97 protein-coding genes, 4 tRNA genes, 1 other RNA gene and 1 riboswitch (1 of these 103 only partly in view) are annotated in these 113,976 nt (G+C 67.9%); of the genes, 65 read left to right on the forward strand and 37 right to left on the reverse strand.

Features of this window, described 5'->3' with window-relative positions; genetic code table 11:
- The first annotated feature begins 174 nt into the window (after positions 1–174).
- The 3 genes from ABIB29_RS10330 (at position 175) to ABIB29_RS10340 (ending at position 3,566) form a co-directional block, all read left to right on the forward strand.
- Positions 175–262: transfer RNA gene (locus ABIB29_RS10330), tRNA-Ser, on the forward strand.
- Between the two features lie 148 nt (positions 263–410).
- Complete coding sequence (locus tag ABIB29_RS10335) at positions 411–2,066, forward strand: phytoene desaturase family protein (RefSeq protein WP_354172467.1); 1,656 nt, start codon at positions 411–413, stop codon at positions 2,064–2,066.
- Between the two features lie 24 nt (positions 2,067–2,090).
- A complete protein-coding gene (locus ABIB29_RS10340; RefSeq protein ID WP_354172469.1) occupies positions 2,091–3,566 on the forward strand; it encodes an MFS transporter in 1,476 nt (491 codons plus the stop codon).
- Here the strand turns inward: ABIB29_RS10340 and ABIB29_RS10345 are convergent.
- Positions 3,511–5,724 (reverse strand): RecQ family ATP-dependent DNA helicase, encoded by a 2,214-nt coding sequence (locus tag ABIB29_RS10345; protein ID WP_354172470.1) that lies wholly within the window; start codon positions 5,722–5,724, stop codon positions 3,511–3,513. The two genes, ABIB29_RS10340 and ABIB29_RS10345, sit on opposite strands and share 56 nt — an antisense overlap.
- Before the next feature lie 152 nt (positions 5,725–5,876).
- Here ABIB29_RS10345 and ABIB29_RS10350 point away from each other — a divergent pair, with 152 nt between their 5' ends.
- From ABIB29_RS10350 to ABIB29_RS10365, 4 genes are all read left to right on the forward strand, one after another.
- The gene (locus ABIB29_RS10350; protein WP_354172472.1) at positions 5,877–7,295 is read left to right on the forward strand and encodes a phosphomannomutase/phosphoglucomutase; all 1,419 of its coding nucleotides are present in this window, start codon (positions 5,877–5,879) and stop codon (positions 7,293–7,295) included.
- 43 nt (positions 7,296–7,338) lie between these two features.
- A complete protein-coding gene (locus ABIB29_RS10355) occupies positions 7,339–7,824 on the forward strand; it encodes a hypothetical protein (RefSeq protein WP_354172883.1) in 486 nt (161 codons plus the stop codon).
- A gap of 20 nt (positions 7,825–7,844) precedes the next feature.
- Positions 7,845–8,294 carry an RrF2 family transcriptional regulator gene (locus tag ABIB29_RS10360; RefSeq protein WP_354172474.1) on the forward strand — a complete coding sequence of 150 codons (450 nt, stop codon included), beginning with the start codon at positions 7,845–7,847 and terminating at the stop codon, positions 8,292–8,294.
- Positions 8,295–8,484: 190 nt separating this feature from the next.
- Positions 8,485–9,645 carry a globin domain-containing protein gene (locus ABIB29_RS10365; protein ID WP_354172475.1) on the forward strand — a complete coding sequence of 387 codons (1,161 nt, stop codon included), beginning with the start codon at positions 8,485–8,487 and terminating at the stop codon, positions 9,643–9,645.
- A gap of 295 nt (positions 9,646–9,940) precedes the next feature.
- Here ABIB29_RS10365 and ABIB29_RS10370 read toward each other — a convergent pair whose 3' ends face one another.
- Complete coding sequence (locus ABIB29_RS10370) at positions 9,941–11,773, reverse strand: phosphoenolpyruvate carboxykinase (GTP) (protein WP_354172477.1); 1,833 nt, start codon at positions 11,771–11,773, stop codon at positions 9,941–9,943.
- A 275-nt stretch (positions 11,774–12,048) separates the two neighbouring features.
- Between ABIB29_RS10370 and ABIB29_RS10375 the strand changes: the two genes are divergently transcribed.
- Positions 12,049–12,122: transfer RNA gene (locus ABIB29_RS10375), tRNA-Arg, on the forward strand.
- A gap of 125 nt (positions 12,123–12,247) precedes the next feature.
- Here ABIB29_RS10375 and ABIB29_RS10380 read toward each other — a convergent pair.
- Complete coding sequence (locus ABIB29_RS10380) at positions 12,248–12,979, reverse strand: FadR/GntR family transcriptional regulator (protein WP_502915595.1); 732 nt, start codon at positions 12,977–12,979, stop codon at positions 12,248–12,250.
- 183 nt (positions 12,980–13,162) lie between these two features.
- On the opposite strand from ABIB29_RS10380, the gene ABIB29_RS10385 reads away from it, so the two are divergent.
- The 4 genes from ABIB29_RS10385 (at position 13,163) to ABIB29_RS10400 (ending at position 18,259) form a co-directional block, all read left to right on the forward strand.
- On the forward strand, positions 13,163–14,620 hold the full coding sequence (locus ABIB29_RS10385; protein ID WP_354172481.1) for a dihydrolipoyl dehydrogenase family protein: 1,458 nt from the start codon (positions 13,163–13,165) through the stop codon (positions 14,618–14,620).
- A 182-nt stretch (positions 14,621–14,802) separates the two neighbouring features.
- Entirely contained in the window at positions 14,803–15,534 is a 732-nt protein-coding gene (locus tag ABIB29_RS10390; protein WP_354172483.1) for an ABC transporter ATP-binding protein, read from the forward strand.
- Positions 15,531–17,579: a YhgE/Pip family protein gene (locus tag ABIB29_RS10395; RefSeq protein WP_354172485.1), complete on the forward strand. Its 2,049-nt coding sequence runs from the start codon at positions 15,531–15,533 to the stop codon at positions 17,577–17,579. Before ABIB29_RS10390 ends, ABIB29_RS10395 begins: the two co-directional genes overlap by 4 nt.
- Positions 17,576–18,259, forward strand: a complete 684-nt coding sequence (locus tag ABIB29_RS10400) for a TetR/AcrR family transcriptional regulator (RefSeq protein ID WP_354172487.1) — start codon at positions 17,576–17,578, stop codon at positions 18,257–18,259. The genes ABIB29_RS10395 and ABIB29_RS10400 overlap by 4 nt, the downstream gene beginning before the upstream one ends.
- A 579-nt stretch (positions 18,260–18,838) precedes the next feature.
- Here ABIB29_RS10400 and ABIB29_RS10405 read toward each other — a convergent pair.
- The 5 genes from ABIB29_RS10405 to ABIB29_RS10425 all read right to left on the reverse strand — a co-directional run bounded on the left by ABIB29_RS10405 (position 18,839) and on the right by ABIB29_RS10425 (position 22,444).
- A complete protein-coding gene (locus ABIB29_RS10405; protein WP_354172489.1) occupies positions 18,839–19,885 on the reverse strand; it encodes an EamA family transporter in 1,047 nt (348 codons plus the stop codon).
- A gap of 79 nt (positions 19,886–19,964) precedes the next feature.
- On the reverse strand, positions 19,965–20,528 hold the full coding sequence (locus ABIB29_RS10410) for a hypothetical protein (RefSeq protein ID WP_354172491.1): 564 nt from the start codon (positions 20,526–20,528) through the stop codon (positions 19,965–19,967).
- 138 nt (positions 20,529–20,666) lie between these two features.
- A complete protein-coding gene (locus ABIB29_RS10415) occupies positions 20,667–21,194 on the reverse strand; it encodes a SixA phosphatase family protein (protein ID WP_354172493.1) in 528 nt (175 codons plus the stop codon).
- A 55-nt stretch (positions 21,195–21,249) separates the two neighbouring features.
- Positions 21,250–21,453: a dodecin family protein gene (locus tag ABIB29_RS10420; protein ID WP_307462216.1), complete on the reverse strand. Its 204-nt coding sequence runs from the start codon at positions 21,451–21,453 to the stop codon at positions 21,250–21,252.
- A 127-nt stretch (positions 21,454–21,580) separates the two neighbouring features.
- On the reverse strand, positions 21,581–22,444 hold the full coding sequence (locus ABIB29_RS10425; RefSeq protein WP_354172495.1) for a winged helix-turn-helix domain-containing protein: 864 nt from the start codon (positions 22,442–22,444) through the stop codon (positions 21,581–21,583).
- Between the two features lie 625 nt (positions 22,445–23,069).
- Between ABIB29_RS10425 and ABIB29_RS10430 the strand changes: the two genes are divergently transcribed.
- The 3 genes from ABIB29_RS10430 to ABIB29_RS10440 all read left to right on the forward strand — a co-directional run bounded on the left by ABIB29_RS10430 (position 23,070) and on the right by ABIB29_RS10440 (position 26,488).
- Positions 23,070–23,810, forward strand: coding sequence for a response regulator transcription factor (locus ABIB29_RS10430; RefSeq protein ID WP_354172497.1), 741 nt, complete (start codon positions 23,070–23,072; stop codon positions 23,808–23,810).
- Between the two features lie 3 nt (positions 23,811–23,813).
- Positions 23,814–25,406: a sensor histidine kinase gene (locus ABIB29_RS10435; protein ID WP_354172499.1), complete on the forward strand. Its 1,593-nt coding sequence runs from the start codon at positions 23,814–23,816 to the stop codon at positions 25,404–25,406.
- 152 nt (positions 25,407–25,558) lie between these two features.
- A riboswitch (cyclic di-AMP (ydaO/yuaA leader) is annotated at positions 25,559–25,716 on the forward strand.
- Between the two features lies 1 nt (position 25,717).
- Positions 25,718–26,488 (forward strand): aggregation-promoting factor C-terminal-like domain-containing protein, encoded by a 771-nt coding sequence (locus tag ABIB29_RS10440; protein WP_354172501.1) that lies wholly within the window; start codon positions 25,718–25,720, stop codon positions 26,486–26,488.
- Positions 26,489–26,523: 35 nt separating this feature from the next.
- On the opposite strand, the gene ABIB29_RS10445 is transcribed toward ABIB29_RS10440, so the two are convergent.
- The 3 genes from ABIB29_RS10445 to ABIB29_RS10455 all read right to left on the reverse strand — a co-directional run bounded on the left by ABIB29_RS10445 (position 26,524) and on the right by ABIB29_RS10455 (position 28,489).
- Positions 26,524–26,901, reverse strand: a complete 378-nt coding sequence (locus ABIB29_RS10445) for a VOC family protein (protein WP_354172503.1) — start codon at positions 26,899–26,901, stop codon at positions 26,524–26,526.
- Positions 26,902–26,998: 97 nt separating this feature from the next.
- Positions 26,999–27,634 carry a uracil phosphoribosyltransferase gene (gene upp / locus ABIB29_RS10450; RefSeq protein ID WP_354172505.1) on the reverse strand — a complete coding sequence of 212 codons (636 nt, stop codon included), beginning with the start codon at positions 27,632–27,634 and terminating at the stop codon, positions 26,999–27,001.
- Between the two features lie 12 nt (positions 27,635–27,646).
- The gene (locus ABIB29_RS10455; protein ID WP_354172507.1) at positions 27,647–28,489 is read right to left on the reverse strand and encodes a phosphatase PAP2 family protein; all 843 of its coding nucleotides are present in this window, start codon (positions 28,487–28,489) and stop codon (positions 27,647–27,649) included.
- A gap of 71 nt (positions 28,490–28,560) precedes the next feature.
- On the opposite strand from ABIB29_RS10455, the gene ABIB29_RS10460 reads away from it, so the two are divergent.
- On the forward strand, positions 28,561–29,064 hold the full coding sequence (locus tag ABIB29_RS10460) for a nucleoside deaminase (RefSeq protein WP_354172509.1): 504 nt from the start codon (positions 28,561–28,563) through the stop codon (positions 29,062–29,064).
- Positions 29,065–29,108: 44 nt separating this feature from the next.
- On the opposite strand, the gene ABIB29_RS10465 is transcribed toward ABIB29_RS10460, so the two are convergent.
- From ABIB29_RS10465 to ABIB29_RS10480, 4 genes are read right to left on the reverse strand one after another with little or no spacing between them, the layout of a single operon-like run.
- Positions 29,109–30,365 (reverse strand): DNA glycosylase AlkZ-like family protein, encoded by a 1,257-nt coding sequence (locus tag ABIB29_RS10465; protein WP_354172511.1) that lies wholly within the window; start codon positions 30,363–30,365, stop codon positions 29,109–29,111.
- Between the two features lie 4 nt (positions 30,366–30,369).
- Positions 30,370–31,686 carry a glycosyltransferase family 4 protein gene (locus ABIB29_RS10470; RefSeq protein WP_354172513.1) on the reverse strand — a complete coding sequence of 439 codons (1,317 nt, stop codon included), beginning with the start codon at positions 31,684–31,686 and terminating at the stop codon, positions 30,370–30,372.
- Positions 31,687–31,729: 43 nt separating this feature from the next.
- Positions 31,730–32,128, reverse strand: coding sequence for a 6-pyruvoyl trahydropterin synthase family protein (locus ABIB29_RS10475; RefSeq protein ID WP_354172515.1), 399 nt, complete (start codon positions 32,126–32,128; stop codon positions 31,730–31,732).
- Between the two features lie 4 nt (positions 32,129–32,132).
- On the reverse strand, positions 32,133–33,197 hold the full coding sequence (locus ABIB29_RS10480) for a dehydrogenase (RefSeq protein ID WP_354172517.1): 1,065 nt from the start codon (positions 33,195–33,197) through the stop codon (positions 32,133–32,135).
- Positions 33,198–33,343: 146 nt separating this feature from the next.
- Between ABIB29_RS10480 and ABIB29_RS10485 the strand changes: the two genes are divergently transcribed.
- A tRNA-Ser gene (locus tag ABIB29_RS10485) sits at positions 33,344–33,431 on the forward strand.
- A 196-nt stretch (positions 33,432–33,627) separates the two neighbouring features.
- Here ABIB29_RS10485 and ABIB29_RS10490 read toward each other — a convergent pair.
- Positions 33,628–33,891, reverse strand: a complete 264-nt coding sequence (locus ABIB29_RS10490) for a hypothetical protein (protein ID WP_354172519.1) — start codon at positions 33,889–33,891, stop codon at positions 33,628–33,630.
- Between the two features lie 637 nt (positions 33,892–34,528).
- Between ABIB29_RS10490 and ABIB29_RS10495 the strand changes: the two genes are divergently transcribed.
- A complete protein-coding gene (locus ABIB29_RS10495) occupies positions 34,529–34,687 on the forward strand; it encodes a hypothetical protein (RefSeq protein ID WP_354172521.1) in 159 nt (52 codons plus the stop codon).
- Positions 34,688–34,965: 278 nt separating this feature from the next.
- Here ABIB29_RS10495 and ABIB29_RS10500 read toward each other — a convergent pair whose 3' ends face one another.
- Positions 34,966–35,250 carry a hypothetical protein gene (locus ABIB29_RS10500; protein ID WP_354172523.1) on the reverse strand — a complete coding sequence of 95 codons (285 nt, stop codon included), beginning with the start codon at positions 35,248–35,250 and terminating at the stop codon, positions 34,966–34,968.
- Positions 35,251–35,701: 451 nt separating this feature from the next.
- Here ABIB29_RS10500 and ABIB29_RS10505 point away from each other — a divergent pair, with 451 nt between their 5' ends.
- Both ABIB29_RS10505 and ABIB29_RS10510 read left to right on the forward strand, forming a co-directional pair.
- Positions 35,702–36,064, forward strand: coding sequence for a hypothetical protein (locus ABIB29_RS10505; RefSeq protein WP_354172525.1), 363 nt, complete (start codon positions 35,702–35,704; stop codon positions 36,062–36,064).
- A 438-nt stretch (positions 36,065–36,502) separates the two neighbouring features.
- Positions 36,503–37,078, forward strand: coding sequence for an SDR family NAD(P)-dependent oxidoreductase (locus ABIB29_RS10510; RefSeq protein ID WP_354172885.1), 576 nt, complete (start codon positions 36,503–36,505; stop codon positions 37,076–37,078).
- An 873-nt stretch (positions 37,079–37,951) separates the two neighbouring features.
- Here ABIB29_RS10510 and ABIB29_RS10515 read toward each other — a convergent pair.
- The gene (locus tag ABIB29_RS10515; RefSeq protein WP_354172527.1) at positions 37,952–38,155 is read right to left on the reverse strand and encodes a hypothetical protein; all 204 of its coding nucleotides are present in this window, start codon (positions 38,153–38,155) and stop codon (positions 37,952–37,954) included.
- 116 nt (positions 38,156–38,271) lie between these two features.
- Here ABIB29_RS10515 and ABIB29_RS10520 point away from each other — a divergent pair, with 116 nt between their 5' ends.
- The 7 genes from ABIB29_RS10520 (at position 38,272) to ABIB29_RS10550 (ending at position 50,664) form a co-directional block, all read left to right on the forward strand.
- Positions 38,272–39,090: a pyruvate, water dikinase regulatory protein gene (locus tag ABIB29_RS10520; RefSeq protein WP_354172529.1), complete on the forward strand. Its 819-nt coding sequence runs from the start codon at positions 38,272–38,274 to the stop codon at positions 39,088–39,090.
- Positions 39,091–39,243: 153 nt separating this feature from the next.
- Positions 39,244–41,646 carry a phosphoenolpyruvate synthase gene (ppsA, locus tag ABIB29_RS10525; RefSeq protein ID WP_354172531.1) on the forward strand — a complete coding sequence of 801 codons (2,403 nt, stop codon included), beginning with the start codon at positions 39,244–39,246 and terminating at the stop codon, positions 41,644–41,646.
- A gap of 595 nt (positions 41,647–42,241) precedes the next feature.
- On the forward strand, positions 42,242–42,871 hold the full coding sequence (locus tag ABIB29_RS10530) for a hypothetical protein (protein ID WP_354172533.1): 630 nt from the start codon (positions 42,242–42,244) through the stop codon (positions 42,869–42,871).
- Positions 42,872–43,080: 209 nt separating this feature from the next.
- Complete coding sequence (locus tag ABIB29_RS10535) at positions 43,081–43,800, forward strand: YcnI family copper-binding membrane protein (protein WP_354172887.1); 720 nt, start codon at positions 43,081–43,083, stop codon at positions 43,798–43,800.
- Positions 43,801–43,901: 101 nt separating this feature from the next.
- Positions 43,902–44,540, forward strand: coding sequence for a DUF4232 domain-containing protein (locus ABIB29_RS10540; RefSeq protein WP_354172535.1), 639 nt, complete (start codon positions 43,902–43,904; stop codon positions 44,538–44,540).
- 135 nt (positions 44,541–44,675) lie between these two features.
- The gene (locus ABIB29_RS10545) at positions 44,676–49,808 is read left to right on the forward strand and encodes an Lhr family helicase (protein WP_354172537.1); all 5,133 of its coding nucleotides are present in this window, start codon (positions 44,676–44,678) and stop codon (positions 49,806–49,808) included.
- Complete coding sequence (locus ABIB29_RS10550) at positions 49,801–50,664, forward strand: DNA-formamidopyrimidine glycosylase family protein (protein ID WP_354172539.1); 864 nt, start codon at positions 49,801–49,803, stop codon at positions 50,662–50,664. The genes ABIB29_RS10545 and ABIB29_RS10550 overlap by 8 nt, the downstream gene beginning before the upstream one ends.
- 66 nt (positions 50,665–50,730) lie before the next feature.
- On the opposite strand, the gene yczE is transcribed toward ABIB29_RS10550, so the two are convergent.
- On the reverse strand, positions 50,731–51,366 hold the full coding sequence (gene yczE / locus ABIB29_RS10555; protein ID WP_354172540.1) for a membrane protein YczE: 636 nt from the start codon (positions 51,364–51,366) through the stop codon (positions 50,731–50,733).
- A gap of 61 nt (positions 51,367–51,427) precedes the next feature.
- On the opposite strand from yczE, the gene yczR reads away from it, so the two are divergent.
- From yczR to ABIB29_RS10570, 3 genes are all read left to right on the forward strand, one after another.
- Positions 51,428–52,942: a MocR-like transcription factor YczR gene (gene yczR / locus ABIB29_RS10560; RefSeq protein WP_354172542.1), complete on the forward strand. Its 1,515-nt coding sequence runs from the start codon at positions 51,428–51,430 to the stop codon at positions 52,940–52,942.
- A 150-nt stretch (positions 52,943–53,092) separates the two neighbouring features.
- Positions 53,093–54,070 carry an RluA family pseudouridine synthase gene (locus ABIB29_RS10565; RefSeq protein ID WP_354172889.1) on the forward strand — a complete coding sequence of 326 codons (978 nt, stop codon included), beginning with the start codon at positions 53,093–53,095 and terminating at the stop codon, positions 54,068–54,070.
- Positions 54,071–54,171: 101 nt separating this feature from the next.
- The gene (locus tag ABIB29_RS10570; RefSeq protein WP_354172544.1) at positions 54,172–54,798 is read left to right on the forward strand and encodes a DedA family protein; all 627 of its coding nucleotides are present in this window, start codon (positions 54,172–54,174) and stop codon (positions 54,796–54,798) included.
- A 14-nt stretch (positions 54,799–54,812) separates the two neighbouring features.
- On the opposite strand, the gene ABIB29_RS10575 is transcribed toward ABIB29_RS10570, so the two are convergent.
- The 3 genes from ABIB29_RS10575 to ABIB29_RS10585 form a co-directional block, all read right to left on the reverse strand.
- Entirely contained in the window at positions 54,813–55,118 is a 306-nt protein-coding gene (locus ABIB29_RS10575) for a hypothetical protein (protein ID WP_354172546.1), read from the reverse strand.
- 37 nt (positions 55,119–55,155) lie between these two features.
- Entirely contained in the window at positions 55,156–57,972 is a 2,817-nt protein-coding gene (gene ppc, locus ABIB29_RS10580) for a phosphoenolpyruvate carboxylase (protein WP_354172548.1), read from the reverse strand.
- A gap of 131 nt (positions 57,973–58,103) precedes the next feature.
- Entirely contained in the window at positions 58,104–58,784 is a 681-nt protein-coding gene (locus ABIB29_RS10585; protein WP_354172550.1) for an NADPH-dependent F420 reductase, read from the reverse strand.
- Positions 58,785–58,932: 148 nt separating this feature from the next.
- Between ABIB29_RS10585 and ABIB29_RS10590 the strand changes: the two genes are divergently transcribed.
- Both ABIB29_RS10590 and ABIB29_RS10595 read left to right on the forward strand, forming a co-directional pair.
- On the forward strand, positions 58,933–59,544 hold the full coding sequence (locus ABIB29_RS10590) for a TetR/AcrR family transcriptional regulator (protein ID WP_354172551.1): 612 nt from the start codon (positions 58,933–58,935) through the stop codon (positions 59,542–59,544).
- The gene (locus tag ABIB29_RS10595) at positions 59,541–60,398 is read left to right on the forward strand and encodes a DUF1684 domain-containing protein (protein ID WP_354172553.1); all 858 of its coding nucleotides are present in this window, start codon (positions 59,541–59,543) and stop codon (positions 60,396–60,398) included. The genes ABIB29_RS10590 and ABIB29_RS10595 overlap by 4 nt, the downstream gene beginning before the upstream one ends.
- A gap of 10 nt (positions 60,399–60,408) precedes the next feature.
- Here the strand turns inward: ABIB29_RS10595 and ABIB29_RS10600 are convergent, their stop codons facing one another.
- Together ABIB29_RS10600 and ABIB29_RS10605 are read right to left on the reverse strand one after the other, a co-directional pair.
- A complete protein-coding gene (locus tag ABIB29_RS10600; protein WP_354172555.1) occupies positions 60,409–61,635 on the reverse strand; it encodes an acyl-CoA dehydrogenase family protein in 1,227 nt (408 codons plus the stop codon).
- Positions 61,632–62,465: an SDR family NAD(P)-dependent oxidoreductase gene (locus ABIB29_RS10605; RefSeq protein WP_354172557.1), complete on the reverse strand. Its 834-nt coding sequence runs from the start codon at positions 62,463–62,465 to the stop codon at positions 61,632–61,634. Before ABIB29_RS10605 ends, ABIB29_RS10600 begins: the two co-directional genes overlap by 4 nt.
- Before the next feature lie 145 nt (positions 62,466–62,610).
- Here ABIB29_RS10605 and ABIB29_RS10610 point away from each other — a divergent pair, with 145 nt between their 5' ends.
- The 5 genes from ABIB29_RS10610 to ABIB29_RS10630 all read left to right on the forward strand — a co-directional run bounded on the left by ABIB29_RS10610 (position 62,611) and on the right by ABIB29_RS10630 (position 69,817).
- Positions 62,611–63,795 carry a glycoside hydrolase family 76 protein gene (locus ABIB29_RS10610; RefSeq protein ID WP_354172559.1) on the forward strand — a complete coding sequence of 395 codons (1,185 nt, stop codon included), beginning with the start codon at positions 62,611–62,613 and terminating at the stop codon, positions 63,793–63,795.
- A gap of 166 nt (positions 63,796–63,961) precedes the next feature.
- A complete protein-coding gene (locus tag ABIB29_RS10615) occupies positions 63,962–65,017 on the forward strand; it encodes an iron ABC transporter substrate-binding protein (protein WP_354172561.1) in 1,056 nt (351 codons plus the stop codon).
- Between the two features lie 4 nt (positions 65,018–65,021).
- Positions 65,022–66,614, forward strand: coding sequence for an ABC transporter permease (locus ABIB29_RS10620; RefSeq protein ID WP_354172563.1), 1,593 nt, complete (start codon positions 65,022–65,024; stop codon positions 66,612–66,614).
- The gene (locus ABIB29_RS10625; protein ID WP_354172564.1) at positions 66,611–67,786 is read left to right on the forward strand and encodes an ABC transporter ATP-binding protein; all 1,176 of its coding nucleotides are present in this window, start codon (positions 66,611–66,613) and stop codon (positions 67,784–67,786) included. The genes ABIB29_RS10620 and ABIB29_RS10625 overlap by 4 nt, the downstream gene beginning before the upstream one ends.
- Positions 67,787–67,900: 114 nt before the next feature.
- Entirely contained in the window at positions 67,901–69,817 is a 1,917-nt protein-coding gene (locus ABIB29_RS10630) for a glycogen debranching N-terminal domain-containing protein (RefSeq protein WP_354172566.1), read from the forward strand.
- A 16-nt stretch (positions 69,818–69,833) separates the two neighbouring features.
- Here ABIB29_RS10630 and ABIB29_RS10635 read toward each other — a convergent pair whose 3' ends face one another.
- On the reverse strand, positions 69,834–70,433 hold the full coding sequence (locus ABIB29_RS10635; RefSeq protein ID WP_354172568.1) for a YdeI/OmpD-associated family protein: 600 nt from the start codon (positions 70,431–70,433) through the stop codon (positions 69,834–69,836).
- A 92-nt stretch (positions 70,434–70,525) separates the two neighbouring features.
- Here ABIB29_RS10635 and ABIB29_RS10640 point away from each other — a divergent pair, with 92 nt between their 5' ends.
- From ABIB29_RS10640 to ABIB29_RS10665, 6 genes are all read left to right on the forward strand, one after another.
- A complete protein-coding gene (locus ABIB29_RS10640) occupies positions 70,526–71,290 on the forward strand; it encodes a VOC family protein (protein WP_354172570.1) in 765 nt (254 codons plus the stop codon).
- A gap of 43 nt (positions 71,291–71,333) precedes the next feature.
- On the forward strand, positions 71,334–71,873 hold the full coding sequence (locus ABIB29_RS10645; protein ID WP_354172572.1) for an NUDIX hydrolase family protein: 540 nt from the start codon (positions 71,334–71,336) through the stop codon (positions 71,871–71,873).
- An 82-nt stretch (positions 71,874–71,955) separates the two neighbouring features.
- The gene (locus ABIB29_RS10650) at positions 71,956–72,993 is read left to right on the forward strand and encodes a DUF6707 family protein (protein ID WP_354172574.1); all 1,038 of its coding nucleotides are present in this window, start codon (positions 71,956–71,958) and stop codon (positions 72,991–72,993) included.
- 48 nt (positions 72,994–73,041) lie between these two features.
- The gene (locus ABIB29_RS10655) at positions 73,042–73,767 is read left to right on the forward strand and encodes an SRPBCC family protein (RefSeq protein ID WP_354172576.1); all 726 of its coding nucleotides are present in this window, start codon (positions 73,042–73,044) and stop codon (positions 73,765–73,767) included.
- Positions 73,768–73,800: 33 nt separating this feature from the next.
- Complete coding sequence (gene tgt, locus ABIB29_RS10660) at positions 73,801–75,099, forward strand: tRNA guanosine(34) transglycosylase Tgt (protein ID WP_354172578.1); 1,299 nt, start codon at positions 73,801–73,803, stop codon at positions 75,097–75,099.
- A 319-nt stretch (positions 75,100–75,418) separates the two neighbouring features.
- Positions 75,419–76,360 carry a type IV toxin-antitoxin system AbiEi family antitoxin domain-containing protein gene (locus ABIB29_RS10665; RefSeq protein ID WP_354172580.1) on the forward strand — a complete coding sequence of 314 codons (942 nt, stop codon included), beginning with the start codon at positions 75,419–75,421 and terminating at the stop codon, positions 76,358–76,360.
- A 225-nt stretch (positions 76,361–76,585) separates the two neighbouring features.
- On the opposite strand, the gene ABIB29_RS10670 is transcribed toward ABIB29_RS10665, so the two are convergent.
- A complete protein-coding gene (locus ABIB29_RS10670) occupies positions 76,586–77,281 on the reverse strand; it encodes a queuosine precursor transporter (RefSeq protein ID WP_354172582.1) in 696 nt (231 codons plus the stop codon).
- A gap of 211 nt (positions 77,282–77,492) precedes the next feature.
- On the opposite strand from ABIB29_RS10670, the gene ABIB29_RS10675 reads away from it, so the two are divergent.
- On the forward strand, positions 77,493–78,341 hold the full coding sequence (locus ABIB29_RS10675; RefSeq protein WP_354172584.1) for a DUF8692 domain-containing protein: 849 nt from the start codon (positions 77,493–77,495) through the stop codon (positions 78,339–78,341).
- A gap of 93 nt (positions 78,342–78,434) precedes the next feature.
- Here the strand turns inward: ABIB29_RS10675 and ABIB29_RS10680 are convergent, their stop codons facing one another.
- Positions 78,435–79,847: an MFS transporter gene (locus ABIB29_RS10680; RefSeq protein WP_354172586.1), complete on the reverse strand. Its 1,413-nt coding sequence runs from the start codon at positions 79,845–79,847 to the stop codon at positions 78,435–78,437.
- A gap of 142 nt (positions 79,848–79,989) precedes the next feature.
- Here ABIB29_RS10680 and ABIB29_RS10685 point away from each other — a divergent pair, with 142 nt between their 5' ends.
- Positions 79,990–80,877, forward strand: a complete 888-nt coding sequence (locus ABIB29_RS10685) for a hydroxymethylpyrimidine/phosphomethylpyrimidine kinase (protein WP_354172588.1) — start codon at positions 79,990–79,992, stop codon at positions 80,875–80,877.
- Between the two features lie 216 nt (positions 80,878–81,093).
- On the opposite strand, the gene ABIB29_RS10690 is transcribed toward ABIB29_RS10685, so the two are convergent.
- The gene (locus tag ABIB29_RS10690; RefSeq protein ID WP_354172590.1) at positions 81,094–82,575 is read right to left on the reverse strand and encodes a helix-turn-helix domain-containing protein; all 1,482 of its coding nucleotides are present in this window, start codon (positions 82,573–82,575) and stop codon (positions 81,094–81,096) included.
- 169 nt (positions 82,576–82,744) lie between these two features.
- Here ABIB29_RS10690 and aceA point away from each other — a divergent pair, with 169 nt between their 5' ends.
- Both aceA and aceB read left to right on the forward strand, forming a co-directional pair.
- Positions 82,745–84,058, forward strand: coding sequence for an isocitrate lyase (aceA, locus tag ABIB29_RS10695; protein ID WP_354172592.1), 1,314 nt, complete (start codon positions 82,745–82,747; stop codon positions 84,056–84,058).
- 249 nt (positions 84,059–84,307) lie between these two features.
- Positions 84,308–85,972 (forward strand): malate synthase A, encoded by a 1,665-nt coding sequence (gene aceB / locus ABIB29_RS10700; protein WP_354172593.1) that lies wholly within the window; start codon positions 84,308–84,310, stop codon positions 85,970–85,972.
- A 238-nt stretch (positions 85,973–86,210) separates the two neighbouring features.
- On the opposite strand, the gene ABIB29_RS10705 is transcribed toward aceB, so the two are convergent.
- Both ABIB29_RS10705 and ABIB29_RS10710 read right to left on the reverse strand, forming a co-directional pair.
- Complete coding sequence (locus ABIB29_RS10705) at positions 86,211–87,404, reverse strand: MFS transporter (RefSeq protein ID WP_354172595.1); 1,194 nt, start codon at positions 87,402–87,404, stop codon at positions 86,211–86,213.
- 108 nt (positions 87,405–87,512) lie between these two features.
- Positions 87,513–88,724: an ROK family transcriptional regulator gene (locus tag ABIB29_RS10710; protein WP_354172597.1), complete on the reverse strand. Its 1,212-nt coding sequence runs from the start codon at positions 88,722–88,724 to the stop codon at positions 87,513–87,515.
- A gap of 178 nt (positions 88,725–88,902) precedes the next feature.
- On the opposite strand from ABIB29_RS10710, the gene ABIB29_RS10715 reads away from it, so the two are divergent.
- The 13 genes from ABIB29_RS10715 (at position 88,903) to ABIB29_RS10775 (ending at position 101,305) form a co-directional block, all read left to right on the forward strand.
- Complete coding sequence (locus ABIB29_RS10715) at positions 88,903–89,985, forward strand: Gfo/Idh/MocA family protein (RefSeq protein ID WP_354172891.1); 1,083 nt, start codon at positions 88,903–88,905, stop codon at positions 89,983–89,985.
- A complete protein-coding gene (locus tag ABIB29_RS10720) occupies positions 89,982–90,791 on the forward strand; it encodes a hypothetical protein (protein WP_354172599.1) in 810 nt (269 codons plus the stop codon). Before ABIB29_RS10715 ends, ABIB29_RS10720 begins: the two co-directional genes overlap by 4 nt.
- 94 nt (positions 90,792–90,885) lie before the next feature.
- Entirely contained in the window at positions 90,886–92,208 is a 1,323-nt protein-coding gene (locus tag ABIB29_RS10725) for an ABC transporter substrate-binding protein (RefSeq protein ID WP_354172601.1), read from the forward strand.
- Between the two features lie 12 nt (positions 92,209–92,220).
- Positions 92,221–93,180, forward strand: a complete 960-nt coding sequence (locus ABIB29_RS10730) for a carbohydrate ABC transporter permease (RefSeq protein ID WP_354172603.1) — start codon at positions 92,221–92,223, stop codon at positions 93,178–93,180.
- A complete protein-coding gene (locus tag ABIB29_RS10735) occupies positions 93,180–94,073 on the forward strand; it encodes a carbohydrate ABC transporter permease (protein ID WP_354172604.1) in 894 nt (297 codons plus the stop codon). Before ABIB29_RS10730 ends, ABIB29_RS10735 begins: the two co-directional genes overlap by 1 nt.
- Positions 94,074–94,119: 46 nt before the next feature.
- Positions 94,120–94,875 carry a sugar phosphate isomerase/epimerase family protein gene (locus ABIB29_RS10740; RefSeq protein WP_354172606.1) on the forward strand — a complete coding sequence of 252 codons (756 nt, stop codon included), beginning with the start codon at positions 94,120–94,122 and terminating at the stop codon, positions 94,873–94,875.
- On the forward strand, positions 94,872–95,987 hold the full coding sequence (locus ABIB29_RS10745) for a Gfo/Idh/MocA family protein (protein WP_354172608.1): 1,116 nt from the start codon (positions 94,872–94,874) through the stop codon (positions 95,985–95,987). Before ABIB29_RS10740 ends, ABIB29_RS10745 begins: the two co-directional genes overlap by 4 nt.
- A 10-nt stretch (positions 95,988–95,997) precedes the next feature.
- Positions 95,998–97,218 (forward strand): Gfo/Idh/MocA family protein, encoded by a 1,221-nt coding sequence (locus ABIB29_RS10750; RefSeq protein WP_502915591.1) that lies wholly within the window; start codon positions 95,998–96,000, stop codon positions 97,216–97,218.
- A 1-nt stretch (position 97,219) separates the two neighbouring features.
- Positions 97,220–98,215, forward strand: coding sequence for a sugar phosphate isomerase/epimerase family protein (locus tag ABIB29_RS10755; RefSeq protein WP_354172610.1), 996 nt, complete (start codon positions 97,220–97,222; stop codon positions 98,213–98,215).
- Positions 98,216–98,222: 7 nt separating this feature from the next.
- Complete coding sequence (locus tag ABIB29_RS10760; RefSeq protein WP_354172612.1) at positions 98,223–99,095, forward strand: TolB family protein; 873 nt, start codon at positions 98,223–98,225, stop codon at positions 99,093–99,095.
- A gap of 106 nt (positions 99,096–99,201) precedes the next feature.
- On the forward strand, positions 99,202–99,744 hold the full coding sequence (locus ABIB29_RS10765) for a GNAT family N-acetyltransferase (protein ID WP_354172614.1): 543 nt from the start codon (positions 99,202–99,204) through the stop codon (positions 99,742–99,744).
- Positions 99,745–99,799: 55 nt separating this feature from the next.
- Complete coding sequence (locus ABIB29_RS10770; protein ID WP_354172615.1) at positions 99,800–100,507, forward strand: DsbA family oxidoreductase; 708 nt, start codon at positions 99,800–99,802, stop codon at positions 100,505–100,507.
- Between the two features lie 159 nt (positions 100,508–100,666).
- Positions 100,667–101,305 carry a TetR/AcrR family transcriptional regulator gene (locus ABIB29_RS10775; protein WP_354172617.1) on the forward strand — a complete coding sequence of 213 codons (639 nt, stop codon included), beginning with the start codon at positions 100,667–100,669 and terminating at the stop codon, positions 101,303–101,305.
- A gap of 23 nt (positions 101,306–101,328) precedes the next feature.
- On the opposite strand, the gene ABIB29_RS10780 is transcribed toward ABIB29_RS10775, so the two are convergent.
- Together ABIB29_RS10780 and ABIB29_RS10785 are read right to left on the reverse strand one after the other, a co-directional pair.
- A complete protein-coding gene (locus ABIB29_RS10780; RefSeq protein ID WP_354172619.1) occupies positions 101,329–102,009 on the reverse strand; it encodes a LytR C-terminal domain-containing protein in 681 nt (226 codons plus the stop codon).
- Complete coding sequence (locus ABIB29_RS10785; protein WP_024367337.1) at positions 102,002–102,301, reverse strand: type II toxin-antitoxin system VapB family antitoxin; 300 nt, start codon at positions 102,299–102,301, stop codon at positions 102,002–102,004. The genes ABIB29_RS10780 and ABIB29_RS10785 overlap by 8 nt, the downstream gene beginning before the upstream one ends.
- 178 nt (positions 102,302–102,479) lie before the next feature.
- On the opposite strand from ABIB29_RS10785, the gene ABIB29_RS10790 reads away from it, so the two are divergent.
- Both ABIB29_RS10790 and ABIB29_RS10795 read left to right on the forward strand, forming a co-directional pair.
- Positions 102,480–103,394 (forward strand): Cof-type HAD-IIB family hydrolase, encoded by a 915-nt coding sequence (locus ABIB29_RS10790; protein ID WP_354172620.1) that lies wholly within the window; start codon positions 102,480–102,482, stop codon positions 103,392–103,394.
- 130 nt (positions 103,395–103,524) lie between these two features.
- On the forward strand, positions 103,525–105,159 hold the full coding sequence (locus tag ABIB29_RS10795) for a stealth family protein (protein WP_354172622.1): 1,635 nt from the start codon (positions 103,525–103,527) through the stop codon (positions 105,157–105,159).
- Positions 105,160–105,162: 3 nt separating this feature from the next.
- Here the strand turns inward: ABIB29_RS10795 and ABIB29_RS10800 are convergent, their stop codons facing one another.
- From ABIB29_RS10800 to ABIB29_RS10815, 4 genes are all read right to left on the reverse strand, one after another.
- Positions 105,163–106,104, reverse strand: coding sequence for a phosphodiesterase (locus ABIB29_RS10800; RefSeq protein WP_354172624.1), 942 nt, complete (start codon positions 106,102–106,104; stop codon positions 105,163–105,165).
- 205 nt (positions 106,105–106,309) lie between these two features.
- Positions 106,310–107,521, reverse strand: a complete 1,212-nt coding sequence (gene fdhA, locus ABIB29_RS10805) for a formaldehyde dehydrogenase, glutathione-independent (RefSeq protein ID WP_354172626.1) — start codon at positions 107,519–107,521, stop codon at positions 106,310–106,312.
- A gap of 224 nt (positions 107,522–107,745) precedes the next feature.
- Entirely contained in the window at positions 107,746–108,231 is a 486-nt protein-coding gene (locus ABIB29_RS10810; RefSeq protein ID WP_354172628.1) for a glutathione peroxidase, read from the reverse strand.
- 110 nt (positions 108,232–108,341) lie between these two features.
- Positions 108,342–109,730, reverse strand: coding sequence for a M23 family metallopeptidase (locus ABIB29_RS10815; protein ID WP_354172629.1), 1,389 nt, complete (start codon positions 109,728–109,730; stop codon positions 108,342–108,344).
- 296 nt (positions 109,731–110,026) lie between these two features.
- On the opposite strand from ABIB29_RS10815, the gene ABIB29_RS10820 reads away from it, so the two are divergent.
- Entirely contained in the window at positions 110,027–110,938 is a 912-nt protein-coding gene (locus ABIB29_RS10820) for an oxygenase MpaB family protein (protein ID WP_354172631.1), read from the forward strand.
- A gap of 298 nt (positions 110,939–111,236) precedes the next feature.
- On the opposite strand, the gene ABIB29_RS10825 is transcribed toward ABIB29_RS10820, so the two are convergent.
- Positions 111,237–111,321 (reverse strand) — tRNA-Ser (locus ABIB29_RS10825).
- A 340-nt stretch (positions 111,322–111,661) separates the two neighbouring features.
- Between ABIB29_RS10825 and ffs the strand changes: the two genes are divergently transcribed.
- Both ffs and ABIB29_RS10835 read left to right on the forward strand, forming a co-directional pair.
- An RNA gene (ffs, locus tag ABIB29_RS10830) (signal recognition particle sRNA small type) lies at positions 111,662–111,758 on the forward strand.
- 27 nt (positions 111,759–111,785) lie between these two features.
- On the forward strand, positions 111,786–113,976 hold the 5' portion of the coding sequence (locus ABIB29_RS10835; protein ID WP_354172632.1) for a DNA polymerase III subunit gamma and tau. Its footprint extends 950 nt past the window's final position; only the first 2,191 of its 3,141 coding nucleotides appear in the window; the start codon lies at positions 111,786–111,788; its stop codon lies off the right edge, out of view.

The raw sequence follows: 113,976 nt of genomic DNA on the forward strand, positions 1-113,976 counted from the left end.
GGGGGCCCGGGGGGGGCGGGCGCCCCGCCCCGGGGCCCCCCCCCGGCATCCCCCCGGGGGGGCCCTTGGGCCCCCACCCCGGGCCCGGGGTGGGCCCAAATGCCACCCCGCGTGGCTCGTTTTGCACTGCATGGCCCCTTCTGCGTATCCTTGGTTGGCTAGTTAATAGCAATTGGAGACGTGCCAGAGCGGCCGAATGGGCTTCACTGCTAATGAAGTGTGGGGCACAACTCCACCGGGGGTTCAAATCCCCCCGTCTCCGCGTTTGGCCCCGGTCCCTGGACCGGGGCCTTTTGCGTACCCGGGCTCCGTTCGGCGGGCCGGGCGGCAGCAGCGGGACAGGCGCCACAGTAGGTCCGGGTGCCGGACACCGGGCGCCGTGCCGGCGGCCCGAATGGCAGGATAAACCCATGTCGAGCAACGACGCGTTTGACGCGATCATCGTAGGCGGCGGCCACAACGGCCTGGCCGCGGCCGCATATCTGTCCAAAGCGGGCCGGAAGGTCCTGCTGCTGGAAAAGCTGGAGCACCCCGGCGGTGCCGCGGTGTCCGCCCAGGCGTTCGACGGCGTCGACGCGCGCCTCTCGCGGTACTCCTACCTCGTGAGCCTGCTCCCGCAGCAGGTCATCGACGACCTAGGGCTGCGCATCCGGCTGGCACGGCGCCGGTATTCGTCCTACACCCCCGACCCGCACGACGGCAGGAACGCCCTGCTGGTCGACAACGGGGACGCAGAGGCGACGGCGGCGTCCTTTGCCGCCGTCGGCGCCCCGGCCGCCGAATTCCACGCCTTCACCGAGTTTTACGCCGGCTGCCGCCGGCTCACCGAGGCGCTCTGGCCCACCATGACCTCGCCGCTGCCGACCCGCTCCGAGGCGAGGGCCCTCGCGGCCGGTGCCGGGGCGGCGGAGGCGTGGGAGGCCATGGTCGAACGGCCCCTCGGGGACAGCATCGCCCGGTCGCTCCAGCACAACCTGGTCCGCGGCGTGGTGCTGACGGACGCCCTGATCGGAACCTTTGCCCGGGCCGGTGACGAGGATCTGCAGCAGAACATCTGTTTCCTGTACCACCTGATCGGCGGCGGGACCGGCGACTGGGACGTACCCGTCGGCGGGATGGGCGCGGTGTCCGGGGAACTGGAACGCTCCGCCCGTGAGGCCGGGGCGACCATCCTGACGTCCGCTGAGGTCACCGCCGTCGGCCCGGGCGGCGCGGTCAGCTACCGGCACAACGGAGCAGAGCAGACGGCCACCGCGTCCTGGGTCCTCGCCAATGTGGCTCCGGTGGTGCTGGACCGGCTCAGGAACTCAAGGGCTTCCGACGGCACCGCCCCGAACACAACCCAGAACCCGAACCATCTCCGGGAGGGCGCCCAGGTCAAGGTGAACCTGCTGCTGAAACGGCTCCCCCGGTTGCTGGATCCGAAGGCCAGCCCGGGGGCTGCCTTCGGCGGGACATTCCACATCAACGAGACCTGGTCGCAGCTCGACGCCGCCTACCTCGCCGCCGCGGCCGGAACCATCCCGGACCCGCTGCCCTGCGAGATCTACTGCCATTCCCTCACGGACCCCAGCATCCTGTCCCCGGAGCTGCAGGCCTCCGGAGCGCAGACCCTCACCGTGTTCGGCCTGCACGTCCCGGACCGGCTGATCACTGCGGAGAACAATGACCAGCGCCGGGCGGAACTGCAGGCCGCGGTCCTGAAGTCCCTGAACTCGGTCCTGGCCGAACCCATCGAGGAGCTGCTGCTGGCCGGCCCGGACGGGCAGCCCTGCATCGAAACCAAAACCACCCTGGACATTGAACGCGCGGTCGGCATGCCGCGGGGCAACATCTTCCACGGGGGCCTCGACTGGCCCTTCGTCGAGGACAACGCACCGCGGGACACCCCGGCGCAGCGCTGGGGCGTCGCGACGGATGACCCGCAGCTCCTGCTCTGCGGCTCCGGGGCCCGGCGCGGCGGTGCCGTCAGCGCCATCGGCGGGCACAACGCGGCCATGGCAGTGCTGGAGTCCGGGCCACTGGTATCCGGGCCGTCGGGATCCGCCCGTGCCACGCAGGGCTAAGCCGGGCGCCGCAGTGGTCCGTGCATGAATAAGCCTCCGCCGCCCGCCGGCACGCCGGCGGACCAGTGGAGCCCACGCCTGGCCCTGCTCGTCGCGGCGACGTTTTTTATGGAGTTCCTGGACGGCACCGTCCTGGTCACCGCGATCCCCAGCATCGCGGCGGACTTCTCGGTCCCCTCGGCGGACGTCAGCATCACCATGACCGCGTACCTGTTGACGGTGGCGATGGGGATCCCGCTCAGCGGCTGGCTGGCCGAACGCCTCGGGGCACGGCGGGTGTTCTGCCTCGCCATTGCGACGTTCACGGCGGCCTCACTGTTGTGCGCGCTCAGCCAGGACCTGACCATGCTGACACTGAGCCGGGTGCTGCAGGGCGCGGGCGGCGCCATGATGGTCCCCGTGGGCACCCTGGTGGTGCTCCGCGGAACGGCCAAGAAGGACCTGCTCCGCGCCACGGCCTACCTGGTCTGGCCCGGACTGCTGGCGCCGGTCCTCGCCCCGCTGGTGGGAGGCGCGCTCACCACGTTCCTGTCCTGGCACTGGATCTTCCTGATCAATCTCCCGCTGGGACTCGCGGCGTTCCTCGCGGCGCTGCGGCTGATCCCGGGCACCGCGGGTGACCGGACACGGCGCCTGGACTGGCCGGGGCTGGCCCTCACGACCCTGGGCGTGGGGTCCGTCGTGGTGGGGCTGGAGCTGGCCGGCGGCCGCGAATCCGGCGGCCTGGCAGCCATCAGCATCACCGCCGGGCTGCTGTTCCTGGTCACGGCTGTCTGGTGGATGCGGCGGGCCCGCTCCCCCTTGTTCGACCTCGGGGTTTTTTCCGCCCGGACGTTCCGCGCCACGGCGACCGGCGGGTTCGTCTACCGCCTGACCATCAGCGCCGTGCCCTTCCTGCTGCCGCTGATGTTCCAGATCGGCTTCGGCTGGGATCCGCTGCGCGCCGGGGTCCTCGTCGCGGCAGTGTTCGTGGGCAATATCGGGATCAAGCCCGCCACGACCCCGCTCATCCGGCGCTTCGGCTTCAAGCCGGTGCTGGTCTTCGCGTCGCTGGCCTCGGCGGCGACCTTTGCGCTGTGCGCCCTGCTCGACGCCGGCACCCCGGAGCCGCTGATCTTCGCGTTGCTCGTGGCCAGCGGAGCCTTCCGGTCCATCGGTTTCTCGGCCTACGCCTCGGTACAGTACGCCGACGTCGTTCCGGCCCAGCTGCCATCCGCCAATGCCGTCTCCGCCACCCTGGTGCAGCTCGCGACGGCGGCCGGGATCGCCATCGGGGCCCTGCTGATCCGGGTTTACGAGGCCGGCGGCCCGCTGCTGGGCGGGGCGGGGGCGGCCGGCGGGGATCCGGTGGCACCGTACCGGTCCGCGTTCCTGGCGCTTGCCGTGGTCATGCTCCTGAGCACCCTGGACAGCCTGACGCTGCCCCGCCACGCCGGCGCCGAGGTCAGCCGGCCTGGCCCAGCACCAGCGGCAGCACGGCGCCGGCGCCCGCGAGCCTGAGGGCCCGGCCGGCGACGGTCACGGTCCAGCGGCTGTCGACCAGATCATCGATCAGCATCACGCTCTGGCCCTGGATTCCGGCCAGGGCCGCTTCCAGTTCCGGCCCCACCACGAGCCGGTCCCAGACCCCGGCAAGCCGGTAGGCGCTGTTGCCGCCGCGCCCGCCGGTCGGTCCGCCGTGTTCAAGCTGCAGCTGCCCCAGGTAGGGAATCCGGCCGATCTCCGAGATGCCCCGGGCCAGCGAGTCCACCAGGGCAGGCTTGCCGCGGGACGGGACGCTGATGATGGCGGCGGGCCGTCCTGCCCCGCTCCAGCCGGGCGTGCGGGCGTCGCCGGCGCCCCACTCGCGCAGCACCTGGACGCAGGCCTGCAGCATGCCGGGGTCCACGGTCCGGTCGGGGGCGCCGGCGGCGAAGGCTTCGCGCAGGGCGCCGCCCCAGCCCAGGTCAGTGAGCCGCGCCAGCGCACGGCCGCCGGCGACGCTTTCCTCGGGCTTGATCTTGCCCTTCACGGGCACGCCCAGGCGGTCCATGCCGCTGGGCCACTGCAGCCGGGGTTCCAGCGGGACACCGGCCCGGCTCAGCGTCTGGCCCGCGGCTTCGGTGGCCGCGGCGGCAATGTCCGCCGGGAACCATTGTCCGGCGCAGTTGTCGCAGCGGCCGCAGGCGCGGGCGGTCTCGTCGTCGAGGACCGAGGTGATGTATTCCATCCGGCAGCCGGCGGTGTCCTGGTAGATGACCATGGAGTCCTGCTCGTCCACCCGGGCCTCCGCGATCCGGCTGTACCGCTCGGCGTCGTAGGTCCACGGCTGGCCGGTGGAACGCCAGCCGCCGCCCACCCGCTCCACGGCGCCGTCGACCGCCAGGACCTTCAGCAGCAGCTCCAGCGGCGTCCGGCGCAGATCCACGCGCGCCTCCAGCGCGACCGTGGACACGGCGGTCCCCGCTTCGGCGAGGGCGCTCAGCACGGCACCGGCCTTCTCCTCCGACGGCATGGACGCGGTGGCGAAGTACTGCCAGATGTCCCGGTCCTCGGACCCGGGCAGCAGCAGCACGTCGGCGTTGGCGGCTCCACGGCCGGCACGGCCGACCTGCTGGTAGTAGGCCACGGGCGAGGACGGCGCCCCCAGGTGCACCACAAACCCGAGATCCGGCTTGTCGAAGCCCATGCCGAGCGCCGAGGTGGCCACAAGGGCCTTGACCTGGTTGTCCTTCAGGAGTTGCTCGGCGCGTTCCCGGTCGGCCGGGTCGGTGCGTCCGGTGTAGGCCAGCACCTCGTGCCCGGCTTCGGCGAGGAGCCGTGCGGTGTCCTCGGCGGCGGAGACCGTCAGGGTGTAAATGATCCCGCTGCCGGGCAGGTCCAACAGGTGGGTGAGCAGCCAGCCGAGCCGGTCGCGGGAGTCCGGCAGGCTCAGTACGCCGAGCCGCAGCGATTCCCGGCCCAGGGCGCCGCGGATGGTCAACACACCGGTGCCCAGCTGCTCCTCGATGTCGTGGACCACCCGGGAGTTGGCGGTGGCAGTGGTGGCCAGCACGGGCACCGACTCCGGCAGCTGGGTGATCAGGTCCGCGATGCGCCGGTAGTCGGGGCGGAAGTCGTGGCCCCAGTCCGAGATGCAGTGGGCCTCATCGATGACCAGCAGTCCGGTGCGGCGGATCAGCTCAGGGAGCTGGTTCTCCCGGAAGGAGGGATTGGTGAGCCGCTCAGGCGAGACCAGCAGGACATCGACCTCATCCGCCGCGAGCTGCTCGCGGACGGTGTCCCATTCCAGCTGGTTGGCGGAGTTGATGGCCACGGCCCGGACCCCGGCCCGCGCCGCGGCGGCCACCTGGTCACGCATGAGGGCCAGCAGCGGGGAGACGATCAGGGTGGGCCCGGCGCCGCGGCGCCGGAGCAGCAGGGACGAGACAAAGTACACCGCCGACTTTCCCCAGCCGGTGCGCTGCACAACGAGAGCCCGCCGGCCGCCGTCGACGAGGGCCTCGATGGCCTCAAACTGGCCGTCATGGAACTCCGCGGCCGGGTGCCCGACCAGCTCGCGCAGCACTTCCTGGGCCTGCTCCCGGGTCCCGGCTCCCCCGGCGGAACCGGCGGAACCGGCCCCTCCAGCGGGGGCAGCGGAAGCGGAAAGGACTGCAGCGTTCTGGTTATTGGCCATTGCTTCAGTATCCCAGCCCCCTCCGACAGCCGCGACGCCGGGGGCGCCGCTATGTGGACAATCACAGCGGACCCGACCGCTCTCCGGCGGCAGGAAGACCACACGATCACTCCTCCACAGCACGGTTCGGCCGTCAACGTAAGATAAGACGCGTGACTATGGACCAGACAAAGACTTTTGACCTCTCGGCCTCCTTCAAGGCCTACGACGTGCGCGGCATCGTCGGCGAGTCGATCACCGCCGAGATCGTCGAGGCGGTGGGCGCGGCATTCGTCGACGTCCTGCAGCTGGAGGGCAAAACGGTGCTGGTCGGCGGCGACATGCGCCCGTCCTCCCCCGAGTTCAGCAAGGCCTTTGCCGACGGCGCCGCCCGGCGCGGCGCCAACGTCCAGCTCCTCGACCTCATCTCCACCGATGAGCTCTACTACGCCTGCGGCTCGCTCAATGCGGCCGGCGCCACTTTCACCGCCAGCCACAACCCCGCAGAGTACAACGGCATCAAGATGGCCAAGGCCGGTGCCGAGCCGATCTCCTCCGAATCCGGGCTCAAGGAAATCCAGGCCCGCGCCGAGGAATACCTTAACTCCGGTGCCATCCCCGCCGCCCCCGTCCGCGGCCTGATCGGCGTGCACGACGTGCTGAAGGGTTACTCCGAGTACCTCCGCAGCCTCGTGGACCTCCGCGGCTCCCGTCCGCTGAAGGTCGTCGTTGACGCCGGCAACGGCATGGCCGGCCTGACCACCCCCGCCGTGCTCGGCGACACCCTGCTGCCCAAGCTTCCCCTCGAGATCATTCCGCTCTACTTCGAGCTGGACGGTTCCTTCCCGAACCACCCCGCCAACCCGCTGGAACCGGAGAACCTGCGCGACCTGCAGGCCGCCGTCGTCGAACACGGCGCGGACATCGGACTGGCGTTCGACGGCGACGCCGACCGCTGCTTCGTCATCGACGAAAAGGGCGACCCCGTCTCGCCGTCCGCGATCACCGGCATGGTGGCCCGCCGCGAGATTGGCCGCGCGCAGGGCCTCGGCGAGGCCAACCCCACCGTCATCCACAACCTGCTGACCTCCCGTGCGGTCCCGGAACTGGTGGAACGCCACGGCGGCAGGGCCGTGCGCACCCGCGTGGGCCACTCCTTCATCAAGGCTGTCATGGCCGCGGAGGGTGCCATCTTCGGCGGCGAACACTCCGCCCATTTCTACTTCCGCGACTTCTGGAACGCAGACACCGGCATGCTCGCCGCGATGCACGTCCTGGCCGCCCTGGGCGAACAGGACGGCCCGCTGTCCGAGCTCGGCCGCGAATACGAGCCGTACATGTCCTCCGGCGAGATCAACTCGGAAATCGAGGACAAGGCCGGCGCCGTGGAACGGGTCCGTCACGATTTCCACTCCGAGGACGTCGAGGTGGACTACCTGGACGGCAGCACCTTCATCGCCACGGACGGCAGCTACTGGTTCAACCTGCGGCCCTCCAACACCGAGCCGTTCCTCCGCCTGAACGTCGAGGCCACGGACCGTGCCACCATGGAGCGTGTCCGCGACCGTGTCCTGGCACTGGTCCGGGGCTAGAACCGTGTCGGAGCGGCCAGCGAATCCCGTCACGGACCCCGCAATCGAGACCTCTACGGCGAACCCCGCCGGGACGGAATCGTGGCGCAGCAGCGTGCCGGAAGCCAGTGCCATCGATCTGGAGAACCTGCTCGGCACCGGAGTCGGCGCCGCCCAGGAACAGCTTGAGCGCAACGGCGGGTTCCTGCCGTTCGCCCTGGTGGTCGAAAACGACGGCGAGGTCCGGCTGGTTGCCGTCACTCCCGCCGACGCGGCCGAGGGAACGGACGCGGACTTCGACGCGGACTCGATGATCAGCGACCTGACCGAACTGCTGCGCCAGCACCGGGACGAGTTCCGCGCCGCCGCCGTCGTGTGTGACATCACCCTGCTGGAGGAGGCCTCGGACGCGATCCACGTGGCCGCGGAGCACCGGGACGGCTCCCTCTTCGCCGCGGTGCTGCCCTACGCCGCCAACCCCGCGACCCACGAGCTGGAATTCGGCGAGCTCTCCGCGGATTCGAACGAGCCCGGCGTCTGGGTGGACTAGACCGCCGGTAAACTGGTGTTATGAAGATCAACGCCTTCGCGGATGTAAGCCTGCGCGCCATGATGGTGCTCGCAGCCGCCCCCGACGGTGCACTCCTCACCACCCAGAGCATCGCCGACGCCGTCGCGACCCCGTACAACCACGTCAGCAAGGCGATGGCGAAGCTACGTGAACTGGGAATGATCGACGTCGAACGCGGCCGGCACGGCGGCTCCCGGCTCAGCAGCGCCGGACGCGTCGCCACCGTGGGCCAGCTGCTGCGCCGGCTGGACACCCGCACGGACCCGGCCGACTGCGTCGCGGCCGGCGTGGCATGTCCGCTGATCAACGAATGCCGCCTCCGCGGCGCCCTCTCCCGGGCCCGTGAGGCTTTCTACCGCGAACTGGACGACATTATCGTCGCATCCCTGCCGACCTCCCGGCAGATGGCGCCGGTGTTCCAGGCGATCGGCCTGCGTCCCGGCCTCTGAGCCGAAGCCGAAGCCGAAGCCGGAGGGCTTCGCCCAAGCTGCCAGACCCTGCCCGCCACGCCCGGGAGTCCCCCCGATTTGGAGATATTTTCTACGCCATGTAGAACTGATGCATAAATACTTGTATTTCAAATGCAGGTATTATCGACGGTCCGGTTGAAGACCCCGGGCCACTATCTCAGGAGTCAACATGCTCTCGGACAAGTCCTTCCCCGTCATCGAGGCCACCCTCCCGCTGGTCGGTTCCCGGATCGGCGAAATCACCCCCAAGTTCTACGCCCGCCTCTTCGCGGCGCACCCGGAACTGCTGGACGGGCTCTTCAGCCGATCGAACCAGCGCAACGGCAACCAGCAGCAGGCCCTGGCCGGCAGCATCGCCGCTTTCGCCACCCACCTGGTCAACAATCCCGGCACCCTGCCCGAGACCGTACTCGCCCGCATCGCCCACCGCCACGCCTCCCTCGGCATCACCGAACCGCAGTACCAGGTGGTCTACGAGCACCTCTTTGCCGCCATCGCCGAAGACCTGGCCGAGGTCATCACCCCGGAAATCGCCGAAGCCTGGACCGAGGTCTACTGGCTGATGGCGGATGCGCTGATCAAGCTCGAAAAGGGCCTCTACGCCGCACAGGCCAACGGCACGATGTGGAGCCCCTGGAAGGTCGCCGCCAAGACCCCCGCCGGCACGGGTTCAATCACCTTCACCCTGGAACCGGCCGACGATACCCCCATCACCCCCGCCCTGCCGGGCCAGTACGTCAGCGTCAAGGTCACCCTCCCGGACGGCCTGCGCCAGGTCCGCCAGTACTCGCTCTCCGGCGACGCCGGCACGAGCCGCAGCTTCACCACCAAGAAGGACGACGGCGGCGAAGTCTCCCCCGTGCTGCACGACACCGTCCAGGTGGGCGACATCCTCGAGATTTCCAACCCCTACGGCGAGATCACGCTCAAGGACGGCGACGGCCCCGTCGTCCTGGCTTCCGCCGGCATTGGCTGCACCCCGACCGCCTCGATCCTGCGCTCCCTCGCGGACTCCGGCTCGGACCGCCAGGTCCTGGTCCTGCACGCGGAAAGTGATCTGGAGTCCTGGGCGCTGCGCTCCCAGATGACGGACGACGTCGAGCGCCTCGACGGTGCCGACCTCCAGCTCTGGCTCGAGCGGCCGGTCGCGGGAACCAAGGAGGGCTTCATGTCCCTGCGTGAAGTGGACCTGCCGGCCAACGCCTCGCTGTACCTGTGCGGCCCGCTGCCGTTCATGAAGAGCATCCGCAATGAGGCCATCAATGCCGGCATCCCGGCCACGAAGATCCACTACGAGGTCTTCGGCCCGGACATCTGGCTCGCCAGCTAGGTTACTCGACGGCGGCCCCGCACCTTCCACACGGTGCGGGGCCGCCGTCGTCGTGTTGCGCTGCTACGCCCCCGTTCACGACGGGAGGGTGAGGCCGCGGACGGCACACCGGTGATCGCGTGGCCGCAGCGCAGAAGGTTACCCGGGTCATAACTGGACTTTGCGGATGGATGAGGCGACGGTCCCGGCGAATGGTGGCCTCTTGAATCCGTGCAGGAAGCACGACGGGAAAGCACGACGGCGGCCGCGCACCTTTCCTAAGGTGCGGGGCCGCCGTCGTCGGATCTCGCGTCTGCTAGTGCGCTGCCATGCGTTCCTTCAGGCCTTCGAGCTCTGAGCGCAGGGCGTCGGGCAGTGAGTCGCCGAACTTGGCGTACCACTCCTCGATCGAGGCGAGCTCGGTATCCCACTCCTCGCGGTCCACGCGGACGGCGTCTTCCACGTGGGCGTGCGTCAGGTCCAGGCCGGCGAGGTCCAGCGAGTGACCGGCCGGCACGAAGCCGATGGGGGTCTCGACGGCGTCCGCCTTGCCCTCGATGCGCTCGATGGCCCACTTGAGGACGCGTGCGTTGTCGCCGAAGCCGGGCCAGGCGAAGTCGCCGTCGGCCGTGCGCCGGAACCAGTTGACCAGGAAGATGTGCGGCAGGCGTTCCGGGTTGGCCTTGCCGGAGACACTGATCCAGTGCTTCAGGTAGTCGCCCGCGTCGTAACCGATGAACGGCAGCATGGCCATCGGGTCGCGCCGCAGCACGCCGACCTGGCCGGCAGCGGCAGCCGTGGTCTCGGAGGAGAGCGTGGAGCCCATGAAGATGCCGTTGGTCCAGCTGCGGGCCTGGGTGACCAACGGAACCGTGGTCTTGCGGCGGCCGCCGAAGAGGATCGCGGAGAGCTCCACGCCGTCCGGGCTGAAGTACTCCTCGGCCAGCATGTCGACCTGCGAGATCGGGGTGCAGAAGCGGGAGTTCGGGTGGGCTGCGGGCTGGTCCGAATCAGGAGTCCAGGAGTTGCCCTGCCAGTCGGTCAGGTGCGCCGGAACGTCGTTGGTCATGCCCTCCCACCAGACGCCGCCGTCGTCCGTGAGGGCAACGTTGGTGAAGATGCTGTGGCCCTTGGCAATGGCGCGCATGGCGTTGGGGTTGGTGCCCCAGCCGGTGCCCGGGGCTACACCGAATAGGCCGGCCTCCGGGTTGGTGGCGCGCAGTTCGCCTTCCTTGCCGATCCGCATCCAGGTGATGTCGTCGCCGAGGGTTTCGACCTTCCAGCCCTCGATGCTCGGATCCAGCAGGGCGAGGTTGGTTTTGCCGCAGGCCGACGGGAAGGCAGCAGAGATGTAGTAGTTCTTCTGCTCCGGCGAGGTCAGCTTGAGAATGAGCATGTGCTCCGCGAGCCAGCCTTCGTCGCGGGCCATCACGGACGCGATGCGCAGGGCGTAGCACTTCTTGCCCAGCAGGGCGTTGCCGCCGTAGCCGGAGCCGAAGGACCAGATGGAGCGCTCTTCGGGGAAGTGCACGATCCACTTGTCCGGGTTGCAGGGCCAGGCGACGTCGGCCTGGCCAGGGGCCAGTGGCGCGCCCAGGGAGTGCAGTGCGGGGACGAAGAAGGCGTTGGTGGCAGTGATCTTGTCCAGGACCTCGGTGCCGATCGTGGCCATGATGCGCATGGAGGCGACAACGTAGGCGCTGTCCGTGATCTCCACGCCAAACTTGGGGTCCTCAGCGTCAAGGTGGCCCATGACGAACGGGATGACGTACATGGTGCGGCCGCGCATGGAGCCGCGGAACAGCCCGCGCAGCTTCTCCTTCATCTCCGCCGGAGCCATCCAGTTGTTGGTGAAGCCGGCATCGCGTTCTTTCTCGGAGCAGATGAAGGTCTGCTCCTCGACGCGGGCCACATCGGCGGGGTCGGAGAATGCCGCGAAAGATTTGGGGAACAGCTTCTCGTTCAGGCGGGTCAGGGTGCCCGCCGCGACGAGCTCGTCCGTGAGCCGGGTGTTCTCTTCTTCGGAGCCGTCTACCCAGTGGATCCGGTCCGGCTGGGTCAGTTCAGCTACCTCTTCAACCCATGCCAGCAGGCCGGCATGTGTGGTGGGTGCTTTTTCAAGCAACGGCAGTCGCGCCAAATCTCCCATTACGGTTCCCTTCCTCGGGTTCAGTCGTGTTTCCTAAATGTAGGGCTAGATCACCCCCTGAAATCGGGCCTGGATGTGGGATGTCCGGTGGCCCGGAAATCAAAAACCGCGGAAATGCAAGGAAACGACAGTACGAAATGACCAAATTTAGTGACCAAGGTCACGTAGACCGGTCTAGTCGGGTAGATTACACCCGTTTCGATTTGTCACTACGGCCCCTCCTCGCGTAAAGTAATTCGAGGTTCGGGGAGCGAGAAGTTCCAAGAACTGAGAATGCGCCCATAGCTCAGCTGGATAGAGCGTCTGTCTACGGAACAGAAGGTCAGGGGTTCGAATCCCTTTGGGCGCACAGAGAAAAAGATCCGCTCCGGTCCGCCGGTGCGGATCTTTTGTTTAACGCCCGACGGCTCGTCCAACGCCCGACGGCGGGATGTGGCCCCGCGGGGCACTGGCCCTGCGACCCACGCCGCGCCGCTACGGGGCGACAGCCTGGCTGATCCGGAGCCGGATGCCGTCGAAGTGGCCGTTGAGCCGCCGCGCCGCGAGCGCCTTGTCCCCGGTGGAGACGGCCTCGTAGATCCCCCGGTGCAGGGCAGCAGCTTCCCGGAGATCGACCGCCTCGGCCCCGCCCAGCTCCACGTGCAGCCGCCGGTACACCTGCCAGAAGACGCCGAGCAGACTGACCAGCAGCTCGTTGTTGAGTGGTTCGAACAGCCGGCGGTGAAATTCGGCGTCCGCTTCGACGAAGTTCGCACCGCCGCCGGCCAGCGCCTCCATCCGGAGCACGGATTCCTCGACGGCCACCAGGTGCGCCGGGGTCATCAGGTCCATGGCGGCCGCAATCAGCCCGGCCTCCAGCGCCTGCCGGATGTCCACCAGCTGCAGGGCCTCCTGCCCGTGATGCCGCAGCGACAACCGGCCCCGGAACGTGAGTCCGTCGGCCAGGGCGTCAAAATTGCTGGGCGCCACGAACATGCCGAAGCCGTGGCGGATTTCAATCACGCCCAGGGCCTGGAGTACCTTCAGTGACTCCCGCAGGGTGTTCCGGCCAACGCCCAGCGCGGCGGAGAGTTCATTCTCGGTCGGCAGCGGATCCCCGGCGTCCAGCTCACGTTCCAGGATCAGTTCCATGATGTCCGCCTGCAAGGCCCGCAGCCTGGCCTGAGCGCTGAACCTTGCCGGCGGCTTGGGTCCGCCTCCCGTCACGCCCGCTGGGCCCCGGCCGGCCGCTACCTTGCCGCCCGCCCGGCCCGCGCCGCCGGCGGTTACGCTGCCTTCCGTCATGGCCCTGCCTCCCCCAACTGTGTCTCCCACAGTAGCGGTGGTCCCACGTCCTGCAAAGGGTGTTGGTCAACGCCTGCAGCCCGGCGCCGGGCGTAGGCTTCTGCCATGACGGCACAGCTTGCTCGGGAATTTGATGTCATTGTGATCGGCGCCGGCGCCGTGGGTGAAAACGTGGCGGAGCGCGTCGTGCAGGGAGGCCTGACCGCGGTGCTGATCGAGGCGGAACTGGTGGGCGGCGAGTGTTCCTACTGGGCCTGCATGCCCTCCAAGGCGCTGCTGCGCCCCGGCACCGCACTTCACGGCGCCCAGACCGTGCCCGGCGCCGCAGAGGCCGTGACCCGGACCCTGGACGCAGCCGCGGTCCTGAAACGCCGCGACTACTTTACGTCCAACTGGCAGGACGACGGCCAGGTCAAGTGGGTCCAGGACACCGGGATAGAGCTCATCCGCGGCCACGGCTGGATCACGGACACCCGGAAGGTTAACGTCGCCGGACTGGATGGCAACAGCTACGCGCTCACGGCACGGCACGCCGTCGTGGTGGCCACCGGCTCCTCGCCCACGATGCCACCGCTCGAAGGTTTGTCCGACGTGGACTACTGGACCACACGGGAGGCGACCTCCGCGCGCGAGATCCCGGAGCGGCTGGCAGTCCTGGGCGGCGGCGTCGCCGGCACCGAACTCGCCCAGGCCTTCGCCCGGCTGGGCGCCTCGGTGACCCTTGTGGCCCGCGGCAGCCTGCTGGGGGCTTTCCCGGAGGAGGCGGCCACGCTGGTCGCCGCCGGGCTGCGGGCGGACGGCGTCCGCCTCCACCTCCACACCGGAACCAGCAGCGTCCGCGAGAACGACGACGGCTCCCTCACCCTCGAGCTGGAGGGCGGCAGCACGGTGACGGCGGACAAACTCCTGGTCACCACCGGACGGCATCCCGCCCTCGAAGGGATCGGCCTGGAGAGCGTCGGACTCGCCGCCGAGGACGGCGGGGAACTGCGGCTCAGCACCGACGCCACCGGCCTGGTGTCGGGCGGCGCCGGGAACGACGCCGAGCCGTGGCTGTACGCCGCGGGCGACGCCGCCGGGAAGGTCATGCTGACCCACCAGGGCAAGTACGGGGCGCGCGCCACGGGCGACGCCATCGCCGCACGGGCCAAGGGCGAGCTCAGCGGCGAGGCCGCCCCGTGGAGCCGTTACGCCCGGACCGCCGACGACCACGCGGTGCCCAACGTCGTGTTCACCGACCCGGAACTGGCCAATGTGGGGCGGACCGTGCGGCAGGCGGAACGGGACGGCTTCAGCGTGTCCTCCGTGGAACTGCCCATCCAGGTGGCCGGATCCTCGCTGCACGCCGAACGATACGAAGGCTGGGCGCAGCTGGTCGTCGATGAGGACCGAAAGGTACTGCTGGGCGCCACTTTTGCCGGCCCGGATGTGGCCGAGCTGCTGCACGCCGCCACGATCGCCGTCGTCGGCGAGGTCCCGCTGGACCGGCTCTGGCACGCCGTGCCGTCCTACCCCACGATCAGCGAGGTGTGGCTGCGGCTGCTCGAGGAGTACGGGCTCTGAGCGGCCGAGGTGAGACTTCGCGCCGATGTTCGTCCAAAACATCGGCGCCAAGTCTCACCTCGGCGGAACCGGCCGCAGGCGGAGCGGTCCCGTCTGTTTCATCACACGCACTCCTTTTTATTTGAACTGACCGGTCAGTTTAGTTAGCCTTGTCGTAGACATCATTCTGCGAAAGGCTCCCCTTGCTCCACGTGCAACAGCTCTCCGTCAACGGCAGACGGGACGAACTGCTGCCGGCCACCTCCCTTGAGGTCCGGCGCGGCGAGCTCCTATTGGTCTCCGGCAACCGCCAGGACCAGCGCACCGCCCTGGCCCTTGCGCTGAGCGGACGGCTCAAACCCTCCGGCGGCCACTTGGAGCTGGACGGTGCAGCGTGGGACGGAAGCCGCAGGATCAAGGCCCTGCGGCAGGCGAGCGCCGTTGTGGACGCCCCCGGGGTGAACGAACCCGAGCAGCACCTCAGCGTCCGCGACCTCGTCACCGAGGACCTGGCCCTGGTCCCGCGCCGTTACCGGGGTTCGCTGCTCAGCAAGCCCTGGCTGAAGGTCAACCGCTTCGAGGACATCGCCGGGCTGTGGACCGAACAGCTTCCGGCCGCCCGGCGGATCGAGCTTCTCACGGCCCTTGCCCTAGCGAACCCGCACACGGATCTGCTGGTGGTGGACTCCCCGGACCGTCACGGCGAGCCGGGCGATTGGCTGCCGCGGTTGCAGGAACTGGCCTACGACGCCGGGCGCCCGCTCGCCGTCGTCGCCACCGTGATGCGCATCCCGGCGGGCTGGACCGGCCCGGCCGCTGCCATCGGCAACGCGGACTACCCCGCCGAAGCCGGCCCTGCCCCCGAACCCCTGGAAGCATCCAGCACACCCGAAAAAGAAGCATCCAGCACACCCGAAAAAGAGGACGCACTGTGACTGTACTGCGGCTGGCCCGCTCCGAACTCAAGCGCATGACCGGCGGCCTGCTGCCCAAGCTGACCATCCTGGCGCTGACCATGGTGCCCCTGCTCTATGGCGCCGTATACCTCTACGCCAACTGGGATCCCTACGGGAAGCTGAACCAGATCGATGCCGCCCTCGTCGTGGAGGACACCGGCGCCGACTCGTCCGACGGCACCCGGCTCGAGGCCGGCCGAAAGGTCGCCGAGAGCCTCGCGGACGGGCATGTCTTCAACTGGCAGGCGGTCTCCGGGACGGAGGAAGCGGACCAGGGTGTGAGCACGGGCAAGTACGCCTTCGCCCTGAAGATCCCCGAGGACTTCTCCGCCAATCTGGTTTCCCCCGGCAGCTTCGACGCCGCCAACCAGGCCATGCTCAACGTCACCACGAACGACGCCAACAACTATCTGCTGAGCACCATCGTGGACAAGCTCACCACCGCCGTGCACACCACGGTGGCCACCGAAGTCGGAGAGGAAACGGCCAACCAGCTCCTCACCGGATTCGGGACCATCCACTCCCAAATGCTCAAGGCATCCGACGGCGCCGGGCAACTCGCCGACGGCGTCGCCAGCGTCCACGACGGAACCGTCACCCTCCACCAGGGCACGGGAGAGCTCAAGAACGGCACCGCCGAACTCTATGCGGGCCAGGTCAAACTCCGGGACGGCGCCAACAGTCTCAGTTCGGGGGCCGCCCAGCTCAGCGGCGGGCTCTCCCAGCTCCAGGACAAGACGGCCACACTGCCTGCCGACTCCCGGGCGCTGGCGAACGGCGCCGCCCAGGTGGCGGCCGGCAACGGCGCACTCAATACCAAGGTGCAGGGCCTCACCGGCCAGCTGGCGGCCTCTGAACAGGCGTCCGCGCAGGCACAACGCAGCCGCGTGGTCGCGTCCAACAGCAGGCTCGTCGCCGCCGGGACCATCACCCCGGACCAGGCGGACGCTATTCTGGCGGACTTCGACGCGAACCCGGCACCGCCCTCGTCCGCGGGTCCGGCGGCTGCCCTCAAGTCCGCGGCGGGCCAGATCCAGCAGCTGGCGGACGGGTCCGCTGCCGTCAGTGCGGGCGCGGCCAAGCTGGCGGACGCCACGCCCGCCCTCGGCGGCGCCATCACCCAGGCGTCCACCGGCGCGGACCAGCTGGCCGGCGGTGCCGCCACCCTGGCGGCCGGGCAGCAAAGCGCACTGGACGGTGCCGGGAAACTCTCCGAAGGCGCACAAAAACTCGACGACGGCGCGGCCCGGCTGGAAAGCGGGGCGGCCACGGCCTCCGACGGCGCCGGGACCCTCGCGGCCGAACTCGCCAAGGGCGCCGGCCAGGTCCCCAACCCCAACGACACCCAGAAGAACAGCCTCGCCAAGGTGATGGCGGATCCGGTCGCTGTCAGCAACGTCTCGCAGGCCAGGGCCGGCTCCTACGGCGCGGGCCTCGCACCGTTCTTCCTCACCCTTGCCCTGTGGATCGGCGTCTTTATGCTGATCCAGGCGATGCGGCCCGTCACCCAGCGGGCGCTGGCGTCGAACGCCCCGGCATGGAAAATCGCCGTCGGCGGCTGGCTTCCGTTCCTGGCCGTCTCGGCCGTCCAGGCGAGCCTGCTCACCCTCGTGGTCGATGTGGGGCTGGGCCTCAGCCCTGCCCACCCCTGGCTGATGTGGTTCCTGATGCTGGCTGCCGCGATGGCGTTCAGCGCCATCATCCAGGGCGTCGTCGCGCTGCTCGGCTCCCCCGGCAAACTCGTGGTGCTCATCCTGCTGGTACTGCAGCTGGTCTCCTCGGGCGGCACCTTCCCCTGGCAGACCACGCCGCAACCGCTGCACGTGGTGCACCAGCTCCTGCCGATGGGGTACGTGGTTAACGGCATGCGGCACCTGATCTACGGCGCTGACCTGGCTGTCATCCTGCCCACGATGCTCGGGCTGCTTGGCTACACTTTGCTGGGGACAGCCCTGTCCACGCTGGCCGTCCGGAGGCACAAGTTCTGGACCCTGAAGACCCTGAAACCGGAGATCACCGTATGAGCAGCCGCAAGGACAGCAGCACAGTTCCCGCCACACGCGTGGAAACTGCCGGGGAAACTGCCGCGGCGGCTCCCCCGGAAACCCCGAAGAAGCTCCGGCCGGCCCGCACAAACGCGACCAAGCAGAAGCTGTTCGAGGCCTCGATGGACCTGATTGGCGAGCGCGGCGTGGCGGGGGTGACCGTCGACGAGATCGCGGCGGCGGCCGGCGTCTCCAAGGGCACGGTGTACTACAACTTCGGCAGCAAGTCGGACCTGATCGCCCAGCTGCTGCACCACGGGGTGGACATCCTCCAGTCACGGCTGCTGAGCGTCAGGGACGATTCGGCGGACCCGCTCGTGGCGATGGACGAAATGATCGGGCAGGCCATCGACTTCATGGACGAGTACCCGTCCTTCGCCCGGCTGTGGGTCAGCGAGAACTGGCGGACCCACAGCGAATGGCAGGACACTTTCACCGAGCTCCGCTTGCGGTTGCTCGTCGTGATTGGAGCCGCGATTGACGCAGTGGCCAACGTCCACACTGTGGATGCGGCGGTGTCCCGGGGCAGCCTGGAGACGGCCATCTTCGGGGCCTGCTTCGTGGTGGGTCTGGACCGGCAGACCTACAACCCGGAGCGGACCCGCGAGCAAAGCGTCACAGCGATTATGGCAACCATGCGCGGCTACGTCGTGAAGTAGCCCCCGCTCGGGGATGATTGTTTACATGCGTCACATGGGTAACAGCGGCAAGATTGCCATCGGTGCGTTTCTCGCGGCGCTGGCGCTCTTGGCCCTGGCCGGTATCACCCTGCACGAGACAGTATTCCTGTGGTTCCTGGCGGCCTGCGCGGCAGCCTACGCGGCGTGCGTCTCCGAGGTGATTATCCGCCGCCGGCACCGGACCCTGGCCGCCAGCGGGATCGGGAGCATCCTGTTTATTGCCTTCAGCATCGCGTTCCTGCGGCAGTGGGGACTGGCGTTCAACGCCGATCCGGACGCGATGTCAGCCCGGGTGGTTTCCGAACATCCCGACCTGTACTTCTACCTCGCTGCTGCCGCGGGCGCGGCCACCCTGCTGCTGTTGGTGGCCGGAACGGTCCTGCCAGGCAGGGACCGGCGTCCGCGCGCCGCCGGCCCTGCCCCGCGGCGCCGTCCGGCGTCGGGCGGGAAGGGCAAGGCATCCCGGCCGGCAGCCGCCCGGCGAACACCTCCCAGGACCGCCACCCCGCGTCCGGCGTCCAGGTCCGCGGCGGGAACCAAGGCTCAACCGGCCAACGCTCAGTCGGCCCGGGTCCGCGCCCCGCGGGCCGCGTCCTCCGGACTCAAGCGGCCGGCCTCCTCCGCCGGGGGCACCGCCGCGGCCAAGTCCGGCGCCAAGTCCGCCGCCACATCCGCGCGTCCCCCGGCACGGACGTCGACCCGCCGCTGAGCGCGCTGTCGCGGATCCCGCCGCCGAAAATTCCCGGGGCGCAGCACCGCTGTCGCCACCCCGGCAAGCAGCAGGAGCCCGCCCGTCACCTCGGCGGGGGTCGGCACCTCGCTCAGGACGAGCCACGCCGTCGTCATCCCGACCACCGGAACCAGCAGGGTGAACGGCACAACAGCGGAGGACGGATACAGCCCCAGCAGCCTGTTCCAGATGCCGTAGCCCACGAGGGACCCGAAGACCGCCGTATAGAGGGCGCTCAGCAGGGTGACGGGCTGGACTTCCAGCAGGGCCTGCGACACCGCCCCCGGCCCGTCCACCAGCAGGGACAGTCCCAGCAGCGGCAGCGGCACCACGGCCCCTGACCACACCACGAGTCCCAGTCCGGACGCCGCCTTCGCTTTGCGGGCAACGATGTTGCCGGCGGCCCAGGACAGCGCCGCGGCGAGCACGATCATCAGAGGGAGAACCGGTGCAACCAGGCTGCGGCCGACGGCCACAACGGCGAGCCCGGCCACACCCAGCACCACACCGGCGAACTGCAGCCGGCTCGGCCGCTCGCCTAGGAAGCCGGCGGCCAGGAGCACGGTCAGCAGCACCTGCGCCTGCAGGACCAGTGAGGCCAGGCCCGCGGGCATGCCCAGGGCCATGGCCAGGTACAGGAGGCCGAACTGGCCGGCGCTCATCAGCAGCCCGACGCCGATGATCGCCTTCCAGCTCACCTCCGGCTTGCGGATGAAGAAGATGCAGGGAAAGACCACGAGGGTGAACCGCATCGCCACAAACAGCAGCGGCGGCATCTCCGCCCCGTCCGGGTGCAGACCAAGGTCGATCGCGACGAAGTTGACGCCCCACAGCACAGCAACGAGCAGGGCCAGGGCGGAATGACGAGGGTTCACCCTGCCACTATGCCGGTTCCGGCCGGACGCCGTGGCCGGATCGGGCCTGCGCGCCGGAGATTATGTGGTGGGCGGATGGTTAGAGGTTCCGGGGATTGTCCCCGCGGGGTTCGTCGGTGCGGGCCTGTTCATGGGATGCCTGCTCCGGGGGAACCTGGCTCCCGGGGACCTGGCTGCCGCTGGGGGTTCCGCCCGGGGTGGAGGTCTGCTCGGCGGCGGAAGGGTTCCGGGCACTGCGGTCCCGGCGCAGCTCTTCGGTGTCGGCGGTTTCCCGGGGCTGCTGGTCCCGGCTCTGGGCGTCACGTTTGCTGGTGACCACATCAGGGTCCAGTTCGTCAGCCTTCCGCAGCTGGTCCTGCGCGCCGGCGCGGACCTTCTCGGCCTCATGCTGCCGTGCGCGGGCTTCCTCCCGCAGTCGCTCGGCCTCGACTTCTGCCTGTTGGGCGTCGGCCTCAGCCCGGGCAGCCTTTGCCTCGCGCTCCCTGGCACCGATTTCTTCGGTCTTGGCCTGTTCGCGCATTTCTACTGCCTTGTGGCGGTTCGCTTCCGCCTTGCGCTTGCGGCTGAGCATGGTTGCCACGACGACGATCGCGATCACCACAACGACGCCGATGATGAGCCCTATGAGCTGTCCTGAATCCACGATAATTCCACCTTTTCTCTCGATCGCCATAAGTCCACGAGTAAACAGCATCAGTAAACCGCAGAATCGCCTGCATGACTATGCATTCGGCTATCGGGCGGGGCGCGCCGTGCCGGGGCGTTGGTGAGCCCAGGGGTGCTATTTTCCCCGGGGAACCTTGAAGTGCGTGAGCCGCGCGTCCTGGCCATCGAGTTCGGCCCAGGACTTCTCCGTCTCCATGACGGTCAGCGCGCTCGTGGGGTACCGCGTGGCGGCGTCCATGTAGGCGTCGTGGTCGGAATCGCGGGACGCAAGGTGCATGGCGAGGTCCTGCACCCCGGGCATGTGAGAGATCAACATGAGGGTGGTGACGGTATCCGGGACGTGGTTGATCACTGTCAGCATCCGCTTCGCCGAAGCCGCGTAGAGCCCGTCCTCGAGTTTCGGCGTCGGGGCTTTGTCGCCGAGTTCACTGCACACCCAGGTGCACGTCTGCCGTGTGCGCAGGGCGCTGGAGCAGAGGATGAAATCGGGGACCACGCCATGCTTCACCAGCCATTTTCCGGCCTGCGGGGCATCGCGGTGGCCACGCTCTTCGAGCGGCCGGTCGTGATCCGCGACGCCGCCGGGCCAGTCGGATTTGGCATGCCGCATGATCACCAGCCGTTTGATGTGATGCGCGCTCATGGACCAATCCTAATGCGGCGGCTGATCCACGAGCACGCATCCCACCAGCGGCCGTTCAGTCGTCCAGGACGAAGGTCACTTCCAGCACCACGTGCCAGGCCACGACTGCGCCGTCGCTGATTTCAACCTTCTGTTCCTTCACCCACGCCCCCGTGACATTGCGCAGGGTCTTGTTCGCCCGGTCGATGCCCTCTTTGATGGCGGCATCAAACGAGGTCTTGGAGTTCGCACTCAGGGTAGTAATCCGTGCAACAGACATGCCTTCCTCCCAATAGTCGGTCCAACGCTCAAACCCTACGCCGCACCCCCGGAACACAACAGAGCCCACGGAAAACGCAAAAGCGCCCGCCCCGGGTGAGGGACGGACGCTTTGCGTGGATCAGCAGCTAGATCGAGTATTCCGGGGCGGCCCAGACCACAACTTCGGGGTGCTCGTAGAATCGGTAGCCCTGGCCGCGAACCGTACGCACGGTGTTCGCGAGGCGCCCGAGCTTGGAGCGCAGGCGGCGGATGTGCACGTCGATGGTCCGCTCGTTGGGAACCTCTTCGGCATTGCGCCACAGGCCCTCGAGCAGCTCATCGCGGCCCACGGTGCGGGTGCCGTTCTCGACGAGGTAGTTGAGGAGTTCGAACTCCTTGAACGTAAGGTTCAGGGATTCGCCGTCAAGCGCCACCTCGCGGCGGGCAAGGTCGATCAGCACACCGGAAGGGCGCGGTTCCTGCGGCTGCTGCAGGCGGGCGGTCTCGGCGCGCTGCCGGGCGCCCACGGTGGGGTCACCGAAGGTGGAACGGACCACGTCCAGCGCGGAGCCCGGGGCGCTGGCCGGGGCGACGGCGACGGCAGCGTAGCTTTCGGCGCCGGAGACGAGCGACTGGGCGTAGGCCCGGATTTCCTGGGCAAGCTTGGCAATGGACGTGCCGGCCGCCGCGGCGGTTTCCTCGTCGATCCCCATGTAGAGGACGAAACCGCGGGCCACGTTGTCGTTTGGCACCGGACGGATGGGGCTGCCGTCGCCCGGAGCAATTACAGGAGTCGGGGCCGTGACGGGCGCCGGCGGAACAGCGCGGAGCTGTCCGTAGGAGTTGGGATTATACCCCTGCGGGGCAAAGCCCGGGGCGGGGAAGCTGTTACCGGATCCGGCAGGGGCGAATGATGCCCGGCCGCCGAAGCCCTGGCGGATACCGGAGGCCTGGCCGGCCTTGCTGGCGTTACGGACGGAGATGTGGACGTATCCGGATGCAACTGACATGGATTGCTTACCTCAATGTGAATGGCCGTCATCGCGGCTCGAATGCTACTTTTCCCCGCAATGAAAACTGGGGAGGGCGCCCGACGCTGGGCTGGGGGCGAATGCCTAGAAACCTTTGGGGTGTAAAAGTTAGGCGTGCATTCGACAACAGTGCTTCTCGGTACCAGCGGGTGTGCTGATCCAAAAAACTGCGGCTGCAGGTGCTGTTGAGTTCTTGTTCACAATTGAAGTGTGCAACGTAACAATGAGAACTTGCAAGTAACAATGGACGCAGAAGTCCACGATATGAGACAAAACATGGAATTGTAGTGCAGATCACAATTCTGCCCCCTTGTTAAAATAACAACCGTTCTGATTAGCAGGTGCCCTCTTGGCCCAATCCACCGAAGATAATTCGCGCCACCCTCCGTTGCGTCCAGAATTATTCACTGTGAGCCGGAACGGTCAAACCGTTCGTCTACTTAGCATTGGATGTCCAGCGTTCCACAGAGTGGTCACCCCGGAGCGACGAAAAAAGCGACCCGCCGGCCGGTCGCTGGGATGTCCAGCTCGCTAGGCTGGGATTCACAGGCGCCGCACAGGATCCCCAAAGCAGCACCTAACCGGCAGATCGGAGAGTTGTCCCATGGCCACTTCGCACTCCATGACCAATAACCTCCCCCAGCTCACCCATCCGGATGGGTCCCCCATCCGTGCCCTGGTCGTGGACGATGAACCCAGTCTCTCCGAGCTCATGAGCATGGGGCTGCGGATGGCGGGATGGTCCGTTGCTGTCGCCGCCGACGGCCCCGAAGCCGTGAAGCTTGCCAAAGAATTCCGCCCCGACGTGCTAGTGCTCGACGTGATGCTTCCCGGCTTCGACGGCGTTGAACTGCTGGGCAGGATCCGCGCCTTCGCACCGGAGGTACCCGCCTTGTTCCTGACGGCCAAGGACGCCGTCCAGGACCGCATCACCGGGCTGGCTGCGGGCGGGGATGACTACGTGACCAAGCCGTTCAGCATGGAAGAAGTGCTGCTGCGTCTGCACCGGCTGGTCCAGCGTTCCGGAGTGGCGGCGATGGATACCGCCGAACTCGCCGTCGGGGACCTCGTCCTGAACATCGACACGAGGGAGGTCCGGCGCGCGGGCGAGGAACTGCACCTCACGGCCACCCAGTTCGAGCTGCTGCGCTACCTCATGGAGAACCCGAAGCGGGTCGTCAGCAAGGCCCAGATCCTGGACCGGGTCTGGGACTATGACTTCGGCGGGCAGGCCAACATCGTGGAGCTTTACATCTCCTACCTGCGCAAGAAGGTCGACGCCAGCCGCCCACCCATGATCCACACGGTGCGCGGCGCCGGCTACGTCCTGAAACCGGCGGACTGATCCATGCCTGAGCCCTCCGCCGGGATCCGCCCCGCCGGGTTCAACTGGCGCAACCCGGCCACCTGGCACCTGCGCACCCGGCTTGTCCTCGTCGCCATGGCCCTGCTCGTGGCGATCTGCGGGGCCGTTGGAATCGTCAGCTACGCCTCGATGGACTTCTTCCTGACCAAGCAGCTCGACGCCCAGCTGCAGCAGGCAGCGGTCCGTGCCCGCGAGTCTGGCCGCTCCGGCCGCTCCGATCCCCTCGAGGCGCGGGGCCTGCCCATCGGCACCCTGAACGCGAGAATCCATGATGATTCGGTCCGCCGCGCCGGTTTCCTCTCCGAGGATGCCACCCGGGAATCCCTCACCGACGAGGACGACGAGATCCTCCTGGAGCTCACGCCGTGGCTCGAACCGGTGGACCGGACCCTGTCCGCCGGCGCCTACCGGCTGGTTGCCGCCGAGGCGGGCGGGGACGTAATCGTGACCGGCCTGCCGCTCGCAGAGAAGCAGAACACGCTGGCCACCATGGTGTGGACCATGGTGCTCGTGTCCGCCGGCGGACTCGTGGTCATCGGCCTGGCCGGGACGGCGCTGATCCGCCGGACCATGAAGCCGCTCGATCAGCTCTCCCAAGTCGCGACCCAGGTCTCCCGGCTGCCGCTCGACGCCGGAGAGGTGGGACTTGCCGTGCGGGTGCCGGCGTCCGCAGCGCATCCGGGAACCGAGGTGGGCAGTGTGGGCCACGCACTGAACATGATGCTGGAAAATGTCTCCAATGCCCTCGAAGCCCGGCAGAAGAGCGAGATGAAGGTCCGCCAGTTTGTCGCGGATGCCTCGCATGAGTTGCGCACCCCCTTGACCGCCATCCGCGGCTATACCGAGCTGATGCGGATGACCGAGCATTTCACCCCGGACGGCCAGAAGTCCCTGGCCCGGGTGCAGAGCCAGTCCGAGCGTATGACCACCCTGGTGGAGGACCTGCTCCTGCTCGCCCGGCTGGATGAGGGCCAGCCGCTCAGGCTCAGCGAGGTGGACCTCACCCAGTTGGCCATCGAGACGGTCAGCGATGAGAAGGTCATGGCCCCGGACCGGGTCTGGCATCTGGAACTCCCCGAAGAGCCTGTGGTGATCCGCGGTGACGCGACCCAGCTGCATCAGGTGCTGGCGAACCTGCTCTCCAACGCGCGCAAGCACACCGGCCCCGGCACGACGGTGGTGACCGGCGTGAAGCGATCCCCGGACGGATATGCCGTGGTGACCGTGACGGACAACGGCCCCGGGATCGCCCCCGAGTTTGTGGACCGCGTCTTTGCACGCTTCACGCGCGCGGACGCGTCCCGCAAGAATCCTGTTTCCGTCACGACGCCGGCAGCCGGCAAAGGTTCCCTCCCGCGGCGTCCGCTGCACCCGCCGCGGTCGCCCGAGGCAGCTGCCGCGGTCGCCACCACCACGGCCCCCGGCACAAGCGCTTCCGCCGAGGGAACCAGCGGGCTGGGATTGTCGATCGTGCAGTCGATTGTCGCGGCCCATGGCGGGACTGTCGGTGTGGTCTCGAGGCCCGGCCGGACCGAGTTCACCGTCCGGCTGCCGGAGGCTCCACCCGCCGGGTGAGGACCCTCCGTCGCCGGTCAACGCGCAAGCCGCCCCGCCGCCGTCGGAATTCCTGTTACCGAAATGTGACATAGCCGGACGACTCCTGTACGGTTTTTAGGGTGCGGTCACCACTAGGCCGCATATCCGGATGCACGCCAAGCTCTGCCGCCTCCCGGATCCCGCTGGACCAGGCAGAGGCGGGGGACCCAGAGTTCCCGGGCATTTCTGCACATCGCACCCCTGGGGTGAAGCCGACACGTGAGTTTCCGTGCGGCCGGGTGACCTCACCCGAACCCGACAGCTAACTCCGCAGGCGTTGAGAGGCACTCATGACTGAATCCAAGGTACAAACGCGCCCTGACGGCGCCGCACCGACGACGGGCTCCCAGCAGTCGCGCCACCGCGCCGAACCGGCCAAGCCCGCTTCAGCCCTGGCCCGGTTTGCCCACAACGCCGGCTCGGCCGGCCGCCGGGCGGCCGTTGTTGTTACCGCCTGCGCGGTGCTCGTGGGGGCCGGCGCCGCCGGCCAGGCGTCCGAGACGGCCGCCCGCAACGCCGGCGCGGACAGTTCCACGCAGGCAGCCGCCACGGCGGATCCGCTGACACACCTTGATTTTGAACGTGTCCGGGTCGAGAACCAGGCCGTCCTCCCCACCGGCGACGCTGCAGCCCCGGCGGCCGAGGTGGCGCCGGCCGAAGCGCCGGCCCCGGCAGTCCCGGCCCCGGCACCCCCGGCTCCGGAACCCGCCCCGGCACCTGCCCCTGCGCCCGCACCCGCCCCCGTTGCGGTCAATGATCCGGCGGGCGCACAGGCGTACGCGGCCAGCCAGCTGGGCTCCTATGGCTGGGCACCGAGCCAGATGCAGTGCCTGATGAAGCTCTGGACCAAGGAATCGGACTGGGAGACCACTGCCACGAACCCGAGCAGCGGCGCCTACGGCGTGGTCCAGTCGCTGCCGGCCGAGAAGATGGCCAGCGCGGGCGCCGACTACCGGACGAACTACCGCACCCAGATCAACTGGGGACTGGAGTACGTCAAGGATCGCTACGGCTCACCGTGCGGCGCACTGAACTTCCACTACGCCAACAACTGGTACTAACCCCCTGGTCCAGCCAGACCAGCCAGACCAGCCGCTTAGCCGTTGGGACGGTTGGGGAGGTACTGCACCGCCCATCTGTTGCCGTCAGGGTCGGCGAAGTGGACAAAATGCCCCCAGTCCTGAACATCGACGTCACTGACGTCCACGCCGTTGTCCTTGAGCTGCTGGTGGGCCCCCTGGATGTCGCTGACCACGAGCTGAAGGCCGGGGGCGGTACCCGGCGGGGCGTCCGAGAGGCCCTCACCGATGGCGATCGAGCAGCCGGAGCCCGGCGGGGTCAGCTGGACGAATCGGATGCCTTCCATGGGCCGCTCGTCGAAGTCGGCCTTAAAGCCAACCTTGTTGACGTAGAAATCCTTCGCGCGGTCCACATCGGACACCGGAACAAAGACAAGTTCAAGTTTCCAGTCCATGGGGCTCAGGCCAGTACCGGGCGGTGTGTTCCGGGAGGTTAGGGCCCCCCTCGCGCGGGTCCGGCCGCGAGGGCAGGTCCGACGCCGGGTGGCTGGACTACCCGGCGACGCCGTAGAGGCGGTCGCCGGCGTCGCCCAGACCCGGCACGATGTAGGACTTCTCGTTGAGCTTCTCGTCGATAGAGGCGAGCACAATCGTCACGTTCGCGTCGGCGAGTTCTTCTTCGAGTTTTGCCAGGCCTTCCGGGGCGGCCAGCAGGCAGATGCAGGTGACGTCGGAAGCGCCGCGCTTGAAGAGGAACTTGATGGCCTCGCGCAGCGTGCCGCCGGTGGCGAGCATGGGGTCCAGGACGAAGATCTGACGGTCGGTGAGGTCTTCGGGGAGACGCTCTGCGTAGGTGATGATGTCAAGGGTCTCTTCATCGCGGGCCATGCCCAGGAATCCGACCTCCGCCGTGGGGACCAGCTTGGTCATGCCCTCGAGCATGCCGAGTCCGGCCCGGAGGATGGGGACCACCAACGGGGTGGGCTTGGTGAAAGCGGTGCCGATGGTGGTGCTGACCGGCGTCTCGATGGTCACCGGTTCGGTGCGGACGTCGCGGGTGGCCTCGTACGCCAGCAGCGTGACGAGTTCCTCGGTGAGCTGGCGGAAGACCGGGGACGGGGTGTTCTTGTCCCGCAGAACGGTGAGCTTATGGGCGACCAGCGGGTGGTCCACAACGAGAGTGCGCATGGGTCAAAACTATCACCCGGCGGCCGGGGGCCCGCCCGTCGGACCGCGGGCCCCGACGTCGTCCTTTTCCTCCGGAGCGCTGGTCCCGGCGGCACCGTCGCGCAGGTGGACCTCGTTGTCAAAAGTCGGCGCAGGCCCGGCATGTTCCCGGTGCCGCACGACGTGGAAGAGCCGGTGGGCCAGGATCACGATTCCCACCCAGGCCAGCCCCAGGACCCAGCCGATGATCACATCGGTCATCCAGTGGTGGCCCAGATAGACCCTGGACATGCCCATCGCGAAGATGAAGAGCGTGCCCGCCGCAATAAGCGCGACCCGGGCGAGGGTCCGTGTGATCTGCAGGCACGCGAGGTACACCACCAGTCCAATCACCACCGTGGTGTTGAGTGTGTGGCCGCTCGGGAACGACGGCGAGCTTTCGTACGGCGGGACGGCGTCGGCGTGGTCCGGGCGGGTCCGGCCGATCAGTTTCTTGCCCATGGCCGTCGCGGTCACGGAGATGGCGGCGGCACCCCCGATCAGGATCAGTGGCCGCCAGGTCCGGCTGGCCCAGATGAGCCACACGGTGAGAATACTGCCGAGGATGGGCATCCCGATCCCGCCACCGATGTTGGTGAAACCCGTCACGAACGCATCAAGTCCGGGGCTGCGGAGCTGTTCCATGAACCCCAGGGTGGGCTTGTCCAGGTTGGCCAGGCCGGCGTCGTCCACGACGTCGTCGTAGACCTCGGCGCTCAACAGCGCCAAGGCGACGACGACGACGCCGCCGATCAGCATCGTGATCCACAGGGCGGCGTAGGGCACCACCCATTTGCCCCAGCGCTTCGTCAACCAAGTCTCTGTCCCGGTGTTCACGGTCTCTCCCGAATGTTTTCGCTGGCAGCCGGGCTGCCCAGCTTGCTTAGTATCGAAACTATCATTGACTAATGACTTCCCCCGAGCCCCGCCATGCCGAGTGGATGGGCCTTGCCCTCACCGAGGCGCGGGCCGCGCTGGCCACGGCGGACGTGCCGATCGGCGCCGTCGTCATCGGCCCCGACGGCACCGTGCTCGGCAGCGGGCGCAACGAACGGGAGGCCCTCGGGGACCCGACAGCGCACGCGGAGATGGTCGCCATCCGCGGGGCTGCGGCGCGGCTGCAGGAACTCAGCGCCCGGGACGGGAGCGCCGGTGACGGGTGGCGGCTGGCGGACTGCACCCTGGTGGTGACGCTGGAGCCGTGCGCCATGTGTGCCGGGGCGGTGGTGCTGGCCCGGATTCCACGGGTGGTGTTCGGCGCTTGGGACGAGAAGGCCGGGGCCGCCGGCTCGGTCTTCGATATTCTCCGCGAGCGCCGCCTTAACCACTGGGTGGAAGTGTACGGCGGGGTCAGGGAGCAGGAGTGCGCGGCGTTGCTGCAGGACTTCTTTGCAGGGCACCGCGGCACCTGAGTCACGCCCCTCCCCCACACCTGGGGCTCCCGGAGCTCCCGGAGCTAGCTGACGGCGGCGGAGCCTGTTGCGGCTGCCGCCAGGTTGTCGATCCGTTTCTGCCGGGTGGCCGGTGAGTCGAGGCTGAAGGCCCGGAAGTCGCCGAGGTCCTCGCGGATCCAGGCCTCAACTTCGGCGATCCGCCGGGTCACCGCGTTCGTGGGGGCACGGAACACCCAGGGCACGATTTGTTCCTTGCCGGGATCGTACTGCCACAGCCCGATGATCCGTCCCCGGTCGACGATGGGATGGTCCGGGAGGTCCGCCTGCAGCGCCAGCGAACCCAGGGTGTTCGCGTGCTGGTCCTCCTCGGCCAGCAGTTCGGCGGCATTGCGCCGCAAGAGTGCGAGGGAGTCCGTTCCGGCGAGCAGTTGGATCTGCTCGTCGTCCGGTTCCTGGAAGTCGGAGAGTTGGTCGACGTCGTCGGGCAACATCCAGAGCCTCTCCCCGGCGGCCGTGGGAACCTCCACCGCGCCGACCGCGGCCAGCGCCGCCTTGCTCTGGGCCACCGTGAAATCGGTGAACCACTGGGACTGTTTGAAGGTGGCCCCTCCGGTCCAGCCCAGGTAGCGGCGGACCAGTTCGGTGCGCCCCTGGTCGTCGTCGAGCGGGCTGGGCGGCAGGTTCCACAGTTCGTAGGCGTAGCGCTGCTGGTCGAGGCGGCCGTTGGCCGGGACCCGGCGGATGCGCCCCTGGGACTGCAGGATGCCGAGGGCCGTGGGCAGGGTGGTGGTGGCGCCCTTCCGTCTGCCTTCCTCACCGAGGTTCCGCACGGATTCGCCGAGTTCCTCCTTGAGCTGCCGCGGGTCCATCGGGACGGCGGCTTCGGCGAGCGTGTGCAGCACCTGCTCTTCCAGCAGGGTGATTTCGCCGCGGTCCACGCCGATCCTGCCGACCACCTTGACGGTCGCCTCCGCGGCGTCGCGGCCGAGCGTCAGTGCCCAGGCGAAGTCGTCCCGGCCCAGCACGTAGGTGCAGCCGCGCGCCGTCGGGAGTTCAAGGATCCGGTGCGCCAGGACGTCGGCGTCCACTTGTTCGCGGCGGATGCCGGCCCGGGCGAAGAGCGTCAGGTAGGGGTTGGCGCCGCCCACGGAGCGCGCCCAGCCCGCCCGGGCGAACACCTGCTCCGCGCTGCAGCCGGCCAGCGATCCGTCCAGGCCCTGTTTGTGCCAGGCCCAGGCGCGGAGCAGCTCTGGGGTGAGGGTCCGGGCGGGCGGCGCGTTCGCCGTCCGGGGCTGCGTGGTCAGGGGCTGGGGCGTCATGGGGTCATTGTCCCCCAGCTCGCACGGCAGGGGAATCTTCCGCGGACGGCTCGTCCTGCTCTACACCGGGTGGAGCAGCCGGCGGCTGTGCGGCCGGCTGCGCGGCCGGGTGCGCGGCGGGGTGCTCCGGGTCCAGCGCTGCCAGCACGGTCCGGGCTGTGGTGTCCCAGCCGGGCAACCGGTCCCGGGCGTGGACCGCCGCGGCCCGCCAGCGGGAGCGGAGGCCGGGTTCGGACAGCCAGCGCCGCAGCACCTCCGTGAGGGGCGCGGGGTCCGCACCGAGGGCGACGGCGGTACCCGGCAGGGTGGCTGCACCGTCCGTCACAGCGGGACTCGTCTCGGTCGTCGCGGTGGGCGCTGGCGCGACGGGCGCTGGTGCGACGGGCGATGGTGCCGGATTACCGGCGGCGAGGGCCTCGACGGCGCCGGTGCCGGCCCGGACCACCACCGGCACACCCCTCGCAATCGACTCCGTCACCACAAGCCCGAAGGTTTCGGCCTTCGAGATGAGCAGGCTGAGGTCGGCTGCGGCCCATTCCGCTTCCAGCGCCCCGCCCCGCAACTCCCCCGGGATCCGGATGCGGTCCTGCAGCCCCAGGCGGTTCACCGTGTCCCGGAGCCGCGCGGCATAGGCCTGATCCGCGGTGTCGGAGCCCACCAGGGAAGCGGTCCACGGCAGGTCCGTCAGGGCCGACATGGCTGCGAGGAGCAGGGACTGGTCCTTGTTCGGCAGCAGGGCGGCCACGGCCAGGAGGTGCGGCGGCACGGATCCGGCGGCGAGCGCAGCAGCGTCGTTGCCGGGCGGGGCGGTCCGGACACCGTCCAGCCCGTGCCTGGCCCGGATCCCGGCCGCAGCCGACGTGCTGGTGCAGATCACCCCGGCCGCGGCCCGCAGCGCCCGGCGTTCCAGCCCGGCTTCGTCATGCCCGGTCTCGTCCAGCGGCATGTGGAGCAGGATCCAGGCGGGCCGCCCGGCGGCCGCGGCCGCCGCCACCTCCTCGGGCGCTCCGCAGGCGAGGAGCCCGTCGACGAGCGTGACCTGGCGTTTGGCGGCGGCGGCGTCGCTGACGTCGTCATCGTCACGGTAGTTGGCGGCGCCGTCGCCGTCGCACAGGAGAGCGGCCAACCGCCGCCGGTCCTCCGGGCTGCCCACCGGCCAGCCGCCGTCGAACGGGCAGACGTCCACGTCCACGCCCAGCGCGGCAAGCTCCCGGGCGAGGGCGGCGTTGTAGACGTTGCCGCCGGAGTTGTGGCGCACGTTGCCGGGCACCACCAGGCGGAGGCGGAGGCCGTCCGGCGGCACGGTGTTCCGGGCTGGCACCGTATCCCTGACTGGCGCGGTGTTCCTGGCCGGCACCGAGGTCCTAGCTGACCTCGAAGTCGAGCGAGTAACTGGCCCACGCGTCGGGGGTTTCACGTAGCGTCACGTCCAGCCCGGCGAGCGCGAGCCCGTCCGCGCCGGTGCGGATCTTTGCTGCCATGGCGTCGGCGACGTACTGGGCCAGGACCTCGGTGGTGCTGAGTTTGCCGGCGAAGTCCGGGTGCTCGTCAAGGTTCTTGAAGTTCAGGCCTTCGAGGATGGCATCGAGCACCTCGCCGGCCTCGCCGATGTCCAGGACGATCGAGTTCTCGTTCAGGGTCCGACGGCGGAACGTCACTTCCGTGACAAAGGTGGCACCGTGCATGCCCTGGGCGGGGCCGAAGGCCGGGCGCGGGAGGCTGTGGGCGATCATGAAGTTGCGGCGGACGGTCAGGCTGAACACGGATTTACCTCGTGGCTTCTGTGGGGGCTGATCTGGTGGCGGGGTTTTGACGGATGGGGTCGTCACTGACCGGGTATTCGATAACGTGGCAAAGCGCGTCCAGTGCGCCGTCGGAGAGCCGCTGGACGACGTCGGGCAGCTCCGCGAGGGGGGACGAACCGGTGAGGAACGCGTCGAACGCGGGGTCGCTCAGCAGGGAGACGGCGAGCCGGAGCCGGTCGGCGTTGGTGCGCCGGTGGCGGCGTGCCCGGGCCACGACGCCGACCTGGCTGGCCCGGATGGACAGCCGGCGGGCGTGGAAGTCCTCGCCCAGCGGCACGCTGACCTTGCGGTCGGCATACCAGGACATCTCGATGACATCGCCGTCGTCGCCCGCGAGCTGCAGGGCGCGCTCAAGGCCTGCCTCCGAGGCGGAGCAGTGGATCACAATGTCGCAGTCCGGCAGGGCGTCGTCGGGGAGGCTGAACTCGACGCCGAGCGTTTCGGCGAACGCCCGCTTGGCCGGGTCGACGTCGATCAGCTGCAGCCGTCCGAGCGGGAACGATGCCAGGAGCTTGGCCACCATGCCGCCGACGAGGCCGGCGCCGATGACGGCGACGCGGTCGCCGAGGCGGGGCCCGGCTTCCCAGATCCCGTTGATCGCGGTCTCGACGGTGCCGGTCAGCACGGCGCGGCGGGCGGGGACGCCGTCCGGTACCACGGTGAGTTTCTCCACCGGGACGATGTAGCGGTCCTGGTGCGGGTAGAGGCAGAAGACCGTGTTGCCCAGCCAGTCAGCCGGGCCGTCCTCGACGATGCCGACGGAGAGGTAGCCGAATTTCACCGGGGACGGGAAGGAACCTTCCTGGTTCGGGGCGGCCATTTCCTCCGCCACGCATTCGGGGACCCGGGCGTTGTGTACGACGAGTTCGGTGCCTTTGCTGATGCCCGAGTACAGGGTGCGGACGAGCGCTTCGCCGGGGCCGGGAACGGGCAGGTCCTCGCGCCGGAGTTCCCCCTTTTCGGGGCCGACCGTCCAATAGGCAGTGGCTGTGGCGTGCTGTGCAGGCTGTTGGTCTGAGTTAGTCATCTTGCTGACGAATCTAGTCCCCTGCCCATGCGCGGGGAAGTGCCGGGCGTCCGGGCGCGCCGCGGTTCGCGGTCTGTCGGCGCTCGCGGGCGCGCCGTACCGCCGTTTTGTGGATGAGCGCCCTGCTCCGGTAACCTATTCAGGTTGGTGACGTGTCCGAGCGGCCGAAGGTGCAACACTCGAAATGTTGTTTGGTGAAAGCCAACGTGGGTTCAAATCCCACCGTCACCGCCAAGTGGCGAGGCCCCGGTTCCTTTGTAAACAAAGGGAACCGGGGCCTTTTGCTTTGCCCCGAAAAGGTGCTGCGGTAACGCAGCGGTAACAAAACTTAGAGGAAGCCCTCCGTCTGCAGCCCCGGGGGCAAACCGCAGCTTGCGATCAGGTTGTCCGGCGAGGCTCCCGAGTATCTGGTCAACCTCAGGATCGGCGGCTACTCGAACAACTCCACGCGCGGTTCGCCCTGAACACCGCTGCGCTGCAAGGCTTCACGCAGGTCATCCCTGCCGAGGAACGCCCTGGCGGTCTCGACATTGTCGAAATGATGGATGACGAGGACGTTGTCCGGGTCATCGACCATCCGGTGTACCGACTCCTGGGTTACCCCGCCCTCTTTCTGCATGTCGCCGACGGAATCGTAGACCTTGCGCCAGGCGTCATAATCGGCGACGCGGTGAAGGATGGTTGCAACGGTCATGGCGCTTCTCCCTTGAAGCGTGCCGCGCTGTTTGTTTGAGCCGGTTCTTGGGCCGAAAACGACTCAGGCTTTGGTTCTCGGCGGCGCGTGCACGATTATTTGCGGCGGGCCAGGATTGACCCGCTATTGGCTGTGTTACTCCCGCCCAGGCAGGCTGTCAACGGGGCTTCAGCCGCCTCATCTGTCCTCAATTTGATGTCACCTCAGCCCCACCCCAGGACCGGCGAAGAAACTGGGCAGGAGGTCAGGATCTAAGCCTCACGGTGGCGCTTGCTCCTAGCCAGGAAGCGTGAAGAAGCTCGTCGGGTCGTCGGCGCCCAGGAGGTTGCGATGGAAGACGATGGCGTCCACTTTCCGGGTGTCCACGAACACGACCGCGACCCTCCGGGAGTGCACCGGCTACGTTGCCTATCCCCCGCTAGCTCTTGAGTCCAACGCCTATCTGTCCTGCCGGAATCGGCGGGCCTGCCCCAAGGCGAGTAATGGCCTGTTCTGCAACCGCTACGCTGGCGGCCGGGTTCTTGAACCAGGGGGAATAGAGAATTGGGGATTACAACGAAGTCCCCCTCCTCACCCTTCCCAGGGTGAGGCTGCGGGCCCGGGTAGCCTAGGGACCAACGACTATTGGGGGGTAGCAATGAATCTGAGTCCAGCTTTTGGCATCATCGGCATCCTGTACGCGATCTTCACGATCGTGCTTGCCGGCCTGGCGGTCTACACCCTGGTCCTGGCCATCATGTTCCTGCGGCTGCGCATCGCGGAATTGAAACGCGCCGCGCGGGCTGGTGACAGATGATGCGCCGCACCCACAGCGCCTGGATCTTTCTCACCGGCGTCCTGCTGCTGCCTATTGGGTGGTGGCTGGGCTGACCTATCGGCGGCAGGTTCTCTTTCATCGACGCGATCATCGATAACACCGTCGCTATCGCGGCACAGGACGGTGACGAGACCACGGTGGAGCAGGGCTTTGCCATTCGGAAGATCGGCTGGGCAGCAGCCCGCAGTCACCCCAAGGCCGCTCAGGGCTTCGCGGGCTGGCCGCCGGAGGACGAGGACCTGACCCTCGATCTCCAGTCAGCCCGGAAGCGTGAAGAAGCTCTTCGGGTCGTCGGCGCCCAGGAGGTCGTGATGGAAAACGATGGCGTCCACGGGCCGGGTGTCCACGAACAGCACCGCAACGGTTCGGGAGTGGACCACGGTGTACCGGACAGGACCGTCCAACCAGGAGTGAATGCCGGTGTACTCCCCGACCTCGAGGCCGTCCCCGAGCAGGCCCCGCTCCAAGAGCAGGTCGTAGACAACATTCCAGGCGAGATCCATCAGTTCATGGATGACCGCCTCCACCGTCGTAGTCGTCATAAGGCTATGGTCCTCCTGGGCACCGACAGAATGGCGGAGGCGCTCAGTGTGTCCTGAAGGTGCTGATCGAGCGGGGCTAGACTGGCGGGGTAAGGACGGATTGGGGGATCCATGGCAGCGTTGCCGCAGTTCCGCTGGTCGGTCGCAGCCAGCGCGCAAAAGGATCACCGTGGCCTTCTTTCAGGACTATCCGGTACCGCCATCCCCGCCCCAGCAACGGGCCGTGAGGTACGTTCCGCCGCCCTGGGCGGGCCCGCCCGCCTACGAGTTGCCGTCCGTTATCCACCTCGGCCAGTTCCTGCACCGAAACCCGAGTGCCGTCATGGCAATAAAAAGTGTTGAAGTGTTCTCCACGGGTTGTTCCTTCAACTTGTCCTGGGTTATCCGCCGAGGAACCCGGAACGACGAAGAGTGGGGTGAGATGCATTCCCTGTTCTTTCAGCATGGACCAGTGACCGGCCAGCGCAAAGATCAGATGTCGATGCTTATGTTCGGCGTCGAGTTACCGGACGGTTCAAAAGCGATCACCGGGAACATGGGTCCCCACGCCTTCAAAGGTGAAGGCGGCCAGGAGCCCGAACCCCCAACGCTTGTCCTGGCCAACGGGGGTGGCGGCGGCGGGGACGATGAGCTGGCGGGCACCGGCGCCCTGTGGCTGTGGCCCCTGCCTCCTGCCGGCAACCTGCGACTGGTGGCTCAGTGGAAAGACTTCGGGATGGAGGAAACCACGGCTGTGCTTGACGGCGGGCAGTTGCGGGAGGCCGCGGCAGGCGTCCAGGAGTTCTGGACAGAGGAGGAAGTCATCGATGGTTAACCCCACCGAATCGTCCTGAACCTGGTCTTCGCGGCGATCTTCTTCTACATCCATCGGCCAGGCTGACGAGCGGCGCCGCAAGCGTGAAGAGGAAACGCAGTCCACGCCATGACCCAAAGCCCACCCTACGAGGGCGTCCACTACCGAATGCAGGAACCCTGACAAGGTCACAGTTGCCGAGTCTGCGTCTCCGCATATCCGTGACGTCACGCGGCAAAGAGCCGTGCACCATGCAGTACCTCACCTTGATCGGCTACGTGCAGCTCGATTCGGTTGGGGAACGGCAGATCGTCGGCGCTGGCTAGTCCTGTTCACCAACCTGTCAACGACAAATTGCACGGCATCACGCCGGACTAGTCTGCCGTACGACTCCTGGATCAACCACCCGTCAACGAAACCGGCTACTCCGCAGCGCCGTCCCCGTGGTTCTCATGTGAGATTGATCTGGCCAACAGAGCGAAAACGGTAGAGTTCGCGCATCAAATCCGTAACGAGTTCCCATTTAGTGCTTTGGTCAACAATGCCGGGATCCTCGAAAAGGAACCCTTCGAGGGCATGACACTTGATGCCTGGGACAGGACGCTGGAGGTCAACATCACGGCCCCGCTAATACTTGCTCAAGCAATAGGCCCCCGCATGTCCCCCGGCAGCAGCATCGTCAACGTCGCCAGCACGGACGCTTACGTCGGCTCGTTCCGCGGCATCGCCTACTCAGCCAGTAAGGCCGCGCTGCTTTCAGCGACTCGAAGCCTCGCCAACGTACTCGGACCCCGCGGTGTGCGCGTCAACGCCGTCACCCCAGGCTGGGTCGACTCCGGGATACTCACCGAGTCCTACGAAGCGGAAATCCTCACTCCCCTCGGCCGCAACGGACGTCCCGAAGACATCGCAAAGATCGTCACCTTCCTCCTGAGCCCTGACGCTGCCTTTATCACCGGCGCATCCATCGTGGCCGACGGCGGATACACCGGCGTCGACTACTTCATGATGAAGGAGGACCAGTCCTTCGGCTGACCGACAGATGGACGTTGAACCGACATGCACTGCAAACACCACTAAGTGACGGGCTTTCAGGACCGCTCCCCCGCCTATTCAGCGGAACCCGTTCTACAATTCCACGTTCAGCAGGCCGGCCGGTCGGTGTCCGCCTGGAAGCAGTTGATGTTGCCTCGAATATTCGCTCCATATTGTGGAAATATTCGGGTTTCCCTCAAGTCAGGCACTCTCTTGATGACCGCATGAGGGTTGGCGGTTTTATTGGATCACCGGGTGCCAGCCATTCCCTACCAGGCATAGCGGCCCTAAGCTTTCAATCCGGGGCAACTGCCTCTCATCAAAAACGGGGGAAAAATGCCAGACGCATGGACGTGTGACCACTGCGGCGCCAGGACAATCAACCGAAAAGTGGAATCCACCTCGCTGGGTGATCGGGCGAAGCAATTCATAACAGTCCCGGCCAGGTGCAGTGACCCCCGGTGTCCCAACAGCGACCATCTGCAGCCCGGCTTGGAGTGGTGCAGCCCCGCATAGGTGACGTCCCCCGCAGTAACACCTGGACGTCAGGTGACGACCCATGTGGGGGTGGCGGGAACGGCGCGCAGCTCGCCCTCGAGGTTCCGTGGAAGCTCCCACCGGGCCGAAGATTCCTGCAGCTGGCTCCATCGTTTTGAGACCATGGAGCCAGCCTTTGCGGAATCCAACTCGATCGGAACACCGAAATGGTCTCTCCCCAGAAAGATGCCCGGGCCAGATCCCACCGCAAGAGTAAACGCCTTAGCTTTAGCAGGCAATAGGCCCTAACTTGACTTGAAAATTCAGAACTACTGTGGTTTATCGCGCCGCGTTTTTCATATTCTGGTCCCGCATCAGGGATATTCTCCTCAGCGGCTAACCGGCGGGGCTCACCACGTCCTCCAGCACCGACCGGTCGAAAAAGCGGATCTCTCCGGTTTCCGGAAAAAACACGGGGACGACGGACGTGCTCGGGTCTTTCGAGGTTTCGTAGATTTCGGGTGCACCCCCGTGCCTGCGGGCAATGGTTCCGACCAGGTCCGTACCGCGGACTTTGACGGTCCGGTATTTGTAGCTCATTTGGGCTCCTTTGGTGACGTGGGACACAGCCTACTCCCCGCCGCCCACCCACGCCGGGCCGCACGGCGCGCACGTCATGGAAGAACGGGCAGGCCTCACTGGTGCACAATGCGTTCATGACCAATGACGCTCCCCGCCCGGTCTACTTCCTTTCGGACAGTACGGGCATCACCGCAGAAACGCTCGGCAACACCCTGCTGACGCAGTTCCCCGCGAACGAATTTGACCGCATCACGGTCCCCTTCATCACCACCGTCGAGCAGGCCCGGGCCGTGGTCAAGGTAATCGACAACCTTGCCGCCACCGGCCTGCAGCCGATCGTCTTTTCCACCGCCGTGGGCAGCGACATCCGCCGGACCCTGGGCACCTGCAACGGGATCATCGTGGATCTCATCGGGACCCACGTCGGACAGCTGGAGCGGGCCCTGGGAACGGAAGCCAGCGGGGAACCGGGCCGGGCCCACGGGCTGGGCAACGCCGCCCGCTACCAGTCCCGGATGGCCGCCGTCGAATACGCCATGGAGCACGACGACGGCCAAAGCCTGCGCGCGCTCGAAAAGGCCCAGGTCATCCTGGTGGCCCCGTCGCGCTGCGGCAAAACGCCCACCACCATGTACCTGGCGCTGCAGCACGGCATCTTCGCCGCGAACTTCCCGCTGGTGGACGAGGACTTTGAACGCGAAGGGCTCCCCAGACCGCTGCGGCCGTTTGTTTCAAAGTGTTTCGGCCTCACCACCAATCCCCTGCGCCTGAGCCAGGTCCGCACGGAACGCCGCCGGGGCTCGCCCTACGCGTCGCTGCGGCAGTGCGGCTTTGAGCTGCGCAGCGCCGAGCGGCTGTACGTCTCCCACGGGATCCCCTATCTCAATTCGGCCAGCGTCTCCGTGGAGGAAATGGCAGCCACAATCCTCCAGAAGATGAACCTCAAGCATTAGGCCACAGCGGTTCACAAGTGTTGCGTGGACCACATCATGTGGAAACACTGGCCTAGACCTGTCACTGTGGACAGGACTTGCGCCCATCAACCGGCGATCGCCCCGCGCGGGGCGGCGATACCGCATGCCACCATCTGCAAAGGAGCAGCAACCATGACGACAGACATCCTGTGGTTCTCAGAACTCGGTCTCAAGGACCTGGACCGGGTGGGCGGAAAAAACGCCTCCCTCGGCGAGATGGTGCAGAACCTGACGTCTGCCGGCGTCCAGGTGCCTGACGGCTTCGCCACGACAGCCGACGCCTACCGCAGCTTCCTCGCCGACTCCGGCCTGGACCAGAAGATCGCCGACCGGCTGGTCGGACTGGACACCGACGACGTGACGGCCCTGGCGGCCGCGGGCAAGGAAATCCGCGGCCTGATGCGCGAGACGCCCTTCCTGCCGGACTTTGAGGCGCAGATCCGCGCCTCGCACCAGAAGCTGGTGGACAAGCACGGCGGCTCCGAGGACCTCTCCTGGGCTGTCCGCTCCAGCGCGACGGCGGAAGACCTCCCGGACGCCTCCTTCGCCGGGCAGCAGGAAACCTTCCTGAACGTCCGCGGGATCGAGAACATCCTGGTGGCCATCAAGGACGTCTTCGCGTCACTCTACAACGACCGGGCCATCGCCTACCGGGTGCACCATAAGTTCGAGCATGCCGAAGTGGCGCTCTCGGCAGGCGTCCAGCGCATGGTTCGTTCCGACGTCGGCGCCTCCGGCGTGATGTTCACCATGGACACCGAATCCGGGTTCCAGGACGCCGTCTTCGTCACCTCCTCCTACGGCCTCGGCGAGGCCGTCGTCCAGGGAGCCGTCAACCCGGACGAGTTCTACGTCTACAAGCCCGCCCTGGAGGCAGGCCGCCCGGCCATCCTCAAACGCGGACTGGGCGAAAAAGCGCTCCAGATGACCTACACGAGCAACCGCGAAATCGGCCACACCATTGACTTCGTGCCGGTGGAGGCCTCCCTGCGGAACCGCTTCAGCCTCACGGACGACGACGTCGAGCAGCTCGCCCGCCACGCCGTCGCCATCGAGAACCACTACAAGCGCCCGATGGACATCGAATGGGGCAAGGACGGGATCGACGGCGGCCTGTACATTCTGCAGGCACGCCCGGAAACCGTGCAGTCCCGCAGGACCGCCGGCAGCCTCAGCCGCTTCCGCCTCAACGGGACCGGCAAGGTCCTGGTTGAGGGCCGCGCCATCGGCCAGCGCATCGGTGCCGGCAGCGTCCGCATCCTCACGTCCATTGACCAGATGGCCGCGTTCAAGACCGGCGACGTCCTCGTCGCGGACATGACCGACCCGGACTGGGAACCGATCATGAAGCGTGCCTCCGCCATTGTGACCAACCGCGGCGGCCGCACCTGCCACGCGGCGATCATCGCCCGGGAACTGGGGATTCCCGCCGTCGTCGGCACCGGCGCAGCCACCGACGTGCTCTCCGACGGCCTCGAGGTCACCGTCTCCTGCGCCGACGGCGAGACCGGCGTCATCTACGAGGGCCTTCTGGACTTCAGTGTCGAGGAAACCGAGATCACCCAGCTGCCCGAGGCCCCGGTCAAGGTGATGATGAACGTCGGCACCCCCGAGCAGGCCTTCACCTTTGCGCAGCTGCCCAACCATGGCGTGGGCCTGGCCCGGCTGGAATTCATCATCAACCGGCAGATCGGCATCCACCCCAAGGCGCTGCTGAACCTGGACGAGCAGCCGGACGAGGTCATCGCCGAAATCCGGGAGCGGATCGCCGCCTATGACAGCCCGCGCGATTACTACATCAAGCGCCTGGCCGAAGGGGTGGCGACCATCGCCGCGGCGTTCGCGCCGGAGCCGGTGATTGTGCGGATGTCCGACTTCAAGTCCAACGAATACGCCAACCTCATCGGCGGGCCCGCCTACGAGCCGCATGAAGAGAACCCGATGATCGGCTTCCGCGGCGCCTCCCGGTACCTGGAGCCGTCTTTCCGGGACTGCTTCGACCTGGAATGCGAGGCCCTGTCCTTCGTCCGCAACGAGATGGGCCTGACCAACGTCAAGCTGATGATCCCGTTCGTGCGCACCGTGGACGAGGCCAGCGGCGTGATCGACCTGCTCGCCGAGAACGGACTGCGCCGCGGCGAAAACGGCCTCGAGGTCATCATGATGTGCGAACTGCCGTCCAACGCCCTGCTGGCCCACGAGTTCCTGGACTACTTCGACGGTTTTTCCATCGGCTCCAACGACATGACCCAGCTGACCCTGGGCCTGGACCGGGACTCGGCCATCGTCGCGGCCAGCTTCGACGAGCGCAACCCTGCCGTCAAGAAGCTCCTGAGCATGGCCATCAAGGCGTGCAAGGCGCGCGGCAAGTACGTGGGCATCTGCGGCCAGGGGCCCAGCGACCATGCGGACTTCGCGGAATGGCTGGTCGAGGAGGGCATTGACTCCGTCTCGCTGAACCCCGACACCGTGGTGGATACCTGGATCCGGCTCGCCGGAGCGGCCGCCACCGCCGAGGCGGCAGCCAGCAGCTGAGACGCTCGACAGGCATAGCCACCTGGCACGGTTGATGGACGCGGTGAACTAACACCACATCGGCTTTGGAGACACCCCGGTCCCTCGGACCGGGGTGTCTCTGTGTGCCGGGGCAGCCAGTCCATCGCCACGGCCCGGCGCGGCGCGGCCCGGCACGGCGCGGCCCGGTGCGGCGCGGTGCGGCACCGGAATCCCGAACAGCCGCTGGACGCCTGCACAAGACGGGGCCGGCGCCGCCGTCAATTGGTCCATTGAGCAGCGGCCCCCGCACGCGGTTAGCTAAGGTCCATCAGCGTTCCGCACCAATGACGTTCAGGACACAACGTGACTTTGCAGCAAGATCGGGCCAACGGCGCCCCCGGACTTTGGCCCGACGTACGAACCGGCGACCGGCTTGGGGAGCTCCTTGCGGACCTCCCGGCCGACGCACCGTGCCCGGACGACTGCCACTTCTGCTCGGGTCCCGAGACGGACTGACACCGTCCGGGCCGCCTTTCGCAGCCCGGCAGAACGCGCCGGTAGAATCGGCGGACAGCCCGCAGCCGGTAGCGCCCGCGCGGGCCACCATGGCCGCCGCTGGTGAAGGGAGTGTTCCGTGCGCACAGCCGCCAGAGCACCCTTCCATGGCCTGCGCTCGGCCATGGTGGCACTCACGGTCCTTTCCCTGGCGGCGGGCGCGCATACGCTGGCCGGCGGGCAGTTGCCTTCCCCGGGCATCCTGCTGGCCCTGCTGGCGCTGACCGGGCTGGCTTCCACCACCGCCACCCGGCTGAAGCTGAACCTCCCGGCCCTGGCGGGGCTGCTCGGCGCGGGACAACTTGTGCTGCACGAGGCCTTCACCGCCTTCGGCGCCCCCGCCCTGGCCGGTGCCCGGCCAGGACCGGCGGGCGGCCTCGCCCACCATGCCGGGCCGGTTCCGCTCCCGGCCGGCTTTGACCGCCCGCTCGCGGCGTCGGGACTGGATCCAGGACTTTCCCTGCTGATGCTGGCCGGCCACGCCCTCGCAACGCTCCTTTGTGCCTACCTCCTCGCCCGGGGTGAGGCGGCTCTGTGGTCCCTTGCGGCCTGGCTCCGCCCGCTGCTCCGGCTCCCTGCTCCCTTAATGACCGACGCCGTTGCGGTGCCGGCAGCCACCGGCACGCCGGCGGAGTCCGTTCCGCTGCCGTGGCGGAACCTCCGGCGCGATTGCCGCCGCGGGCCGCCCGCCGCCGTCGTACTTCCCTGACTCTTCCCCCGGCCGCGGCCACGCCGGCGCCCCGACCTCCTGTGCCCCAATTCCAGGTCCGGACCAGCCGCCGCGCCACCTCCCCATTTTTGTGCGCCCGCCTCCGGGCGGCGCACGCTTGAAAGGCAAGCCCTGTGAAGACTGCATTTACTTCCGTCCTGCGCCGCACCCTCACCGCCACCGCGGTGGCCGGAGGAACCGCGGCCCTGATGCTCGCCGGGATTTCCGGCGCCTCGGCGCACGTCGGTGTCACTCCGGACAAGACCACCGCGAACTCCTACGCCCTGCTGACCTTCGGGATCCCGCACGGCTGCGAGGAATCCGGCACCACGAAGGTGACCATCACCCTCCCCGCCGAACTCAACGACGCCCAACCCACGGTCAACCCCAACTGGACCGCCGCCAAAGTCACAGAGCAACTGGCCGAACCGAAGAAACTCGTGGACGGGACGTCCATCACCAAGCGGACCAGCCAGATCGTCTACACCGCCAAGGCGCCGCTGGAGCCCGCGCTCCGCGATGCCCTGGTGCTCTCGGTGAAACTGCCCGATGCCGCGGGGAAAACCCTGTACTTCCCGACGCTTCAGAACTGCGAGGTCGGTCAGACCGACTGGTCCGAGCTCCCTGCCGAGGGTCAGGATCCGCACTCCCTCAAGGCGCCGGCGCCCTCCGTGGCGGTCACGGCAGCCGCTGCGGCGGACGGCCACGGCGCCGAGGCCGCCAGCGCGTCGGACACCACCCCGGAGACGGTCCAGGCCGCCGCGGTGAGCGACGACGGCGCCCAGGCACGCAGCTGGGCCGGCCTGGTGGCCGGCGTCGGCGGCCTCGTCCTCGGCGGCCTCGCTCTGGCCCGCAGCCGGGGCAACACCCCCGCACCGGTCAGCGTTTCGGCACCCGGCTCCGGGCCCAACCCGGCAACCAGGCAGTAGCTGACCTCGATCGATGCCCGGAAATCACAATCCGGGCATCAATCGGGCGCCGCCGTCGTGGCATCGTTGACTCAGGCCACAACGGACGTGAAGGTTGTGCCATGACGGCTCAGCGAATCAACACCAGACTGGTATTCACGACGGCGGCAGCCGCGGCAGCGCTCTTCCTTGCCGGCTGCGGCACCGCCACGCCCCAGGCCCAGACCTCCAGCACCCCCGCGTCCTCCCCCACCAGTTCCGCCAGCCAGCCTGCCGCCTCCGGCACGGCGACCGGCCCCGCCTCGTCGGCCCCCGCGCCGGCAGCGTCCACGCCTGCCGCGCCCGGACTGTGCAAGGCCGCCGGCCTGACGGGCACTATCGATTCCACCGGCGGCGGTGCAGCCGGCAGCGTCTACATGAAGCTGATCCTGACGAACTCCGGCACCGAGCCTTGCGTGCTGAAGGGCTTTGCCGGCGTCTCCCTCACCGCCGACGCCAACGGCGCCCCGATCGGCGCCGCGGCAACCCGGGACGAGTCCACGCCGGCCGCCGAGCTCGTGCTCGCGCCGGGGCAGACCGGCGCCGCCACACTGCGCTACAGCCAGGCGGCCAACCACCCCGACTGCACGATGGCCCCCGCCGCCGGCTTCCGCATCTACCCGCCCGAAGACACTGCCTCGCTGTTCATCGCCCAGCCCCGGGACGCCTGCAGCGACGCCGAAACCCGGCTGCTCACCATCGGCGTATTCCAGGCCCAGTAGTCCCGCAGACGCCGAGGTGAGATTTCCCGCCGATGCCCGTCCCGATCATGGGCGCCAAGTATCACCTCGCGGGGGTGATACCGCCCGGGTTGCCGCCCGCCAATTCCTGTCGGCGGGTTAAGGCATGATGGAGGAATGAAGGGGCAGGAGCGCGCCGGCGGCACACTTGCGGCCGAGGCCATGGACCGGTTCAGCCGGCCGACCCGGGACTGGTTCCTGGGTGCATTCAGTGCGCCCACCCCGGCCCAGAACGGCGCCTGGAACGCGATCTCCTCCGGCGCCCACGCGCTCGTGGTCGCCCCCACCGGTTCCGGCAAGACGCTCGCGGCCTTTCTTTGGGCGCTCGACCGGCTGCTCGTCGCAGCGCCCGCCGAGCCTGAGGAACTGCCCGGCCTGGACACCGCCAAAGGCGCCCGGCGAAAGGCGCCCAAACGCAAGACCAAGGTGCTGTACATCTCGCCGCTCAAGGCGCTCGGCGTCGACGTAGAACGCAATCTGCGCGCCCCGCTGATCGGCATCACCCAGACCGCCAAACGCCTGGACCTGCCCGCACCGCTGATCACCGTGGGCGTCCGTTCCGGTGACACCCCGGCGTCGGACCGCCGCTCGTTGCTGAGCAACCCGCCGGACATCCTCATCACCACGCCCGAATCGCTTTTCCTGATGCTCACCTCCAAGGCGCGGGAGACGCTGAGCGAGGTGGACACCATCATCGTCGACGAGGTCCACGCCGTCGCCGGCACCAAACGCGGTGCCCACCTGGCCGTGTCCCTGGAACGCCTCGACGCCCTGCTCCCGAAACCCGCCCAGCGGATCGGACTCTCGGCCACCGTCGAGCCCAAGGAGCTGGTGGCGCAGTTCCTCGCCGGCTCCGCGCCGGTGGAAATCGTGGCCCCGCCCTCGAAAAAGACCTGGGACCTGACGGTCTCCGTCCCCGTGGAGGACATGTCCGACCTGCAGGGCGCGGCCGGCGCGTTCGATTCCGGTCCGGCGTCCGGGTTGCAGCCGCAGGCATCGATCTGGCCGCATGTGGAGGAGAAGATCGTGGACCTGGTGCTGGCCAACCAGTCCACCATTGTGTTCGCCAATTCGCGCAGGCTCGCCGAACGCCTGACCGCCCGGCTCAACGAGATCTACGCCGAGCGGCAGCTGATGGCCGGGGGCGGAGGCTGGGGAGACTCTGGTGCCGGGGCACCCGATCTCGAGCCCGTGACCGCGGAAGCACCGGGAAACGCTCCCGCGCTGCCAGCCTCCACCGCGGTGCCGGCACCCACCGCGACACCGGCACACATGATGGCCCAGGCCGGCAGCACCGTCGGGGCCGATCCAGTCCTGGCCCGGGCCCACCACGGCTCGGTCTCCAAGGACCAGCGGGCCCTGATCGAGGACGACCTGAAATCCGGCCGGCTGCGCTGCGTCGTGGCCACGTCCTCCCTGGAACTGGGCATCGACATGGGTGCCGTGGACCTCGTGGTGCAAGTGGAATCCCCGCCCTCCGTGGCCAGCGGGCTGCAGCGGGTGGGCCGCGCCGGTCACCAGGTCGGCGAGATCTCCCAGGGCGTCCTGTTCCCTAAACACCGCGCAGACCTGGTGCACACCGCCATCACGGTGGAGCGGATGCTCGCCGGCAAGATCGAACGGCTCTTCGTCCCGGCGAATCCGCTGGACATCCTGGCCCAGCAGACCGTCGCGGCCACGGCACTGGGTTCCATCGATGTGGAGGACTGGTTCGCCACGGTGCGCCGGTCCGCGCCGTTCGCTTCCCTGCCCCGCTCCGCTTTCGAGGCCACCCTGGACCTGCTCGCCGGACGCTACCCCTCCGACGAATTCGCGGAACTGCGGCCCCGGATCATCTGGGACCGCAATGCCGGCACCATCGAGGGCCGCCCCGGCGCCCAGCGGCTGGCGGTCACCTCCGGCGGCACCATCCCGGACCGCGGGCTCTTCGGTGTCTACATCATCGGCACCGAGACGGAAGGGACCGGTTCCTCCGGATCCGCGGGCGCCGCCAGCGGCGACGGCCGGGCGGCCAGCCCGGCCGCCGCCGCAGCCAAGGGCGGCCGCCGGGTCGGCGAACTCGACGAGGAAATGGTCTACGAATCCCGGGTGGGTGACGTGTTCGCCCTCGGCGCCACCAGCTGGAAAATCGAGGACATCACCCACGACCGGGTGCTGGTCTCCCCCGCCTTCGGCCAGCCCGGGAAACTCCCGTTCTGGAAGGGCGATTCCCTCGGCCGCCCGGTGGACCTCGGCCGGGCCCTGGGCGCGTTCGTACGCGAACTATCCGCGTCCGACGTCGGGCCGGCCACGGAACGCTGCAACGCCAGCGGCCTGGACGATTTCGCCGCCAACAACCTGATCCAGTACCTCGCCGAGCAGAAGCTGGCCACCGAGGTGGTCCCCAGCGACACCACCCTCGTGGTGGAACGCTTCCACGACGAACTCGGCGACTGGCGGGTGGTGCTGCACAGCCCGTTCGGCATGCCCGTGCACGCGCCGTGGGCCCTCGCCGTCGGGCAGCGGCTGCACCAGCGCTACGGCATGGACGGCTCGGCGATGGCCGCCGACGACGGCATTGTGCTGCGCGTGCCCATGATGGAGGACGAGCCGCCCGGCGCCGAGTTGTTCCTGTTCGACCCGGAGGAACTCGAACAGATCGTGACGGCGGAGGTCGGCGGCAGCGCCCTCTTCGCCTCCCGTTTCCGTGAGTGCGCCGCGAGGGCCCTGCTGCTCCCCCGGCAGAACCCGGGCAAACGGCAGCCCCTGTGGCAGCAGCGCCAGCGCTCCGCCCAGCTGCTGGACGTCGCCCGGAAATACCCCACGTTCCCGATCGTCCTCGAGACCGTCCGCGAATGCCTGCAGGATGTCTACGACCTTCCGGCGCTGAAGGACATTGCGGCGTCGATCGAGCGCCGGGAGCTGCGGATCCTGCAGACCACCACCCAGCAGCCCTCACCGTTCGCCAAGTCCCTGCTCTTCGGCTACGTCGCGCAGTTCCTGTACGAGGGCGATTCCCCCCTGGCCGAGCGGCGGGCCGCCGCACTGGCACTGGATTCGACCCTGCTCAACGAGCTCCTCGGCCGGGTCGAGCTGCGCGAACTTCTCGACGCCACCGTCATTGACGCCACCGAGCGGGAGCTGCAGCGGCTCGCCCCGGACCGGAAGGTGCGCGGGCTGGAAGGGGTCGCGGACCTGCTCCGACTGCTGGGCCCGCTGACCCCGGCGGACGTCGCTGCCCGGCTCGAACCGGTGGCAGGGCCTGCCCCGGAGGCCCGGCCGGATGAGGCGGTCGGGTCTGCTGAGGCGGCGGCGCGCCCGGAGACGGGCCTTGGTGAGGCTCCGGAAACCCAGCCGTTGGTCGAGAGCGCCGCCCCCGTCGCCGACGCGACCGCGCATCTGGTGGCGCTCCAGCGCGCCAACCGCGCCATCAAGGTCAACATCGGCGGCGCCGAGCGCTACGCCGCAGTGGAGGACGCCGCCCGGCTGCGCGACGCCCTCGGTGTCCCGCTGCCGATGGGTGTGCCCCTGGCCTTCATCGAGCCGGTCGCCGATCCGCTGGGCGACCTCGTCTCGCGCTATGCCCGCACCCACGGGCCGTTCACCTCCGCGGAGGCCGCGGCCCGGCTGGGACTCGGCGTCGCCGTCGTCGGCACCGCACTGAAGCGGCTCGCCGCGGACGGACGAGTGGTGGAAGGCGAGTTCCGCCCCCACGCCACTCCCCCGCCGGCACCGGCCCCGGTGACGGAAGCCGACAGCGACGGCGCCGCTGCCGCCGACGGCGGGACCCAGGCCCCCGACGCGCCCACTGCCCCGTCGCTGGCGGGCGTCAGTGAATGGTGCGACGCCGAAGTCCTGCGCAAGCTCCGCCGCCGCTCGCTCGCCGCTCTGCGTGCCGAGGTCGAACCCGTGGATGCCTCAGCGTACGGCCGCTTCCTGCCGGCCTGGCAGAACGTCAGGGTGCCGGGCAAGCGCGGACAGTCGGCGCTGCGCGGACTGGACGGGATCATCACGGCCGTCGACCAGCTGTCCGGTGTGCCCATTCCGGCCTCTGCCTGGGAACCCCTGGTCCTCGCCAGCCGCGTGTCCGACTACCAGCCCGCCATGCTCGATGAGCTCATGGCTGCCGGCGAGGTGCTCTGGTCCGGCGCGGGTGCGCTCCCCGGCAACGACGGCTGGGTCAGCTTCCACCTGGCCGATTCGGCCGAGCTGACCCTGAACCCTGCCATCGACTTCGAGCCCGGCGACGCGCAGCAGCGGCTGCTGGACCACCTGCGCAACAACGGCGGCGGCTACTTCTTCCGGCAGCTGACCGACGTCGCCGGCGGCATGGACACGGTACTCAGCGACCAGGACGTCGTCTCCGCGCTCTGGGATCTGGCCTGGGCGGGCCGGATCACGGGCGATACCTTTGCCCCGGTCCGGGCCATGATTGCCGGCGGGCATACCGCGCACCGGCAGGTCGCCCGCGCCCCGCGGGCCCGGGCCCCCAGGTTGAGCCGGCTGGGACGCGCCCACGGGACCGGTTTGCTCGGATCTCCCGGACTGACCGGGGGCAGGTACGGCTCCGCCAGCGGCGCAGCCGCCACTCCCCCGCTGGCCGCCGGCCGCTGGTCGGCCCTGCCCGCCCCCGAACTGGATGCCACCATCCATGCCCGGGCCACCGCGGAACTCCTGCTGGACCGGTACGGCGTGGTCACCCGCGGTTCGGTCATGGCCGAGAACATCCTGGGCGGATTCGGACTGATGTACAAGGTCCTGGCCCGGCTGGAGGAAGCCGGACAGTGCCGGCGCGGCTATTTCATCGAGCACCTTGGCGCGGCACAGTTCGCCGTTCCCGCGACCGTGGACCGGCTGCGTTCCTACGCCGAGGACACCCAGCTCCACAAACCCGAACCGGTGGCCCTGGCCCTGGCCGCGACGGACCCGGCCAACCCCTACGGCGCCGCCCTTCCCTGGCCCGCCCTAAACGTCGAAGCCGGAACCGGGCACCGTCCGGGCCGGAAGGCCGGTGCCCTGGTGGTGCTGGTCGACGGCGCCCTGGCCCTGTATGTGGAGCGCGGCGGCAAGACCCTGCTGGCCTTCAGCGATGACGCTGAGGTCCTGGCCGCGGCCGGCTCCGCCCTGGTCAGCGTGGTGACCCGGGGTGCGGTGGACAAACTGATCATGGAAAAGGTCAACGGCCACGGCATCCTCGACACACCCGTTGCCGCCGCCCTGGCCCACGCCGGCGCGTACTCCACGCCGAAGGGACTGAGGATCCGTGCCTGAAGGCGATTCGGTGTTCCGCGCGGCCGCCCAGTTGCATGCTGCCCTGGCGGGCCAGGAGCTCATCTCCTCCGACTTCCGGGTACCCCGGTTCGCCACCCTCAAACTGGGCGGCTGGACCGTGACCGAGGTGGTTCCGCGGGGCAAACACCTGCTCATGCGGCTGGAGGGTCCGGCCCGGGCCGGTGGCGGCAGTCCGGCGGAACCGGACCGGCTGACGATCCACTCCCACCTCAAGATGGAAGGCACCTGGCAGGTTTACCCGCCCGGCGGCCGGTGGCGGAAGCCGGGGTTCACCGCGCGCTGCGTGCTGCGCACCGCGGCGGCAGACGCCGTCGGGTTCTCACTGGGCATCCTCGAGGTGGTCCGAACCTCCGAGGAAGACTCCGTTGTCGGCCACCTCGGCCCTGATCTGCTGGGTCCCGACTGGGACCTGGCCGAGGCGGAGCGGCGGATCCGCGCCGCACCGGACGTTCCGATCGGCGTCGCCCTGCTGGACCAGCGGAACCTCGCGGGGATCGGCAACATCTACCGCTGCGAGGCCTGCTTCCTCTCGGGCGTGCACCCGGCGGCGCCCGTCTCGGCAGTGCCGGACGTGGCGGCCATGATCACCGACGCCAAGGTGCTGCTGGAGGCCAACCTGGGACCCGGGCGCCGGACCACCGTCCTGAACCGGCGCGGCGCTGCCGTGGGCCGGACGTCCGGGTTGCCCGGTTACTGGGTCTACCGGCGCGAACACCAGCCGTGCCTGAAGTGCCGGACACCGGTGCGGCGCGGAGTCCTCGCCAAGGCCACCGGCACGGAAGAGCGGGACATCTACTGGTGCCCGACATGCCAGCCGCTGACGGGTCCGGCTTAGTCATACTCCGCGGCGGCCCAGGGTGCAATTCCCGCGCCGTTCACAAGGTCCGTGGGGAATTACCACCTAGGGTGCGGCGACGACGGCCGGGTCGGCTGCCTCCGCCGGCCGCCCGGCCTCCTTCAGCTCCGGGACGGTGAACCGCGGCAGCAGGAGCTGCACCAGGGGTCCGATGGCCAGGGCGTAGAGCACGGTCCCGATGCCCACGGAGCCGCCGAGCAGCCAGCCCGCGGCGAGGACCACCATTTCAATGCCGGTCCGGGACGTGCGGACGGACCAGCCCGTGCGGCGGGCGAGTCCGGTCATGAGGCCGTCCCGTGCGCCGGGACCCAGCCGGGCACCGATGTAGCAGGCAGAGGCGATGCCGTTGAGCAGGATGGCTCCCGCGAGCATGCCGGCCTGCCCGCCGAGGTGGGAGAACTCGGGGATCAAGGCCAGTCCGACGTCGGCGAAGACACCCACCAGCACGGCGTTGCACAACGTGCCGACGCCGGGCCACTGCCGCAGCGGAATCCACAGGAGCAGCACAAGGAAACTCACGATCACCACCACGGTGCCAATGCTTAGCCCGGTCTTGACCGCGAGGCCCTGATGGAACACGTCCCACGGGTCCAGCCCAAGGCCGGCGCGGATGAACATGGCCAGGGATATGCCGTACATGGCGAGGCCGATAAGGAGCTGAAGGAGCCTGCGGGTCATCATGCACCCCATCCTTCCGGAAAACTGGCATTGCATTCCATAGCCAGTTTGAAATACTGGCTCTATGTCCGGATCACTGAACCCCAGCTCGCTCGCCCGACTCCTCGGCGAGTGGAACCTCGGCGCAGCCCCCGCCTACCGTGAGCTCGCCGACGTCATCCGCCTCCTGGTCCTCGACGGCCGCGTGCCGCTTGATGTCGCGCTGCCCAGCGAACGGGCCCTGGCCGCGACGCTCGGCATCAGCCGGACGACTGTCACCGCCGCCTACTCCCTGCTGCGCGAGCAAGGCTTCCTCAGCAGCGGCCAGGGCAGCCGCGGCCGGACGTGTATCCCGCAACCCAGTCCGCCAGGCGGCCGCAAAGGCGGAAGCGGAGCGAATCTCAGCAGCGCTCCCGGCCTCGCCGCTCCGGACGGAATCCTCGACCTCGCCTATGCCTCGCTGCCGGCCAGCGGCGAGGTGGTGCACCGGGCGTTCGCCTCCGCGCTGACCGAACTCCCGGCGCTGCTGCCCGGTTTCGGCTACGACGCGCTCGGCGTGAACCCGTTGCGGGAGGCCATCGCCAGGCACTACTCGGCTGCCGGTGTGCCCACCACGGCGCGGCAGATTCTCGTCACGTCCGGCGCGCAGCACGCGCTGAACATTGTGCTCCGCACCCTGGCCGGCCGGTCCGACAAGGTCCTGGTGGAGCATCCCAGCTACCCGAATGCGCTCGACGCCATCCGGGCCGCGGGCTGCCGGCTGGTGCCGGTGGCCATGCCCGCCGCCCACCCGGACACACGGTCCGGGGCGCATTCAGGCGGCCGTCCGGGCTGGGATCTGGACGCAATCGAGACCGCACTGAGGCAGCAGCGGCCCGCCATGGCCTACGTGGTGCCGGACTTCCACAACCCCACCGGGCGTCTGATGCCGGATGCCCAGCGGCGCAGGCTGGTCCGTGCCGCCACCGCAGCCGGCACCGTCCTCGTCGTGGACGAGACGCTCCGGGAGTTGAACCTCGACGGCGTCGCCTCCACTCCGCTGGCCGCCTTCAGCCCCGCCGTCGTCTCCATCGGCTCCCTCAGCAAGTCGCACTGGGCCGGACTGCGGACCGGCTGGATCCGGGCTGAGGAACCGCTGATCCAGCGGTTCGCCGCCGCGCGCACCACCATGGACCTCGGCGGCCCGGTGGTGGAACAGCTCGCGGCGGCCCACCTGGTCAACGCACTCGCCGAACCGCTCCCGGCGCGCCTGGCCTCCCTGCGGGACAACCGGGACGCCCTGTTGGACCTCATCGCCGGACGGCTGCCGGGCTGGCAGAGCGAACGGCCCGACGGCGGCTTGTCCGTGTGGTGCCGCCTCCCGGCCCCGATCAGCACCGCCCTCGCCGTGGTGGCCCCGGACTTCGGCATCCGGCTGGCGGCCGGGCCCCGGTTCGGCACGGACGGCGCCTTCGAGCACTATCTCCGGGTGCCGTTTACCCTGCCTCCGGAGCAGCTCGAGACCGCGGTGGCGGCGCTGCGTTCCGCCCAGGACAAGCTGGAGGCGTCCCCGCAGTTGCGGCGCAGCCTCGGAGCCCCGCCCGCGGCAGCCATCGCCTGACACCCGCCGCCCAGGGGTCGCGGGCTGCAGGTCCGGGTGGTGCACCGAGGTCGCCGGAAGCCTGCGGGTTCGCCGGTTGCTTCCGGCGAACCCGGAGGTTTCCGGCGATCTCGCGGCGGCCCAACTTTGGCAAAGTAGAATGGACCGGTGATGCAATCCCCCCTGCCCGTGCGCGACGGCGTCAATGCGACCCGCCTCCGCCTCCCGGACGAGGGCCCCTGGGACACCGCGATGGACTACATGATGCACCGCTGGGGCCACATCGACCCCCAGGGCATCGAGGACCGCTTCGACGCCGGCGAGATCGTGGGCGAGGCCGGTATCCCCCTGGACCGCGCCACCCCGCTGCGGAACCACACCTTCATCTGGTACTACCGCACGCTGCCGCCGGAGGTCCGGATCCCGGTGGAATTGGACATTCTGCACCAGGATGAGCACCTCCTTGTGGTGGACAAGCCGCATTTCCTGCCCACCACCCCGGGCGGCACCTACATCCAGGAGTCCGCGCTGGTGCGGCTCCGGAACCAGCTGGACCTGCCGGACCTTATTCCCATGCACCGGCTGGACCGCATGACCGCCGGGATCCTGCTGCTCTCCACGAATCCCGAGACCCGGGGCAGGTACCAGGTGCTCTTTGAGAAGCGCCAGGTCCAGAAGGAATACGAGTGTGTGGCCGCGGCCGAGCCCTCGCCCGGGCACCCCGCCGTCGACTTCCCCGTGGTGGTCAGGAACCGGATGACGAAGTCCCGCAGCTACCTGCTCGCCGAGGTGATCGACGGCGAACCCAACGCCGAGACCCGGATCGCACGGTTGCGGACCTTCCCCGGCCCCGGCCCGGCAACGCCCGCCGGCCAGTCCGCCACGAACGCGGCCGACGGCGACACCGGGCGCCGTGCGCTGTACCGGCTCGAGCCGCACTCGGGCAAGACCCACCAGCTCCGCGTGCACATGGCCTCGCTGGGGCTGGGGATCGTCAACGACGCCTTCTACCCGCAGCTGCTGGACAAGGCGCCGGACGATTACTCGAAGCCGCTGCAGCTGCTCGCGCGCGGGATCCGGTTCGTCGACCCCATCACCGGAAAGCCGGTGGAGTACCGCAGCGGGCTGGAGCTCAGCGAAGCCCGCTAAGGCCTCTCGGGAAACCCAGCCCGCCCCGGAGTCCCGCGGCCGGGCCGGCTGGCGCCACGTCACGGACGGGCACCGGGCCGGAAGTGCGGTAACTTGTGCCCATGGACTTCGGCAGCGCGGACGGCTGGAGGGACGCGATCTATTTCTGGATCATCCCGGTTGTCATGGGCGACGCCATTTTCCCGCCCCTCCCGTCCGAAATGGTGGTGATCACCGGCGGCGCCCTGTCCGCCGTCGGACGCGCCAACGCCCTCCTGGTGGTGCTCCTTGCCGCGGCAGCGTCGTGGCTTGGCGACATCCTGGTGTTCCAGCTTTTCAAACGGCGCCTGAGCCGTACCCTGGACCGCTGGCGGTGGGGCCGCGCGTTCCATCAGGCCGTGCACACCGCGATCGGGAAAGCCGGCCGGTCCACCACGTACGGGGCGATCATCGGCGTCCGCTTCATCCCGGGCGGACGGCTGGCGACGACGGCGGCGGCCGGCATCGCCAACGTCTCCACCCGCGGTTTCAGCCTGTGCGCGGCCCTCGGCGGTCTCCTCTGGGCCGTCTGGTCCGTTGGTCTCGGCTATGTCACCGGGGCAGCCACTGGATTGCCGTTCTGGGCGAGCTCCCTCATCGGGGTCGGCCTCGGGGTCCTGATCGGCGTCGTCCTGGGCGTGATCGTCACGCGGAAGCGCGGAAACCGTTCCCCGGTGGTGGACGGACCCGAAGAGGAACTGGACTTCTGAGGCGGGCCGAACGCCTAGACGGGCGCCCAGCGGCCGCGGTTGCGGCGGAGCACCATCAGGTGGCCGGTTACCGCAACGCGTTCGACGGCGTCGCGCATCATCGCCGCCGACTCCAGCGCCTGGCGGTTCTCGCCGCTGTACGAGGTGGGCTCGACCAGGAAGCGCAGGTTCAGTTGCGGAACCCCGCCGGCCAGGTCCAGCTGGTTCGCCTCGACGTGGTGCCGCGTCTCCAGGGCTTCGACGGCGGCGGCCATCACGGACTCCGGCGGGTTGCCCGGCTTGAGCCCGGTGATCTTCAGTCTGGTCTGGAACGACGGCATGGAACAACCCTAGCGGGACCGGCCGACTCCACCGGATTTAGCCGGTGTTGCGCAGTCCCGCCGCCACCCCGTTGACCGTGATCAGCATGGCGCGCTGGAGACGCTCGTCAATCTCGCCGTTGGGCATGCTCTCCCCGGCGGCCTCGGAACGGATCCGGCGCAGCAGCTCCACCTGGAGGTAGCTGATCGGGTCGAGGTACTGGTCCCGGATCTCCAGGGAGCGCTTCAGGGTGGGCTGCGCGTCGAGCAGCAGGTCCTCGCCGGTCAGCTTCTGGATCTCGGTGACGGTCAGCTCGTATTCGGCCCGGATGGTGCGGAACAGGTGGTGGAGCTCCTCCGGAACCAGGGTGGAGACGTAGTAGCCGGCGATGTCCATGTCCGTCTTCGCCAGCGTCATTTCCACGTTGGAGAGTACCGAGCGGAAGAAGTGCCAGCCGTCCATCATCTCCACCAGCTGCGCCGAGTGGCCGGCCTCGCGGGCGGCTTTGAGCCCGGAGCCGACGCCGAACCAGCCCGGGACGATCTGCCGTGACTGCGTCCAGCCGAACACCCACGGGATGGCCCGCAGACCTTCAAGGCCCGCACCGGAATCGGGCCGCTTGGACGGCCGGGAGCCGATATTGAGGGACCCCAGCTGTTCCACGGGGGTGGACGCCATAAAGTAGGCCGGCAGGTCCGGGTCATCGATCAGCGTCCGGTACCGGGAGAAGGCGGCGTCGGAAATGGTCTCCATCACGTGGCCATAGCGTTCGCGCTGGTCCTCCGAGGTGCGCGGTGTGCGGTGCAGCGCGGAGCCCTGCATGACCGCCGCGAGCGACAGCTCCAGGTTCTCGCGGGCGAGTTCGGGCAGTGAGTACTTGTCCGAAATGACCTCGCCCTGTTCGGTGAACTTGATCTCGCCTTCCAGCACCCCGTTGGGCTGGGCCATGATGGCGTCGTAGGTCGGTCCGCCGCCACGTCCCACGGACCCGCCGCGGCCGTGGAACAGACGCACCCGGACGCCGTGCTTCGCCGCGATGTCCCGGAGTTTGCGCTGGGTCTTGTGGATTTCCCACTGGCTGGTCATCACGCCGGATTCCTTGTTGGAGTCCGAGTAGCCGAGCATGATTTCCTGGACGTCGCCGCGCAGCCGGACCAGCTCGCGGTAGGAGGAATCGGAGAGCAGCTGGTCCACGATCTCGGCCGAGGCCCGGAGTTCCTCCACGGTTTCCAGGAGGGGGGCGAAGCCGATCCTGGCATACGGGGCCGCGCCGAAGAGGCTGACCAGGCCGGCCTCGCGGGCCAGCACCGCCGCGGCCAGGACGTCGTCCGCGCCGCGGGTCATCGAGATGATGTACGTCTCGATCACGTCCGGGCCGTAGGTGCGCAGGGCCCGCCGGATCTCGCGGAACACGTCATAGGTGCCGTCGGCGACTCCGTCGAGCTTGATCGGGTGGCCGGACAGCGGGCGGCGGGAGGCGAGCTCGGACCCGAGCACCTCGAGCCGCTCGGAACGGCTGAGTTCCGCGTACCGGACGCCGGGACCGCCGAGGCGGTCCATCAGCTGCCCGACGGCGTCGTGGTGGTGGTCCGCGTGTTCGCGGATGTCCAGGGTGGCCAGGTGCAGGCCGAACGAGGCGATGGCGCGCCGCACCCGGGCAAGGGCGCCGTCGGCGGCGAGCGCGGCGTGGTGGTTGCGCAGCGAGCGCTCCAGCAAACCCAGTTCGTCGAGGAGCTCCGCGGTGGCGGTGTAGTCGCGGCCCGGCTCGTGCGCCGATCCGGCCGCGACGCGCCGGCCCGTGTTGAGCAGCTTGGCCTTGATGCAGGTGAGTTTGAGCCGGTAGGGCTCCTGGGCGTTCAGTTCGAGGACGCGGCGGTCCAGGCCCGGGAGGTTTTTGAGGTCGACGTCGATCGAGTCCAGCAGCTCCTGGTCCGCCCCGGCGAGCGCTGTCGAGTTGGACAGGATGGAGATCAGCCCGTCGATCAGGCCAATGCTGATCCGCACGGCGTGCTGGTTCTGGATCTGCAGGATTTCGCGGGTGACGGCTGCGGTGACGTTGGGGTTTCCGTCCCGGTCGCCGCCGATCCAGGAGCCGAAACGGATGGGTGCCTTCTCCACGGGGAGGCTGACACCGTGTTCGGCGAGCAGTTCGGAGAGGTCCGAGAGCATCTCCGGCATGGCGTCGCCCAGGATGCCGGTGAGGTAGTAGATCGCGTTCCGGGCCTCATCCACCGGGGTGGGCCGGACCTGGCGGAGTTCGTCCGTCTGCCACATCTGGTCGATCACCTCGGCGAGCTGGCGGTCCTGGCGGCGGCGGGCGGACGTGCCCTCCGCGGTGCTCTCGGCAAGGATGTCGGAGAGCCGGCGGACCTTGTCCAGCACGGAGCGGCGGGAGGCCTCGGTGGGGTGCGCGGTGAAGATGGGCCGGACGTCGAGTTCGTTCACCACTTCCTGCAGCACCGACGGGCCCGCCTGGCCGGCGATGTCGGCGACAGCCTTGGCCAGCCAGCCGTCCTTTTCCTGCCGGGTGCGCAGCCCGCGGACCCGGTGCACCTGCTCGGCGGCGTTGGCCAGGTGGAAGTAGAACGCGAAGGCGCGGACCAGGTCGGTCGCCTGCTCCAGGGGCAGGGAGCCGAGCAGTTCGCGGACCTGGGCGACGACGTCGTACGAGCTCCACGGCCCGGTGGCATCCGCACCGCCACGGGCTGCTTCCTTGGATTCCTTGGTCAGCAGGCGCACCTGCTCCACCAGGTCCAGGAGCTCGGGCCCGTGCTGGCGGACCAGGGATTCGCCGAGGAGGGTGGACACCCTGCGGACGTCGGCGCGCAGTTCGGAGGCGAGATCGGTGCCGGGATTCGTTGCAGTGTCAGCCATGGAATCAATCTTTCGAGAGGACTTGGCTCGTACACTGCGCTGGATACTGTGAGCCGGGTTACTTTCTTCCTAAAAGATGCTACCCGCAGCCACGGCCGGCAGGGAATCCGTCTCAGATAGTGTCAGGCCGCCTACCGGGCGATTTTGAAGTTGAACGCCCCGGTGCCCAGCGCACCCCAGACCCGCAGCCAGATCGGCAGGACCATTTCGGCGCCGCGGGCGGTGGTGATGTCGCCCAGGTCGATGATGTCGCGGTGCCCGAAGCCCGCGAGCAGCCCGGTCACGGTTTCCTTGGCGGCGGCGTCGTTTCCGGAAACGAAGACGGTGTGGTCGCCCCCGGCCACGCTCGCCGGGTCCACCATGACGCTGGCGGTCATCGTGTTGAGCGTCTTGACCACCCTGGCTTCCGGGAAGGCCCGCTGGAGCTGCTCAGCGAGGCTGTCGGTGTTCACCGGGTTCAGCGACGGCGGAAACCCGTGGGAGAAGTCCAGCGGGTTCGCGATGTCCATGAGCACCTTGCCGGCCAGATTTGCAGCCCCGGCCGCGGTGAGCGCCTGGAGGGAGCCTGCGCCGTTGGTGGCGTTAATAATCAGGTCCGCGCGGGCGGCGGCCTCCGTGAACGTGGCGACGTCGATCCGGCTGTGCGCCGCGTGCCAGACGGCAAAGGGTGGGCCGCCCATCGCGCCGGGTTCGGTCCGGGAAAGGGTCGCCTTCGGATCGCGCGTGCCGATCACGACGTCATGCCCGAGCGCGGACAGTGCCCCGGCGATCGTGGGGCCAACGGTTCCAGTTCCCAGTACAGCAATCTTCATGGCGTCCTCAGTTCCGGATGGTTCAGTTCTGGATGGCCGGATTCAGGACATCCAGGGGTAGACAATACCGTCTACCCCTAAGCAGGAAGCTACCAGACAGACCTGTCTAGGACAACCATAGACAGACTTGTCTGTGTACCATGGAGCCATGACCCCGACCGCCGCCAGGACACCACAGGCCGTCCGCCCGTCTGCCGGGCACGCCCGGGACAAAATCCTCGCCACGGCCTTCCGGCTCTTCTACGCCCAGGGGCTCCGGGCCGCCGGCATCGATACGATCATCGCCGAGTCCGGCGTCGCGAAGGCCACGTTCTACAAATACTTTCCCGCCAAGGATGACCTGATCCTGGCCTACCTGGAGAAGGTTGACGGCGTCTGGACCGGGCAGCTCCACGCCGCGGCGGAAGCCGCCGGACCTGATCCCGCGGCCCAGCTCGTCGGGCTGTTCGACGCCCTGGCCAGCGCCTGCCGCCGCGACGGCTACCGCGGCTGCGCCTTCATCAACGCCGCCGCCGAGTCAGCGTCCGGAACCCGTATCCACGAACGGACGGTGACGCACAAGGAACACGTCAGGGCCTGGATCCGTGACCTGGCCGTCCAGGCCGGCGCCCCGGATCCGGACCAGCTCGCCCGCAGCCTGACCCTGGTCCTCGACGGCGGACTGGCCAGCGGGGTGCTCGACGCCGACCCGGCGGCCGCCATCGCCGCCCGCCACACCGCAGCACAACTTGTGTCCGCAAGCCTCGGGAGGAACCCATGAACATGCCGCAGCCCGATCCTGATGCCCAGCTCGCCCGCTGGCAGCGCTTCCGGAACAGCCGCAACGCGGCCCTGGCCAGCGAGTTCGGCTGGCTGACCCTGACCTCCTTCCAGTGGCTGGAGGGCCGGCCGGGCGCCGTCGAGCTGATCCCCGGGCGCTGGTCCACGGACGGCGCGACGGCGCTCCTCACCGCCTCCGCGGACGAGGGACTGACCCTCGTGGAGACCGGCGAGCCAGTGGACGGCACCATCAGCGCGGCGCTGGCCAATGAGGAATCGCTGTGGTGGGTCCAGTACGGCGGCAGGGACGGCCGCCAGGTTGTGGTGGAACTCGCCATGCGCGCCGACAAGTACGCCCTCCGCACCCGGGATTCGGAGTCGCCGGTGTTCACCGGGTTCGACGGCGTTCCCACCTTCGACTACCGGCCGGACCTGGTGGTCGAGGCCAGCTTCCGCCCCTACCCGGAGCCCGTCGACGTCCCGATCGGCACCGCCAACCCCCTGGTCGACGGGATCCACCGGTCCGCCGGCGAACTGGTGTTCCGGCTCCCCGGCAAGGACCACGAGTTCCACCTGCAGGCCGAAGAGGAAAAGCTCGGCGCGCTGACGGTCACATTCCACGACGAGACCAACGGAGCAGCCGCGCCGGGACAAGCAACTGCTGAGTGGCGGAAGGTTTCCACCGCCCGGCCCCGCGTCGATTCGCAGGGAAACCGCACAGTGATCCTGGACTTCAACCGCGCGATCAACTACCCGAGCGCCTTCACCCCGTACGGCACCTGCCCCATGCCGGTGAAGAACAACAGCCTGGACTACCGGATCGAGGCCGGCGAGAAAGAGCCCGCGCTGTTCTAGGCAACCGCGGTCAGACGATCGCGGAGATCCCGGTCACGGCCCGGCCCACGATCAGCGTGTTGATCTCGAACGAGCCCTCGTAGGTGTAAATCGCCTCGGCGTCGGCGAAGATCTTGGCCATCCGGTAGTCGGTGACGATCCCGTTGCCGCCGAGCAGGGACCGGCCCATCCCCACGGTCTCGCGCATCCGGGCGCTGACATAGGACTTCGCCAGCGCCACCTGCGGCATGTCCGCGGCGCCCTGGTCCTGCAGCTGCGCGATCCGGACCATCATGCCCATGCTTGCCACGGAATTGCCGAGCATCGTGACCAGCTGCTGCTGGACCAGCTGGAATTTCGCCAGCGGCCGCCCGAACTGCTGGCGTTCGACGGCGTACTGCCGGGCGACATCGAACGCCGCCAGCTGCTGGCCGACACCCTGCCAGGCGACCATGATCCGTGAGCCGCGCAGCAGTTCATTGGTGTCCTCGAAGCTGCTGATCCCGGCGAAGCGGTCTGACTCGGCCACCTGCACGTTCCGGAAGACGATGTCCGCGTTCTGCACCGTGCGCAGCGCGATCTTGTTCTCGATCCTGCTCCGGCTCACGCCCGGAAGGGTCGCGTCCACGATGAAGCCGCGGATGCTGCCGTCGGCCTCGTCACGGGCCCAGACGAGCAGGTAGTCGCAGAACGTCCCGTTGCCGATCCAGCGCTTGGCGCCGTTGAGCACCCAGCTGTCCCCGCCGCCGGGCGCCCCGCCGGGGACACGCCGGGCCACGGTCTCCATGCCGCCGGCCACGTCGGAGCCATGTTCCGGTTCGGTCAGCGCGAACGCTCCGGTGGTCCGGAGGCTGGCGGCGTCGTCGAGCAGGCGCGCCTTTTGCTCCTCGGATCCGAAGCCGTAGAGCGATTCGACAAAGAGGTCGTGGTGGACCAGGAAGAACGTCGCCAGCGAGGTGTCCACCCGGGTCATCTCGGCAATGACCAGCCCGGCAAACAGGTTGCTGTAGCCGCGCTGGGCCGGGGCGCTGAGCTCCAGGGCCGCGAGTTTGGGCAGGATCTGCGCGGGGAACTCGGCCTCGTTCCACCACTCGCCGGCGAACGGAGCCACCTCGCGGGCCAGGAACTCCCGAAGTTCGGCCAGCTTTGCCTGCTCACGGGGGTTGAGCATCGACTCGAAGTCGAAGAAGTCGGCGGTCGGCAGCCCCGCGACGGATTCCGCGGCAGCGGGGGAAGGGGCGAGCCTGGCCTGCGTCATTTCGGCCCCATCCGGATGGCGCCGTCGAGGCGGATGGTCTCGCCGTTGAGCATGGCGTTTTCCACGATGTGCGCCGCGAGGTTTGCGTACTCGGCCGGCCGGCCCAGCCGGGAGGGGTGCGGCACCTGCGCACCGAGGGAGTCCTGGGCCTCCTGCGGCAGCCCGGCCATCATCGGCGTCTCGAAGATACCCGGCGCGATGGTCACCACGCGGATCAGCGAGCGCGCCAGTTCACGGGCGATCGGCAGCGTCATTGCGTGCACCGCCCCCTTGGAGGCGGCGTAGGCCGGCTGGCCGATCTGGCCGTCAAACGCGGCCACAGAGGCGGTGTTGATGATGACGCCGCGCTCCGGCCCGCCGAGCTCGGTCGCGGCCGGCTCGGTGGCCGCCATCGCGGCCGCCGCAAGGCGGATGACGTTGAAGGTGCCCACGAGGTTGATCTGGATGACCCGGTTGAAGTTTTGCAGCGGCAGCACGCCGTCCCGGCCCAGGACTTTGCCGGGGGTGGCGATGCCGGCACAGTTGACCACGATCCGCAGCGGACCGAGGGCGACGGCGGCGTCGACGGCGGCCTGCACCTCGACTTCGCTGGTGACGTCGGCGGGAACGAAGACTGCCCGGTGGGCCGGCTCCGCCGGGGTTCCGGCCCCGGGGGCCTGCACCTGGACATTGCTCCGGGCATTCAGCCCGGCGGCGAAGTCGGCGCCGGCGGAGCCTGGCAGGTCCACCAGGACCACCGAGGCGCCGGCGTCGAACAGGCGCCGCGCCGTCGCAGCACCCAGACCGGAGGCTCCGCCCGTAATCAGCGCAACTGTACCTTTGATGTCCATGCATCCTCCTTGATGTGGAACCGGAGCCCGAGTCCGTCGCGACACTGTGTGCAGCGTCACGCGCTTACCGCGAACATTAGTTAGTGAATGTTAACTGGAATGCGGGCATTCCGCACCTTTCCCCTGCCGCTACTAGGCTGGCACCATGATCCCGGCTGACAACCCCACCGCCCCCAACTGGTCTTTCCGGGCCGACGAAGCTGCCCGCTCGGTAACCAGGCTGTTCGGGCAGCGGCTCTTTTTCCTGCCGGGAACCCACATCGCCGCGATCGTCCGGCCCTCGGGCCGGCTCAAGAACCTGGCCCGGCCCTGGCACTACTGGTGGCAGGCGCATTACGTGGACTGCCTCGTGGACACCGGGCGCCGCGAACTCGGCACGGACGGCCGGCCCGGAAAGCGTTTCGACGGCGGGGACCGGCCCAGCGCAGGCCGGCTCGCCTCCCGGCTGGTCACCGGGATCCGGCTCCGCAACTTCCTCACCGTCGTTAACAACTACTACGACGACATGGCCTGGCTGGCGCTGTCCACGCTGCGGCTGGAGACCCTCGCCAGGGACAGCCGCAAGGAGGCCGGACGCCGCCGCAACGCCAAGGTCCTGAAGAGCCTCACGCTGCAGTTCGATTCGGCTTCCACGGACGACCTGGGCGGCGGGACCTTCTGGAGCAAGAAACGGGATTTCAAGAACACCCCGGCCACGGCGCCGGTGGCTCTTTATTACGCGCGCACCGGCCAGGCGGCCAAGGCGCAGGCACTGCTGGACTGGCTGGAGGCCCGGCTGCTTGACCCCGAGCAGGGCCTGTACCGGGACGGCCTCCGGATCGCCCCCGGCGGTGACGTGGTCCTGGAAAGCGCCATCTACACCTACAACCAGGGCCCGGTCCTGGGCGCGCTGCTGGAACTCGGCGGCGAGGCAAACCTGGCCCGGGCAGCCCGTCTTGTCGCGTCGGTGGCGCACAGCCTCACCCTCCCCGCACCTTTGACGGCCGGCAGCGCGCTGGTACTGCGCTGCGAGGGCACCGGCGACGGCGGCCTGTTCACCGGCATCCTCGTCCGGTACCTGGCCCTCGCCGCCACCGATGGGCGGCTTCCCGCCGGGACCCGGGCGACGGCAGCGACGCTCGTCAACGACACCGCCGAGGCGTTCTGGGCGGGCCGCCGCCTCCTGCCGCCCGGAGACCCGCTAGCCCGGAAGGGCGGCCGGATCCTGTTCTCCACCCACCCCGAACGGCCGGCGCTGCAGACCTACCCGGCGGGCGCCGCCGTCGACCTATCCACCCAGCTGCAGGCCTGGATGGCATTGGAAGCCGCCGCTTCGATCGCCGGCAATTAAGTCACGCAATAGTTACGTAATTGATGTGATCCTTGTCACTTAAGGCTCCCTCAGCTTGGTTGCTTAGGTTTGGCTAACCTACAGTTTTTCCTAGTGAGCATGCCCTAACTTCCCCCGCTCACAGGGGGCTAGGGTTCCCAAGACCTTCCTTGCAGAAAGCAGCCCCATGAAGATCCGCAACAACGCGCTGGCAGGTATCGCACTTGCCGCCACCGCCGCGCTCGGCCTGTCCGCCTGTGGCTCCGGTACCTCCACCGCACCCAGCAGCAGCGCCGCCGCTGACGGCAAGACTTCCGGTGAAATCACGGTCTACAACGCCCAGCATGAGTCCCTGACCCAGGAATGGGTGGACGCCTTCACCGCGGAGACCGGCATCAAGGTCACCATGCGCCAGGGTTCCGACACCGAGATGTCCAACCAGATCATCCAGGAAGGCCAGGCCTCCCCGGCCGACGTCTTCCTCACCGAAAACTCCCCGGCCATGGCGCAGGTGGAGAACGCCGGCCTGTTCGCCGACGTCGACCAGGCCACCATCGACCAGGTGCCCGCCGAATACCGTCCCTCCACCAACAAGTGGACCGGCATCGCAGCCCGTTCCACCGTGCTGGTGTACGACAAGGCCAAGCTGAGCGAAGACCAGCTGCCCACGTCCATGCTCGACCTGGCCAAGCCGGAGTGGAAGGGCAAGTGGGCTGCATCGCCGTCCGGTGCCGACTTCCAGGCAATCGTCGCCGCCCTGCTGGAACTCAAGGGCGAAGCCGCCACCGAGGAATGGCTGAAGGGCATGAAGGAAAACTCCAAGCCCTACAAGGGCAACAGCACGGCCATGAAGGCAGTCAACGCCGGTGAGGTCGACGCCGCCCTGATCTACCACTACTACTACTACGGCGACCAGGCCAAGACCGGCGAGAACTCCAAGAACGTCACCCCGTACTACTTCAAGAACCAGGATCCGGGCGCGTTTGTGTCCGTCTCCGGCGGCGGCGTGCTGAATTCCTCGAAGAACGCGGCGGCCGCCCAGGCCTTCGTCAAGTTCATCACCGGCAAGAAGGGCCAGGAAGTCCTGCAGAAGGGCACCTCCTTCGAGTACGCCATCGCCTCCGATGTCCCGGCCAACGAGAAGCTCGTCCCGCTGACGGAACTGCAGGCACCCACGGTGGATCCGGCCAAGCTGAACTCCGCCAAGGCTTCCGAGCTGATGACCAAGGCAGGACTGCTCTAACCGCGTGACAACCAAGCTGGCGGCTCCCGGAACCTCCGGGGGCACGACGACGGCGGGCAGGGGCAAGAGCCCCCGCCCGCCTTTCGGCGTTTCTGTTGTAGCGGTCCTGGCGGTCCTGATCGCCCTCTTCGCGCTGATTCCGCTGGGCTACGTCATCGTCATGACGGCAGCCACCGGGTGGGACACCGCCGTGGACCTGATCTTCCGGGCACGCGTCGGCGAGCTGCTGCTCAACACCGTGCTGCTCATGCTGGTCACCGTGCCGCTGTGCCTCATTCTCGGGGTGGGCGGGGCGTGGCTGGTGGAACGCACCCAGCTCAAAGGGCACAAGTGGTGGGCCGTGCTGCTCGCGGCCCCCCTGGCCATCCCGGCCTTCGTCAACAGCTACGCCTGGGTTTCCGCGATACCGTCGCTCGAGGGCCTGTGGTCCGGCGTGCTGATCGCGACGCTGTCGTATTTCCCGCTCGTCTACATCCCGGCCGCCGCAACGCTCAGCCGGCTGGACCCGGCCATTGAACAGTCCGCCGCGTCCCTGGGCCTCGGCGCGTGGCGCACCTTTTTCCGTGTGGTGCTGCCGCAGCTGCGGATCGCGATGACCGGTGGGGCGCTGCTCGTCTCCCTGCACCTGCTGGCGGAGTACGGCGCCTTCGCGATGATCCGTTTCGACACCTTTACCACCGCGATCATGGTGCAGTACCAGTCCACGTTCAACGGCACCGCCGGGAACATGCTGGCCAGTGTGCTCGTGTTCCTGTGCCTGATCCTGCTGCTGGTTGAGGTGCGCAGCCGCGGCAGTGCCCGGTACGCCAAGATCGGCTCCGGCGCCCAGGCCCGCGCCCTGCGCCTTCCGCTGCGTACCTACCAGCTCCCGGCCCAGCTGTTCCTGGTCGCGCTCACCGCGCTGGCTTTCGGGCTGCCCCTGACTTTCGTGCTGCGCTGGATCTTCGCCGGCGGGCCGGACATCTGGGCCGCCGACGAGTTCCTGCCCGCCCTGTTGCAGACCCTGATGTACGGCCTCGCCGGCGCCCTGGCCACCACGGTCGTCGCGTTCCCGATGGCGTACCTGGCCGTACGGCACCCCAGCTGGTTCAGCAAGGCCCTGGAGCTGTCCAACTACATCACCAGTTCCATGCCGGGCATTGTGGTGGGCCTGGCTTTCGTGACGGTCAGCATCAAGGCGGCGCCCACCCTGTACCAGACCTCGGCGCTGCTGGTCGCGGCCTACGTGCTGCTGTTCCTGCCGCGCGCCCTGGTCAACATCCGTTCCGGCCTCGCCCAGGCTCCGAAGGAACTCGACGAGGCTGCCCAGGCGCTCGGCAAGCCGCCGCTGCTGGCCTTCCTCCGGGTCACGCTGCGGCTCACCGCCCCGGCCGCCGCGGGTGGTGCAGCGCTGGTGTTCCTGGCAATCGTGAACGAACTGACCGCAACACTGCTGCTCTCCCCCAACGGCACCCGGACGCTCGCCACCGAGTTCTGGAGCAAGAGCAGCGAAATCGACTACGCCGGCGCCGCCCCGTACGCCCTGCTGATGATCCTGATTTCGGCGCCAATGACCTACCTCCTCTTCCAGCAGTCCAAGAAAGCAGCGGGACAGTGACCCAGAACAGCCCCTCCCGGCTCCCGGAACCGCGGATTGCCGCGTCCGTGGCCCCCAGCACCAACAGCCACCTGCAAATCGACGCCGTCACCAAGAACTTCGGCTCCCAGGCCGTCCTGATGGGTGTTAATCTCTCGGTGGCCAGGGGCGGCACGACGGCGATCGTGGGCCCCTCGGGGTCCGGCAAGACCACGCTGCTGCGGCTGATCGCCGGTTTTGAACACCCGGACACCGGGAGCATCTCACTCAACGGCGCCAAGGTGGCCGGCGACGGCGTCTGGGTGCCCGCACACAAACGCCACGTGGGCTACGTCGCGCAGGACGGCGCCCTCTTCCCGCATCTGAGCGTCGGGCAGAACATCTCCTTCGGCCTCGACGCCGCCAAGCTCCCCGGCGGGCACCGCGGCGTGAAGTCCCGGGTGGCCGAACTGCTGGAAATGGTCTCCCTGGACTCTGCCATGGCCAAGCGGCGGCCGCATCAGCTCTCCGGCGGGCAGCAGCAGCGGGTTGCGCTGGCCCGCGCCCTCGCCCGCGAGCCGGAACTGATGCTGCTGGACGAGCCCTTCTCCGCCTTGGACGCGGGTCTGCGCGTTGCCACGCGCCGCGCGGTGGGCAAGGTGCTCCAGGACGCGGGTGTCACCACCATCCTGGTCACCCACGACCAGGGCGAGGCGCTGTCGTTTGCGGACCAGGTGGCGGTGATGCGCGGGGGACGGCTGGCGCAGATCGGCAACCCGTTCATCGTCTACACGCGCCCCGCTGACCGCGCCACCGCGGAATTCCTGGGCGACGCCGTCATCCTGGACGCCTGGATGGAGGGCTCCCTCGCCACGTGTTCCCTGGGCGGGATCCCTGTGCGCCGGCCCCCGGCGCAGGGACGGGTCCAGCTCATGCTGCGGCCGGAACAGATCCGGATCGCGGAGGACGGCCCCATCCGTGGCGTCGTGGTGGATACGGATTACTTCGGACCCGAAACGACCGTGCGGCTCAAGCTCGCCGTCCCGCCCGTCCTCGCGGAAGGGGCCGTGGCGGACCACCGCTACCCCGGCGGCGGCGAAATCATCACCATCCGGCATTGGAACGCGTCGATCGCCCGCCCGGGTTCGGAACTGTGCCTCCGCGTCGTCGGCGAGGCAGTGGCTTTCCCGGTGGAAGACCTGCCCCCGGCATAGCGCCCACGGGAGCGGCCCGTCCGTGTCCTGTTCCTTCCCCGGTCTCCGCTCCGGCACGTCAGCGCCCCGCGGGGCCCGTTGAGCCGCTCCGGCTCCCGGCATAGGGTGGGGCGCATGACTGTTCAGCCAGCGCTCCACCGCCAGCACTGCTCCGTTGCCGCCCCCACCCAGTTGTGGCTCGATGCCGAGGGGCGGCTCGCCAGCGGCCACGGTGCCACGGACGCCGCCGGCTCCTCCGGCGCCGCGGGCGGCGGCTGGTTCACCGGACTGCTGCACGGGGACACCCGGGTGCTGTCCCGGGCAGAGGTGCGGGTGAACGGCCTCGAACCGGAGCCCGCCACGGTGGAAGCGGAGGCCGGCGGTGTGCTGCGCGTGCGGGGGCTGGTCCGCGGCATCCCGGGGCCCACTGAGGACCCCGCCGTCGAACTTCTGCAGACCTGGACTGTCACGCCCGGCGTCGTCCGGCACTCCCTGCAACTGAGCACGTCCCTCGAGTCGCTCGACGTGGAAATCGAAATCCAGCTCGCCGCGGACTTCACCGATATGGCCGCCATCCGGCTCAGCCGCTTCCGGGAGCCCTCCGAGCCACTCTCCGCAGACGATTCCACGCTGCGCTGGCGCGACGGCGGACGGACGCTGACCGTCGCCGCCCCCGGAAGCGTCGCCTCCGGAGAACGGCTCCTCTGGCGCGGCACGGCAGGACGCGGCCGCCCGTTCGACGTGGAATGGCAGGCCGTGCTGGCCGACAGCGAGGACGCCGTGGTGGCAGCGCCGCCGCCCGCCTCGCGCCGGGTCCGCGCCGAGCCGTCCGGCGCCCTGGGCCTGCTGCTGGACAACGCGCTCGATGAGCTCGCGGGCCTCCGCCTGGCTACCCGGACGCTGCCCGACGCGCCGTTCGCCGCCGCCGGCGCGCCCTGGTACTTCACGCTGTTCGGACGCGATTCACTCTGGACGGCGCGGCTGCTCCTGCCGCTCGATGCCGGGCTCGCCGCCGGAACGCTGCGCACCCTGGCAGCGTTCCAGGGGACGAAGAACGATCCGGGTGCCGCCGAGGAACCCGGCAAGATCCTGCACGAGCTCCGGGCCAAGGAACTCGTACTGGAGAGCCAGGGCCTGCGCCTGCCCCCGGTGTACTACGGCGCCGTGGATTCCACCCCGTTGTGGCTGTGCCTGCTGGCCGAACTGGGCCGGGCCGGACTGGACGACGCCGCCGTCCGCTCGCTCCTGCCCAGTGCGGCCCGGGCGGTGGAATGGCTGCTGGCCGCCGGAGGAGCGCCCGGCAGCACGAACAGCGGGTTCCTCAGCTACCAGGACGCTACCGGCCACGGGCTCAGCAACCAGGGCTGGAAGGACTCCGGGGACGCCATGCAGTTCCGCGACGGCCGGCAGGCCGACGGCCCGATCTCTCTCTCCGAGGTTCAGGGCTACGCCTACCAGGCCGCCGTGGACACCGCCGACCTCTTCGACTCCTACGGCGAGCCCGGGGCACAGGCACTGCGGGACTTCGCCGAGGCGCTGCAACAGAACTTCCGTGAGCGCTTTTGGGTCGAGGACGACGACGGCCCCTTCCCCGCGATGGCCCTCGACGGGCACGGCGAGCCCCTGGATATCCCGGGCTCCAACATGGGACACCTGCTCGGCACCGGAATACTGGACGCCTCGGAAGCCCGGCTCGTGGCGGACCGTCTGCTCAGCCCCGAGCTGTTCTCCGGCTACGGCGTGCACACCATTTCCCGGCGCGCCGCCGGATTCTGGCCGTTCAGCTACCACTGCGGATCGGTCTGGAGCCACGACACCGCGATCGCGGTGCGGGGGCTGCTCGCCGAAGGATTCCTCGCCGAAGCACGGACCATCGCCGAGGGCCTGCTCGCCGCATCCGGTTCCTTCGGACACCGCCTGCCGGAACTGTTCGCCGGCATCACTGTCGAGGAAGCCGGCCACGCGGTGCCCTATCCGGCGTCGTGCCATCCGCAGGCCTGGTCCTCAGCGTCCGCCGTGGTGGTCGCCCAGGCCCTGGGCGTCGGGTTCTAACGACGGGCCGTCGCCGTCACGGGGCCGGCGGTCGTTTGTTCTGCGGATACGGCGTTTCGTGCCGGGCCAGCATCTCGACGAATCCCGCGATCTTCTTCGCCCTGGTGGCGGCTTGCTTGACCCCGTTGGTCCGGTAAATGAGGGCGTACCTGTTCACCGAAGTCAGGACGTCGAACATCGCCTGCGCCCGGGGATCGGCCGCGATGGCGGCGGCCAGGTCCTCGGGCACTTCCGCCGTCGCCGCACCGGAATAGGCCGTTTCCCAGCGGCCGTCCGCTTTGGCGCTGTCGACGGCGTCGCGGCCGGCGGGAGCCATCCTGCCTGCGGCTTCGAGGCGGCCGATCCGCTCCACGTTCCGGGCGGACCACACACTTTTCGGTCCCCGGCGGGTCATCCGCTGGAACGAACTCTCGTCATCCCGCCGCCGGCCCTGGCCGTCAATCCAGCCGAAACACAAGGCCTCCTGCAGCGCGGCCTCATAGTCCAGCTCCGTCACGGCGCCGCCTTTCTTGTGCAGCACCAGCCACACGCCGGGGCTCTCCGCGTGGTGGCGCTCCAGCCACGCACGCCATTCGGCGGCGTCCTTCACCAGCAGTTCCTCAAGTTCAGCAGCCATGGAACCATTCTGCTCCGCACTGACCACGGGCATCGATTTGGTGGGACGATATCCCTGAGAGCCGGAACCCGTCACAACCTCCAGGAGCAACGATGCTGCGAGTCCGCCCGATCCACTTCACCTCCCGCCTTGACGCCTGGGAGCGGCTGCTCACCGGGCTGGGCCTGGTCAAGACCGTCGATGAGCCCACCTGGCGGGAGTTCGACGCCGGCTCCGGCCGGCTCGCCCTCCATTTTGTCGAGCAGGGCTCCGCTGAGGACGGCACCACTTCGTTCGGCGTCGAGGTGGGCGACCTGAAGGAATTCGCCCGGCGGACCAAGGAGGCCGGCGCGGCCGAAGGCGGCACCAATGCCGAACTCATCGACGCGGACCATGGCCCGTCCTGCCGCATCACGGCCGCGGACGGGTTCAGTTTCCTCGCCGACCCGGCCACCCGCGCCGCGGACGGCGGCTGGGGCGGGTCCGCGGAAGCGGACCCGGGCATCGCCGTCGTCGGCGTCTGGTTCTCCGAGGACGCCGTGGCGGCGACCCGGACGTTGCGCGACATCGGCGCCCGGCCCCGCCCGCTTCCGGGCAGCGGCGACGCCGACACCGACACTGCCGAAGCCGAAGCCTTCACGGCGAAGAACGGCGGGATCCTGATGGTCGGCGCGGGAACCGGGTCCGGGCGTGCCGGCCTGGGCTTCGAATACGCCGGCGACCTGACCGTCCTCCGTGAGCGTCTGAGCGAGGCCGGCAACGAGGCCGCGGTGATTGAGGAAGCGGCCATTCCTACCCTGCACGTGGCCAACCCTGATGCCGACGGCGTCGCCGCCCATCCGCCACTCTGGATTTCCGCGGCGCCGGCCGCAGGGTGAGTGCGACCACGCCCCAGCCGCAGGGATGGGGTAGAACTTAACCATGAACGTTCGCACTCCTGACCCGAACCCCGGCTGGCTCTCCGACGAAGACTTGTTCGAGGCGCGTGGCCGGCTGCCCATGGTCTACGTCGAGGCCGTCCCGGTCCGGCTGGATCCGCTCGGGTTTGTCAATGAGGTTGGCACGCTCCTGCAGGCCGACGAGGACGGCACCATGGTCCGCTCCCTGGTTTCCGGCCGCGTGTTGTACCGCGAGACCATCCGCGCGGCCCTGCTGCGCCATATGGAGAAGGACCTCGGCCCGATGGCCTTCCCGCAGCTGCCCATCAGCCCGGTGCCGTTCACGGTGGCCGAATACTTCCCGTCACCGTCCCACACCGGATTCACCGACGACCGCCAGCACGCCGTCGCCCTGGCCTACATCATCCCCGTCACCGGCGAATGCTCGCCGCGGCAGGACGCGCTGGAGCTGACCTGGATGACCCCGCAGGAAGTTATGAGCTCGGATGTCCAGCTGGAATTCAGCGGCGGACGCGGCGCCCTGATCCGCCAGGCTCTGGCCTTCGCCGGCGTCGGGAACTGACCGACGGCGGCTGCGTCCCCGACTTCCGGCGCGCGCCTTTGTAGACTGTAGGGCGGACCGCAAAAGAATTTAAGGACTCCAAATGACTCACCCCCCGGCCGCCCCGAACTATATCGAACAGCAGGCTGGATCTCTGCAGAGCGGCGACCAGCTGCTCCTGCCCGACGGCAACCGCTCCGCCGAAATCCAGCGCGTTGACGTCGAAGCCGACGATTTCGGCACCCCCGCCATGGTCCTGGCGACCCTCACGGGAGGCGGCGGACTCAGGATCGCGGCGTCCTCCACCGTCCTGATCCTTGGCGCTCCCGCCGGGGCCGGGGAACCCACCGTTGAGGAAGCCGGCTCCGCTGCGCAACCCAGCGAACCGGCCGCCGAGGCGGGCAGCGGCCAGGGCAGCGCAGGAGGGCAGGACAGGAACGCGGAGGCCGACAGCGGCGCCGCTCCCGCCGTCGTCGTCCCTCCCCTGCCGCCCGTTCCGCCGGTGGTGAGCGGCCCCAGCGAAGAGGACCTGGCACTGATCCCTGCCCTTGAGGGCACGCCCGAGTCCGTGGTGCAGGCCGTGGCCGAGGCCCACCCGAACTCGGCGGGAGTGCTGCTGCTCAGCGAACGGCTGGCCAAGGGCATCAACACGAAGTCCGGCAGCTGCCTCAAGGACCTCAGCGACCTCGCGCAGGAGCTGTTCATCATCCTCAAGGACGCCGAAAATGCCCTCGCCGTTGCGGACCTGCTCAATGTGCTGCCCTTCGACGGCAACCGCGGCCGCTGGGCATCGGTGGAAGCCTCCCTCGCCCTGTCCAGCTACATCTGCCGCCAGCTCGGCCAGGAAGAACGCGCCGCTGTGTACGAGAAATTCCTGCGCGCCCCCGACGCCATGGAGACGGACCCGTTCAAGGCGCGGATCAACGCCAAGGTCCGCCAGCGCTCGCTCAACGAACCGAACCTGTACGACAAGGAAATCTTCCGTTCGATGGACAACTCGAACCCGGATGCGGAACGCGAATGGCGGCTTCTGCGGCTCGAGGCGCTGCTCTTTTTGCGCGCCCACGGCGGTTCGGAAACCATCGGCGCCCCGGAACTGGAGCGCCGGATCGGCAACGAACTCGAGTCCGTCCGTTCCTGAGGCGTTTGGCCCCTACCCCCTCCCGGCCGGGCGTTGTAGATTCAGCCCATGACGAACAATCTGAGCGTTGTGATCAACTCCGACGCGCAGCAGGTTTGGACAATGCTGCGCGAGCCCGCCAAGGTAGCCCAGTGGCACGGCTGGGAAGCCGACGACCAGGCGGCCGAGATCGATGAGATCTATTTCAGCCCCAATGTCATCGAAGGCGCCGACCACACGTCCCTGGTGGTCGACGGCGGGGACGTGTTCACGTTGAAGCCGGTCCCGGCCGGCACCGAAGTCAGCGTCACGCGGGCCGCGGTGGACCACAATTCCGAGTGGGCCGCCTGGGACGAGGACATCACCCAGGGCTGGCTGACCTTCATCCAGCAGCTCCGCTTCGCCCTCGAACGGCATCCGCACGGCAAACGCCGGACCTTCTTTTTCTCCGTCCCCGGGAACGAAGGGTCCGCGATCGAAAAGCTGGGCCTGTCCGACGTCCCCAAGCCCGGCGAACCGTGCTCTCTGACCCTGGCGACGGGTGAGGAAGTCTCCGGCAAGGTCTGGTTCCGCAGCAACCACCAGGTGGGGCTCACGGTCCACCACTACGCGGAACACGGCGAAGGCCTGGTGATCGTGGCGGACCAGCCGGCCATCAAGGACATCCGGCCCGAGGGCGGATCCCTGGTCATTGTCTCCACCTATGGCCTCGGGGCGCACCAGCTGGAGTCCATCCGCAACTACTGGGACAAGTGGCGGGCTGAGAACTACCCCACATCCGATCCGCTGCACTAAGGGTTGGCGGCTGTTAGCTGGCACACTTGAACGGTGCCAGCCAATCCTGAAACACCCGTGCCATCGCTCCTGCCGGCCCAGCAGTCCGAGTTTTCCTTCCGTGTGGGCAAACGGCTGAGTGAAAGCTGCTCGCCGTCGGAGGCCCAGGTCAGCGCCAACGGCGGGGAGTTCCTCGGGCGCACCGGCACCATCACCACACCGCACGGCGAGATCCAGACCCCGGCGTTCATCGCGGTCGGCACCAAGGCCACGGTTAAGTCGGTCCTCCCCGAGTCAGTCGCCGAGCTGGGCGCGCAGGCGGTGCTCGCCAACGCGTACCATCTGTACCTGCAGCCCGGCGCGGACATCCTGGACGAGGCCGGCGGGCTGGGTGCCTTCATGAACTGGCGTGGTCCCACGTTCACGGACTCCGGCGGGTTCCAGGTGATGAGCCTGGGCTCGGGGTTCAAGAAGGTCATCGACATGAAATCGGTGGACAATTCGGGACCCGACGACGCCGTCGCCCCCGGCAAGGAGCGCCTGGCCCATGTGGACGAGGAGGGCGTGTGGTTCAAGAGCCACCTCAACGGCGACCGGCACCGCTTCAGCCCTGAGATCTCCATGAACGTCCAGCACCAGATCGGCGCGGACATCATGTTCGCGTTCGACGAGCTCACCACGCTGCAGAACTCCCGCGGGTACCAGGAGGAATCCCTGGAGCGCACCCGGCGCTGGGCCGAGCGCTGCATCACCGAGCACTTCCGGCTCACGTCCGGGCGGGCGGGCAAGCCCTACCAGGCGCTCTTCGGGGTCATCCAGGGCGCCCAGTACGAGGACCTGCGCCGGAAGGCCTGCCGCGACCTCGGCGCGATGAACTTCGACGGCTTCGGCATCGGCGGGGCCCTGGAGAAGGAGAACCTGGGCACGATCGTGCGCTGGTGCAACGAGGAACTGCCGGAGAACAAGCCCCGGCACCTCCTCGGCATCTCCGAGCCGGACGACATCTTCACCGCGATCGAAAACGGCGCGGACACCTTTGACTGTGTCTCGCCGACCCGGGTGGCCCGGAACTCGGCGTTCTACCACCCCACCGGCCGGTACAACCTCTCCGGCGCCATGTATAAGCGCGACTTCGGCCCGCTGCAGGAAGGCTGCGACTGCTACGCCTGCCTGAATTACTCCCGGGCCTACATCCACCACCTGTTCAAGGCCAAGGAAATGGTCTCCGCCACGCTGATCTCGATCCACAACGAGCGCTTCGTGGTGAAGATGGTGGACGACGCCCGGCTCGCCATCGAAGCCGGCAACTTCTTCGAGTTCAAGGCCGAGACCCTGGGGCAGTACTACTCCTAGGGGGCGTCCCGCCTCCCGGCACCCGCTCGCCCGCCCCCCGCCCGCCCGTCGCCGCCCGCCCGCCGCCGAATTCGCCGGAAACGTGCCCAGTCGCCGTAACGTTCCGGCGATCCCGCAGCTTTCCGGCGACCTCGCGTGTTTTCTACCGGACGACGGCGGCCGGCCCACCATTGCCTCCGCCGCCGCCGCCGAGATCGCCGGACACTCCCGAATTCGCTGTTTGCTTGCGGCGATCGGGTGGCAAACCGGGGATCTCGCGTTTTCCACATAACGACGGCGGCGCCTGCCGCCCGCGCCTTTGGCAGTTGAATCTGGTCGTATGACGAAGACCCACCTATTTGAGTTGCCGCCGGCGGACAACCTCTGGCGCACCGAACAACTGCTTGACCTCGGTTATGGCCCACGGGCCATCCGCTCATTGCTGGAGTCGGGCGCCCTCGTCCGGCTCCGACACGGCTGCTACATCCGGGCAAGCCTGTGGCTCGCCCAGTCACCGGCCGCCCGGAGCAGGCAGCTCATCTATGCGCATGCCCACGGAACGCGGACGACGTCGACTGGCCGCTTCCTCTATAGCCACACGTCCGCAGCGCGCCTCCGCCGGCTTCACCTGTGGGACGTGGATGACGCCATCCATGTCCTCCAGAAGGTGCGCCCGTCGAACGAGCGCCACGGCAGGGACGTCCGCTGCCACACCCGTCCGTACACCGACCACGACGTCGCCGTTGTCAACGGACTTCAGACGACTTCCCTGGAGCGCGCCGTTGCTGACTGCGCCATGATGCTCCGCTACACGCAGGCATTGATCCTCACGGACCATGCGCTCCGCCTGGGCGCCGACCCATCCGCCCTGCGGGCCATGGCAGATGCGCTGGACGGACGTCGGGGGATCCGGACATTCCGCCGCGTCCTGGCCACGGCCGATCCGCGGTCCGAATCGCCCGGCGAAACGCTGACCCGCGAGCTGATCCTCCGTTTACGGATCAGGCCCCCGGTACCGCAGCTGGAGGTGTCAAGCCGCACCGGGCGGCATCGTCTGGACTTTGCGTGGAAGGAGGAGAAAGTCGCTTTGGAGTTCGACGGCAAAACCAAGTACTTCGACTACAGCCCGACACCCGAGGTGATCTTCGAGGAACGCCGTCGGGAGAAGGCCTTGGAGGAAGAAGGCTGGCGGTTTGTACGCGTTGAGTGGAAGGACCTCTTCCGGGAGCAGGAATTCAAGAGCCGCCTTCTACGCGCGTTGGCAGGCCGCCCAGGGCCCTGAGCCGCGAACTCGCCGGTACGCTGCCGGGTCGCCGGGTGGTAACGGCGAACCCGCAGCGTACCGGCGACCTCGGTCCAGAGCCCTGCAACTTACCGGCGACCCGGGTCCAGAACCCGCAACTTACCGGCGACCCGGGTCCAGAACCCGCAACTTACCGGCGACCCGGGTCTGGAGCCCGGCGGCGTACCGGCGACCGGGCCCAGGGCCAACGGCCTTGCACCCGCTCTACGCGCCGTAGCTCGGTTCGCGCTTCTTGATCCAGCCGATCGCGGCGGCGGTGACCGGGACGAAGAGAAACTCCACGAGGGTCTTGTAGAGGAAGCCCACGACCAAGTAGTTCACAAATGTGCCGACGTCGGTAATCCCAATTACGGAGGCGGCGATGCTGCAGAAGATCAGGGTGTCCACGAACTCGCCGGCGACGGAGGACCCCATGATGCGCGCCCAGAGGGACTTCTCCCCCGTGCGCGCCTTCATTTTCACGAGGATCCACGCGTTGATGGTCTGCCCGGCCAGGAACGCCAGCAGGGAGGCCAGCACTATCTGCGGAACCGGGCCCAGGGCGCCTTCCAGCGCGGCCTGCTTGGCGAGACCGAAGTCGTCGTTGAAGCCGGGCAAGGCGATGATGATCCAGTAGCAGAGCGACGCAAAGACGGACAGCGCGAAGGCGGTGATGATGGCTTTGCGGGCCACCCTGAACCCGTAAACCTCGCTGATGACATCCCCTAGGATGTAGGCGAGCGGGAAAAGGAAGAAGCCACCGTCGGTGATGACCGGGCCGATCGCGACGCCCTTCGATGCCCCGATGTTGGACAGAATCAGCACCACGGCCATAACGGCGAGCAGGATCCCGAAGTAGGAGGATCCAATGGAGGCGAACTTTGGCGGCGCGGCGGCCGGTAACGTGTGGGCGGAAGCCATGGGTGTTCCATTCATAGTGGTTCGCTCGGCGTCCCGGATCCTCGAGGAGGACCACGCTGGGCTGCCGGCTGTATTAGCACTGGACGGTTCCGGAAATCCAGCTGCCGGAACCGTCTACCATTCTCTCACCCGTTGCCTGGGCTGTTGTTGGCCTGCGGGCCGCGAGGGCCTGCCTCCCAGCCGCAGGCACGCTGCCCGCTAGGATTCGGGCATGGCTTCCGATTTCCCCAAGGACAGCGGGCCCGCCCGGCAAGGCGACGATCTGGTGATGACGGTCGCCTCCGAACGCAGCGCCGGGGTACCGGCAGGCACGGGGGAAGACTTGGGCTGGCGGAGGATCAGCCTGTGGCGGTCTTTCACCTACCTGATGATTCCGGTGGCCATTTTGAGCCTGATGAGCGGCTCGCTGGCGTTGGCCACGCAATGGTCACCCCCGGAGACCGTTGAAACCGCCCGGTTTTGGTTCTACTTTTTCGACGTCGGGCGCGAAATCAATCTGCCGACCTGGTTCAGCGCCGGGCTGTGGATAACCGCGGGAATCCTTGCCGGATACTTCGCCCGCCGCGCTTCCCGGCACCGCCGCTCCTGGGCGCTGTTCTGCGTTGTCTGCGTGGTCTTCTCCATCGACGAGACCCTGGAACTGCACGAGCGCCTCGATGCGATTGGAAACGAGCTGGGCAGGTACCTTCCCCTGCAGCTGGGCTTCACCTGGGTGATACCCGGCGTTCTCATTGCCGGTTTGATCGTCCTGTCCCTGCTGAGGATGGTCCTCGCACTCCCCCGGACCCCCCGGGCGGGACTTCTGGCTGCCGGAATCATTTTTGTCGGGGGCGGTGTCGGGGTCGAGACCCTGTCCGGACTTTTCGTCCAGGGCGACACCCTGCCCTGGCAGTTCTTCCTGCTCACGCTGGTTGAAGAAACCCTGGAAATGACCGGGATCGCGCTGGGTGTCGCCGCGCTGGCACACCTCATCGCCTACCGTCATTCGGCTGACCGTTCCACCGCCTTCATGGTCGCTGACCGCCCCCTTCCGGAGATCGAACCGGCTGCCGGACCCTGACCGACGACGGCGGGCTGCCGGCTGCCGGACCGAAGCCCAGGAGCCGGCAACCCGCCGTCGTCGTTCTCACCGCCCGTTCGGCGGCGCACAATGCTAGCGGCGCGAGGCGTCGACGAGGTTCTTGTCGTCGTCCTTGCGGCCGTCGACCGGCACAGCCGGGGCGGCAGCGGGCTCCCACGCGTGGCCCTGTTCGTGGTCCAGGTGCGTGGACTTCTTGTTCTTCAGCGCGAAGATGTAGACCACCAGCGAGATGGCGATGGCCACGGTGACGTAGGTGAAGAAGAGGTCCACCCGCTCGGCCTTCTGGAACGCCGCACCCAGCAGCGGAACCGTGCCGCCGAAGAGCGAGTTCGCGATCGCGTAGCCGAGGCCGACGCCGAGGGCCCGGATGGAAGCCGGGAACAGCTCCGCCTTCACGAGTGCGTTGATCGAGGTGTAGCCGCCGACGATCAGCAGGCCACCCATCATCAGCAGGAATGCGGTGAGGGGATCCTTGGTGCCGGCCAGGGTGGAGAGCAACGGCCAGGTGAACAGGACACCGGTGATGCCGAACCAGAGCAGCAGCGGCTTGCGCCCGACCTTGTCGGAAATGAGGCCGTAAACCGGCTGCAGCAGCATGAAGATCAGCAGCGCCCAGAAATTGATCACCGAGGTGTCGGTCTTGGCGATGCCGGAGGTATCGTTCATGAACTTCAGGATGAAGTTGGTGTACGTGTAGAAAGCCACGGTGCCGCCGAGGGTGACGCCGATGCAGATCAGCAGCGGCTTCCAGTACTGGGTCAACAGCAGTTTCATGGTGCCCGGCTGGGCAACGCCTGCCACGGCCGGGACTTTGGCGGCCTCGACCTGCTCCGCAGACACGGTTTCCTCCATCGAGCGCCGCAGCCACAGGACCACCAGCGCGGCCACGCCGCCGATAGCGAACGGAATCCGCCAGCCCCACTCGGTCAGGGTGGACTTGTCCATGGTGTTCTGCAGGATGACCAGGACCAGCAGGGCAAGCATCTGGCCACCGATCAGCGTGACGTATTGGAAGCTGGAGAAGAAGCCACGGCGCTTGGAGGTGGCGGCCTCTGACATGTAGGTGGCGCTCGTGCCGTATTCGCCGCCGACGGAGAAGCCCTGGATCAGCCGGACCAGGATCAGGAGAAGCAGAGCCCAGACGCCGATCTGCTGCGTCGTGGGCAGGATGGCGATGGCGAAGGAACCGGCAGACATCATCGTCACGCTCAGGGTCAGCGCGGCCTTGCGTCCCCTGCGGTCGGCGTAGCGGCCGAAGAACCAGGCCCCAACCGGGCGCATCAGGAACGACGTCGAGAAGACGGCCATGGCCTCAAGGCCCGCCTGGAGCTCGTCCTTGGAATTGAAGAAATGCGACTGGAAATACGCCGCGAAGACTGTGTAAACGTAGAGGTCGTACCACTCGACGAGGTTGCCGGCAGAGCCTTTGAGAATATTGCTGACGGCTCTTCTCGTCTGCGCCGATTCGGACAGCTGGGTGCTCATCAATGAACCTTCCTGGATCCGGCGCCGCAAGTTAGCAACACCGCCCGCCACCATATTCGCGATGATCCGGGACACGCGGGTTCTGTTCATATTGGTCATCCGCACAATGCGGCGGGTTTTCCCGGAATGGCAGGATAGATCCATGACTTCCACCGCCTTTGACTCCGCCTCCCCGGCTGAATCCGATACCGCCTCCGATGCCGCCGCGGCCACGCCCGCCGTCGCCCTGACCATCGCAGGATCCGAAGCGACCGGCGGCGCCGGCGCGCAGGCTGATCTGAAGACCTTCCAGGAACTCGGAGTCTTCGGCATCGCCAACCTGACGTGCATCGTTTCCTTCGATCCGCAGGACAACTGGAACCACCGTTTCGTCCCGATCGACCAGCAGGTCATCGCCGACCAGCTCGAGGCGACGACGGCGGCCTACGGTGCCGCGTCCGGCGCACCGTCATTGCTGGATACCGTGAAGATCGGCATGCTGGGCAGCCCGGCCACGATTTCGACGGTCGCCACGGCGCTGGCCGGCGCTGCGTTCACCAACGTGGTGCTGGATCCGGTGCTGATCTGCAAGGGCCAGGAGCCGGGCCATGCGCTGGATACGGACCAGGCCCTCAAGGCGCAGATCCTGCCGCTGGCCACGTTTGTCACACCGAACCACTTCGAGGCCGAGTCCCTCTCCGGCCTGGAGATCACCGACCTCGAGTCGCTCAAGGCCGCCGCCGTCCGGATCCACGAGCTCAGCGGCGCCGCGGTGCTCGCCAAGGGCGGTGTGCGCCTGGCCGGACCGGACGCCGTCGACGTCTACTACGACGGCGAGACGCTGGAAGTCCTGTCTGCCCCGAAGGTGGGCGACGTGGCGGTCTCCGGTGCCGGCTGCTCGCTGGCCGCCGCCGTGACGGCGGAACTGGCCAAGGGTGCGGCGCCGCTTGAGGCAGCCCGGACAGCCAAGGATTTTGTGACCGCGGGGATCCGGAACCGGGTGGCCTCGGGCGCGCCATTCGATGCGCTCTGGCAGGGCGGCCCGCGGTAACACCAACGTCGGCAGCGACCCAAGGGACCGGGATGGCACAGCACTTTGACACCGTCGACGAGTACATCGGCTCATTCCCGGCCGAGGCGCAGCACGCCGTAGACCGCGCGGTTCGCCGGTAACTCTCGAGTTCGCCGGAGACTTCCGGCGAACTCGAGAGTTACCGGCGACTTGGGTCCGTACTTGGGTCCGTACCCGCCGGGAGCACCGGCCGCGTCAGCTCCCGGAGTGCGCCTGCAGGAACGAGTAGACCTCTGTCTCATCGACGCCGGGGAAGGCGCCCGGCGGCATTGCGGCGAGCAGGTGCGAGTGGGCCCGCGCCGAGGGCCAGGCGTTGCCGGCCCATTCCGAGGTCAGGGCCGCCGGCGGGCGCCGGCAGCAGCTTTCGTCCGGGCAGGTCGACTTGGACCGCTCCGTGGTCTCGCGGCCTCGGAACCACTTCACCTGCGCATAGGGAACCCCCACGGACAAGGAAAATTCGCCGTTGGCGGAGCGCTCGGTCCGCGCCGTGCACCAAAACGTGCCGGCCGGGGTATCGGTGTACTGGTTGTACGCGGAGAACTTGTCCGGCACGTCGAAGACCACCCGGGACGTCCAGTTCTTGCAGGACGGCTGGCCCTCGATGGCCCCGGTGTGGTCCTGCGGGAATGTCACGCCGTCGTTCTCATAGGCCTTGTAGATGATGCCGCTCTTGTGGGTCTTCTGGAAGTGCGTCCGCAGGTCCAGGTGCTGGGTGGCGAGGTTGGTGAAGCGGTGCGCGGCGGTCTCGTACGACACCGCGAAGGCATCCCGGATGTCCTCGACAGCGATCTCCTTGGCCTGCTTGGCTTTCTGCAGGAACTCCACGGTGGCCTGCTCCGGGAGCAGGAGCGCGGCGGCGAAGTAGTTCGTGGCCACCCGCTGCATCAGGAAGTCACCGTAATTAGTGGGCGTCTGGTGCCCCAGCACGTAGTGGCCCAGCGCCTGCAGCAGCACCGAACGCGGGTCGTGGTCGCTGCGCGCATTGTGCGTGAGATAAATCCGGCGGTTCTTAAGGTCGGTCACCGACCGCGTGGAGTGCGGCAGATCGCCCACGTGGTGGAGGCTGAACCCGAGGTGCCCGGCGATGTCCGCGATGACGTGATGGGACAGCGGGCCGCTCGTGTGCCCGACGGAGGCCAGGACCTTCTGCGCTTCGGCCTCGTACTCCGGGAAGTAGTTGTTCCGCTCGCGCATCATGGCGCGCAGTTCCCCGTTCGCGCGGCGGGCCTCTTCCGGCGTCGCGACCTGCTCGTTGAGCCGGCGTTCCAGCTCGTGCTGCAGCCCCACCATGGATTCCAGCACATCCATCGGGAGCCGTGAGCTGATGCGGATCTTGGGCAGTTTGAGGGACTCGTAGATGGGGCTGCGCTGGTAGCGTTCCAGCTCGATCTCAAGGGCGGCGCGGCGGTTGGGCGGCTCCGCGCCCAGCAGCTCATCGATGCTGACGCCCAGTGCCGCGGCGAGCTGCTGGAGCAGGCCAAGTTTGGGCTCGCGCTTGCCGTTCTCGATCAGGCTCAGCTGGCTGGGGGCCGTTCCCACCGTGGCGCTGAGGTCATCGAGCGTGAGTCCGGCGGCCTTGCGGAGGTGGCGGACGCGGCGGCCCATGCTGATGACGTCCACCTCCGGGACGGCGGGCGAGGCGGCGGAGGCGGGTCTATTCCAACTGGCGGGGTGCATTTATTGAGAATACGCGAAGAAGTGCATTTCTTTCCACTGTTTTCATCTAGAAAGACACTTGAAAGTACAGAAAAGTAGGTCTTACGGAAAAGTTACACCGCACCGGATCATCCAGTCGCACTGCGAGGAAGCAGTACGGCCGGCCCGGGGCCCCACTAAGGAGACAAAGATGACTGCAGCATTTGAGCCCACCCAGACGCCCGAACAGCAGGCCACCGCGCTGGAGCTCGAGTGGGCTGCCAACCCGCGCTGGGCAGGTGTCACCCGGGACTACAAGGCTTCCGACGTCGTCCGCCTCCGCGGCCGCGTCTCCGAAGAGCACACCCTGGCCCGCCGCGGCTCGGAGAAGCTGTGGGAGCAGCTGACCACGGAGCACAAGGAGGGCAAGTACACCAACGCCCTGGGCGCACTGACCGGCAACCAGGCCGTGCAGCAGGTCAAGGCCGGCCTCCGCGCCATCTACCTCTCCGGCTGGCAGGTTGCCGCCGATGCCAACAACTCCGGCCACACCTACCCGGACCAGTCCCTTTACCCGGCCAACTCTGTTCCGACCGTGGTCCGCCGCATCAACAACGCCCTGCTCCGCGCCGACCAGATTGAGTTCTCCGAGGGCATCCAGACCGTCGAGGACTGGATGGTCCCGATTGTCGCCGACGCCGAGGCCGGTTTCGGTGGCCCGCTGAACGCCTACGAGCTGATGAAGTCCATGATCCAGGCCGGCGCCTCGGGCGTGCACTGGGAAGACCAGCTCGCCTCGGAAAAGAAGTGCGGCCACCTCGGCGGCAAGGTCCTGATCCCCAGCCAGCAGCACGTCCGCACCCTGAACGCCGCCCGCCTGGCCGCCGACGTCGCGGGCACCCCGTCCGTCATCATCGCCCGCACCGACGCCGAGGCAGCCACCCTGATCACCTCCGACGTCGATCCGCGCGACCAGGAATTCGTCACGGGAGAGCGTACCGCGGAGGGCTTCTACAAGGTCCGCAACGGGATCGAACCCTGCATCGCCCGCGCCAAGGCCTACGCCCCGTACTCCGACCTCATCTGGATGGAGACGGGCACCCCGGACCTGGAGCTGGCCCGCAAGTTCGCCGAAGCCGTCAAGGCAGACTTCCCGGACCAGATGCTTTCCTACAACTGCTCCCCGTCGTTCAACTGGAAGAAGCACCTCGACGACGCCACGATCGCCAAGTTCCAGCGCGAACTCGGCGCCATGGGCTTCACCTTCCAGTTCATCACCCTGGCCGGCTTCCACGCCCTGAACTACTCGATGTTCGATCTCGCCCACGGTTACGCCCGTGAAGGCATGAGCGCCTACGTCGAGCTGCAGGAGAAGGAATTCGCCTCCGAATCCCGCGGCTACACCGCGACCAAACACCAGCGCGAAGTCGGCACCGGCTACTTCGACGACATCGCAACCGCGCTCAACCCGAACGCATCCACCCTGGCTCTGGTGGGATCCACCGAAGAAGGCCAGTTCCACTAACGATTCCGCCCACGGTGAGCTGTTGATTCTGCTCACCCGAAGGCACGACGGCGGCCGGCCCCCAGGGTGCCGATGCCACCGGGGGCCGGAAAAGGTGATCCGGAAGCGTGCGTAAAAGGGGCCCCGTCCCCGCCCGGCCGAGCTCTGCGAGGCCCCGGCGGGGATGGGGAACAGCACGCGGAGGATTGCCTTTTTCGGCCCCAACCCGCACCCGCCGTCGAACATTTGCTTTTCCGAGGAGAGATTGAGATGAACAGCTTCACTGACAACTTCACCATCAACGGGGTTACGTTGACCGCACAGCCGATCTGCCGGCAGAGCGAGGTCCTGACTCCTGATGCCTTGGCATTTGTTGCCAAACTGCACAAGGCAACCAAGGGACGGCGGCTGGAGCTGTTGCAGGCCCGCCGGGACCGCCGCCAGCAGATCGGCAAGGGCCAGGACCCGCGGTTCCTCCGCGAGACCGAGTCCGTCCGGAACGATCCGAACTGGCGCGTCGCTCCCCCGGCTCCGGGCCTGGAGGACCGCCGCGTCGAGATCACCGGCCCGGTGGACAAGAAGATGACCATCAACGCGCTGAACTCCGGCGCCAAGGTGTGGCTCGCGGACATGGAGGACTCCTCCACCCCGTCGTGGCGCAACGTCATCCAGGGCCAGCTCAACCTCACCGATGCCCTGGAGCGCCGGATCGACTTCACCTCCCCGGAGGGCAAGGAGTACAAGCTCCGCTCCGCCGAGGAGCTGCCCACCATCGTGGTCCGGCCCCGCGGCTGGCACCTGCCGGAAAAGCACATGCTCATTGACGGGACACCGATCGCCGGCGGCATCGTCGACTTCGGCCTGTACTTCTTCCACAACGCCCGCCGGCTGATCGCCCAGGGCAAGGGCCCGTACTTCTACCTGCCGAAGATCGAGAACCACCTCGAGGCCCGCCTGTGGAACGACATCTTCATCCTCGCCCAGGACCTGCTCGGCATCCCGCAGGGCACCATCCGCGCCACCGTGCTGATCGAGACCATCACGGCCGCGTTCGAAATGGAGGAAATCCTCTACGAACTGCGCGACCACGCCGCAGGCCTGAACGCCGGCCGCTGGGACTACATCTTCTCGCTGATCAAGAACTTCCGCACCCGCGGCCCGCGCTTCGTCCTGCCGGACCGCAGCCAGGTGACCATGACCCAGCCGTTCATGCGTGCCTACACCGAACAGCTGGTCCGGGCGTGCCACAAGCGCGGCGCCATGGCCATCGGCGGCATGGCCGCAGCCGTCCCCAACCGCAAGGACGCGGAAGCCAACGCCATTGCCATCGAGAAGGTCCGCGCCGACAAGACCCGCGAGGCCGCCGACGGCTTCGACGGCTCCTGGGTAGCCCACCCTGACCTCGTTCCGGTCTGCCGCGAGGTGTTCGACGGCGTCCTCGGCGACCGCCCGAACCAGCTGGACCGGCTCCGCGAGGACGTCACCCCGGACGACCGCGCCCTGCTCGATATCGCCTCCACCACCGGCAACATCACCGAACAGGGCATCCGGAACAACATCGAGGTCGGCATCCGCTACATCGAGTCCTGGCTGCGCGGCAACGGCGCCGTGGCCATCCATAACCTGATGGAGGACGCCGCCACCGCGGAGATCTCCCGCTCGCAGCTGTGGCAGTGGATCTTCTCCCGGGCCATCACGGACCAGGGCGACGTCATCACCCGCGAATGGGTCGAGGACATGCTGGACGAGGAGTTCGCCAAGCTCGAACGCTTCGAAGGCGACCGCTTCGCCGACGCCCGGGACATCTTCGAGGAAGTCACGCTCACCCCGGCGTTCCCGGCCTTCCTGACGCTTCCGGCCTACGACCGGTTCCTGCATGAAGCGCGCGACGGCGGCGACGTCCCCAGCGACGATCCCACCCTCGTTCCCGCCTAAGGTCGGTACCGGAGGACACCGGAAGGTACAGATTTCCGTCTGCTGGGCTGCCATGCCCTTCGCAACAGGCACCCCCGAAATCCGGGGCGGTGGCCCAGCGACGGAAGACCCCCTCGGGGACCCGACAACGGCGTCGGGATAACAGTGAAGGCCCATGTTCCTCGTGAACATGGGCCTCAGCTGTTCCCGCGGCTGTTCCCGCGGCTGTTGCCGCGGAGCCGCGGAGCCGCGGTCCGGCTCAGTGCGCCTTGGGGACGTGGCGGAGGGAAAGCGCGGTCCCGAGGATGAACATCGCCACCGACCCGAACACCATCAGCAGCGGCCCGGTCCACGATCCCGAGGCCCCGTTGACATAGCCCAACAGGGTTGGCGCCAGGGCGCCGAAGGAGTAACCCACGCCCTGGACAACGGCGGACATCCGGCCGGCCGAGGCCTGGTCCCGGGCCAGCCGGATGATGGCGATGAAGATGAGCGTGATACCGCCGCCCTGGGCGACGCCGCCGAACGAGGACCACAGCCACCACAGCTCCGGTGCCAGCAGCAGGCCCACCGGAACGGTCAACCACATCAGCCCCACGGTGAGTCCCACCGTCGTCGTGCTGGCGAAACGGGCCGCGAGCGGAACGCCCAGGCCGCCCACAATGGCGAGGATCTGGAACAGCGAGGAGCCGGCGCCCGCCTCCGCGGCCGTCATGCCGAGTTCGTCCGCGAGGATGCTGGGCAGCCAGGCGGTGACCCCGTAGTAGGAGAAGGCCTGCCCGGCGAATCCTGCGGTCAGCCCGACCGTGATCCAGCGCGACGACCGCTTGATCCCGGCACGGGCCGGCTCCGGGGCAGGAACCGGTTCGGGCCGGAACGCCCGGCTGCCGAAGGCGAGCACCCAGGCAGTCAGCGCCGCGACGGCGAAGAGCCCGCAGGCGGCGAGGGCCAGCCGCCAGCCGAACAGGTCGGCCAGCGGCGCCATCACCATGGCCGTGATGAAGGAGCCGATGTTCAGGGCGGCGGTGTAGATGCCCATCGCCGTGCCCTGCCGGGCGGGAGCGAAATCACGCCGGATGATCAGCGGTACGACGATATTGCCGATCGTGATGGCAACACCGAGAATCACCGTGCCGAGCATCACGACGGCGCCGTTGCCCGCCGATCGGACAATCACGCCCAGCAGGACGCCCAGGAGGGTGAGCGTGATGGCGACTTCCGCGCCGAGCTTGCGTCCGGTCAGCGCGGCGAGCGGCGCGGCAAGGGCGAAGCAGAGCACCGGGATGCCGGTCAGGAGGCCAAGTTCCACCGGGGAGAAGCCGAGTTCCGCCTGCATCGGGCCGACCACCGGCGCCACGGCCACGAACGGGCCGCGCATGTTCAGGGCGATGAGCCCGATGGCCGCCAGCAGGATCCAGCTGCGCGGCACCTTCGCCAGGACGGTGGCGCTCATGGGTGCCGCGGCTCGGCCTGCAGGCAGAAATATGCTTTCATCAATCCCATTGCTATCACGTGCCCCCGCCGGACCCTGTGATTATGACACCCGCGCAATTTCCCGGCGTCAGCCCGCCGCCTGCAGGGTCGCCTCGATCACGGCAGGCGAGAGCACATACTGGGTGACCATCTGGCTGGCACCCAGGATCGCGGCCTGGTCCCCCGCCATGGACAGGCCGATCCGCAGATGGGTGGTGGCCAGCGGCAGCGAGCGCCGGTAGACGACCTCGCGGACCCCCGCCATGAGGTGTTCGCCGGCCTGGCCGAGGCTGCCGCCGATCACGATGACGGACGGATTGAGCAGGTTCACCACGGTGGCCAGCACGTCCCCCAGGTCCCGGCCTGCCTGGCGCAGGGCCTGGATCGCCTGCAGGTTTCCCGCGGACACGAGCCGCAGCACGTCCCCGCCGTTGTCGGCCTGCAGCCCCTGCAGCGTCAGGGCATGCGCGACTGCGGGGCCGGAGGCGAGCGCCTCAAGGCAGCCGTAGTTGCCGCAGCGGCAGAGCACGGCGTCGCCGCGCGGTACGCGGACGTGGCCGAGGTCGCCGGCCGTGCCGTTGGCTCCGCGCTGGAGCTGGCCGCTGCTGATGATGCCGGCGCCGATTCCCGTGGCGACCTTGATAAAGAGGAAGTTCTCGTGTTCCGGCCAGTGGGCGGTCCGCTCCCCCAGAGCCATGATGTTGACGTCGTTGTCCACCAGCACCGGGACCGGCAGCGAGCGCTGGACGTGCCGGACGACGTCGAACCCGTCCCAGCCGGGCATGATCGGCGGCTTCACCGGCATCCCGGTGGCATGTTCCACCGGGCCGGGCAGGCCGATGCCGATGCCCGCGAGGTCGTCCTTGCCGCGGCCGGCCTGGCTCAGCACTTCGAAGCCCTCCGCCACCACCCGGTCCAGCACGGCGTCCGGGCCGTCGGCGACGTCCTGCGCCAGCCGGCGCTCCGCCAGCACCGTTCCCCTCAGGTCCGTGACGGCGATGATGACGTGGGTTGCCCCGACGTCGACCGCCAGCACGACGCGGGCGGCGGGATTAAAGGCAAAGCGCGACGGCGGCCGGCCGCCGCTGGAGCTCGCCTCGCCTGCCGGTCCAACCAGTCCGGAGTGCATCAGCGCGTCGATGCGGGAGGCGACGGTGGAACGGGCCAGGCCGGTGGTGAGAGCCAGTTCGGCGCGGGTGCGGGCCTTGCCGTCGCGCAGGAGCTGGAACAGGTCCCCGGCACGGGACAGACTGCCGGCGGCCTCGGGGGCGGCGGGTTCAATGCCGGTGGGCGTGCTCATGAGTAAGTGATAGCACGAAGTTCTTATGCCTGTCACACTTCAGAAAGTTTGACACCAATTTGGCAACTTTTGCTTGACGATCGACAAAAGTCGTCCTAGCTTTGGTGTGAGGCAGATCACCGGACGCTGTGGCCTGGCCAGTGAGTCCCGTTTCAGCGAATACAAGGGGGTATTGAAGTTGTCGAGCCATTCACAAGCAGCGCCGTCGCCGCTGGGCGTCGGGATCCTGGGATCGGGTCCCGTGACACAGGCGATCCACTTGCCCTCCCTGGCGCGGCTCCGGGACATCCTCGAGGTACGCCACGTCATGGACGTGGACCCGGGCGTTGCCGAATCCGTGGCGGCCCGGGTGGGGGCGCGGTACAGCACCACTATGGAGGAACTGCTGGCAGACCCCGACGTTGACGTCGTCGCCATCTGCAGCCCGCACCAGTTCCACGCCGCACAGGTGATTGAGGCCTGCCGGGCGGGCAAAAAAGCCGTCCTGTGCGAGAAGCCCTTCGCCACGACTGGAGAAGAAGCCGCGGCCATCGCGGCGGTGTCCGCCGAAACCGGCGTGCCCATCATTGTGGGCGCCATGCACACCTTCGACCCGGGCTGGCTGGCTGCAGAAGCCGCCTGGGGGGACTTGCCCGGCCAGGTCCACACCGTCCGGTCCTCGATCGTCCTGCCGCCGAACCCGCGCTTCGAGGACTTCGCCACCGAAATCGTCGGCCGCGTTCCCGCCCCGTCCCGCGGCCCCTTGGACGACGCGGCAATCCGGGCCATGATCACCGGCGGCGTGATGGGACTGGCAATTCACGATCTGCCCCTGGTCCGCAGGTTCACACCGGACTTCGCGTCCGTTGAGGTCCTGCACGCGGAGACCGTGAGGCCCTTCGGCTACCTGATTTCACTCCGCGCCGGAGCAGTGACCGTTGAACTCCGGGCCGCGATGAACAGCACCTGGGAACCAGCCTGGACCTTCGAGGCGATCGGGGACGACGCCAGCCTCAGCATCTCCTTCACCCCGTCCTACGTGCATGCCGGATCCGCCACCGCGCGGATCCGGAGGCCCGGCACGACGACGGTGCTCGGCCCGTTCGGCCACAACGGCTATGAGGGCGAATGGCGCAAACTCGCCGACATCGCCCGCGGCGCCGGGTCGGCGCCCAGCGCGGAAACACTGATCCACGACCTTGAGTTTGCCCTCGCCATTGCCGGTAGCGCCGCCGACAGCGCCGCCAGCGACGTTCCCGCACCCGAGGAGTCCCTGGCATGAGCACCGTACTCACCGTCCACACCACCTCCGGCGCTGAAACCGCCGGCGCCATCGCCGCTGTCATCGCGTCGCTTCCCGTTTCCTTTGCCCCGGCATCAGGGGCCCCGGATGTCACCGCCGTCGCCGGCCACGCCGGCTGGACCGGTCGCGCCGCCGAGGCGATCCTGGCCGGTTCCCGCGGGGTCGTGGTCTCAGGCCCTGTCGCCGAGGACCCCGCAGCCCTGGCGGGCACGGCGGCCAGGCGCGGCGCCGTGATCGTTTTGGACCAGCGCTGGGCGGGAAACCCGGCCCTCGCTGCCTCCCACGACGCCGCCCGGGCGGTGATCTCGGCCGCCCTGGCGGACTGCGTGCTGCTGGACTCTGTTGCCTACGGCGCGCCGGACGATGACCCCATTGTGTTGCTAACCGAGCATCTCGCCGCCGTCCTGCAGTCCGGCGTCGCCGTTGACGGGCTCAAGGTGGTCCAGCGCAGCGCCAACGGCTACACCGTGGTCGGGAAGCTGGCCAATGGTGCCCCCGCGGCCCTGCAGGGGATTACTACCGCGTCTGTCCCGGCAACGGCGACCATCTCGCTCCTCAACTCCACCGGCCGGGCGGACATTACCTTGCCGGACCCCTCCGCGGCCTGGCCGGCGGAGATTTGCTCGGTCACGGCGGCCGGGGCCACCACCCTTCCAACGATCTACGAATCCGCGCACCGCCACAGCTGGCGGCGGATCCGCCGCCTGCTCGAGGCGGGCGGACCGTCCACCGACCTGCAGCAATTCGCCGCCCTCACCTCGCTCATCGACCGACTCAACGACTAGCCAGTTCCACCCGCAGCACCAGCACAAGATTCCGCATCACCTCAATGTCGAGACGGACCGGCTAGCAACGGCCGGATCCTGAAAGGAACTAATCGTGACCATCAAGTCCTCCGCAACATCCACCGCTTTCTCCCGCCGGGGGTTCCTGGGCTTCGCCGCAGCGGCGGCTTCCGCGCCGCTGCTCGCCGCCTGCGGCGGCGGCTCCGCCACCCAGGGCGGGGAAACCGGCGTCGTCAAGTTCTGGGACATGCCCTGGGCCACTCCCGCCTACAACGAGGCCGCCAAGAAGATCACGGAGGGCTACGCGCCGTCCTCGGGGAACCTCAAGGCCAGCTACCAGACCATCCAGTGGAGCAACTTCTACCAGACGTTCTCTTCGGCCATCGCGTCCAAGACCGGGCCCGCAGTGTCCACCGGCGGCGGGTTCCAGGCCTTCCAGTTTGAGCAGCAGGGGCAGATCGCATACGCCGACAAGGTCATTGACACGCTGAAGGAGAACGGCCAGTTCGACGATTTCCTGCCCGGCGTCCTGGAGCCTTTCAAGTCCGACAAGGGCTATGTGGCGGTTCCGTGGCAGCTGGACATGCGGGTGTTCTGGTACCGCAAGTCGCTCTTCGAACAGGCTGGCGTCGGCCTCCCCACCGACTGGCCATCCCTCCTGGAAGCCGGCAAAGCACTTAAGAAGATCGGCGCCTTCGGCTTCACCACCGGCGCGGGCGCAGGCAACAACTACGGCAACCACTCCATGATCATGATGATGGTCAACAACGGCGGCGGCGTCTTCACCAAGGACGGCGAGCTGGACCTGATGAACGACCGCAACGTGGAAGCCATTGAATTCATCCTTGAATTGGTCTCCAACGGAATCGTCGATCCCGCGGCGGTCAGCTACACCACCGACAACATGTCGGCCCAATGGAAGGACAAAAAGGCCGGGTATGGCCTGTTCCAGGTCAATGTTCCGCAGCGCGTGGGTGACACGTCCGGAGACTTGCTCGTCGCTGACCCGATCACCGGCCCGCACGGCGACAAGGCCACCATCGTCTTCCCGAACAACATCATGATGTACACGAACACTCCGTCCCAGGAAGCATCCGAAGCTTTCCTGGTGTACTACCTGGGGCAGCTTAAGGAACTGTGGCGCCAGAAGCTGATGTCTGCCCTGCCTGTCTTCAAATCGATCACGGAAATCCCCGAGTTTGCCGATGATCCCAATAACGTCAAGATCGTCAAGGACTGGCAGCCCATCGCCAAGACCTTCGCGGCCCAAGGCAACACCCTTAACGCCGACCTCGCAGCCCTTGACGGCGGCCAGGCCCTGAACCAGTTCACCCAGACCATCCTGACCGGCCAGTCTGACGCCAAGTCCGCCCTGCAGGCCTTCGAGTCCGGGCTTAAGTCCACTATTAAGAAGTAAGCGGCCCTTTCCATGGCACTGACTACAGTTCAATCCGGCCTCAGCCGGGCCCGCCAGGGAGTTGCCCCCGGCGGGTCCGGAGGCACCGCAAACCGCAAGAGCAAGCTCAGCGCACAGACCAGCCGGACATTCTTCTGGCTCCTGCTGCCCTCAGTCATCCTGCTCGTCCTTATCCACGGCTACCCGCTCATCCACGCCGGTGTGCAGGCCACACACGACGGTTCCCTGATCGAGACGGGCAACTTCGTCGGCGCGGAGAACTTCGCCACCGTCCTGTCCTCACCGGCGTTCTGGAAAGCGGCACAGTTCACCCTGCTCTTCACCATCGTCGGGGTGTTCGGTTCGTGGCTTGTCGGCCTGGGCCTGGCACTGATGCTCCGGACGAAGATCCCTGCGGGCAGCACCTTCAAAGTCCTGCTGCTCCTGCCGTGGGTCGTACCCATCGTGGTCTCCTCCACAGCGTGGAACTGGCTGGTCGCCACCCCGGACAGCCTGATCCCGTCTCTCTTCCGGAACCTCGGATTGGGAACGCCCCTGTTCCTCGCCGATCCCACCCTCGCTGCCGTCACCGTCATGGTGTTCAAAGTCTGGGTCAGCTTCCCTTTTATGATGATGATGATTTCCGCCGCCCTGGCCTCGGTGGACACCACGGTCTACGAGGCGGCGAGCATGGACGGCGCCACCCGCTGGCAGCAGTTCAGCCAGATCACCCTCCCGCTGATCGCCCGCTCCACCTACATCAGCTGGATCCTCATGACCATCTTCTGTGTCAACGACTTCCCCACCATCTACCTGCTCACCGGCGGCGGGCCGGTCAGCGCCACCACGTCCCTGGTAGTCCTGGCCTACCGCACCGTCTTCCAGGACTTCGCCACCGGCCCCGGCGTGGCCATCGCCTTCCTCATGACCATGACCCTGGTGGTCATCTCCGTCCTCCTGTACCGCCAGATCCGAAAGTCGAGCGTCGAATAATGAGCGCAGCAGTCCACGCCCATCCCGAGTCCGGCCCCGTCCTCGGCGTCGCCGGCCCAGCCAAGAACCGCCGCGTCCTGTCCGAAGCCGGCCACCGCGGCCAATGGTGGAGATTCGTTGCGATTCTGGCGATCACCGCGGTCGTCCTCGTCCCGATCCTGGTCACCGTGGTGCTGGCCTTCACCCCCGGCCCCACGAGCACCGCCACGGGCCCGACTTTCGAGAACCTCGCCAACGTGTTCTCCGGAACCCTCGCTGCCACGTGGCTGCAAAACAGCCTCATCACCACCCTCGCCACTGTGGTGGTCTCCGTGGCGGTCGCCGCCCCCGCTGGTTACGTCCTCTCCCGAGGCCGCAGCAAGGCGGTCTCCGGCTACTCCCTGCTGCTGTTCGTCATGCAGTCCCTGCCCATCATCACCTCGGTGGTCCCGCTGTTCATCCTCTTCGCCGGCATGGGCCTGGTGGACAACCTGCTGGGCATCACCATCATCTATGTGGGCTCCACGATGACCGTGGCCACCTGGATGATGGCTGCCTACTTCGACTCAATCCCCATCAGCCTCGAAGAGGCCTCCTGGATCGACGGCTGCTCGGTGTTCGGATCCTTCACCAAAGTGGTCCTCCGCAACAGCCTGCCTGGCATCCTGTCCACCGCGATCTTCGCTTTCCTGCTGGCCTGGAACGACTACCTCGTGGCCATCGTTTTCCTGCGCTCCAACGAGATCTTCACCCTCCCCATGGGCGTCCAGTCCTTTTTCCAGCAGAACGCCACCGACTGGACCTCTGTCATGGCCCTCGCCGTGATCATGATGCTCCCGCCCATCATCGTCTTCGCCACCCTGAACAAGTACTTCAGCGTCGGCGGCATCGGCGGATCCCTTGCCGGCCGCTAGCCAACCCTGGACCATTTTCGAAACAAAACTCCCGCAAAGGAACGAAATGTCTTACTCTCTTCAGCTTTACACCCTGCGCAATGCCATTCAGCAGGACCTGCCCGGCACCATTAAGAAGGTCGCTGAGATCGGCTTCACCCAGGTTGAGCCCTACAACTTCGTGGCCACGGCCAAGGAACTCGGCGCCGCGCTGAGGGATAACGGCCTCACCGCACCGTCCGGCCATGCTCCGCTGCTGGGCCAGGACCAGGACGAGATCTTCGCCGCCGCCAAAGAACTGGGCATCAGCACCGTCATCGATCCGTACCTGCCGGCCGAGCACTGGCAGAAGGCCGAGGATATCCAGGCCACCGCCGCGAAGCTCAACGAAGCTGCCCGGAAGGGCGCCGAGTATGGCATCCGCGTCGGTTACCACAACCACGCCTGGGAACTGGAGTCCACCATCGAGGGCCGCACGGCACTGGAATACTTCGCCGATCTCCTGGACCCCGATCTGGTCCTCGAAGTGGACACCTACTGGGTTGCCGTCGGCGGCCAGGACCCCGTCGAGATCCTGACCAAGCTCGGCGACCGGGTGAAGTTCATCCACATCAAGGACGGCCCGCTCAACACCGACACCAAGGCGCAGCAGCCCGCCGGCCAGGGGAAGATCGCCGTGTGGGACGTCATCGGCGCCGCCAGGTCCCTGGAAGTAGGCGTTGTGGAGTTTGACGACTTCTCGGGCGACATCTTTGACGGCATCGCCCAGAGCCTCGCATACCTGCAGAGCGGTTCCGCCAGCGCCCAGGGCGTGAACGCATGAGCGCCGCCCAGCGAAGTGGCCCTGTGGGCGTCGCCGTCATCGGTGCCGGCAACATCAGCAAGCAGTACCTGGACAACCTGACGGTCTTCCCGGACCTCAAGGTCCACGTCATCGCAGACCTCTTCGAGGACGCCGCCGAGGCGCGCGCCAAGGAATACGGCATCGCCGAGTGGGGCGGGGTGGATGCGGCACTGAACCACCCCGACGTCGAAATCATCGTGAACCTGACCATCCCCGCGGCCCACGTCGAGGTGGCCACGGCCGCCGTCAATGCGGGCAAACACGTCTGGACCGAAAAGCCGTTCTCGCTGGACCGCGACTCCGGGCTCGGGCTGCTCAAGGCAGCCGACGCCGCCGGAATCCGGCTGGGCTGCGCTCCCGACACCTTCCTCGGCGCGGGGCTCCAGACCGCGCGGCGGCTGATCGAACGCGGCGACATCGGCACTCCGCTGACGGCCATGACCACGTTCCAGACCCCCGGACCGGAATCCTGGCACCCCAACCCCGCGTTCCTTTTCCAGTACGGGGCCGGGCCCCTGTTCGACATGGGACCGTACTACCTCACCGCCCTGGTGCAGACCTTCGGTTCCATCCGGAAGGTGGCCGCCGTCGGCTCCAAGGCCAAACAGATCCGCGTTATCGGGTCCGGGCCGAAGGCCGGTGAGGAATTCACCGTCGAGGTTCCCACCCATGTGTCCGCCATGGCCCAGTTCGAGAACGGCCAGTCCTCCCACAGCGTCTTCAGCTTCGAATCCCCCCGGCAGCGGATGGGGTTCGTCGAGATCACCGGCACCGAAGCGACCATCTCCCTCCCCGACCCCAACCACTTCGACGGCGAGGTGCGCCTTTGGCGTGCCGGCGACGAAGAGTGGACCGTCATCCCGGCAACCGGCCCGAGCCAGGGCCGCGGCATGGGAGTGCTGGACATGGCACGCTCCATCCGCGCCGGGGTCCCGCATCGCGCCACCGGCAACCTCGCCTACCACGTCCTGGACACCATGGTCTCGATCTCCGAATCCATGGAATCCGGAAACTTCATCGACGTCGAAAGCTCCGCCCCCGCGTCCGCAGTCCTCCCCGAGGACTGGGACCCCACCGCCTCCACCCTCTAGGAAAGCAATCATGACTTCCCAAGATTCCACGGCCAGCCTCACCCCGCCCGGCGCTGCCGCCGGCACCGGTTCACTGCTGGGCGTGGCCATGATCGGCTACGCGTTTATGGGCAAGGCCCACTCGAACGCCTGGCGCAATGTGGCCAGCTACTTCGACGTCCCGGCCTTCGAACAGCGCGTCCTGGTCGGGCGAGACGCTGCCGGGGTCGCCGAAGCCGCCTCGAAGTACGGCTGGGCGGAGTCCTCCACGGACTGGCGCTCGGTGATCGCCCGCGACGACATCCAGATCGTGGATATCTGCGCCCCCGGCTGGATGCATGCCGAGATCGCGGTCGCCGCGCTTGAAGCCGGGAAACACGTGCTCGTGGAGAAGCCGCTCGCCAACACCCTGGCCGAGGCTGAGGCCATGACCGCGGCGGCCCAGTCGGCCCGCAGCCAAGGTGTCCAGTCCATGATCGGCTTCAATTACCGGCGCATCCCCGCCCTGGCCCTGGCCCGGGAACTGATCGACGAGGGCCGGCTGGGCGCGATTCGGCATGTCCGGGCGGCCTACCTGCAGGACTGGCTCGTGGACCCGGAGTCGCCCATGACGTGGCGGCTGAACAGGGAAACAGCAGGCTCCGGGGCGCTGGGCGACATTGCGTCCCACGCCATCGACCAGGTGCTGTTCCTGCTCGGCGACCAGGTCACCGAAGTCTCCGGGCGGCTCCACACCTTCACCTCGCACCGGCCCGGCCGTAACGGCCCGGAAGAGGTGACGGTCGACGACGCCGCCTGGGCGACGCTCTCGCTCGCGTCCGGGGCTGTCGCCTCGGTGGAGGTCTCCCGCATGGCCACCGGCCAGAAGAACTCGCTCAAACTGGAGATCTACGGCGAGAAGGGATCCATCCTGTTTGACCTCGAGGACCTGAACGAGCTGGGCTTCCTGGACGCCACCGTCCCCGTCCGGGAACAAGGCTTTCGGCGCATCCTGGTCAACGAACCGGAACACCCCTACGCCGCCGCCTGGTGGCCGCAGGGCCACGTGATCGGCTGGGAACACACCTTCACCCATGAAATCCGCGATTTCCTCGTCGCGATTGGCACCGGAGCCCAGCCCTCGCCGTCGTTCGAGGACGGCCTGACCGTCCAGCGTATTCTGGCCGCAGTCGAGGAAAGCGCGGCCGCCAAGAGCGCCATCATCCAACTGGCCTCCGGCCCCGCCACCGTTCCGCTAACCGAAGGAGCCTGACATGGCCCGCCCGTACACCCTGTTCACCGGCCAGTGGGCCGACCTCTCGTTCGAGGAAGTCGCGCGCCTGGCCTCGGGCTGGGGCTACGACGGCCTGGAAATCGCCGTCTCCGGAGACCACGTGGACGCCTGGCGCTGGGACGAACCCGGCTACGTCGAGTCCAAACTCGCCGTGCTGGAGAAGTACAACCTCAAGGTCTGGGCGATCTCCAACCACCTCAAGGGCCAGGCCGTCTGTGATGACCCGATCGACTTCCGCCACGAGGCCATCGTCGGGGCCAGGGTCTGGGGCGACGGCGACCCCGAAGGCGTCCGGCAGCGCGCCGCCGAGGAAATGCAGCACACCGCCCGGCTCGCCAAGGCTCTGGGCGTGGACACCGTCGTCGGGTTCACCGGCTCCTCCATCTGGCAGTACGTCGCCATGTTCCCGCCCGTCCCGGAGAAAGTGATCGAGGCCGGCTACCAGGACTTCGCCGACCGCTGGAACCCGATCCTGGACGTCTTCGACGAATGCGGCGTCCGCTTCGCCCACGAGGTCCACCCCTCCGAGATCGCCTATGACTACTGGACCACGGTCCGGACGCTCGAAGCGATCGGCCACCGCGAAGCCTTCGGACTGAACTGGGACCCCTCCCACTTCATGTGGCAGGGCATCGATCCGGTCTCCTTCATCTGGGACTTCAAGGACCGGATCTACCACGTGGACTGCAAGGACACGAAGCTGCGCCCCACCGGCCGGAACACCGTCATGGGCTCACACCTGCCCTGGGGCGACCCCCGCCGGGGCTGGGACTTCGTCTCCGCCGGCCGCGGCGACGTGCCCTGGGAATCGTCCTTCCGCGCCCTGACCGCGATCGGCTACACCGGGCCCATCTCGATCGAATGGGAGGACGCCGGCATGGACCGCCTCCACGGCGCCCCCGAAGCCCTCGCCGCCCTCAAAAAGTACGACTTCCCGGCGTCGAACACGTCCTTCGACGCCGCCTTCAAGCAGTAAAGAACCCGTGCCCCGCGCGCTAATATCCGGCCAGCGCTGTGAAGTCTGGGTCGCGTCCGTCCCCACCGGTTCGCGCGAGCTTATCTTCGCCAGCGACGACGTGCTCCTGGAGGCCCCCAACTGGACACTCGACAATTCCGCGCTCATCCTCAACGGCGCCGGCCGCCTGTGGCGGCTGGACCTTGCCAGCCGCTCGCTCGCCGAGGTCCCGCTCGCGGGGGTCCCGGATCTCAACAACGATCATGTGCTCGCACCCGTGGGCAGCCGGATCTACCTCTCCGCGGATGACGGCCACATTTACCGGGCAGACATCCAGGGCGGGGACGCGGCCCGGATCACGGCCGAGGACGGATTCTTCCACTTCCTGCACGGCGTGAGCCCGGACGGACACGAACTCGCTTACGTGGGGATGGAATCCGGCGATGTCACGAAGCCGGGACGCCTCATGACGATGCCCTCGGCAGGCGGGCCTTCGGCCTCGGTCGACACGGGGGCCGGGCACTGTGACGGCCCGGAGTATTCACCGGACGGCACATGGATCTACTTCAATACCGAGACCTTCAGCAGCCGGCCCGGGCACGCACAGATCGCCCGCGTGCGCGTTGACGGATCGGGACTGGAGCGGTTGATTCACAGCGGGACAGTCGACTGGTTCCCGCACATCTCACCCGACGGGCACCACGCCAGCTACCTCCGGTTCCCCGCAGGAACCATAGGCCATCCCGCCGACCTGCCCGTCGAAATCGTCACCGTACGGCTCGACGACTGGACTACACCGCTGCACACCTGGGCGCTGTCCGGTGGCCAGGGATCTCTCAACGTCAACAGCTGGTCACCCGATTCCAGACGCGTCGCATATGTGGCCTACCCGGTCCGCTGACTTCCCGCCGTCGAGCCCCTCCTTCGACGCCGCTCTGGACCGGCAGCTTGCCGCAACAACGCTTCACGAAGCGAACGCGGCGCCCACCGCGGACTAGTGTTTTTGCATGACGCACGCAATCCGAACGGCAACCGCGGACGACGCCGGCAGGCTGGCCGCGCTGGCGGCCGTGACCTTCCCGCTGGCCTGCCCGCCGGGCTCGTCCCCGGCAGACATCGCTGCGCACCTCGCGAACACGCTCAGCGAGGCCAACTTCCGCGCCTATCTCGCCGACCCTGACATCACCGTCCTGGTGATCGACGCGGGCGGCGAACTGCGGGGCTACAGCCTCCTGGTCGCCCGGGCCACCCGGGACCCGGACGTGGCCGCGGTCCTGACGGAACTGCCGTGCACGGAACTCAGCAAGTGCTACGTCCACCCCGACCACCACGGGCTGGGCGCTGCAGCCGAACTGATGCACGCGAGCATCGACGCGGCCGCGGCGGCCGGCGCCCGCGGGCTCTGGCTGGGCGTAAACAACCAGAACGGCCGGGCCGTCCGGTTCTACGAGAAGTCAGGCTTCCGCCAGGTCGGCACCAAGTCCTTTACGCTCGGGAACACCGTGGAGCACGACTTCGTCATGGAACGACCGCTCACCCGGACCCCGTGACCAAGCCGACAGTCCCCCGGGGAATGGAGCCGGCCGCCCCGGGGTTGTGGCCAGCATGAAGATTGAGATCTGGTCCGACGTCGCCTGCCCCTGGTGCTACATCGGCAAACGCCGCTTTGAAACCGCGCTGGCGGCCTTCCCGCACCGCGAGGCTGTGCAGGTGAAGTGGCGCAGCTACCAGCTGGACCCGTCGCTGCCCGAGCACTATGACGGCACCGAGCTGGACTACCTGAGCACCCGCAAGGGCATGGCCCCGGCCCAGGTCGCGGGGATGTTCGCGCACGTGGCGGAGCAGGCCAGGGGCGAGGGCCTCAACTACCGTTTCGACGACGTCGTGGTCGCCAACAGCTTCACCGCCCACCGGCTGATCCACCTCGCCGCCTCGCACGGGCAGCAGGACGCCGCAAAGGAACGCCTGCTCAGCGACCACTTCGAGCACGGTAAGGACATCGGCAGCCGGGACTACCTGACCTCGCTCGGGCTGGACCTGGGGATCGGCGCGGCCGAGCTGGACGAGCTGTTCACCACCGACAAATACGCCGACGACGTCCGGCTCGACTTCGAAGAAGGCCGCGCGCTGGGCATCTCCGGCGTCCCGTTCTTCGTGATCGACCGGAAATTCGGGCTTTCCGGCGCCCAGCCCGCCGAGACGTTCACCGCAGCCCTCGAGCAGGCGTGGCAGGACAGCCGCCCGCTGGAAATGGTCAGCGCCCCCGGCGGCGGGGCCGCCGACGCCTGTGGCCCGGAGGGCTGCAGCACCTGACGGCCTCCCGACGCCGAACTCGCCGGAAGCGGGGGGGGGGGGGGGGGGCGGGGGGGCGGGGGGGGGGGGGGCCCCCCCCCCCCCCCCCGCTCCCGGCGACCCCGGACCTTGGCCGCCGCCGAAGGCCGGTTTGCTGACAGATCAGGCTAAAGTGTCCGTATGCCCAGGATTTCGGCCGCGAGCAACGCCGCCCAACGAGCCGAGACCCAACACCGCATCCTGACCGCTTTCGGCGAGCTCCTGTTCACCCACGGGCTCCCGGGGCTGACCATGACCGACGTCGCCCGGCATGCCAGGATCGGCCGCACCGCCGTGTACAACTACTACGCGGACATCGAAGAGCTTCTCATCGCCTACGCGCTGGACGAGACGGAGCGTTTCCTGATCGACCTGCGCGAATCCCTGGCGGCGCTGGAGAACCCGGTGGACCGCCTTGCCCTGTACGTCCGCGCCCAGGTCGAGGACCTCAGCCGGCGGCATCTGCCGCCCGGCCCCGCGATGGGTGCTGTGCTCTCGCCGGCGTCGTTCGCGAAGCTTGCGGACCACGTCGGGGAGCTCAGCGTGCTCCTGCAGGGCATCCTTCGGGACGGCATCGCCCAGGGCTACCTGCCCGAGGCGGACATCACCCAACTGGCGCAGCTCATCCACGGCACCCTGTCTTCCAGCGCCGCCCGCGGTGACGGTGCCGGGCAGGACGCCGAGGCCGAGTCCCGGATTGCGCGCACCGTGCGGTTCGTCCAGCTCGGCGCCGGAGCCCGGTTCGACGACGGCGGCCGTCCTCTCCGCGTGTCCCCCTGACATCCCGTGCCGGCGGACACGGCCTAGCCGACGGGGGCGGGCGCAACCGTCGGCGTCATGGGCCGCCCGGATTCCTCCACGATCCGCCGGTCCTCGCGCGGGCAGCTGAGTTGGCCCGGCGTCTGGTCAACAAGTTCCGGTTTCGCCAGCTCCTTGAAGTCTCCGGTGAGGATGACGTCCACGCTCGGGTCCGTCCGGCCGTCCTGGAAATAGTCCGAGCCCGGCAGGTTCCGCTGGACACTGAACGCGGCGGACTGGCCCGCGGCGCCGGAGACGACCAACGCGACCCCGCGGTAGCTCGACGTTGTGTTGGCAACGGCCCCGACGATGAACTTGCGGGCAGCGAACTCGTCCGCCACGGACCGGGCCAGGCCCGGGCGGGAGGTCGAGTTGTAGACGTTGAGGTTGATCTTTTCCGGCGGCGTGTAGTCGAAGCGCGCTTCCGGGCAGACGGACGCGGCCGCCTGGCTGCGCTCCGCCGCCGGAATCTTGATCTGGCCGTTCATGATCGCCAGCGCCACCACAACCGCGGCGGCCACCAGCCCGACCAGCAGCACCAAGACCACACCGTGCAGGATGCGTCGTCGCTTCCGGACGGGGTTGTGGTGCAGCTCGTCGTCCTCCACGAACGTGGCCCGCAGGTCCGAGCCGGTGATGACCTGGTGTCCGTGCAGGACGGTGACGTCCTTTGGCTTTCTAGCCATTTATCACCAGCACACGCGCGTGGATCGCTGTGCGCTGGTGCAGCGCGGTCCGGACGGCCCGGTGCAGACCGTCCTCCAGGTACAGGACGCCGCGGTATTCCACGACGTGCGGGAACAGATCGCCGAAGAACGTCGAGTCTTCTGCCAGCAGCGCCTCGAGGTCGAGCGTGCGCTTGGTGGTCACCAGATCGTCCAGCCGGACCGGTCGCGGCGGCAGCGCCGCCCAGTCCTTGGGCGTGCTGTAACCATGGTCGGGGTACGGGCGTCCCTCGCCCACGGCTTTGAATATCACCCTGCAAGCCTAGGGAACTTGGACGGGCAAAGGAATCCACGACTCCCGGTGCCGGGAGGTTGTAGCCAAACAGTAACCATTTCTCCTACCATCCGCCCGTGCTGTCACAGTCAAGACCCTGCCGGAGGCACGGTCCACAGCACATGCAAAGATGCCTGGCTGCTGGGAGAATGGGGTCATGACACCTCCCGAGACCTCAGCTTCCCTCTCGCCGTCGGCTCCTCCGCTGGCACTGTTGCTCGACGTCGACGGTCCCGTGGCGAGCCCCGTCACCCGCGCGGTACAGCCGGTGATCATCGAGGACCTGCTGGCGCTGGCCGCGGCGGGGATCCCGGTCATCTTCAACACCGGCCGATCCGCTGACTTCATCCGCGAACAGGTGATGGAACCGATGATCGCCGCGGGGATGCCGGCCGGGACCCTCATCCACGCCGTCTGCGAGAAGGGCGCCGTCTGGTTCAGCTACACCTCCGCGGGCCCCGGGCCGGTCCACGTCGATCACGATCTGGCCATCCCGCGGTCCTTCGGCGACGACGTCCGCCGGCTGGTCGCCGAGGATTACGCGGAGCACATGTTCTTCGACGAGACCAAGCTAGCCATGGTCTCCGTGGAGCAGCACATCGCCGTCGAGAACTCCGACTACCGGGCCGAGCAGCAACTGTTCGACGCCGATGCCATGGATCTGATGGGCCGGCACGGGCTCGGGGTGGTACGGCTGGACCACCACGCCCCGGATTCCGATGACCGGGTCGACTACCGGGTGGATCCGACGATCATCTCCACCGACATCGAGTCGGTCAGGCTGGGCAAAGACCTCGGCGCGAGCCGGGCCGTGGAGCTGCTGGCAACGCAGGGCGTCACCCCGCAGGCCTGGCGGACGGTGGGCGATTCCCGCACCGACTACGCTATGGCCGACTGGCTGCACCACAACGACCACCCGGTGAAACACGTCGACGTCCGGCCGGCCGACGGCGTCCCGGTGAAACCCTACGACGTACTCACCGCGGCGGATCTGGGGCTTGGCGAGGACGTCATCCACGACGACGCCGGGGCGGCTTTCCTGCGCAGCTGGCGCCGGGCCCTCCTGGGCTGAACCGGCGGGCTGAACCGGTGGGCTGAAACATCCCGGGCCCAGGGTTTCCGGGGGGACGAGGGGCTCTCGCAGCCCACACTGGCGGCGTTCAGCCGCGGATTTTCGGGGCGATTTTGGGGTGGGCGATATCATGCAACTAGGGACACATTCACGCAAAGAATCACGGAGAATCGAAATTACAGACGCATTGGTCCAGGACGAGATCTACTACGGCAGCCAGGCATCGGTAGACGCCCATGATGAGGTCACCTCCGCGGCTGCCGTCGCGAGATTCCGGGCGCGCCAGGACGTTGTACGCCGCCGGGGCCGCTACGGCCTGATCAACGAGAACCGGACGCCGTACCAGGCCATGGTCGAGGATTTGATGTTCATCCGCTCGGTGCTGGACGGCGCCGGCCTGGACTACCTCCTGGTCCGCGGCAACAACGACAGGCCCGTCATCGCCGTCGACTGGAAGGACCGTAAGGAACTCCGCGACGCGCTCGTGGAGGCCTGCCACGATGAGCCCTTCTACTCGATGAGTGTCGATGCCAAGAAGAAGTCCTCGGTGCTGGTCGCCGACGGCGAGCTCTCCCCCAACCGGCAGTCCCGGATCTTCCGGCTGTACCGTCCCCGGGTCGAACCGGAAGGCGGCTTCGAGTTCGGCGCCTCGGCCGGGGTGCAGCTGGAACTGTGGAGTTTCGAAGGCGACGAGCTGATCCTCCCGATCGAGAACTCGCTGACCCGCCGGACGCTGCTGGCCCAGGATGCCGTCCGCGGCACGGTGGAGCGGTACGGCCACACCTGGCCCACCATCGAGAACATGTTCGCGGACCACGCCAGTGACATCAGCTTCGACATCGACCTCGTGTTTTCCTGGGTGGATGGCAGCTCCCCGGAGTACATCGCAGCTCGGCGTGCGCGGATGGCCGGTGTGGTGCTGGGCGAGGGCGACGACCACGAAGCCCGCTTCCGCCAGATCGACGAACTCAAGTACGCGCTGCGCTCGGTCTATATGTTCGCGCCCTGGATCCGACGCATCTTCATTGCCACGGACTCCCCCACGCCTTCATGGCTGGCGGATCATCCGGGGGTGACGATCGTCCGCAGCGAGGAGTTCTTCGCGGACCCCACCGTGCTGCCAACGCACAACTCACAAGCGGTGGAGTGCCAGCTCCACCACATCGACGGGCTGTCCGAGCACTTCCTGTACTCGAATGACGACATGTTCTTCGGACGCGCCGTCGGACCGGACTTGTTCTTCACACCCGGCGGCATCACGAAGTTCATCGAAGCGGAAACCCGGATCGGGCTCGGCGACAACGACGCGGAGCGCAGCGGGTTCGAGAACGCGGCCCGGGTGAACCGGAAGCTGCTCTGGGACCGCTTCGGCCGGATCACCACCCGGCACCTGGAGCACACGGCTGCCCCGCTGCGGCGCAGCGTCGTGGCCCAGATGGAGCAGGAGTTTCCGGCGGAGTTCGCCAAGACGGCGGCGAGCACGTTCCGCGCGGCCGACAACATCTCGGTGACCAACTCGTTCTACCACTACTACGCGCTGCTCACCGGCCGGGCCGTTACCCAGACGGCGGCCAAGGTGCGCTACGTGGACACCACCGCACGGGCTGGACTCAATTACCTGCCCAAGCTGCTCTCCAAGCGGAACATGGATTTCTTCTGCCTCAACGACGGAAGCTTTCCGGAGGTCGCGGCCGAGGAGCGGGCAGAACTCGTAACGGATTTCCTGGAGAAGTACTACCCCATCAAGGCCCCCTGGGAGAAGTAGGGGTTAGTTGCTGGCGGTCAGCCGGCGGTGGCCGGGCGTCCTGGCCGGGTCCTCGATTTTCGCTTTGCTGGGGATGCGGATCCCTGCCGCGGTGATCCGCCGCTGGGCTTCTTGGGCGGAGACGAGCTCGCCGACCGCCGGGGTGTCGCCGAGCAGGACCACGGAGTGCACGATGGTGTGCTCGTAAACGTGGACCAGGTTGAACGCCTGTCCGCCGTCACGTCCGCGGGTTCCGCCGACCGGAACATTGAGGTCCTGCGTGTAGCAGGTGGCCGATGCCACCGAGACCGGGATCCCCGCGAAGGTAGCCGTCGTCGAATAGTGCAGGTGGCCGCCCAAAATAGAACGGACATCGGAGTTCCGCAGAACTCCAGCCAGCGCCGTCTGGTCCCGAAGCTCCACCAGGACGGCGAGGTCCAGGACCGAGGGCACCGGCGGGTGGTGCAGGGCAAGGATGGTTCCGTCCGGGGCGGGTGTAGCGAGTTCCGCCGCGAGCCACTCCAGCTGATCCGGGCTCAGTTCTCCGTGGTGGTAGCCGGGGACTGAGGTGTCCATGGTGATGATCCGCAGCCCGTTGATGTAGTACGTATGGTCCACGGGGGCGTCGTCCGCCGGCTGGTCCAGCAGGCCGGTGCGGAAGTGCGCGCGGTTGTCGTGGTTGCCCATCGCCCAGATGACTTTCGCACCCATGGCCCTGCAGGCGGGCTCTACGATGGCCCGCAACTTGGCGTAGGCCTCTGGTTCGCCCCGGTCAGCGAGGTCGCCGGTGAAAATCACGGCTTCGGGGCGCGCGCCGGAGGCCCGCACTTCGTCAAAGAGTTGCTGGAGCATGGCGTCGCTGTCGACCACACCATGCAACGGTGCCGAACCTCCCAGCAGATGGGGGTCACTCAGATGGAGTAGAAAATGACGTGGCCGGGGGTGCTCGGCCTCGATGAGCTCCATTGCTACCTTCCTGGTTGGGTGGAAGCGGTTGCCTCCAGCGTCCCTCTCAGTAATGTCTATCCAATCAGACATTCGGCCAACAATGTGCAAACTCCAGTAGGCATGTTCGAAAAGAGGCAATAACCGAGTATTCCGGCGGACACATACCTGCCCTGGTCAGGGCCGGCTGCGCCCGCCGGAATATCACTACTCGAGTGCCTGGCAGTTAGCTCAGGTACCCGTTCGGGTTCAGCACGTACTTCGTGGCAGCGCCGGCGTCGAACTCGGCGTAACCCTTCGGTGCGTCCTCGAGCGGGATCGCCTTGGCGTTGACGTTCTTGGCGATGTGGACCTTGTCATGCAGGATCGCCATCATGAGCTGGCGGTTGTACTTCATCACCGGACACTGGCCCGTGGTGAAGCTCAGCGACTTGGCCCAGCCGGTGCCGAGGCTGAGCGAGAGCGCGCCCTTCTTGGCGGCCTCGTCGATGCCGCCCGGGTCCCCGGTGACGTAAAGTCCCGGAATACCCAGCGCACCGCCGGCGGCCGTGATCTCCATCAGCGAGTTGAGCACCGTCGCCGGAGCTTCCTTGGCATCGTGGCCGTGCCCCCGAGCTTCGAAACCGACGGCGTCGACACCGCAGTCGACTTCGGGTACACCGAGGATCTGCTCGATCTGCTCGGCGGGCCCGCCCTCGGACAGGTCAATGGTCTCGCAGCCGAAGCTGCGCGCTTGCGCCAGGCGCCCGGCGTTCAGGTCGCCGACAATCACAACGGCGGCGCCCAGCAGTTGCGCGCTGGTGGCCGCAGCCAGCCCGACAGGACCGGCCCCCGCGATGTAGACCGTCGAGCCAACGCCCACGCCGGCGCTGACGGCGCCGTGGAAGCCGGTCGGGAAGATATCTGACAGCATCGTCAGGTCCATCATCTTCTCGAGGGCCTGATCCTTGTCCGGGAACTTCAGCAGGTTCCAGTCTGCATACGGCACCAGGACATAGTTGGCCTGGCCGCCAACCCAGCCTCCCATGTCCACGTACCCGTAAGCGGCGCCCGGGCGGGCGGGGTTGACGTTGAGGCAGATGCCGGTCTTGCGCTCCTTGCAGTTGCGGCAGCGGCCGCAGGCGATGTTGAAGGGGACCGAGCAGATGTCCCCCACTTTGATGAACTCGACGTCCGGTCCAACTTCCACGACTTCGCCGGTGATTTCGTGGCCCAGCACCAGGTCCGAGGGGGCTGTGGTGCGGCCCCGAACCATGTGCTGGTCGGAGCCGCAAATGTTCGTGGCAACGGTTTTGAGGATCACGCCATGGCGCACCGAACGGCCCACGTTGGCGGGGTTGACCCCCGGGCCGTCTTTGAGTTCGAAGCTGGGGTAGTCAATGTCGATCAGTTCGACCTTGCCCGGCCCCTTGTAGGCAACGGCTTTGTTCCCTGTCATCACTTTCCTCCTGGTTTCACGGACCCCAATATGAGTGTCCAGTTGTGATTCACGAAGCGTGCTGATGCACCGTCCCCCGGGCTGGTGGCGGCTGTACCGACTCCTCACACACGCGCGTCTGCGCCGCGGGTGTGCCCGGCTAATTTGGAAGGTCCGGCCAGTCTAAGCCGCAAGCATGCTTAGGGATAGGGGCCGTTGTCCCCTTGTTTGCTGGGAGCCGAATCTCAGCTGAGGGCGGACTGCACGGCTTCGATAACTTCCGGTGAATCCGGCTCGACGGTGGGGGCAAAACGTGCCACCACGTCGCCGTCGCGGTTCACCAGGAACTTCTCAAAGTTCCATTTCACCAGCCCCGGCAGGAAGCCGTTCTTGAATTTCGTGAGCTCGGCGTAGAGCGGGTGCTGGTTCTTGCCGCGGACGTCGGCTTTCGTAGTGAGCGGGAAGGTCACGCCAAAGTTCCGTTCGCAGAATTCGGCGATTTCCGCGTCGGCGGCGGGTTCCTGGCCCGCGAACTGGTTGCAGGGAACACCGAGCACCTCGAAGCCCTGCCCGTGGAACTTGTTGTGCAGCGCTTCGAGTCCGGCGTACTGGGGCGTGAACCCGCACTGCGAAGCCACGTTCACTACCAGCACCACCTCCCCCTTAAAGCGGCCAAAGTCGGTGTCCGTGCCGTCGATGAGGGTGAGCGGAATGCTGTGCAGAGAGGTCATGGGAGGGTTCCTCGCGAAGTCGGTCATGAAGTTCGTGTCCGGAGCTGTGTTCCGGATGTGGTCACGACTGTCATTCGATACCAACGCGTGGAGGTATGGGTTTGTGCCGCCTACGGGCCAGGGGTCAAGGAGGGGTCCGTGGTCGCCGAAGGTTCCGCGGTGGGCGCGGGCGGTGGGGGTGCCACGGTGGGCTCCGGCGGTGGAGGCGGCGGCGCGGGCTCCACGACCGGGGGCGGAGCAGGCTCCGCGGTGGGCGCCGGCGCGGGCTCCACGACCGGCGGGGGCGGCGTCGGTGCCGGTTCCACGACGGGCGGCGGGGCCGGCTCGGGCTCCACGACGGGCGGGGGCGGGGGCGGCGTCGTCGGTGCCGGTTCCACGATCGGCGGAGGCGGGAGGGGCGGAGCCGTAGGTTCAGGCGACGGCGTCGGCGTCGGCGATTCTGGCGAGGGCGGCGGCGTGCTTGGCTCCGACGGCGGTGGGGGCACCGTGCTCGGCTCCGAGGCAGGCGGGGTGTCGCTCGGCGTCGTCGAGCCGCCCGTTGTGGTGGTGGTCCCACTCGGCGACTGGCTGGACTCGAGCGTTGGTGTATCCGACCGCGTCTTCGTCGGCGACAGCGCGTCCCAGATGGACGGGGTGGGCGTGGCCGCGGCGGATGTGGAGTACGACGTTTGCGGCAGTGCCGCGCGGGGCATTTCCTGGGCGCCACCGGCAACTACGTGCGTCCCGTCATCGGACACCGGGATAGCCCAGCCGAGGGAGGTGTTGGAGGGACTTCCGGCTTCGGGCGTGTAGCTGGTCATCTCGATGGCGCCCAGCCGGTCCGTCTGCACGATCGGAAGAAAGATCCAGTCGCGCGGGTTTTTGTGGGAGCCGTTCAGGATGGTCTCGAAATGCAGGTGGCAGCCGGTGGAAGATCCGGTCGTTCCCACCCGGGCAATGACCTCGCCAACGCGGACCGAGTCGCCCTTCTTTACGGCGATCGCCTCAAGGTGGTTGTAGGTGGTGATGAGCCCGTTGCCGTGGTCGATTTCCACACGGTTTCCGCCACCCCACGGGTGCCAGCCGACAGCCCGCACAATTCCGGCATCGGCTGAGTAGACACGGGTACCGCACGGCGCCGCAAAGTCCTGGCCCCAGTGAAATTCCCCGGCGGACCCCGTGATGGGGCTGGTTCGCAACCCAAAGGGCGAAGACCCCTGAAGGGATTCGAGTGGGGCCATAAGGAAGCCTTCGGCGGGCCGTTTTAGCCCGGCGGACGCCACATTGAGTTCCCCGGGGACGCCGTCCTTGGAGGTTGTCTCGACCGTTGAGCGGGGATAACCTACGAGCGCCAGGGCATCCGCGGTGAAAGCCGATGTGGCCAGGGCGTCAGCCGCCGGAACGGTGCTGGCACCGGCTGTGCCGGGAGTGTCCGGATCCAGTGTGCCCGGCCCCACGACTCCGTAGGCGAGTGAGGGGGACGGGACAACGGCGGCGCCGGTGCCCGACAGTCCCTGCACCCCGAAGGTCAGGACCGCCAGAGAGAGACAGAAACCACCGGACAGACAGCGCACAGCAAATATGCGCGCTCTGACCGCCTGCTCACTCGATGAGTTGCCCCAGTGTTTTCCCACGATGTGACTCCCGCATCCTGTTCGCCAGTCCCCAATTTCGCGGACTCACGTTCTCATGGGACCACAACCAGAGGGGCCTGTGAACCGTAAAAGCTACCCCTTTCCAACTTCAGGTGGTTGCCCTAGTAGTACTGGTGATCGGGGCAAGTACTGGGCCCCGCAGCGGTGGGAGAGAATGGAGTATGCGCAACCTCCTCAGGGAATGGCAGGCCGAACTCAAGCAGACGTTCACCGGGACCCGGGACGCAGTGCCGGACTGGGTCCCGCGCCTGGCGGAAGGCGACGACCCTGGCTACCACTTGCCAGGATCGGCGGTCTGGGCCGTCCATGGGGACATGCCGACGATCGTGGCGGGAATTCGCGCCCTGCTCATGCAGGCGCTCCATCCCGGCGCACTGGCCGGCGTCCACGACCACTCCCACTTCCGCGAGGACCCCCTGGGCCGGCTTGCCGGAACGATCCGCTGGATCTTCACGGTTTCCTACGGTTCAACCGCCGCGGCCCGCGCAGCCTCCGACTGGGTGTTGCGGCTCCATGAGTCAGTGCGCGGGGAATATGTGGACGGACATGGCGTTGTCCGGAGCTACGCGGCGAATGATCCGGAGCTGCTGCGCTGGGTGCACGTAGCCTTCACCGACGCTTTCCTTTCGGCACATAAGATCTGGGGCAGACCGATTCCGGGCGGCCCCGACGCCTACGTTCGTGAGTGGGCGCAGGCCGGGGAGCTCATGGGGGTGGAGGCCCCGCCACTCAGCGAACAGGAAATGCGCCTGCAACTGGACCACTGGCACGACGCCGGCGAGCTCCGTTCCGACGACAGGGTCGCCGAGACCGTGGCGTTCATCCGCAATCCGCCGCTCCATCCGGTGCTCAGGCCGGGCTACCGGGTGCTGTTCGCCGCGGCCGTTTCGAGTCTGGAACCCAAGTACCGCGATCTGCTGGGCCTGCGGCCCGCACGGCTGGGCCCCTTCCCGCTTCCTGTGCGGCTGGCGACGAAGGTGACGCTCGGCGTCGTCCATCTTGCCCTCGGTCGGGTGGGGCCCAGCGAGCAGGCTGCCCGGGCACGCCTCCGCCGGCTCGGCTACCGGGCATAGGGCGTGTCCCCTTAGCGGCCAGATCCGGACCTCGTGGGGGCGACCCCGGAACGGACGCCTTCCGAGTCGGAAGTAACACATCGTGTGCCGGCCGAAGCGGCCCCTCGGTCCCGGCCAGGAATGCTTTCCCCAGTGCTGTGGAAGGCCTCCGGGTTAGCGGCCAAAATGCGTGTATGGAACTGGCGTGCTTGCCAGTGTTTGTGCGGGTTGCAGGGGCAACATATGCCCCTACAACCTCCGACCGCGGGGATGCCTTGTGGCACAAAAAGGCCCCGGTCCCAGGGACCGGGGCCAAACGCGGAGAATGGGGGATTTGAACCCCCGAGGGCGTTAACCCAACACGCGTTCCAGGCGTGCGCCATAGGCCGCTAGGCGAATTCTCCAGTAGCTTCTGAATCAAAAGCAGATACTAGACTACCTGAATTTCCCGGCATCGCCCAATTGGCGCCACGGACCCCCACGGGCCCGCCGCCAGGGGGCTTGCCCCACGCTGCCCGCGGCGAATGGACATAGTGCCATTGTGCCCACTCCTGGCCGCGAAAAATGGGCATGTCCCGCGACAGACTTGCCCGCCGCCAGGGGGCATGCCCCACGCTGCCCGCGGCGAATGGACATAGTGCCATTGTGCCCACTCCTGGCCGCGAAAAATGGGCATGTCCCGCCGAATTTCCCGGGAGCGAAGTGGGCGATTCGGGGCACACTCAAACGTCGGGTAAACTTGCTGACGGCCCCTCATGTGGCGTCATCCTGTTGAACTCCCCCAGGACCGGAAGGTAGCAAGGGTAAATGGGCTCTGGCGGGTGCATGAGGGGTCTTTTATGTCTGTGCCGATTGGTAGGGTTTAGCTGTGACTGTTACAACCGCTCTTTACCGGAGATACCGCCCAGATTCGTTCGCGGACGTTATCGGGCAGGAACACGTCACCGAGCCGCTGATGACGGCCCTGCGCAAGAACCGCGTCAACCACGCCTACCTCTTCTCGGGCCCCCGCGGTTGCGGAAAAACCACCTCTGCGCGCATCCTGGCCCGCTGCCTGAACTGCGCCGAGGGCCCGACGGACACCCCCTGCGGCAAGTGCCCCAGCTGCGTTGAACTCGCCCGCGGCGGCTCCGGATCCCTCGACGTCATCGAGATCGACGCCGCCAGCCACGGCGGCGTCGACGACGCCCGTGACCTGCGCGAACGGGCCACCTACGCCCCTGTCCGGGACCGCTACAAAATCTTCATCATCGACGAAGCCCACATGGTCACTTCCGCCGGCTTCAACGCCCTGCTCAAGATCGTCGAAGAGCCGCCGGAACACATCAAGTTCATCTTCGCCACGACGGAGCCGGACAAGGTCATCGGCACCATCCGCTCCCGCACGCACCACTACCCATTCCGGCTCGTGCCGCCCGAGCCGCTCATGGCCTACCTCGAGCTGCTCTGCACGCAGGAGAACGTCCCCGTGGCGCCCGGAGTGCTCTCCCTCGTGATCCGCGCCGGCGGAGGTTCGGTGCGTGACTCGCTCTCCGTTCTGGACCAGCTCATGGCGGGCGCCGGACCAAACGGTCTGGACTACGAACTCGCCGTCGCACTGCTGGGCTACACCCACGCGTCCCTGCTCGACGACGTCGTCGAGGCCGTCGCGGCGTCCGACGCCGCCACGGTGTTCCGGGCGGTGGACCGTGTCATCCAGACCGGACATGACCCCCGCCGATTTGTGGAGGACCTGCTCGAGCGTTTCCGCGACCTCATCATCGTCCAGGCCATGCCGGAGAGCGCCCAGTCGATCCTCCGTGGCATGCCCGCGGACCAGATCGCGCGTTTGCAGAACCAGGCCCACAATCTGGGCGCCGCCGAGCTGTCCCGCGCTGCGGACGTCACCAACACGGCCCTCACCGAGATGACCGGTGCGACGTCGCCGCGGCTCCACCTGGAGCTGCTGTGCGCCCGCATCCTGCTGCCTTCCTCCGAGCAGACCGAGCGCGGCATTGCCGCCCGTATCGACAGGGTGGAACGCCGCCTGAATTACGCCGGGAACGACGTCGGGGCTCCCGCCACCGCGGCCGCCGTTCCTGCACCCGCTGTCCCGGCTGCAGCCACTCCGGCTCCCGCGACCGCGGCCACGGCACCGCTGTCCCCTGTTCCTGCAGCTGCAGCTCCTGTCGCCGGGGCCACTCCGGCTCCCGCGGCTGCCGTGGCCCCTGGGCGCGATGCCGAACCGGCCAAAGAAGCGCTCACCCCGCCGCGAGTCAGCACCGGCGACTGGCCTGTCGACGAGCCCGCCGCGGGTAACCGTGCTTCTGCCGGAAAGGCCCCGGCACCACAGGCGTCCGCGCCGGCGCAGCCAGCGGCCCCGGCACCCCCCGCCCCGGTCCCGTCCAGCACTGCCCCCTCTGCACCGGCACCCTCTGCACCAGCCCTTTCTGCTCCGGCCCCATCGACACCAGTTTCCGCACCGGCCCAGAACCAGCCGGCCCCCGCGGGTCCTCCAGCCGTGCGCGCCGCGGGCCCGGCGACCGGGTCCGGGCCCGACGTCGAAGTCCTCCGCCGCGCCTGGCCGGAAATCCTGCAGACGCTGACCAAAATCAAGCGGAGCACCTGGGCCCTCGTCGAGCCGAATGCGCAGGTGGGCCACTTCGAAGACCATGTCCTGACACTCGCCTTTACCACCTCCGGGCTGGCCGGCGCGTTCGGCCGGGCGGATCACTCCGAGAACCTGCGGCAGGCGATCCACAAGACCATCGGCATCGAATGCCAGATCAACGCAGTGGCCAGCGGAAGCAACAGCGCAGCGAGCTCTGAGCCAAACCCAAAAGCACCCGTTAGCCGGGACGTGCCGGCCACGTCCTCCGACGCGGACTGGGGCCTGGCCCCGGTCGCCGTCCCGGCTCCCTCCGGGTCCGCCCAGGCAACCCCGGCTGCGACGGACCCTGCGCGTCCCGCAGAGGCCCCTGCATCTAACCCCGCTACTACGGACGCCCCGGTCCAGACATCCGTCACCCCGGCCGCCCCGGTCCCGACACCCGCCTCCGGCCCTCCTTCCCCGGCGCCGG

Origin of the sequence: Arthrobacter sp. UYEF36, from assembly GCF_040547025.1 — a bacterium.
Classification (GTDB): domain Bacteria; phylum Actinomycetota; class Actinomycetes; order Actinomycetales; family Micrococcaceae; genus Arthrobacter.

What these genes read in the sequence shown, in the direction of transcription:
- ABIB29_RS10650 (WP_354172574.1), top strand. Translation starts at nt 71,956, where the DNA reads ATGACTCACCCCCCGGCCGCCCCGAACTATATCGAACAGCAGGCTGGA.
- ABIB29_RS10345 (WP_354172470.1), bottom strand. Translation starts at nt 5,724, where the DNA reads ATGGCCAATAACCAGAACGCTGCAGTCCTTTCCGCTTCCGCTGCCCCC.
- ABIB29_RS10615 (WP_354172561.1), top strand. Translation starts at nt 63,962, where the DNA reads ATGAAGATCCGCAACAACGCGCTGGCAGGTATCGCACTTGCCGCCACC.
- ABIB29_RS10665 (WP_354172580.1), top strand. Translation starts at nt 75,419, where the DNA reads ATGACGAAGACCCACCTATTTGAGTTGCCGCCGGCGGACAACCTCTGG.
- ABIB29_RS10400 (WP_354172487.1), top strand. Translation starts at nt 17,576, where the DNA reads ATGAGCAGCCGCAAGGACAGCAGCACAGTTCCCGCCACACGCGTGGAA.
- ABIB29_RS10675 (WP_354172584.1), top strand. Translation starts at nt 77,493, where the DNA reads ATGGCTTCCGATTTCCCCAAGGACAGCGGGCCCGCCCGGCAAGGCGAC.
- ABIB29_RS10775 (WP_354172617.1), top strand. Translation starts at nt 100,667, where the DNA reads ATGCCCAGGATTTCGGCCGCGAGCAACGCCGCCCAACGAGCCGAGACC.
- yczE (WP_354172540.1), bottom strand. Translation starts at nt 51,366, where the DNA reads ATGATGACCCGCAGGCTCCTTCAGCTCCTTATCGGCCTCGCCATGTAC.
- aceB (WP_354172593.1), top strand. Translation starts at nt 84,308, where the DNA reads ATGAACAGCTTCACTGACAACTTCACCATCAACGGGGTTACGTTGACC.
- ABIB29_RS10600 (WP_354172555.1), bottom strand. Translation starts at nt 61,635, where the DNA reads ATGACGCAGGCCAGGCTCGCCCCTTCCCCCGCTGCCGCGGAATCCGTC.
- ABIB29_RS10495 (WP_354172521.1), top strand. Translation starts at nt 34,529, where the DNA reads ATGAATCTGAGTCCAGCTTTTGGCATCATCGGCATCCTGTACGCGATC.
- ABIB29_RS10515 (WP_354172527.1), bottom strand. Translation starts at nt 38,155, where the DNA reads ATGAGCTACAAATACCGGACCGTCAAAGTCCGCGGTACGGACCTGGTC.
- ABIB29_RS10500 (WP_354172523.1), bottom strand. Translation starts at nt 35,250, where the DNA reads ATGACGACTACGACGGTGGAGGCGGTCATCCATGAACTGATGGATCTC.
- ABIB29_RS10335 (WP_354172467.1), top strand. Translation starts at nt 411, where the DNA reads ATGTCGAGCAACGACGCGTTTGACGCGATCATCGTAGGCGGCGGCCAC.
- ABIB29_RS10565 (WP_354172889.1), top strand. Translation starts at nt 53,093, where the DNA reads ATGCAATCCCCCCTGCCCGTGCGCGACGGCGTCAATGCGACCCGCCTC.
- upp (WP_354172505.1), bottom strand. Translation starts at nt 27,634, where the DNA reads ATGCGCACTCTCGTTGTGGACCACCCGCTGGTCGCCCATAAGCTCACC.
- ABIB29_RS10360 (WP_354172474.1), top strand. Translation starts at nt 7,845, where the DNA reads ATGAAGATCAACGCCTTCGCGGATGTAAGCCTGCGCGCCATGATGGTG.
- ABIB29_RS10370 (WP_354172477.1), bottom strand. Translation starts at nt 11,773, where the DNA reads ATGGGAGATTTGGCGCGACTGCCGTTGCTTGAAAAAGCACCCACCACA.
- ABIB29_RS10520 (WP_354172529.1), top strand. Translation starts at nt 38,272, where the DNA reads ATGACCAATGACGCTCCCCGCCCGGTCTACTTCCTTTCGGACAGTACG.
- ABIB29_RS10420 (WP_307462216.1), bottom strand. Translation starts at nt 21,453, where the DNA reads ATGTCTGTTGCACGGATTACTACCCTGAGTGCGAACTCCAAGACCTCG.
- ABIB29_RS10385 (WP_354172481.1), top strand. Translation starts at nt 13,163, where the DNA reads ATGACGGCACAGCTTGCTCGGGAATTTGATGTCATTGTGATCGGCGCC.
- ABIB29_RS10720 (WP_354172599.1), top strand. Translation starts at nt 89,982, where the DNA reads ATGAGCACCGTACTCACCGTCCACACCACCTCCGGCGCTGAAACCGCC.
- fdhA (WP_354172626.1), bottom strand. Translation starts at nt 107,521, where the DNA reads ATGACAGGGAACAAAGCCGTTGCCTACAAGGGGCCGGGCAAGGTCGAA.
- ABIB29_RS10690 (WP_354172590.1), bottom strand. Translation starts at nt 82,575, where the DNA reads ATGCACCCCGCCAGTTGGAATAGACCCGCCTCCGCCGCCTCGCCCGCC.
- ABIB29_RS10630 (WP_354172566.1), top strand. Translation starts at nt 67,901, where the DNA reads ATGACTGTTCAGCCAGCGCTCCACCGCCAGCACTGCTCCGTTGCCGCC.
- ABIB29_RS10590 (WP_354172551.1), top strand. Translation starts at nt 58,933, where the DNA reads ATGACCCCGACCGCCGCCAGGACACCACAGGCCGTCCGCCCGTCTGCC.
- ABIB29_RS10755 (WP_354172610.1), top strand. Translation starts at nt 97,220, where the DNA reads ATGGCCCGCCCGTACACCCTGTTCACCGGCCAGTGGGCCGACCTCTCG.
- ABIB29_RS10765 (WP_354172614.1), top strand. Translation starts at nt 99,202, where the DNA reads ATGACGCACGCAATCCGAACGGCAACCGCGGACGACGCCGGCAGGCTG.
- ABIB29_RS10790 (WP_354172620.1), top strand. Translation starts at nt 102,480, where the DNA reads ATGACACCTCCCGAGACCTCAGCTTCCCTCTCGCCGTCGGCTCCTCCG.
- ABIB29_RS10810 (WP_354172628.1), bottom strand. Translation starts at nt 108,231, where the DNA reads ATGACCTCTCTGCACAGCATTCCGCTCACCCTCATCGACGGCACGGAC.
- ABIB29_RS10770 (WP_354172615.1), top strand. Translation starts at nt 99,800, where the DNA reads ATGAAGATTGAGATCTGGTCCGACGTCGCCTGCCCCTGGTGCTACATC.
- ABIB29_RS10820 (WP_354172631.1), top strand. Translation starts at nt 110,027, where the DNA reads ATGCGCAACCTCCTCAGGGAATGGCAGGCCGAACTCAAGCAGACGTTC.
- ABIB29_RS10545 (WP_354172537.1), top strand. Translation starts at nt 44,676, where the DNA reads ATGAAGGGGCAGGAGCGCGCCGGCGGCACACTTGCGGCCGAGGCCATG.
- ABIB29_RS10585 (WP_354172550.1), bottom strand. Translation starts at nt 58,784, where the DNA reads ATGAAGATTGCTGTACTGGGAACTGGAACCGTTGGCCCCACGATCGCC.
- ABIB29_RS10640 (WP_354172570.1), top strand. Translation starts at nt 70,526, where the DNA reads ATGCTGCGAGTCCGCCCGATCCACTTCACCTCCCGCCTTGACGCCTGG.
- ABIB29_RS10490 (WP_354172519.1), bottom strand. Translation starts at nt 33,891, where the DNA reads ATGACCGTTGCAACCATCCTTCACCGCGTCGCCGATTATGACGCCTGG.
- ABIB29_RS10795 (WP_354172622.1), top strand. Translation starts at nt 103,525, where the DNA reads ATGCAACTAGGGACACATTCACGCAAAGAATCACGGAGAATCGAAATT.
- ABIB29_RS10735 (WP_354172604.1), top strand. Translation starts at nt 93,180, where the DNA reads ATGAGCGCAGCAGTCCACGCCCATCCCGAGTCCGGCCCCGTCCTCGGC.
- ABIB29_RS10570 (WP_354172544.1), top strand. Translation starts at nt 54,172, where the DNA reads ATGGACTTCGGCAGCGCGGACGGCTGGAGGGACGCGATCTATTTCTGG.
- yczR (WP_354172542.1), top strand. Translation starts at nt 51,428, where the DNA reads ATGTCCGGATCACTGAACCCCAGCTCGCTCGCCCGACTCCTCGGCGAG.
- ABIB29_RS10605 (WP_354172557.1), bottom strand. Translation starts at nt 62,465, where the DNA reads ATGGACATCAAAGGTACAGTTGCGCTGATTACGGGCGGAGCCTCCGGT.
- ABIB29_RS10740 (WP_354172606.1), top strand. Translation starts at nt 94,120, where the DNA reads ATGTCTTACTCTCTTCAGCTTTACACCCTGCGCAATGCCATTCAGCAG.
- ABIB29_RS10445 (WP_354172503.1), bottom strand. Translation starts at nt 26,901, where the DNA reads ATGGACTGGAAACTTGAACTTGTCTTTGTTCCGGTGTCCGATGTGGAC.
- ABIB29_RS10340 (WP_354172469.1), top strand. Translation starts at nt 2,091, where the DNA reads ATGAATAAGCCTCCGCCGCCCGCCGGCACGCCGGCGGACCAGTGGAGC.
- ABIB29_RS10535 (WP_354172887.1), top strand. Translation starts at nt 43,081, where the DNA reads ATGCTCGCCGGGATTTCCGGCGCCTCGGCGCACGTCGGTGTCACTCCG.
- ABIB29_RS10465 (WP_354172511.1), bottom strand. Translation starts at nt 30,365, where the DNA reads ATGACGCCCCAGCCCCTGACCACGCAGCCCCGGACGGCGAACGCGCCG.
- ABIB29_RS10730 (WP_354172603.1), top strand. Translation starts at nt 92,221, where the DNA reads ATGGCACTGACTACAGTTCAATCCGGCCTCAGCCGGGCCCGCCAGGGA.
- ABIB29_RS10480 (WP_354172517.1), bottom strand. Translation starts at nt 33,197, where the DNA reads ATGACTAACTCAGACCAACAGCCTGCACAGCACGCCACAGCCACTGCC.
- ABIB29_RS10680 (WP_354172586.1), bottom strand. Translation starts at nt 79,847, where the DNA reads ATGAGCACCCAGCTGTCCGAATCGGCGCAGACGAGAAGAGCCGTCAGC.
- ABIB29_RS10705 (WP_354172595.1), bottom strand. Translation starts at nt 87,404, where the DNA reads ATGAGCGCCACCGTCCTGGCGAAGGTGCCGCGCAGCTGGATCCTGCTG.
- ABIB29_RS10430 (WP_354172497.1), top strand. Translation starts at nt 23,070, where the DNA reads ATGGCCACTTCGCACTCCATGACCAATAACCTCCCCCAGCTCACCCAT.
- ABIB29_RS10655 (WP_354172576.1), top strand. Translation starts at nt 73,042, where the DNA reads ATGACGAACAATCTGAGCGTTGTGATCAACTCCGACGCGCAGCAGGTT.
- ABIB29_RS10575 (WP_354172546.1), bottom strand. Translation starts at nt 55,118, where the DNA reads ATGCCGTCGTTCCAGACCAGACTGAAGATCACCGGGCTCAAGCCGGGC.
- ABIB29_RS10745 (WP_354172608.1), top strand. Translation starts at nt 94,872, where the DNA reads ATGAGCGCCGCCCAGCGAAGTGGCCCTGTGGGCGTCGCCGTCATCGGT.
- ABIB29_RS10435 (WP_354172499.1), top strand. Translation starts at nt 23,814, where the DNA reads ATGCCTGAGCCCTCCGCCGGGATCCGCCCCGCCGGGTTCAACTGGCGC.
- ABIB29_RS10800 (WP_354172624.1), bottom strand. Translation starts at nt 106,104, where the DNA reads ATGGAGCTCATCGAGGCCGAGCACCCCCGGCCACGTCATTTTCTACTC.
- ABIB29_RS10460 (WP_354172509.1), top strand. Translation starts at nt 28,561, where the DNA reads ATGACTTCCCCCGAGCCCCGCCATGCCGAGTGGATGGGCCTTGCCCTC.
- ppc (WP_354172548.1), bottom strand. Translation starts at nt 57,972, where the DNA reads ATGGCTGACACTGCAACGAATCCCGGCACCGATCTCGCCTCCGAACTG.
- ABIB29_RS10685 (WP_354172588.1), top strand. Translation starts at nt 79,990, where the DNA reads ATGACTTCCACCGCCTTTGACTCCGCCTCCCCGGCTGAATCCGATACC.
- ABIB29_RS10415 (WP_354172493.1), bottom strand. Translation starts at nt 21,194, where the DNA reads ATGAGCGCGCATCACATCAAACGGCTGGTGATCATGCGGCATGCCAAA.
- ppsA (WP_354172531.1), top strand. Translation starts at nt 39,244, where the DNA reads ATGACGACAGACATCCTGTGGTTCTCAGAACTCGGTCTCAAGGACCTG.
- ABIB29_RS10645 (WP_354172572.1), top strand. Translation starts at nt 71,334, where the DNA reads ATGAACGTTCGCACTCCTGACCCGAACCCCGGCTGGCTCTCCGACGAA.
- ABIB29_RS10670 (WP_354172582.1), bottom strand. Translation starts at nt 77,281, where the DNA reads ATGGCTTCCGCCCACACGTTACCGGCCGCCGCGCCGCCAAAGTTCGCC.
- ABIB29_RS10635 (WP_354172568.1), bottom strand. Translation starts at nt 70,433, where the DNA reads ATGGCTGCTGAACTTGAGGAACTGCTGGTGAAGGACGCCGCCGAATGG.
- ABIB29_RS10440 (WP_354172501.1), top strand. Translation starts at nt 25,718, where the DNA reads ATGACTGAATCCAAGGTACAAACGCGCCCTGACGGCGCCGCACCGACG.
- ABIB29_RS10540 (WP_354172535.1), top strand. Translation starts at nt 43,902, where the DNA reads ATGACGGCTCAGCGAATCAACACCAGACTGGTATTCACGACGGCGGCA.
- ABIB29_RS10425 (WP_354172495.1), bottom strand. Translation starts at nt 22,444, where the DNA reads ATGTCAGTTGCATCCGGATACGTCCACATCTCCGTCCGTAACGCCAGC.
- ABIB29_RS10710 (WP_354172597.1), bottom strand. Translation starts at nt 88,724, where the DNA reads ATGAGCACGCCCACCGGCATTGAACCCGCCGCCCCCGAGGCCGCCGGC.
- ABIB29_RS10595 (WP_354172553.1), top strand. Translation starts at nt 59,541, where the DNA reads ATGAACATGCCGCAGCCCGATCCTGATGCCCAGCTCGCCCGCTGGCAG.
- ABIB29_RS10365 (WP_354172475.1), top strand. Translation starts at nt 8,485, where the DNA reads ATGCTCTCGGACAAGTCCTTCCCCGTCATCGAGGCCACCCTCCCGCTG.
- ABIB29_RS10610 (WP_354172559.1), top strand. Translation starts at nt 62,611, where the DNA reads ATGATCCCGGCTGACAACCCCACCGCCCCCAACTGGTCTTTCCGGGCC.
- ABIB29_RS10750 (WP_502915591.1), top strand. Translation starts at nt 95,998, where the DNA reads ATGACTTCCCAAGATTCCACGGCCAGCCTCACCCCGCCCGGCGCTGCC.
- ABIB29_RS10780 (WP_354172619.1), bottom strand. Translation starts at nt 102,009, where the DNA reads ATGGCTAGAAAGCCAAAGGACGTCACCGTCCTGCACGGACACCAGGTC.
- aceA (WP_354172592.1), top strand. Translation starts at nt 82,745, where the DNA reads ATGACTGCAGCATTTGAGCCCACCCAGACGCCCGAACAGCAGGCCACC.